The 115,343-nt window shown below is 39.5% G+C and carries 88 protein-coding genes and 1 tRNA gene (1 of these 89 running past the window's edge); 68 read left to right on the top strand and 21 right to left on the bottom strand.

Going from position 1 to position 115,343, the window contains the following annotated elements; all coding sequences use genetic code 11:
* Positions 1-314, bottom strand: partial view of a HAMP domain-containing sensor histidine kinase gene (locus tag R2S57_RS12155; protein ID WP_316845222.1) — the beginning only. 1,744 nt of this gene lie to the left of the window's left edge; the window shows 314 of its 2,058 coding nt (coding positions 1-314); the start codon lies at positions 312-314; its stop codon lies off the left edge, out of view.
* Positions 315-547: 233 nt separating this feature from the next.
* On the opposite strand from R2S57_RS12155, the gene R2S57_RS12150 reads away from it, so the two are divergent.
* From R2S57_RS12150 to R2S57_RS12130, 5 genes are all read left to right on the top strand, one after another.
* Positions 548-871, top strand: a complete 324-nt coding sequence (locus R2S57_RS12150) for a metalloregulator ArsR/SmtB family transcription factor (protein ID WP_316845221.1) — start codon at positions 548-550, stop codon at positions 869-871.
* Positions 872-877: 6 nt separating this feature from the next.
* Positions 878-1,345 (top strand): SRPBCC domain-containing protein, encoded by a 468-nt coding sequence (locus R2S57_RS12145; RefSeq protein ID WP_316845220.1) that lies wholly within the window; start codon positions 878-880, stop codon positions 1,343-1,345.
* 6 nt (positions 1,346-1,351) lie between these two features.
* Complete coding sequence (locus R2S57_RS12140) at positions 1,352-1,738, top strand: DoxX family protein (RefSeq protein WP_316845219.1); 387 nt, start codon at positions 1,352-1,354, stop codon at positions 1,736-1,738.
* A 4-nt stretch (positions 1,739-1,742) separates the two neighbouring features.
* Positions 1,743-2,321 carry a YdeI/OmpD-associated family protein gene (locus tag R2S57_RS12135; RefSeq protein ID WP_316845218.1) on the top strand — a complete coding sequence of 193 codons (579 nt, stop codon included), beginning with the start codon at positions 1,743-1,745 and terminating at the stop codon, positions 2,319-2,321.
* A 464-nt stretch (positions 2,322-2,785) separates the two neighbouring features.
* Entirely contained in the window at positions 2,786-3,361 is a 576-nt protein-coding gene (locus R2S57_RS12130) for a DUF4256 domain-containing protein (RefSeq protein WP_316845217.1), read from the top strand.
* Between the two features lie 5 nt (positions 3,362-3,366).
* Here the strand turns inward: R2S57_RS12130 and R2S57_RS12125 are convergent, their stop codons facing one another.
* On the bottom strand, positions 3,367-3,867 hold the full coding sequence (locus tag R2S57_RS12125; RefSeq protein WP_316845216.1) for a GNAT family N-acetyltransferase: 501 nt from the start codon (positions 3,865-3,867) through the stop codon (positions 3,367-3,369).
* Between the two features lie 547 nt (positions 3,868-4,414).
* Here R2S57_RS12125 and R2S57_RS12120 point away from each other — a divergent pair.
* The 16 genes from R2S57_RS12120 (at position 4,415) to R2S57_RS12045 (ending at position 24,773) form a co-directional block, all read left to right on the top strand.
* Positions 4,415-7,693 (top strand): TonB-dependent receptor, encoded by a 3,279-nt coding sequence (locus R2S57_RS12120; protein WP_316845215.1) that lies wholly within the window; start codon positions 4,415-4,417, stop codon positions 7,691-7,693.
* A gap of 260 nt (positions 7,694-7,953) precedes the next feature.
* Entirely contained in the window at positions 7,954-8,112 is a 159-nt protein-coding gene (locus R2S57_RS12115) for a hypothetical protein (RefSeq protein WP_316845214.1), read from the top strand.
* Between the two features lie 495 nt (positions 8,113-8,607).
* Positions 8,608-9,177, top strand: coding sequence for an XRE family transcriptional regulator (locus R2S57_RS12110; protein WP_316845213.1), 570 nt, complete (start codon positions 8,608-8,610; stop codon positions 9,175-9,177).
* A gap of 92 nt (positions 9,178-9,269) precedes the next feature.
* Entirely contained in the window at positions 9,270-10,160 is an 891-nt protein-coding gene (locus tag R2S57_RS12105) for an alkaline phosphatase (RefSeq protein ID WP_316845212.1), read from the top strand.
* Between the two features lie 209 nt (positions 10,161-10,369).
* On the top strand, positions 10,370-11,689 hold the full coding sequence (locus tag R2S57_RS12100; RefSeq protein WP_316845211.1) for a DUF5690 family protein: 1,320 nt from the start codon (positions 10,370-10,372) through the stop codon (positions 11,687-11,689).
* 331 nt (positions 11,690-12,020) lie between these two features.
* Positions 12,021-13,181 carry a TIGR03364 family FAD-dependent oxidoreductase gene (locus tag R2S57_RS12095; RefSeq protein WP_316845210.1) on the top strand — a complete coding sequence of 387 codons (1,161 nt, stop codon included), beginning with the start codon at positions 12,021-12,023 and terminating at the stop codon, positions 13,179-13,181.
* Between the two features lie 105 nt (positions 13,182-13,286).
* Positions 13,287-16,514, top strand: a complete 3,228-nt coding sequence (locus tag R2S57_RS12090) for a SusC/RagA family TonB-linked outer membrane protein (protein ID WP_316845209.1) — start codon at positions 13,287-13,289, stop codon at positions 16,512-16,514.
* A gap of 18 nt (positions 16,515-16,532) precedes the next feature.
* Positions 16,533-18,101, top strand: a complete 1,569-nt coding sequence (locus R2S57_RS12085) for a SusD/RagB family nutrient-binding outer membrane lipoprotein (RefSeq protein WP_316845208.1) — start codon at positions 16,533-16,535, stop codon at positions 18,099-18,101.
* A gap of 195 nt (positions 18,102-18,296) precedes the next feature.
* A tRNA-Asn gene (locus R2S57_RS12080) sits at positions 18,297-18,370 on the top strand.
* Positions 18,371-19,004: 634 nt separating this feature from the next.
* Positions 19,005-19,892: an NmrA family NAD(P)-binding protein gene (locus R2S57_RS12075; RefSeq protein ID WP_316845207.1), complete on the top strand. Its 888-nt coding sequence runs from the start codon at positions 19,005-19,007 to the stop codon at positions 19,890-19,892.
* 11 nt (positions 19,893-19,903) lie between these two features.
* Entirely contained in the window at positions 19,904-20,824 is a 921-nt protein-coding gene (locus tag R2S57_RS12070) for a helix-turn-helix transcriptional regulator (RefSeq protein WP_316845206.1), read from the top strand.
* Positions 20,825-20,956: 132 nt separating this feature from the next.
* A complete protein-coding gene (locus R2S57_RS12065) occupies positions 20,957-21,823 on the top strand; it encodes a hypothetical protein (protein WP_316845205.1) in 867 nt (288 codons plus the stop codon).
* Positions 21,824-21,970: 147 nt separating this feature from the next.
* On the top strand, positions 21,971-22,423 hold the full coding sequence (locus R2S57_RS12060; protein WP_316845204.1) for a DUF2059 domain-containing protein: 453 nt from the start codon (positions 21,971-21,973) through the stop codon (positions 22,421-22,423).
* A 237-nt stretch (positions 22,424-22,660) separates the two neighbouring features.
* Positions 22,661-23,323 (top strand): hypothetical protein, encoded by a 663-nt coding sequence (locus tag R2S57_RS12055; protein ID WP_316845203.1) that lies wholly within the window; start codon positions 22,661-22,663, stop codon positions 23,321-23,323.
* An 80-nt stretch (positions 23,324-23,403) separates the two neighbouring features.
* On the top strand, positions 23,404-24,072 hold the full coding sequence (locus R2S57_RS12050; RefSeq protein WP_316845202.1) for a hypothetical protein: 669 nt from the start codon (positions 23,404-23,406) through the stop codon (positions 24,070-24,072).
* A gap of 200 nt (positions 24,073-24,272) precedes the next feature.
* Positions 24,273-24,773 (top strand): ankyrin repeat domain-containing protein, encoded by a 501-nt coding sequence (locus tag R2S57_RS12045; RefSeq protein ID WP_316845201.1) that lies wholly within the window; start codon positions 24,273-24,275, stop codon positions 24,771-24,773.
* A 93-nt stretch (positions 24,774-24,866) separates the two neighbouring features.
* Here the strand turns inward: R2S57_RS12045 and R2S57_RS12040 are convergent, their stop codons facing one another.
* The gene (locus R2S57_RS12040; protein ID WP_316845200.1) at positions 24,867-25,274 is read right to left on the bottom strand and encodes a VOC family protein; all 408 of its coding nucleotides are present in this window, start codon (positions 25,272-25,274) and stop codon (positions 24,867-24,869) included.
* A 729-nt stretch (positions 25,275-26,003) separates the two neighbouring features.
* Here R2S57_RS12040 and R2S57_RS12035 point away from each other — a divergent pair.
* Positions 26,004-26,504: a hypothetical protein gene (locus R2S57_RS12035; RefSeq protein WP_316845199.1), complete on the top strand. Its 501-nt coding sequence runs from the start codon at positions 26,004-26,006 to the stop codon at positions 26,502-26,504.
* A gap of 90 nt (positions 26,505-26,594) precedes the next feature.
* Here the strand turns inward: R2S57_RS12035 and R2S57_RS12030 are convergent, their stop codons facing one another.
* Positions 26,595-27,338 carry an SDR family oxidoreductase gene (locus R2S57_RS12030; RefSeq protein WP_316845198.1) on the bottom strand — a complete coding sequence of 248 codons (744 nt, stop codon included), beginning with the start codon at positions 27,336-27,338 and terminating at the stop codon, positions 26,595-26,597.
* 102 nt (positions 27,339-27,440) lie between these two features.
* Here R2S57_RS12030 and R2S57_RS12025 point away from each other — a divergent pair, with 102 nt between their 5' ends.
* The gene (locus R2S57_RS12025) at positions 27,441-27,791 is read left to right on the top strand and encodes a helix-turn-helix domain-containing protein (RefSeq protein WP_316845197.1); all 351 of its coding nucleotides are present in this window, start codon (positions 27,441-27,443) and stop codon (positions 27,789-27,791) included.
* Between the two features lie 135 nt (positions 27,792-27,926).
* On the opposite strand, the gene R2S57_RS12020 is transcribed toward R2S57_RS12025, so the two are convergent.
* The 3 genes from R2S57_RS12020 to R2S57_RS12010 form a co-directional block, all read right to left on the bottom strand.
* Positions 27,927-30,152: a S41 family peptidase gene (locus tag R2S57_RS12020; RefSeq protein ID WP_316845196.1), complete on the bottom strand. Its 2,226-nt coding sequence runs from the start codon at positions 30,150-30,152 to the stop codon at positions 27,927-27,929.
* Positions 30,153-30,266: 114 nt separating this feature from the next.
* Positions 30,267-31,787, bottom strand: a complete 1,521-nt coding sequence (locus tag R2S57_RS12015) for a S41 family peptidase (protein ID WP_316845195.1) — start codon at positions 31,785-31,787, stop codon at positions 30,267-30,269.
* 12 nt (positions 31,788-31,799) lie between these two features.
* Complete coding sequence (locus R2S57_RS12010; protein ID WP_316845194.1) at positions 31,800-32,459, bottom strand: hypothetical protein; 660 nt, start codon at positions 32,457-32,459, stop codon at positions 31,800-31,802.
* Between the two features lie 271 nt (positions 32,460-32,730).
* Here R2S57_RS12010 and R2S57_RS12005 point away from each other — a divergent pair, with 271 nt between their 5' ends.
* On the top strand, positions 32,731-33,894 hold the full coding sequence (locus tag R2S57_RS12005; protein WP_316845193.1) for an aspartyl protease family protein: 1,164 nt from the start codon (positions 32,731-32,733) through the stop codon (positions 33,892-33,894).
* A 12-nt stretch (positions 33,895-33,906) separates the two neighbouring features.
* Here R2S57_RS12005 and R2S57_RS12000 read toward each other — a convergent pair whose 3' ends face one another.
* Positions 33,907-34,482 (bottom strand): hypothetical protein, encoded by a 576-nt coding sequence (locus R2S57_RS12000; protein WP_316845192.1) that lies wholly within the window; start codon positions 34,480-34,482, stop codon positions 33,907-33,909.
* A gap of 325 nt (positions 34,483-34,807) precedes the next feature.
* Positions 34,808-35,422 carry a hypothetical protein gene (locus tag R2S57_RS11995; RefSeq protein ID WP_316845191.1) on the bottom strand — a complete coding sequence of 205 codons (615 nt, stop codon included), beginning with the start codon at positions 35,420-35,422 and terminating at the stop codon, positions 34,808-34,810.
* A gap of 453 nt (positions 35,423-35,875) precedes the next feature.
* Here R2S57_RS11995 and R2S57_RS11990 point away from each other — a divergent pair, with 453 nt between their 5' ends.
* Complete coding sequence (locus R2S57_RS11990) at positions 35,876-36,307, top strand: hypothetical protein (RefSeq protein ID WP_316845190.1); 432 nt, start codon at positions 35,876-35,878, stop codon at positions 36,305-36,307.
* 37 nt (positions 36,308-36,344) lie between these two features.
* On the opposite strand, the gene R2S57_RS11985 is transcribed toward R2S57_RS11990, so the two are convergent.
* Positions 36,345-36,797, bottom strand: coding sequence for a GNAT family N-acetyltransferase (locus tag R2S57_RS11985; RefSeq protein WP_316845189.1), 453 nt, complete (start codon positions 36,795-36,797; stop codon positions 36,345-36,347).
* 174 nt (positions 36,798-36,971) lie between these two features.
* Here R2S57_RS11985 and R2S57_RS11980 point away from each other — a divergent pair, with 174 nt between their 5' ends.
* Positions 36,972-37,790, top strand: a complete 819-nt coding sequence (locus R2S57_RS11980) for an SDR family NAD(P)-dependent oxidoreductase (RefSeq protein WP_316845188.1) — start codon at positions 36,972-36,974, stop codon at positions 37,788-37,790.
* A 74-nt stretch (positions 37,791-37,864) separates the two neighbouring features.
* Positions 37,865-38,755 (top strand): helix-turn-helix domain-containing protein, encoded by an 891-nt coding sequence (locus R2S57_RS11975; RefSeq protein WP_316845187.1) that lies wholly within the window; start codon positions 37,865-37,867, stop codon positions 38,753-38,755.
* 297 nt (positions 38,756-39,052) lie between these two features.
* On the opposite strand, the gene R2S57_RS11970 is transcribed toward R2S57_RS11975, so the two are convergent.
* Together R2S57_RS11970 and R2S57_RS11965 are read right to left on the bottom strand one after the other, a co-directional pair.
* On the bottom strand, positions 39,053-39,388 hold the full coding sequence (locus R2S57_RS11970; RefSeq protein ID WP_316845186.1) for a RidA family protein: 336 nt from the start codon (positions 39,386-39,388) through the stop codon (positions 39,053-39,055).
* Positions 39,389-39,623: 235 nt separating this feature from the next.
* Positions 39,624-40,187: a Crp/Fnr family transcriptional regulator gene (locus R2S57_RS11965; RefSeq protein WP_316845185.1), complete on the bottom strand. Its 564-nt coding sequence runs from the start codon at positions 40,185-40,187 to the stop codon at positions 39,624-39,626.
* Positions 40,188-40,521: 334 nt separating this feature from the next.
* On the opposite strand from R2S57_RS11965, the gene R2S57_RS11960 reads away from it, so the two are divergent.
* Genes R2S57_RS11960 through R2S57_RS11950 form a run of 3 tightly spaced genes read left to right on the top strand, consistent with a single transcriptional unit; the run spans position 40,522 to position 44,044 of the window.
* Positions 40,522-41,580 carry a sensor histidine kinase gene (locus R2S57_RS11960; RefSeq protein WP_316845184.1) on the top strand — a complete coding sequence of 353 codons (1,059 nt, stop codon included), beginning with the start codon at positions 40,522-40,524 and terminating at the stop codon, positions 41,578-41,580.
* Positions 41,577-42,269 (top strand): LytR/AlgR family response regulator transcription factor, encoded by a 693-nt coding sequence (locus R2S57_RS11955; protein WP_316845183.1) that lies wholly within the window; start codon positions 41,577-41,579, stop codon positions 42,267-42,269. Before R2S57_RS11960 ends, R2S57_RS11955 begins: the two co-directional genes overlap by 4 nt.
* A 20-nt stretch (positions 42,270-42,289) precedes the next feature.
* Positions 42,290-44,044 carry a CocE/NonD family hydrolase gene (locus R2S57_RS11950; protein ID WP_316845182.1) on the top strand — a complete coding sequence of 585 codons (1,755 nt, stop codon included), beginning with the start codon at positions 42,290-42,292 and terminating at the stop codon, positions 44,042-44,044.
* Positions 44,045-44,229: 185 nt separating this feature from the next.
* Here the strand turns inward: R2S57_RS11950 and R2S57_RS11945 are convergent, their stop codons facing one another.
* From R2S57_RS11945 to R2S57_RS11930, 4 genes are all read right to left on the bottom strand, one after another.
* Entirely contained in the window at positions 44,230-45,069 is an 840-nt protein-coding gene (locus tag R2S57_RS11945; protein WP_316845181.1) for an SDR family oxidoreductase, read from the bottom strand.
* Positions 45,070-45,099: 30 nt separating this feature from the next.
* Positions 45,100-45,912: an AraC family transcriptional regulator gene (locus R2S57_RS11940; RefSeq protein WP_316845180.1), complete on the bottom strand. Its 813-nt coding sequence runs from the start codon at positions 45,910-45,912 to the stop codon at positions 45,100-45,102.
* A gap of 160 nt (positions 45,913-46,072) precedes the next feature.
* Entirely contained in the window at positions 46,073-46,441 is a 369-nt protein-coding gene (locus tag R2S57_RS11935) for a hypothetical protein (protein ID WP_316845179.1), read from the bottom strand.
* A 5-nt stretch (positions 46,442-46,446) separates the two neighbouring features.
* Entirely contained in the window at positions 46,447-47,208 is a 762-nt protein-coding gene (locus R2S57_RS11930) for an alpha/beta hydrolase (protein ID WP_316845178.1), read from the bottom strand.
* Positions 47,209-47,372: 164 nt separating this feature from the next.
* On the opposite strand from R2S57_RS11930, the gene R2S57_RS11925 reads away from it, so the two are divergent.
* Entirely contained in the window at positions 47,373-48,263 is an 891-nt protein-coding gene (locus R2S57_RS11925; protein WP_316845177.1) for a helix-turn-helix domain-containing protein, read from the top strand.
* Positions 48,264-48,605: 342 nt separating this feature from the next.
* On the opposite strand, the gene R2S57_RS11920 is transcribed toward R2S57_RS11925, so the two are convergent.
* Positions 48,606-49,361: an SDR family oxidoreductase gene (locus R2S57_RS11920; protein WP_316845176.1), complete on the bottom strand. Its 756-nt coding sequence runs from the start codon at positions 49,359-49,361 to the stop codon at positions 48,606-48,608.
* A gap of 133 nt (positions 49,362-49,494) precedes the next feature.
* On the opposite strand from R2S57_RS11920, the gene R2S57_RS11915 reads away from it, so the two are divergent.
* The 14 genes from R2S57_RS11915 (at position 49,495) to R2S57_RS11850 (ending at position 72,702) form a co-directional block, all read left to right on the top strand.
* Positions 49,495-49,911: a helix-turn-helix domain-containing protein gene (locus tag R2S57_RS11915; RefSeq protein ID WP_316845175.1), complete on the top strand. Its 417-nt coding sequence runs from the start codon at positions 49,495-49,497 to the stop codon at positions 49,909-49,911.
* Between the two features lie 58 nt (positions 49,912-49,969).
* Positions 49,970-51,505, top strand: coding sequence for a SulP family inorganic anion transporter (locus tag R2S57_RS11910; RefSeq protein ID WP_316845174.1), 1,536 nt, complete (start codon positions 49,970-49,972; stop codon positions 51,503-51,505).
* Between the two features lie 522 nt (positions 51,506-52,027).
* Complete coding sequence (locus tag R2S57_RS11905) at positions 52,028-55,042, top strand: SusC/RagA family TonB-linked outer membrane protein (protein WP_316845173.1); 3,015 nt, start codon at positions 52,028-52,030, stop codon at positions 55,040-55,042.
* Between the two features lies 1 nt (position 55,043).
* Positions 55,044-56,594, top strand: a complete 1,551-nt coding sequence (locus R2S57_RS11900; RefSeq protein WP_316845172.1) for a RagB/SusD family nutrient uptake outer membrane protein — start codon at positions 55,044-55,046, stop codon at positions 56,592-56,594.
* Positions 56,595-56,604: 10 nt separating this feature from the next.
* The gene (locus R2S57_RS11895) at positions 56,605-57,714 is read left to right on the top strand and encodes a discoidin domain-containing protein (protein WP_316845171.1); all 1,110 of its coding nucleotides are present in this window, start codon (positions 56,605-56,607) and stop codon (positions 57,712-57,714) included.
* A gap of 35 nt (positions 57,715-57,749) precedes the next feature.
* Positions 57,750-58,841, top strand: a complete 1,092-nt coding sequence (locus R2S57_RS11890; protein WP_316845170.1) for a DUF5007 domain-containing protein — start codon at positions 57,750-57,752, stop codon at positions 58,839-58,841.
* Positions 58,842-58,862: 21 nt separating this feature from the next.
* On the top strand, positions 58,863-62,009 hold the full coding sequence (locus R2S57_RS11885; protein ID WP_316845169.1) for a SusC/RagA family TonB-linked outer membrane protein: 3,147 nt from the start codon (positions 58,863-58,865) through the stop codon (positions 62,007-62,009).
* Positions 62,010-62,020: 11 nt separating this feature from the next.
* Positions 62,021-63,541: a RagB/SusD family nutrient uptake outer membrane protein gene (locus R2S57_RS11880; protein ID WP_316845168.1), complete on the top strand. Its 1,521-nt coding sequence runs from the start codon at positions 62,021-62,023 to the stop codon at positions 63,539-63,541.
* Between the two features lie 19 nt (positions 63,542-63,560).
* Positions 63,561-64,301, top strand: a complete 741-nt coding sequence (locus tag R2S57_RS11875) for a fasciclin domain-containing protein (protein ID WP_316845167.1) — start codon at positions 63,561-63,563, stop codon at positions 64,299-64,301.
* Positions 64,302-64,334: 33 nt separating this feature from the next.
* Positions 64,335-65,954 (top strand): DUF5008 domain-containing protein, encoded by a 1,620-nt coding sequence (locus tag R2S57_RS11870; protein WP_316845166.1) that lies wholly within the window; start codon positions 64,335-64,337, stop codon positions 65,952-65,954.
* 37 nt (positions 65,955-65,991) lie between these two features.
* Positions 65,992-67,695, top strand: a complete 1,704-nt coding sequence (locus R2S57_RS11865; protein WP_316845165.1) for a DUF4983 domain-containing protein — start codon at positions 65,992-65,994, stop codon at positions 67,693-67,695.
* Positions 67,696-67,725: 30 nt separating this feature from the next.
* Positions 67,726-69,165 carry a PA14 domain-containing protein gene (locus R2S57_RS11860; protein WP_316845164.1) on the top strand — a complete coding sequence of 480 codons (1,440 nt, stop codon included), beginning with the start codon at positions 67,726-67,728 and terminating at the stop codon, positions 69,163-69,165.
* A gap of 13 nt (positions 69,166-69,178) precedes the next feature.
* Positions 69,179-70,021 carry a PKD domain-containing protein gene (locus R2S57_RS11855; RefSeq protein WP_316845163.1) on the top strand — a complete coding sequence of 281 codons (843 nt, stop codon included), beginning with the start codon at positions 69,179-69,181 and terminating at the stop codon, positions 70,019-70,021.
* Positions 70,022-70,227: 206 nt separating this feature from the next.
* The gene (locus R2S57_RS11850; protein ID WP_316845162.1) at positions 70,228-72,702 is read left to right on the top strand and encodes a glutaminase family protein; all 2,475 of its coding nucleotides are present in this window, start codon (positions 70,228-70,230) and stop codon (positions 72,700-72,702) included.
* Between the two features lie 614 nt (positions 72,703-73,316).
* Here the strand turns inward: R2S57_RS11850 and dinB are convergent.
* Entirely contained in the window at positions 73,317-74,417 is a 1,101-nt protein-coding gene (dinB, locus tag R2S57_RS11845; RefSeq protein WP_316845161.1) for a DNA polymerase IV, read from the bottom strand.
* A gap of 66 nt (positions 74,418-74,483) precedes the next feature.
* On the opposite strand from dinB, the gene R2S57_RS11840 reads away from it, so the two are divergent.
* A complete protein-coding gene (locus R2S57_RS11840) occupies positions 74,484-74,837 on the top strand; it encodes a DUF6717 family protein (RefSeq protein WP_316845160.1) in 354 nt (117 codons plus the stop codon).
* Positions 74,838-74,969: 132 nt separating this feature from the next.
* Here the strand turns inward: R2S57_RS11840 and R2S57_RS11835 are convergent, their stop codons facing one another.
* Positions 74,970-75,329 carry a response regulator transcription factor gene (locus R2S57_RS11835; protein WP_316845159.1) on the bottom strand — a complete coding sequence of 120 codons (360 nt, stop codon included), beginning with the start codon at positions 75,327-75,329 and terminating at the stop codon, positions 74,970-74,972.
* A gap of 284 nt (positions 75,330-75,613) precedes the next feature.
* Between R2S57_RS11835 and R2S57_RS11830 the strand changes: the two genes are divergently transcribed.
* The 10 genes from R2S57_RS11830 (at position 75,614) to R2S57_RS11785 (ending at position 93,371) form a co-directional block, all read left to right on the top strand.
* Positions 75,614-76,627, top strand: coding sequence for a LacI family DNA-binding transcriptional regulator (locus R2S57_RS11830; RefSeq protein WP_316845158.1), 1,014 nt, complete (start codon positions 75,614-75,616; stop codon positions 76,625-76,627).
* A gap of 433 nt (positions 76,628-77,060) precedes the next feature.
* Positions 77,061-80,021 carry a TonB-dependent receptor gene (locus tag R2S57_RS11825; RefSeq protein ID WP_316845157.1) on the top strand — a complete coding sequence of 987 codons (2,961 nt, stop codon included), beginning with the start codon at positions 77,061-77,063 and terminating at the stop codon, positions 80,019-80,021.
* 88 nt (positions 80,022-80,109) lie between these two features.
* Positions 80,110-81,699: a RagB/SusD family nutrient uptake outer membrane protein gene (locus tag R2S57_RS11820; RefSeq protein ID WP_316845156.1), complete on the top strand. Its 1,590-nt coding sequence runs from the start codon at positions 80,110-80,112 to the stop codon at positions 81,697-81,699.
* 18 nt (positions 81,700-81,717) lie between these two features.
* Positions 81,718-82,734 carry a SusF/SusE family outer membrane protein gene (locus R2S57_RS11815; protein ID WP_316845155.1) on the top strand — a complete coding sequence of 339 codons (1,017 nt, stop codon included), beginning with the start codon at positions 81,718-81,720 and terminating at the stop codon, positions 82,732-82,734.
* 62 nt (positions 82,735-82,796) lie between these two features.
* Positions 82,797-84,713, top strand: a complete 1,917-nt coding sequence (locus tag R2S57_RS11810; RefSeq protein WP_316845154.1) for a glycoside hydrolase family 13 protein — start codon at positions 82,797-82,799, stop codon at positions 84,711-84,713.
* A 115-nt stretch (positions 84,714-84,828) separates the two neighbouring features.
* Entirely contained in the window at positions 84,829-85,527 is a 699-nt protein-coding gene (pgmB, locus tag R2S57_RS11805; RefSeq protein ID WP_316845153.1) for a beta-phosphoglucomutase, read from the top strand.
* Positions 85,528-85,598: 71 nt separating this feature from the next.
* Complete coding sequence (locus tag R2S57_RS11800; protein WP_316845152.1) at positions 85,599-87,917, top strand: glycoside hydrolase family 65 protein; 2,319 nt, start codon at positions 85,599-85,601, stop codon at positions 87,915-87,917.
* Positions 87,914-89,806 carry an alpha-amylase family protein gene (locus R2S57_RS11795; RefSeq protein ID WP_316845151.1) on the top strand — a complete coding sequence of 631 codons (1,893 nt, stop codon included), beginning with the start codon at positions 87,914-87,916 and terminating at the stop codon, positions 89,804-89,806. Before R2S57_RS11800 ends, R2S57_RS11795 begins: the two co-directional genes overlap by 4 nt.
* A gap of 102 nt (positions 89,807-89,908) precedes the next feature.
* Positions 89,909-91,285 (top strand): MFS transporter, encoded by a 1,377-nt coding sequence (locus R2S57_RS11790; protein WP_316845150.1) that lies wholly within the window; start codon positions 89,909-89,911, stop codon positions 91,283-91,285.
* A gap of 148 nt (positions 91,286-91,433) precedes the next feature.
* Positions 91,434-93,371 carry an alpha-amylase family glycosyl hydrolase gene (locus R2S57_RS11785; RefSeq protein WP_316845149.1) on the top strand — a complete coding sequence of 646 codons (1,938 nt, stop codon included), beginning with the start codon at positions 91,434-91,436 and terminating at the stop codon, positions 93,369-93,371.
* A gap of 103 nt (positions 93,372-93,474) precedes the next feature.
* On the opposite strand, the gene R2S57_RS11780 is transcribed toward R2S57_RS11785, so the two are convergent.
* Both R2S57_RS11780 and R2S57_RS11775 read right to left on the bottom strand, forming a co-directional pair.
* Positions 93,475-94,080, bottom strand: coding sequence for a hypothetical protein (locus R2S57_RS11780; RefSeq protein WP_316845148.1), 606 nt, complete (start codon positions 94,078-94,080; stop codon positions 93,475-93,477).
* 1 nt (position 94,081) lies between these two features.
* Positions 94,082-94,582 (bottom strand): RNA polymerase sigma factor, encoded by a 501-nt coding sequence (locus R2S57_RS11775; RefSeq protein ID WP_316845147.1) that lies wholly within the window; start codon positions 94,580-94,582, stop codon positions 94,082-94,084.
* A gap of 155 nt (positions 94,583-94,737) precedes the next feature.
* Between R2S57_RS11775 and R2S57_RS11770 the strand changes: the two genes are divergently transcribed.
* The 12 genes from R2S57_RS11770 to R2S57_RS11715 all read left to right on the top strand — a co-directional run bounded on the left by R2S57_RS11770 (position 94,738) and on the right by R2S57_RS11715 (position 115,288).
* On the top strand, positions 94,738-95,292 hold the full coding sequence (locus tag R2S57_RS11770) for an RNA polymerase sigma factor (protein WP_316845146.1): 555 nt from the start codon (positions 94,738-94,740) through the stop codon (positions 95,290-95,292).
* 890 nt (positions 95,293-96,182) lie between these two features.
* On the top strand, positions 96,183-97,247 hold the full coding sequence (locus R2S57_RS11765) for a FecR family protein (RefSeq protein WP_316845145.1): 1,065 nt from the start codon (positions 96,183-96,185) through the stop codon (positions 97,245-97,247).
* Positions 97,248-97,433: 186 nt separating this feature from the next.
* A complete protein-coding gene (locus R2S57_RS11760; RefSeq protein ID WP_316845144.1) occupies positions 97,434-100,712 on the top strand; it encodes a SusC/RagA family TonB-linked outer membrane protein in 3,279 nt (1,092 codons plus the stop codon).
* 18 nt (positions 100,713-100,730) lie between these two features.
* Positions 100,731-102,326: a SusD/RagB family nutrient-binding outer membrane lipoprotein gene (locus R2S57_RS11755; RefSeq protein WP_316845143.1), complete on the top strand. Its 1,596-nt coding sequence runs from the start codon at positions 100,731-100,733 to the stop codon at positions 102,324-102,326.
* Between the two features lie 220 nt (positions 102,327-102,546).
* Positions 102,547-104,886: a family 20 glycosylhydrolase gene (locus R2S57_RS11750; protein WP_316845142.1), complete on the top strand. Its 2,340-nt coding sequence runs from the start codon at positions 102,547-102,549 to the stop codon at positions 104,884-104,886.
* 398 nt (positions 104,887-105,284) lie between these two features.
* The gene (locus R2S57_RS11745; protein ID WP_316845141.1) at positions 105,285-108,434 is read left to right on the top strand and encodes a SusC/RagA family TonB-linked outer membrane protein; all 3,150 of its coding nucleotides are present in this window, start codon (positions 105,285-105,287) and stop codon (positions 108,432-108,434) included.
* Positions 108,435-108,445: 11 nt separating this feature from the next.
* Entirely contained in the window at positions 108,446-109,897 is a 1,452-nt protein-coding gene (locus R2S57_RS11740) for a RagB/SusD family nutrient uptake outer membrane protein (protein ID WP_316845140.1), read from the top strand.
* A gap of 11 nt (positions 109,898-109,908) precedes the next feature.
* A complete protein-coding gene (locus R2S57_RS11735) occupies positions 109,909-110,610 on the top strand; it encodes a fasciclin domain-containing protein (RefSeq protein ID WP_316845139.1) in 702 nt (233 codons plus the stop codon).
* Between the two features lie 10 nt (positions 110,611-110,620).
* Positions 110,621-111,682, top strand: coding sequence for a DUF5007 domain-containing protein (locus tag R2S57_RS11730; protein ID WP_316845138.1), 1,062 nt, complete (start codon positions 110,621-110,623; stop codon positions 111,680-111,682).
* Positions 111,683-111,708: 26 nt separating this feature from the next.
* Entirely contained in the window at positions 111,709-112,101 is a 393-nt protein-coding gene (locus R2S57_RS11725) for a hypothetical protein (RefSeq protein ID WP_316845137.1), read from the top strand.
* A 138-nt stretch (positions 112,102-112,239) separates the two neighbouring features.
* Positions 112,240-113,799: a S10 family serine carboxypeptidase-like protein gene (locus tag R2S57_RS11720; protein WP_316845136.1), complete on the top strand. Its 1,560-nt coding sequence runs from the start codon at positions 112,240-112,242 to the stop codon at positions 113,797-113,799.
* 526 nt (positions 113,800-114,325) lie between these two features.
* Entirely contained in the window at positions 114,326-115,288 is a 963-nt protein-coding gene (locus tag R2S57_RS11715; RefSeq protein ID WP_316845135.1) for an acetyl-CoA carboxylase carboxyltransferase subunit alpha, read from the top strand.
* Positions 115,289-115,343: the final 55 nt, after the last annotated feature.

The raw sequence follows: 115,343 nt of genomic DNA, 5'->3' as shown, positions 1-115,343 counted from the left end.
TCTGCATAGAGGTTGGCTTTTGCTGTATCTGGTTGTCTATGATAATAATATACAGCTTTCGCATAATATTTGTTATAGATGTCCATCAAATTTGGCGCTTTTAGCTTGCCATATGCAGAATCAAGATAGGTTAGCGCTTGCTCATTAAACCCCGCGTAGATAAGGGAGTCCATGTGTGCCACTATCTTTTTGCTTTGTGGAGATTGTTCTACTTTTTCTGTCGAGGCTGTTTGTTTGCAGGCGAATTGAAAAAAGAATAAAAGCAATAAAATAAAAGGCGGAACACTTTTTTTGCAAAGGGAGTTACGGGTCATCGCTTTATTTTTAACATGCTCAAACTATCATTACCCAAATTACATTAAAAAAGTGATAAGGTGAAATGAAGTACATGAGAGCATTCAAAGAGATGATAAAATTACCTGAATAAGTACTATGGGGGATATCGCTAATATCTGCTGATATGACCAAAAGCTTGATCTCAAAAAAAATCAGATAAACTTGCGTAGTTAAATGACTTCATTTATATTTGTAGTCAAATAGCTACATAATGAATTTAAGAAGAGATGTATTTCAGGCCATTGCCGATCCTACCAGGCGGGCAATACTGTTGCTGGTGGCCACACAATCGATGACGGCAGGGGCAATAGCCACGAATTTCGATACCGCGAGACCAACTGTTTCTAAACACCTTCAAATTCTTACCGAATGCGAGCTGCTTGAGCAAAAACAAAATGGCAGGGAGATCCATTACCACACGAACGCCAAAAAGATGAAAGAAATAGCTGATTTTATCGAGCCTTTCCGCAAAATGTGGGATGGTCGGTTTAATAAATTAGAAGATATCATGAAAAACTATAAACCAACCAAATAGCATAACATGGAGCAGAAAACAAAAATCGATGCCGAGAACGGCAAACAGGAAATCGTCATCACCAGGGAATTTGATCTGCCTTTGGCCCTCCTTTTTAAAGCTTATGTAGAGCCTGAAATTGTAGCGCAGTGGATGGGTACCAAAGTGCTGAAGCTAGAAAATAAAAAGTACGGCAGTTATCAGTTTGAAACCTCCGATGCTAAAGGGAATGTTGCGTTTGTGGCTACCGGGGTAATTCATGAATTTGTTGCTGAAGAAAAAATAACACGGACATTCGAAATGGAAAATACACCCTTTGGGGTTCAGCTTGAGTTTTTAAGCTTTGAAAAACTGGATGATGATAAGAGTAAGCTCACCATGCATGTTATTTACAGATCGGCTGCAGTTAGAGACCAGATACTTGCTTTACCCTTTGCACAGGGCATTAATATGGCCCATAACCGTCTACAAGATGTCGTAAACCAATTAAAATAATACATCATGACAAAAAGAAACAAAATTATCTACTGGATTGCCACAGTTTGGCTTGCATTGGGCATGTTATCTACTGGCATAGTACAATTATTGAAAACGAAAGAAGAAGTGGCCCTGTTTACCCAATTGGGCTATCCACTGTATTTTTTGAGCATATTGGGGATTTGGAAAATTTTAGGCGTGGTTGCCGTGCTTATTCCTAAATTTACTTTACTAAAAGAATGGGCTTATGCTGGCTTTTTCTTCGTCATGTCGGGTGCTGTTTTCTCACATCTGGCCACTGAGGATCATGGCTTTTCTGCATATTTTGGTCCGATTTTACTATTGGTATTAACTGCGTTATCCTGGTATTTCAGACCTGCAGATAGAAAAACCGTTCCTCCTAATTTATGATGTTATGAATCCAAAAGTTGATTTTTATTTTAATAAAGCAAATAAGTGGCAGGAAGCGGTAAATTTACTAAGGACGATTGCCCTTGATTGCGGACTTACCGAAGAATTAAAATGGGGCTGTCCATGTTATACACTTAACGGAAGCAACATTGTCTTGATACACGATTTTAAAGAATACTGTGCTTTTTTATTGTTTAAAGGTACTTTATTAAAAGATAATGAGGCTATTTTGATCCAGCAAACGGAAAATGTGCAATCGGCGAGGCAGATCCGGTTTACTACAGCATTGCAGATCGTAAAAATGAAAACAATTTTGAAAGCCTATATTCTGGAAGCTATTGCGGTAGAAAAGGCAGGATTTAAAGTGGAACTGAAAAAAACCACAGAGTATAACATTCCGGAAGAGTTTCAAAATAAATTAGATCATATACCAGATTTAAAAGCTGCATTTGAGGCCTTAACACCAGGAAGACAAAGAGGTTACCTGTTGCATTTTTCGGCACCCAAGCAATCCAAAACGCGGGAGGCGAGGGTTGAAAAATATATGCCGCAGATTTTAAATGGTAAAGGATTGGATGATTAGTTATTCTCCATTTGTGGTGCCGGATGTTACCATCCGACACAGATGTAATCCAAATTTGCTGTAATTGCAATTCCAAGATTTAATTACCCGTCAGATGGTAACATCTGACGGCACAGTTATTCTCCATTTGTGGTGCCGGATGTTACCATCCGACACAGATGTAATCCAAATTTGCTGTAATTGCAACTCCTGGATTTAATTACCCGTCAAATGGTAACATCTGACGGCACAGTAAAGGATCGGGTTTATGAACAAGAGTTTGTTCGCCTTGCAACCCTTAAAATGAAACACTGCTTTGGCCACCTAGCCCCGGTTGAAGCGTTTACCCTGCAGCAACGAGGTGCGAGGAAGCTAAGCGTATAAGCGCAAAACGGGAAGAAACTTGTTTTTTTGTACAGGCCTTGCGCTCCATATGGCAATTGAGGATTTAAACAAATGGAATTTTTAACCGAAATATAAAGTTTATGAATAAAATAAAGGACAATAAAAAAGAGCTATCGGCAGTACAGACCGAAGAGCTCCTTCATACTTTGAAAGTTCGTTTTGAGAAAAACATGATCCGTCATAAAGGGATTGAATGGGCAAAAGTACAGGCAAGGTTAGAAGCGAATTCCGCAAAACTATGGGTGCTTGATGAAATGGAGGTGACGGGTGGTGAGCCAGATGTTGTTGATTATGATAAAGCTACTGGCGAATATATTTTTTACGATTGTTCGGCAGAAAGCCCCAAAGGCCGTAGAAGCGTTTGTTACGATCTCGAAGGTCTGGAATCGAGAAAAGAGCATCAGCCTGATAATAACGCGGTTGATATGGCCGCTGCGATGGGTGTCGAACTTTTAACAGAGGCGCAATACAGGGCCTTGCAGCAGCTCGGTAAATTCGATACCAAAACATCCAGCTGGATCGTTACCCCTCCAGAAATCAGAAAACATGGTGGGGCACTCTTTGGCGATCGCCGTTACGATCATGTATTTGTGTACCATAATGGCGCGCAATCCTATTACGCTGCAAGGGCATTCAGAGGTTCGTTAAGGGTATAGTTTGGTTATAAAAGCTTTTCGTAACAGAAAAAACGGAGTCCGGGTCGTTTGGCGAGACTAATTTCGCCGCTAAATGTGTAACCAAGTTTTGGGAAAAGCGCCTGGGTAGCTTTGTTTTCGCTATTGGTGTCCACCCTTAAAATGGTAATGCCTATTGTTCTCGCCACCTCTTCGGCTTGCACCATTAAAGCTTTGGCGATGCCCATACCCTGACGATCGGGATCTACTGCTAAGCGGTGTGTTACAATGGCTTTGTCGTTAATGTCCCAGCCTGCATCAACATATTCCGGATCCTGATCTGTTGTAATAGCAGAAACGCCAACAACTTCATCTCCCAGTTCAGCAACCCACAACTGGCTAATGGCAATATCCTTTGTAAATACTTCAGGGTTTGGGTAATCGTTTCCCCACTGAAAGTTTCCAGCAGCCTGCATCAGCGGGACCACTTTACTTACCAGATGCATGATTTTTGGTATATCTGCTTTTCGGGCTAATCTTATTGTCATGCTGCAAAGATAATGTATAGTTCATTGGTTCAATAGTCATTGATTCATTGGTCATTAGTTCATGTTTATTGCCTAGCAGGTTAATCGGTTAATTGTTTAACTGAAAACTGTCAACTGTGAATTGTTTAATCGGTTAAATGTAAACTGCCAACTGGTTAATCGGTTAATTGTTGAAGTCGGTTAACTGTAAACTGAAAATTGTGAACCGCCAACTAATTCGGTTAACTGCCGCTAAACGCCCATCTCCAACCGCAAAACCGCTTAATTGTCGAATTGGTTAGTCGTTAGTTGTTTAATCTTTGATCTACGCCAAACGCCCATCCCTAAACGCAAGGCCCAAAACTTCATCAAATCTTCATCTTTGAGTTTGATATTTGAGCATATTGCTCATCAATACGTTCCGGCCTGTAAAGAGGTTGTTAAGGAATTATTTTTCTATTGTATATTTCCGATTTCCACATTGTTAACATTAGGTTAAACTTAATTTTCTGTTAATATTGAATTAACATTAAGGCTGTTGTTTTGTACCAAAATAAAATAACAGAAAATGAAATCACGTATACTATCCCTAGTAAGTATTCTGGTGCTCTTGGTCACGTTTGCTCAGGCACAGGTTACAACATCTAGTATTAACGGAAAGATTAAGGATAACAAAGGTATCATCCCAGGGGCAACCATCGTTATGGTGCACGTTCCAACAGGTACAGTATCTAAAGGTTCGTCGAACGAAAGCGGACTTTACCGCATTGGGAACTTAAACCCGGGCGGACCATACAAAATCACTGTAACCTTTGTTGGTTATAGCCCGGTGGTAAAAGAAAATATTTACCTAACCCTAGGTTCGGATCTAAAACTTGATATCGATCTTCAGGAGCAAGGTAACCAATTGGCTGAAGTAAGTGTTAAAGGACAAAAAGGCGGAACAAAATCTGGTGCAGGTACCAGCATTGGCGAAGGTCAGATCAAAACCTTGCCAACCATGAACCGCAGTTTGCAGGATGTAACCAGAGTTACCCCCCAAGGCAGTAAAGACAATACCTTTGGCGGTACCAACTTCAGGTACAACAACGTAACTATCGATGGTGCAATTAATAATGATGCTATCGGCTTTAGCCCATCATTGGGTGGTCAGAGCGGTAGTTCTGGTATGCCTGGGAGCAGTACACGTACCAATCCGGTTTCGCTTGATGCGATCCAGGATGTTACCGTTTTACTTTCTCCTTATGATGTTAAGGTAGGTAACTTTTTAGGTGGTAGTATTAACGCCGTTACCCGTGGTGGTACCAATGAAGTAGTGGGATCGGTTTATGGTTATGGCCGTAACGCATCATTAATCGGCAAGAACAAAATTGGCGATAACAGCAAAGAGCCTTCTGCTTTCCACGATTATCAAACTGGTTTCCGTGTGGGCTTCCCGATTATAAAAGATAAATTGTTTTTCTTCACCAACGAAGAGATTACCCGCCGTCAGGATCCGGTAATTTTAGGTGCTGGATCGTCTGATATGAAATTGCTTACCTTAGCTCAAGCACAGCAGATTTCTGACCGCATGAAAAATGTGTATGGTGTAGATGCAGGTTCGTTTGGCGATTACAACATCTATTCGCAGTCTAACAAATTCTTTAACCGTTTAGATTGGAATATCAGCGAGAGCACCCAGTTAACCATACGGAATAACACCATCATTTCGAAAGCCACAAACTTAGAAAGAGATCAGTCTAACTTCAGGTTTGGTGGTATCGATTTTAAACAGAACAACAACCAATCTTCAACCGTTGCCGATCTGAAAACCCGTTTTGGGAATTCGGCTACCAACAACTTAATCGTAGGTTATTCTACTGTTCACGATTATCGTGATCCGCTTTCTAATCCGGCTTTGCCACAGATTGAGATTGCTTCTAACGGAGGAACATTATTTTTAGGTACCGACCGTGAGGCGAGTATCTTCAATATGAAACAAAATACTTTCGAATTTACCGATAACTATACGTATAGCAAGGGTATCCATACTTTTACAGTTGGTACGCACAATGAGTTTTATAACATCAACTATGGTTTTGTAAACTCATGGAATGGCCGTGTAGCTTATAGCAGTGTTGCCGATTTCCTGGCTAATCAGCCAAATAGGGTACGTACCAGCTATAACTATGACAACAATAGCCGCGATAACATTATCGCCAACCCAACTGCAGAATTTAATGTAAACATGTACAGTGTTTACGGTCAGGATGAGATCCGCATTGGCGACCGTTTTAAATTAACACCGGGTTTACGTTTCGATATGGCGAACTTGCCAGATATGCCTTCGTTGAGTACAAAAACGACAAACTCTCCTGTTGATGCCAATTATGGTACAACTTATACTTATACCCAACCCTCATCAATTACCGGAAAATTCCTGAATAAAATTCAGATTTCGCCACGTGTGGGTTTCAATTTCGATGTATTGGGCAACCAAAGTTTGGTAATGCGTGGTGGTACAGGTTTGTTTACCAGTCGTGTTCCTTTTGCGTGGATCGGTTATGCGTATTACAATAATGGTGTAAACTATGGTGCATTCGATAAATCATATGTGTATACAAATGCAGACCCTACTAAAATAGTAAAACCTGCGGCAGGTTCAGATCCGATTAAAGATGCTTTAACGGGTAATGGCGAAGCAGGTTATGTAACCAACCAAGGCGTTAATGTTAAAGATGCTAAAGGTGCCACACAGGTAGATTTGGTTGACAATAACTTTAAAATGCCAAAAGCATGGAGAAGTAATTTAGCCTTCGATTATAAAACAGACGACCAGTGGAAATTTACGGTTGAGGGAATTTTTAGCCAGGTGATCAAAGATGTGCAGTTTCAGCAGATCAATTATGTAGATAACCCTACCTACATGGTTTATGATACGCAGAAACAGCAGCCGATCTATTCGGGAACCAAAATCAATCCATTGTACACCAATGCTTATCTATTGTCGAACACGGATAAAGGATATAAATATAGTTTAACTGCTCAGGTAAGTAAATCACTTCCTATGGGCTTAGATCTGATGGTGGCTTATACCTATGGAAGATCAAAAGATATTGCCAATGGTATCCGTAATTCGATGGAATCTAACTGGCAGTTAAACCAGGCCCTTAACCCGAATAACCCAGGTTTGGCTTATTCTAACTTCGATATCCGCAACAGGATTATTTCCACCATCAATTACAGATTGGACTGGGCTAAAAATGGCAAATATGTATCAAACTTCTCATTATTCTTTAGCGGTCAGTCAGGTTCGCCGTATTCATTGGGTTTAGTGAATACAAGAATCAACGGAACCGGACAAACGGTAAGCTTGTTATATGTGCCGACAGCTGACGAAGCATCTAAATTTTTTACTGCTGATATACCAGCAACATCTACAACTCCGCTTATTACAGCAGCAGAGCAAAGAGCCGCTTTTAACGCCTACGTTGATGGCGATAAATACCTAAGTACCCGTCGTGGCAATTTTACAGAGCGTAACGGTGCACGTACCCCATGGAATGTTCAGGCTGATTTCCGTTTCTCTCAGGACATACAGGTAGCGAAAGGAAAACACCCGCATATACTTACGTTAACTTACGATATTGTGAACTTAACTAACCTGGTAAATAAAGACTGGGGAATTCAATATTTTTCTCCTAATACCTATAACTCTATGGCCAGTGTAGGTGTTAAGGTAGCAACAGCAGGCACACCTACAGCATATCCGGTGTATACCTTTGCTCAAAAAGATGTAACCTCATATTCAAAAGATTTCTTTGCTTCACGTTATCAGATGCAATTGGGATTGAGATATAGCTTCTAATCTTTTTTTTAAATAATAAATATAAATAGCGGTCTGGCCTGAATAGGGTCAGGCCGTTTTTTTTGTCAATGGTCCGTCGTCACCCTGAATTTATTTCAGGGTCTGTCATGCAAAGAAGATGAAATAAATCCGATAGGTATCGGGTTAGCATGACATATCTTTTTAGTTAAAGACAATTAAACCTTTCCTATCCTCGCCCTGTCAAAATAATACACACAGCATAAAGCTTGAATTATTTTTTCACTTAAAAAGGTTAGGTTATGAAAACGATTGTAAATGCATTGCTCTTATTGGTTATGGCGGTTAATTTTAGTGCATGCGTAGTAAGTGCACGTGCGCCACGCGCTCATTGGGTGCCCGGCCATTATAATGTAGGCCCCCACGGTGGCCGTTATTGGGTAAAAGGCCATTACCGTTAATTTGGTTATTATTTGATGGCTATATCATAAATCAATCTTGATTGGCATCTGTCACTTTGAGCCTGTCGAAATGCTTATATACAATTAAGCAACTCCTTCGGCAGGCTCAGGATGACAATCTTAATTGAATTGCATTTCTCTTAAAAAAAAAGGCTAAAAAATGTTAATGCGTAACTAATGCGATAGTTGGATTCAGATTACAGGAATAAAATAATACATTAGCGGTATTAATATCTATTTCCTGACTTCAGCGTCAGGTGACGCAAGCGCAATTTGACGCTCTGAGAATCGTGTAGATGCTTGTTTTTAAAAATCATGATACTTTTATCCAATTCAAAAAGCTTCAAGTTCAAATTGGGTGACGCATTGCTGAAGTCAGGGCATTTCTCTTAAAAAAAAAAAGGCTAAAAAATGTTAATGCGTAACTAATGCGATAGTTGGATTCAGATTACAGGAATAAAATAATACATTAGCGGTATTAATATCTATTTTAATATGCAGGAAGAAATTCTTTTACAGATTAGCGTTAAAATTAAAGAAAGGCGTAAGGAGCTCGGTATTACCGTGCAAGAACTAGCTGATAAAGCGGGGGTAAGCAAAGGCCTTATTTCGCAGATCGAAAACAGCAGAACCATCCCATCGTTAATGGTGTTGATGGATATTATTAAAAGCCTGGAGATCGATTTAAACAGCTTTTTTAAAGACATTAACTTTCATAAAAAGGATGCCCCTGTTCTGGTAAAACGGCAAGAGCAATATCAGAAATTTGAAAAAGAACAGGCTGTCGGCTTTAACTATTCGCGTATCTTAACCAAGAATATTAAATTTTCGACTGCCGATTTTGTACTGCTCGAGCTCGAAGTTAACGCGCACCGCCCGATGGTTAAAACCGAAGCCTTCGAGTTTAAGTATATGATTGAAGGTAAGGTAGAATATCAGTTTTCGAAAAAGAAAATTATCCTCGAAAAGGGCGACTCCATGCTTTTCGACGGAAGACTTTCGCATACCCCGGTGAATATTGGCGATACCAAAGCTTTAATGCTTGTTGTTTATTTTTTCGAGTAACAATTTGGTAAACAAAGTTTATTAATACTTAACAAACATCTATCTTCATCTTCATAAATCAATCCTAATTTTGATTGGTAAAGAATATGAATATGAAAAAATTTTTGAAAAGCACAGTTTTGTTGCTTTGTGTAGCCGTATTTGCGCAGGCACAACCTAAAAAAGTTAAACATGTAATCCTGATCGGTTGCGATGGTTTTGGCGGCTATGCCCTGCAGGAAGCCAATATGCCCAATCTTAAAGCTTTAATGGCTAACGGCTCGTGGACCGACAAGGCGCGTTGTGTATTGCCATCATCAAGTGCGGTTAACTGGGCCTCTTTGTTAATGGGCGCGGGGCCAACCGAACATGGTTATACCGAGTGGAACAGCAAAGTACCCGAAATTCCTTCTATCGCCAAAACTTCATATGGCTTGTTCCCTGGGATATTCAGTGTAATCAGAGATCAGAAAAAGCAGGCTAAAACCGCTATTATTTACAGTTGGAACGGTATTGGCTACCTGTTCGAAAAAGAAGCTGTAAACATCATTGTAGATGGAAAAGAGAAAGACGATTTCTGTGCCGACACCGCTGCAGCAATTATCAAAAAAGAAAAACCGTATTTTACTTTTTTACATTTAGACGAACCTGACGGAACGGGACATTCGATCGGTCACCGTACACCAGCTTATTATAAACAACTGGAACTTGTAGATCAACGTATTGGGAAAATTGTGAAGGCAGTTCATGATGCCGGTATTGCCAACGAAACCATTATCTTAGTTACGGCAGATCATGGTGGTACAGGTAAAGGTCATGGTGGTAAATCGTTGGATGAAGTGCAGATTCCGTGGATAATTTCAGGTCCTGGAGTGCATAAAAACCACGAACTCACAGATGCGATTATCACTTACGACACGGCTGCTACACTGGCATGGATAATGGGTTTAACCCCGCCGCAGAGCTGGAGAGGAAGACCTGTTTTAGAGGCGTTCAGTAAATAATATTTGCCCGCTTGTTAAATTTAACAATTTGATAATCTTGATTTTGTTTACAAATAATAAACATTGTTTACTATTGTTTTCTTTAAAAGGAAATATCTTATGATAATCATGTTTGTAGAATTCGATAGGGTGGGCAAAGCCTTCGCAGCAGCAGGGAAGGGAGCTGATCAGTTTAAGAATACGGTATTTGGAATTATAACAGACTAAAGATGAATTTGCTTCAGATTGCCCGTAAAAAAGCGTTGAATTGGCCATATTGGTTAATCACAGTGCTTGGTGGTGTTGCTGCCTTTGGTTGTTATACCAGTATGTATGCTTTCAGAAAAGCCTTTGCTTCTGCTACATTTGAGCATCAGGAATTTCTGCACATTGATTATAAAGTGTGGCTGGTTATCGCGCAGATGGTGGGTTATACCCTGAGCAAATTTTATGGTATCCGCTTTATCTCCGAATCCGGGAAAAGCAATCGCGCCAGAAGTATTATTTTTCTGATCCTTTTTTCGTGGCTTGCCTTGCTCGGTTTTGCACTGGTACCGGCTCCTTATAATATTGCATTTCTTTTTCTTAACGGTTTTCCGCTGGGAATGATCTGGGGTTTGGTATTCAGTTATCTAGAAGGACGGAAAACAACCGAATTTATGGGCGCTTTAATGTCGATCAGTTTAATATTTGCCTCTGGTTTTGTTAAAACTGTAGCACGTACATTGATGAGCTTTGCTGCGGTAAGCGATTATTGGATGCCTTTCCTTACCGGACTGGTTTTCTTGCTTCCGCTGTTCCTGTTTGTTTTCTGTTTGGAAGTAATTCCGCCGCCATCAAAAGAAGACCAGGAGCTCCGTACCAAACGGGTTCCGATGGATGCGAAACAACGTAAGGCTTTTATCACCGCTTTTTTGCCTGGTATTATCTTAACCATTATCATTTATGTGCTGCTTACCTGCATCCGCGATATGCGTGATAATTTTGAAGTAGAAATCTGGAATGGTTTAGGGATCCACAACAACCATATTTACACACAGATTGATACCTTGATTTCTGTTGTGGTATTGGTGTTGATGGGGCTTTTGATCCTGATTAAGGATAACCTGAAAGCCTTTACTGTAATCCATATCATGATTATTGCAGGTTGTTTATTAATAGGTGTAAGTACTTTCTTTTTTGATCGGGGTTATATCGGTCCGGTTAGCTGGATGGCTTTACTGGGTATGGGGCTTTATATGGCTTACATTCCGTATAATGCCATTTTCTTCGAAAGGATGATTGCCAATTTTCATTACAAAAGCAATATCGGCTTTATCATGTATGTAGCCGATTCTATTGGTTATGTAGGTAGTTTTTCGGTATTGATGCTCCACGAATTTGGCGAAACCAATATTAGTTGGATGCATTTCTTTAAACAGTGTTTGTTCGCTGTTCCATTAATTGGTGGGGTATGCAGCGTACTTTCATTGATTTATTTCAGAAGGAAAACATTAGCTACCAATAAAAAGATGCAAGCGGCAGGAAGCGTGGTTTTAACGGGGAAATAAAAAAAGTTTTGGCTGCTTTTTACCATTTATCGTCATTGCGAGAAGGCTTTTTCAGCCGACGAAGCAATCTTTATAGTGGCCGTAAAGCATGAAAGATTGCTTCGTCGTTCCTCCTCGCAATGACGACTTTTCTATTTGGAATTTGTTAATGGTAACGGAGCGCAACGAAGTCGAGGCGGCTTTTATAAACAGTATCATCATTCCTAATCCGATAGCTATCGGATCGAGATGACGACCCTTCTTATAATTGAAATGACGTGAGATAACGTGGTTAAAAAAATATTAACATTACAGGTGCATTAAAAGCATCCATAAAAAAAATAAACAAACAATGAATAAACATTTCGATCTTATCGTAATCGGTGGAGGTATATTGGGTACTTTCCATGCTTACCATGCCTTGCTTTCGGGTAAATCTGTATTGCAGCTCGAAAAAGACAATTATCCTGTAGGGGCTACAGTACGTAACTTTGGCCAGGTGGTACCATCAGGCATGGAAGCCGAGTGGTTCGAATACGGTGTAGCCGGATTGGAAATCTACAAATCCATTCAACGGGAATTTGATATCTCGGTGCAGCAGAACGGTAGTGTATACATCGCATCAGATGATGACGAATGTACTTTGATCCATGAGCTGAAAGCACATTACGACACCATTGGTTACGAAACCGATCTGCTCGATCAGGAGGCTATTTTAAAAAAATATCCCGCCATTAAATCATCTTATGCCAAAGAAGCTATCTTTTTTCCGCAGGAGATCAGTGTAGCCCCAGATCAGATGATCCACCGCCTGCATACGTACATGCAGAGCAAGTTTGAAAAATATACACTTCAATACAATAGTCCGGTTACAGCTTGCGAAAGCAAAGGTACTGGTGTGGAGGTAGGCCTGAAAAACAATGCTGAACTTTTTACGGCAGAGAAAGCCATCATTTGCAATGGCTACGAATTTAAACTGCTCTATCCCGAACTGTTTAGTGAAAGCGGAATTGTGGTAAGTAAATTACAGATGATGCGCAGTATCCCAATGCCGGATGTAGCTTTGGAGGGCAATATCTTAACTGGTTTAACCACCAGGCGTTACGAGAGTTTCGAGCATTATTGCCCTTCGTTTAAAAGCATTAAAACGCCTGCGCATTACGAAGAACTGAAAAAATGGGGCATCCATATCCTGTTTAAAAAAGCAGCAGACAATACCATTATTATTGGCGATTCGCATGAGTATGCCGGTGTAAAACATTTCGATGATCTGGGTTTCAATTTAAGCTATCACATTAACGAGCTGATGCTGGAGGAAGCGGCACGCATTGTTGATCTCGATGTGCGTAAGCTGCAAACTACCTGGGCAGGATATTATCCGCAACACCCCACTAAACATATTGTAGAATATGATTTAGACGATCGCATCCACATCCGTACGGCCATTGGCGGCAAAGGAATGACGGCGAGTGCAGGTTATGCTGCCGAAAGCATTAAGAAAATATTTAGTTAACAAATACTAAACAAGAACAGGTAGTTTTGTTAACTAAAAGTTGGTATTAGGCTAACATGCACATCTTATCATTGTATCTATAAAACCTAAAAAACTTATAGATAAATGAAACATCTCTACAAGATGAAGATGTGCATGGTAGCTTTATTGTTATTATGCCTCACGCCCTGTTTTACCTGGGCGCAAACAAAAATTACCGGTCTGGTTAAAGATGATGCGCAACAGCCAATTCCTGGTATAAGTGTATTGTTGAAAGGCACTAAAAAAGCCACTTCAACCGATCAGTCGGGCCGTTTTACCTTCGAAGCCAAAACTGGCGAAACACTTGTGCTGAGCGCTATCGGTTTTTTAACACAAGAAGTTCAGGTTACCGGGGCAAACCTCACCATAACCTTAAAAACAGATTCGAAAAACCTGAACGATGTGGTGGTTACCGCACTCGGTATCCGCAAAGAAAAACGGAACCTTGGGTATGCCATTCAAGAGGTTAAAGGAGCTGATCTGGTAAAAGCCCGTGAAGCGAACCCTGTAAACGGCCTGGTAGGTAAAGTTGCCGGTTTAACCGTTGGGGTATCTTCAGAACTTCTGGGCCGCTCATCGCTTTACCTGCGTGGTAATGATGTGAACCTGGTTGTGGTAGATGGGGTACCGATCAATTCGGATACCTGGAACATCAATCCGGATGATATTGATACCTATACCGTACTTAAAGGGCCCGCTGCGGCCGCGCTTTATGGTTATCAGGCTTATAATGGTGCATTGTTGATTACCACCAAAAGAGGCAAGCTGAGCGATAAAGGTTTCACTGTAGAACTCAACTCGAGTACACAGTTTAACAAAGGATTTATTGCCCTGCCAAAAAGCCAGGACGAATACGGCCCTGGAGAGCACAGTGCCTATGCTTTTGGCGATGGTAAAGGCGGAGGCTTAAATGATGGTGATTATGATATCTGGGGCCCTAAATTTGATGGCCAGTTAATCCCTCAGTACGATAGCCCAATTGTAAACGGTGTGCGCCAGGGTACCCCATGGGTGGCCCGTGGTAAAGACAATTTAAAACGCTTTATCGAAACCGGATTACTTTCTGCCAACAACATCGCTTTATCTTCAGCAACTGATAAATACAATTTAAGGGTTTCTATTTCTAATAATTACCAGAAAGGTATTATCCCGAACACACAGCTGAACATTAATAATTTTAATGTAAGCGGTTCTTATAACATCAGTCCTAAATTAAGGGCCGAAGCGTACATCAATTACAGCCGTCAGTTTTCTGATAACATTCCAGATGTAAACTATGGTCCGAACAGTGTAATTTATAACATGACACTTTGGGGCGGTGCGGATTGGAATATTGATGATATGAAAAACTACTGGCAGCCGGGTAAAGAAGGCATCCAGTCTATCTATGCCGAATATCAGCGTTACCACAACCCTTATTTTATGTCGTACGAATGGTTGCGCGGACATAAAAAGAATGATATTAACGGTTATGCCTCATTAAACTATAATATATCGAAAGGATTAGATGTGTTGTTAAAAACACAGATCTCTACCTACGATCAGTTAAGAACGGAGAAAATGCCGTTTTCTGCTCACCCATACGGACGTGAAGAAGGTTTGGGCGATTACAGGGAAGACCGCAGGAGCATGTTCGAAAACAATACCCAATTGATTTTAAAATACAATAAAAACGTAGGTGATCTTTTCGAAATCAGTGCTTTTGGTGGCGGTAACGCCCGTAACTTCAGTTACAACTCAAGTTTTACCACTACCGATTATTTAAACGTTCCGAACGTATATAACTTCTCGAACTCTAAAAACCCGGTAAAAGCATTCGACTTTAATTCGCAAATGTTGGTGTTAAGTGCTTTTTACTCCGTTGATTTAAGTTTTAAAAAGTATTTAAACATCAATACCACGGGTCGTGTAGATAAAAACTCGGCACTTCCTCCAGGGAACAATGCAGCGTTTTATCCTTCGGTTTCGTTAAGCTCGGTAATTTCGGATTATGTGAAAATGCCTGCTTTTATCTCTTTTGCAAAAGTAAGGGCATCGTATGCCAACGTTAAAGACCCAGGTTTGGGTACACAGGATTTTATTGGGGCAACGCCATTACAAACTTATCCGATAGGTTATGGTGCTGAATATACTTCATCGTACGGCGGCCCAGGTTATGGTTTGTCTTCACCATATAGTATCAGACCTACCTATAACAACCAAACCGGAGCCTATTATACCAACAACCTGATTGATCTGAATGCCGTAAAAGCACAGAGCAGAACCAATTATGAAGGTGGTATCGACTTAAAATTCCTGAAAAACAGGTTAGGTTTCGAGGCTACTTATTTCAGGTATATCGACGGACCAAAAATTATCAAACAAAATATCTCAGCAGCTACAGGTTACCAAACCAATACCATCAACGGTCGTAAAACGCAGAACAGCGGTGTGGAGTTAAGTTTATCGGGCGCACCCATCATGACCGATAAATTTGGTTGGGATGTGATGATCAACTGGTCTACCTATAAACAGATTTATAAAGAACTGGCTCCAGGCGAAACATCGGTTGATCAGTTCTTTAAAACCGGCGACCGTATCGACAATATCTATGGCTCAGTACTGGCCAAAACACCAGGCGGACAGGTGATTCACACCTCGAGTGGAACACCGATTTCGTTACCGGTGAACCAATTGTTAGGTCATGCCGATCCAAACTGGGTATGGAGTATCGGGAACAAATTCAGGTACGAAAATTTCTCATTCAGCTTCCAGTTAGATGGTAAAGTGGGTGGGGTAATGCAAGATTACGTGCGGTTGAAATCATTTCAGGGTGGCCGTCAGATCGAAACCATTCAGGGTAAAATGGGCGAAGCCCGATATCAGGATTATTTACGTGTAAACGATCCAAAATACAAAGGTACCTGGGTTGGCGAAGGTGTGGTTGTGGCCAACAATGGTAAACTCAACTTCGATCCGGTTACGGGTGTAATTACCAATTATGGCGATTTAACTTTCGCGCCAAATACTACTCCGCAGTTATTACAAGATTATTTGGGCGTATTTTATGGTGCCAAAGAAAATACCATGATGAGCCGTACCTATGCAAAATTACGTGAGGTGACCTTCGGTTATCAGTTGCCTAAAAAATTATTGGAGCGTACGTTTATCAAACGGGCCAATATTTCGGTAGTAGGGCGTAACCTGCTGTATTTTATCAATTCTACCTACAATGATGTGGATGTAGATCAGTATTCGGGCAGAGAAGGTACTTCTACGCTGCAAACACCAACTACCAGAAGTGTAGGCTTTAACCTGAATGTTACTTTTTAATAGCTAGAAAATAAGATCATGAAATCAATATATAAAATCCTGTTTCTTTTCATCATCGTTGCGGTTTGCGGCGGATGTAAGAAAGAATTTGAAGACAACTTTAAAAACCCGAACCAGGCCGAAACCGTTCCGCCAAACTTATTGTTGAACGGCATTTTGTTCGATATGTACGAAGCCCCATTTTCGGGCTCAGAAAGATGGAACCAATATACTGCCGCCAACTATTTCTATTACGCAACCAACAACTACGATTGGACGGGCGCCTCGTTAGATTACACGACCCTAAAAAACGTGGTGAAAATGGAAGAGGAAGCCAACCGTTTGGGTGGTGCCGTGGCTAAGCCTTACCTGGCGCTGGCTAAATTCTTTAAAGCCTATTACTTTGTGAAAATGAGTTTGAAAGTGGGCGATTTGCCAATGACGGATGCGCTAAAAGGTTTCGCCAACTTAACGCCAAAGTACGATACCCAGAAGGATATTTTCAAACAATCGTTAAGCTGGTTAGAAGAATCCAATACCGATTTGGCCGCTTTAATTGTTGCGGGCAATAAAGAGTTAAAAGGTGATATCTACCTGAAAAATGATCTGGTAGCCTGGCAAAAGGTAGTGAATACCTTTAAATTGCGCACTTTGATCAATTTGAGCACAAAAGCAGACGATACCGACTTGCAGGTAAAACAAAAGTTTGCTGCGGTGTTGGGTAACCCGACCAAATATCCGGTGATGGACAGTATGGCCGATAACCTGCAGTTTGTATACAACGAAAGTTTTAACAAGTATCCGAATAACAAAGATAATTTTGGTAACGATGCTTTACGTTATAATATGGCAGGTACGTATTTAAATACGCTTTCGAGCCTTAAAGACCCGCGCGCCTATATGGTAGCAGAGCCGGCAAGGGGGATAGCAGAAGCCAATAGTTATACCATTACCGATTACCGCAATTTTATTGGTGCACCTACAGGCGAAGATCAGGGGGTAATGTTGGATAGGGTACAAAAAGGTTTGTATTCGCTGATTGGCCGTTACCGTTACTATAGTGGTTATACCGCCGAAAATACTTTTATTATTGCTTATCCTGAACTTTGTTTTATCAAGGCTGAAGGCATTAACCGTGGCTGGGCTACTGGCGATGCCGAAAGCTGGTATAAAAAAGGTGTCCAGGCTTCTATCGGTTTTTATGGGATAAAAGATGGCGTAAATGTGGTTACCTTCCTTAAAAAGGATGGAAAACTGGGCGAATTTGAAAACTTCAATGTTAATTTCTCTTTCGAAAACGATTATTATGCGCAGGCAGCAGTTAAATATGCCGGTAATACAGCTGATGGTTTAAAGCAGATCCTGACGCAAAAATACCTGGCTTATTTCCGTAATTCGGGTTTCGAAGCCTATTACCAGTACCGCAGGACAGGCGTGCCAACTTTTGATGTAGGTCCGGGTGTAGGTAACAGTAACAGGATCCCTAAACGTTTTCAGTACCCTGATATCGAAAGAACAACCAATGGCGAGAACCTTAAACAGGCCCTGCTCCGTCAATTTAACGGAACTGATGATATTAATCAGGCCCCGTGGATTGTTAAGTCGTAACTGTTAACAGTTTGATAGTCAGTTTGAAATTGGTGAAACGATCCTCCTCAGCAAAAGGAGGATCGTTTTCTTTGATAATAATTGATTTTATTTTTGGATAAATAATTTAAAAGCGCTAATATTGCACTCCCAAAACGAACAAGGCTAAGGTTGCTGCAAAGTAACATTAACCCCGTTTTAGGAAACGACCAGTACTCCTTCTTAGCTCAGCTGGTTAGAGCATCTGACTGTTAATCAGAGGGTCGCTGGTTCGAGCCCAGCAGAGGGAGCTTCAAAAGCCCGCAACGAAAGTTGTGGGTTTTTTGCGTTTATGGCTGGGCGAGAAGTTTATCTTGAGCGCAGGCGAAGGGAGCCCAGCAGAGGGAGCTTCAAAAGCCCGCAACGAAAGTTGTGGGTTTTTGCGTTTATGGCTGGGCGAGAAGTTTATCCTGAGCGCAGGCGAAGGGAGGGGTTAATCAGAGGTCGCCGAGGAGTAAGATCCAGATTCTTCAGGGAGCCCAGCAGCGGGGTGGATTTGGGCATCTCCAATATAAAAAGCTAACCCTTGGTAGCTGACAGGTTAACTACGAATCAAATAGTAATTCATATATAGTCCGCATTTTACCAGTAAAATGCGGACTATATGCGGACTTGCTGCGGACATGCTGTTAATCTGATAAGGCTCTGGTAGCCAGTATGTATATCCCGAAACGGGTTTCGAAAACCTTTCGCATTTCTCTTATGCCTTTAAAAAGCATTATGGCTATGCACCTACGCTACTTGCTGAGAAAGGGGGGAGCTAAGTTATGATATGCAAATCCAACACGATTTTTTCCAAATCGTAAGTTTGGATACAACAAGCATAAGTTTGGATACATCCGTGTGCTTGTGGCTGCCGACCTTTGTGATCTAAAATAACAAAACATGAAAATAGTTGTAACAGGATCTTTAGGAAACATCAGCAAACCACTTGCACAGGCCTTATTGCAAAAAGGACATGCGGTAACCATAATCAGCAGCAGTGCCGATAAAATAAGGGATATTGAAGCTTTAGGTGCTATTGCAGCCATAGGATCGTTAACCGATACTGATTTTTTAACGGAAGCCTTTCGTGGTGCAGACGTGCTTTATGCCATGATACCACCCAATTTTTATACAGCCGACCCGCTAAGCCATTATGAAACTGTGGGTAACAGTTATGCAAAGGCTATTGCACAATCGGGTATGAAACGGGTAGTGAACCTGAGCAGTTGGGGGGCGCATTTGGCTGAAGGCACTGGAATAATTGTAGGCTCACACCGCGTGGAAGAAATTTTGAAAAAGTTGCCAGGTGTTGCCATTACCTTTTTACGGCCCTGTTCTTTCTACTATAATTTATACCATTATGTAGATATGATCAAAAATGCAGGTTTTATGGCTACAAATTTTGGTGGCGACGATAAGGTGGTGATGGTATCTACACAGGATATTGCCGCTGCTGCAGCCGAAGAAATAGAACAGTTTACCCTCAGCAATAAAATCAGATATATCGCTAGTGATGAACGGAGCTGTAACGCAGTCGCATCGGTTTTAGGTGCAGCGATTGGCAAACCTGATTTGAAATGGCTGACTTTTCCTGCTGAACAGGTAAAAGAAAACATGGAGAAAAACGGTGTGCCGCCACAGATTGCAGACTTATTGATTGAATTGAATGCCGCTATTGGCAGCGGTTTAATGCGCGAAGATTATGATCTGCACCAACCTGCAACCATGGGTAAAATAAAACTGGAAGATTTCGCCAGAGAATTTGCAATAGCTTATCATTCAAATTAGTATCTTGTATTATGACCAGCATGCAGCCTCAGCACAACAAAAACATAGCCGCTTATCATAAACTGATGCAGCTGCCAAAGCCACAACATCCTTTAATCAGCGTAGTGAGTTTTGAGGACATTAAACAAGTGCCGGGTGCCGAACCGGTGAGTTTGGTAAATGAATTTTATTCGATCGGACTCAAACGGAATTTTGATGCCAAGATGAAGTATGGTCAGCAGGAATATGATTTCGACGAGGGTATGATGACCTTTATGGCGCCCGGTCAGGTGTTGCGGATTGAGGTGGATAAGGATAAAGAACTGAAACATTCGGGATGGCTGCTGCTCATCCATCCCGATTTTTTATGGAATACGCCCTTGGCCACCAATATCAAAAAGTATGAATATTTCAGCTATGCGGTAAATGAAGCCCTGCATCTTTCCGAAAAGGAAGAAGCTGCGGTCCAAAATATTGTCAAAAGCATTAAGCAGGAATATCACGCCAATATAGACCAGTTTAGCCAGAGCCTCATCATCGCACAACTGGAAGTATTGCTTACTTATGCCCAGCGATTTTATAACCGCCAGTTTATTACGCGGAAGATTACCAATCACCGCATTTTGAACCGTTTGGAAGAAATTCTTGATGGGTATTTTCGGGATGAAAACTTGGTAAAACAGGGACTGCCCACAGTGGCCGATCTTGCCGAAGCTTTAAACCTATCGCCTACTTATTTTAGCGGTCTGCTCAAATCCTTAACCGGCCAAAACCCTCAGCAGCACCTGCACCATAAACTGATTGAGAAAGCAAAAGAAAAGTTATCGACCACGGGTTTATCGGTAAGTGAAATTGCTTACCAATTGGGATTTGAACACCCACAATCGTTTAGCAAAGTTTTTAAAAGTAAAACCAAACTTTCGCCAATGGCGTTTAGGCAATCTTTTAAATGAGGCATTCGCTTTTTTCTATCCACAAATGAACACAGATTTTTAGATTTCTTAACTAGTCTTAGCATCCCGCTAAGACCAGATTAATATTATGGAATCCTGTACTTTAGTGCATCTCTCTAAGAAACCTAAAGTATGAAAAGTCTACAATTAGTACTCACTAAGCCTTGTACGCAGCAGTGGAGCGGCATCGAACGCGCGGATGGAAACCACCATTGTAGCCGTTGCGAAAAAAATATTGTAGACCTCACCACGAAATCTGATAAGGAGTTAATTCAGTTTTTCAAAAATAAAAGTGACCATGTATGTGGTCGTTTGCTTGATAGTCAGTTAAACCGCGAGCTTGTTCTGCCTTCGCCAAAACTGAACTGGCAATGGCTGGTGCCATTTGCTTTCACTGCATTGATCGTTAGCCCGGCCCAGGCGCAACATTTTAAACCTGCTGTCGTAAAAAGCAATCAACACCCTAAATCTCCTTTAACAGCGGTTGAATTATCGAAGACACTGCCGCCTTTAGATACCATCATCACCGGGAAGGTAGTGAATCAGGTAAATGGCAATACCTTAGCTGGTGTGGAAATCAGGAAAAAGGGAGAGGAAAAGGTATTGGCGGTAACTGACTCCAGTGGCCGGTTTGATCTCAATGTGACCGATCAGGATAGGTTAAGTAAGTTTACCTTTAATTTAGCCGGTTTCTCGAAAGCAGAGACCGAAATCAATGATAAAATTGTGGTGAAATTAAGTGCTGAGCGCAGGATCATGTTGGGTGGCATTTCAACGTTGTCGCTCAATAAGCAGCCGCTTTACTATGTTTTAGCCGGTAATAAAAGCTGTGTACTCGACCCTTCCAGGATGAGTGAAATATCACATGATTGGATCGAAAAGATAGAAGTATTAAAAGACGTAAGCGTAACAGCACTGTACGGTAGTAGAGGGGCCAATGGTGTAATCCTGATTGAGATTAAAAAGGAATACAGAAAAAAGATTAAATTCTCGGAATAACAAAATTACATAGCGACACGCAATACCAAATTTCAGGGGTATAAACGCAATTTAAAAGGATAATCGGAATTCTTGAATGGGATCGGAGTATTAATATAAATCTTAGATAACCTAGACAAAAAACCTTTAACTTTACCGAAAAAAATTATGAAAACATCTATTTTAACATTGCTACTCGCCTTTGTGACAACATTTTCTTTTAGTCAGGAGAATAATAGTTACAAAACATCATTAACAAAACTAATACATGTATCAGGTTCAGAAGCTGCTTACAAGGGTGCTTTAAATCAAATGATTTCTATGTTTAAGCAACAGCAATCAAATGTTCCTAAAGCGTTTTGGGATGAGTTTACTGCTGAAGTAAATAAAGATGCCATCAATCAGCTTGTTAACCTGATATTGCCAATATACCAGAAGCATTTAACAGAGGCGGATCTTCTAGGGGTAATTGCTTTTTATGAGACACCTGCGGGTAAAAAATTCGCTGAAAAAACCCCTCTGATTACTCAGGAGTCCATGGTTGCAGGTCAGGAGTGGGGTAAACAAGTAGGCCAAAAAGTGGTAGACAAACTTAAGGATAAGGGGTATTTGAAAGATTAGTAACTGCATTATGAAATAAAAAGGACATGAACAGGCCTTAGCGTCTCGCTATATTTTGCAGACATAATCTGTAGGACTGTTTTTGTTTTAAGCTATGAAGGGCATCCTCCTCATTTAGGAGGGGCAGGGTCGTTAATGAGAAGTCTTCCCTTTCAGAAGAAAGGTATCGATAGGCGGATAGGGATTATTGTATTATGGAATCGTATATTTTAGTGCATCCTTAATAAAATCGTAAATATGCTCAACAGGTACATGCTTGCCATTATACTGTTTTTAACAACAGGAATTTCATCTGCACAAATAAAAGGTACCTTCGTGTATGCTCCGGGCTTTGATGGTGGAGCACGGACGTTGACTTTTAGCGATTTGGGTTTTACCGATCAATCAACCTGCCATGTGGGTGTAAAATATGGAGCGGGTTCATTTAAAATCAAAAACGATAGCCTTTACCTCGCGTATTTTAAATTGGAGGATAAAGATTCATCTCAATATAAAATCAGTAGTGAAGAGGCCCGTTATGGATACACGCATATCTATGTTCAGTCATTTGATGGAAAAATTCCGATAAGCGGGTCACTAATTGCTTTAAGAGATCAGGATTTTAATATTATTTTCGCCGCAGATGCGGTTTCAGAAGGGAAAGCCAGTTTACAGGTGCGTAAACAGGAAAAAATCAGCTATCTCACCGTAGATTTTATAGGTTATAACCAAGTGGTCATTCCATTTGGTAGATTACAGGGAAAGCGAAGTGATATTTTTGTTGGCTTTAAGCCGCAGCACACCCTGATCCAACCACCACATATCGAGGTTTACCGCGTGATAAAACTGGAGGAAAAGAAATTGATATTGCAAAATGCAGCAGGTACCGAACTTGTATTTGCTAAAAGAGGGGTAAACTGAAAGGAGTATGAGATTGTCATACAATATAATTTTTCTGAACTGACTTAATAAGATCTTAGAGTATTTAAATACGGATGATAATGAATATGAAGGAAATCCTAAAAGCCAGTTTATTTGCGTTTTTCGACTTGCTCTCTCTATTTGGTTATAGTCAGTCTGGTCCGCCGGTTATTCTTATTGGACCTCCAATGAACCGTTTGGAGGTAATGCGGCTTGAATACAATAAACCCGTTGGTCTTAACGAGATCCGTATGAGTGAATGTTTCAAATCCTATCCTAAGCTGAACACCCTTATTACTTGTGCATACAGCCAATTTGAATCCAAAGACAAACAGTTTTTTGTGTTCACAACTCTGTATAGACCTTTAAGCGCAGAAGATTCTGTTTTCATGTCCAAAATTTCCCCAAACAAGATAAAGACTTTGGACTGGATGCATGAAGCAAATATCAAAGGGAACATCAGAGAATCTTTAGGGGAAGACTCTGCTGCAAATTGGAGATCGTTTGTACATTATGGCACTTTGGGAAACGCAAGGAAATTTTTTAATGCCGACTCACTTTTAACCTACACGATTAAATTAGATCCCATGGACGCTTACCAGGGTAAATTTAATCACCTTGAGGTGTTATGTATTGCAAAGAAGCGTAGAGGTGTAATCTATCTTTTCGAGCTCTACACAGATGAAGGTAAAAGAAATTTGATGACGTATCAGAAAGAACTGGAAGGAATATTTAGATTTAAGGAGTGAGCATCCCAGCTGAGACACATATATTCTAGCAACAGGCTGTGGTTGGTATTAAAATAGATCTAGTAAAGCTTAGCGATGTAAATTTGCAAGGCGTTTTTCTTGACCTAAAAGTACATGGAAACGGTAGAAATAAAGTAATGTAACAGAAAAGACCCTAGTCTTCATCAATATGATGATGAGAAAAAATAGAACTCGTAAATATGAAGAGGAATCTCAAAAAAACTAGATTGTCTGATGAAATAATAAGGGCAATTTATGGCAATAATACCAAGGAAATTGAAAATTGGATCAGTAAGGAAGGAATGGATACTGTTGATGCAGATGGCAAGAGTATTGTCATACATTCAATTATAGCAAAAAACAATAATACCTTAAAACTGGCTTTAGAACTTCAAGAAAATCCTAATATCAAAGATCGAGATGGTTGGTATCCATTACATTATGCTGCACAGGATTATGCATCAGAGGCAACAGATATTATATTACAGTATGGCGCTATGATTGATTGTGAGGATGATTATGGCAATACCCCACTTTGGAGAGCCGTTTTTTCTTACAGGGGCGAGGGCAAAATAATTGAATTTTTATTGAAAAAAGGGGCGGATCAAAATCATGATAATCATTCACAAATTAGTCCTATCAAATTAGCAAATACAATCGTTAATTATGATGCGAGGCGGTTTTTCTTGAATAAAATCTAGATCAACCCTTATAATAATTCCAAATATAAAAGAGCAAGCACGTAAAATCCGTTGCTTGCCCTTTATTATGAAAATTTATTTGATGAATTATCCCTAATGCTCAGGCATACCATTTGGATCCATCCATACATATTCCCAATGGTGGCCATCCAGATCGTCGAAACTATGTTGGTACATAAAACCGTAATCGGTAGCCGGATTAGGTATGGTGGCGCCAGCAGCTACGGCTTTATCGACCATTTCGTTAACGGCATCTTTGCTCTCGGCCGATATGGCAATGGAGGTTTCTATCGCCTTATGGGCATCAACAATTTCTTTTTTGGTAAAGGTTTGGAAAAAGGTTCTGGTGAGCAGCATCACGTAGATGGTATCGCTGATGATCATGCAGGTTGCTTTTTCATCGGTAAATTGTGGGTTAAAAGTATAACCAAGTTTGGTAAAAAATTCTACCGACTTGTTTAGGTCGCTAACGGATAAGTTCACAAAAATTTGAGTTGCCATGTTGTTTAATGATTTAGTTTACTCAAAGATACAGCACCAGCCTATCTGGGCAAACGTGCAAAAACGACAAGTTAAGGGGTGATATGCGACGGATGATATAAACGTTTATACAATAGCTTGCATATATACAGCAGCAAGGCTTATCATAATTTTTTAAAAAATATTTTTTCTTTCCAGTCATTTATTTATCTTTAAATCAAGGTAGTCCCTCTACCTTAAAAGCCGTTATCTCACCAGATATCCCATGGTAAGATGGTTAAATCATCCCAAATTTGAAATAAGCGTAAAGATTCCAAATGGTGCTATGGCTATTGGTTTGACTTACGCTTGAGCAGGATTGTTAATTAATCTAAATATTAAGTTAAAACCGTCTATCAAATGAGTTTAAAAACAGGATTAAGTCGAAATCACGCCAACGCAATTTGCGGCCAGCGAAGCTGCATTCGAACTATTAAACTTTGCAAGTATTAATTGTAGGTAAATGGATTGAGATTTAAAGAAAAGTATATCAGAAACTTAAAAAATGTGTTTTATGATCGTACCATCGATGGTTTATACAGAGATCTATAATGAATTATTTAAAGATGCCGAAACGCTCACCAGTAAAATTATCTTGTTCACTAAAGAGTTTAGGCGAAGGGTTTTAAAGGCCAGCCGTTATCCCTTTATATACTCTTATGAGTGTTATGGTAGATTAAAAAAAATCGTTTTGTAATAACATTTATAGCGGTGAAAAGAAGCGATCAGCGTAACCCGATTTTCGGCGTGCGTTGCGTATACAATCGTCCGGAAGGTGCCTATGCAGCGGTATTGTCTTTAGACGATAAAACAATATCGATATATCCACCTCATTTTTTTAAGCGATATAGAGAGCGCGTCGTGAAAGATTTTTCGGCTTCCAATAATGATATTATACACCTTTATTTCACCTTTGGATGGGGTTTTATGTGTGGTGTTCTAAATTGGGATATGGCAGCTATTTGCCGTAAATTCAATCAGAGAATTAATAATAATTCTGATGTTTTTGTATGTGCAAACGCTGTGGGATACTGTTTTGGGGAGCGGCAAGGAAAAATATACATCATGAAAACCATTGTATCGGAAGACATGATTTTCGAAAGTCAAAAAGCGGTTTTTAATAATCTTCGCAAAGATTTTATAGAAGCGAATAAAGATTGGTATGGGAATATCGTTTTAGGATCGGTGAAGAATAGCCTAGTTAAGAACTAATTAAAATGAAAACAGAAAATCCTACGTTAATTTAGAAAGCGGCATTTACCGCTTTCTATGGTCAGGGATTCATTTAAATCAGCTTGCAATTTATTTTAATGCATAGTTAAGATAACCGCCATCGGCCACAATCTCCGTTCCCGTGATGAAACTTGCCGCATCGGAGGCCAGGAACAATACTGTTTTGGCGATTTCATCAGGATGGCCCAGCCTTTGCAGCGCAGTAGCACCAGCTAAAAATTCTTTTGCTTCAGCAGGTATGGCATTTTCTAAACCAGGTGTTGCCACTGGCCCCGGACTAATTAAATTTACACGAATCTTTCTGCCTGCCAGTTCGTTTGCTGCAATCTGAGCGATTTTATTCAATGCCCCTTTGGTTGCAGAATATACACTTGCGCCTAAATTTGCCGCTGTTGCTACTGTTGAAGAAGTGAACAACACTGCTGCGCCATCTGCCAAATGTGGAAGTAACTTTTGCAGGGTGAAAAAATGTCCCTTTACATTGGTATTGAATTGTGCGTCGAAATTTTCCTCGGTCACCTTTTCTATGGGTTCAAATGTGGCAATTCCTGCATTCAGAAAAAGGACATCAACTTTATTCCCGCTTTCGGCAATCGCCCGTTCAAGGATGGCAATGTCTGTTAATTTTGAAGTGTCGGATACCACAGTGTTCAAATTTGAGCTACCGATTTCTGTAGCTGCTTTTTGCAAATTGCCAGCATTTCTACCAGTGATCCATACGTTTGCTCCTGCACCAATAAATGCTTTTGCTGTGGCCAATCCAATTCCGGTAGTTCCTCCGGTAATAACGACGTTTTTATTTTTAAAGTCCATGATTATTTTTAATTGTTTAAGCCACAAAGTTATCACGAATCAATTTATTTTAGTTACTTTGTAACGAAAAGTAACAGTAACTTTCGGGTAACAAAGTAACTTATGATGGAAGATCATTGCCAGTTAGGGCACAAAAAAGAAATCATGGCGGTCCACGATGCGATGGACGTGCTGAGCGGAAAATGGAAAATATCGATCATTTCGTCGATTTGCTATTATAATAAAAGAAGGTTTTCTGACATTTTGAATGATGTGCCAGGGATATCAAATAAAATGTTGAGTAAAGAATTAAAGGAGCTGGAGATCAATAAACTGGTAAATCGGACGGTATTAGACACTCAGCCGATATCTGTTCAGTATCAGTTATCAGAATATGGGATGTCGTTGAAAACCATTATCAACAACCTCACCGAATGGGGCTTGGCGCACCGTAAAGTGATTAGTGGTAAATAGATTTTTACAAATTTAATGATGTGTTTATTAACATAAACTGCTTGTATTACTGATACGTCCGTCATCCGATAGCTATCGGATCCCGCGCAGGCTGGAATCTTAAAGTGCTCGCGACAGGCGGATAGGCTTATGACTTTATTGCGCCATAATCATTGCTGTTGCTTTTTCCAATACTTCATCTTTTCCGTTCCGGATGCCTTCGATAGTGGGTTTCACGACCAGATTTATTTTAACACCCGTTTGCTGTGCATTTGTGCCGTCAGGGTAAAACACACCAATACCCGAAATCCACGTTTTGAAACCACCTGGTAAAAGGATGGCAGAAATGTTGCCATCTGCTCCGGCAGTGGTACTTCCAATCACTTTTACATTCGGAGCAGTTTGGAAAGCCATGGTTACAAATTCTGCGTTACTTTGCGTAACGGCATTCACCAGCACGATCACTCTGCCTGGGTAGGCTTTGTTCATTTTTTTACCGCTTTTTACCATGGGTGTTAATTGGAACAATCCAGGCTCAGCAATCGAGCCATAACTAAACTGAACAAAGGGCTGGCGATTCGTACCCAGATACCCGCCCAGGGTATGTACCAGCTCATCACTCGGATAACCGCGCATATCGACAATCAGCCCCCTGGTATTGGCAAAAATAGCATCAATACTATCGAGGTCTTTTCTTTTAAATGCATTGCCCTGTACATAACCCACCTGGGGATTGATGAGGCGCATCGATTTTTCGCCGGGTTTGGTACCGAAAAGGTCTGCTTTGATCTTGTTGTTTTCGACGCCCGTTTGAAGAACACCTATTTTTTTGCCCCCGCGAAGCACCTGCAGTTTAAATATCCGTTCTTTGGCCCTGAGCAGATAAGTGCCTGGCATATCGCGCATGGCCACATCGAAGTTTGATGATGAGGTTACCGGGAGATATTTTTTGATCATATCATCTATACCTTCGCCATTAATCCCCTCTATTACATCTCCGATTTTGACATTTTGCCTAACGTTTAAACTGTCGATAAAGAAACCGGTTACCACTATTTTATCTTCGATATATTTTGCGTCAAAAGGTAAGCGGTATTTTCCAAGACTGGCCTGAAAAGTACTGCTGCCAATGAAACCATGCGAATCGTGAATAGTAGTAACCAGTTTAACCAACACCTGGTCGTAGCTGTATTTGTTGTCGGCCAGAATAATCTGCGGGATGAACTTCGGTAATATGCTATTCCAGTTTTCAGGTACCAAATTTCGGTTTGGACTATAATACTGGATCATATTCCAATAACGGTATAGGGCAAGTAACCTGATTCCAGCGTCTGGATATTTATTTTCATTATAGCGTTTTTCATTTGTAAACGCGGGGTTGCGGGCAAACTCAAAACTGATGTAATAATTTTTCTTGATGTTGTTATTTTTACTGATATACCGAAGTTTTTCAATTAATGAAACGCTGAAGGTGGGATTGTTAAAAAGATCGCCATAACCAGGTTCCATAAACGCTTTACTTGTTTTTGTCAGGAATTTGCAGTTTTTGCATGCCGGTACATTGCCCAGTCCATCCACCCATTTTTCCAACAGTGCTGAAAATTCCTGATCAGAAGCCGTTTTTAAAACAGCTGGCAGGATTTTAAAAAGTTCTCCATCCCAGTTGTAATCTCCATTGGCAATGGCCGGATGGTGGTATTTTAAAAATCCCCAGATTTTGCCAAGTAAGGTCAGGTTTTTTAAATTTTCTGGTGTATTCTTAATCGTATCGACACCTGATTTCGTATTGTAAAGGGTATCTTTTTGAGCACCATAGTCAGCTGTTTTGACCATGTCGATTGGCTCCTCATCGAGATACAACCTCATGCCGTCGATCCACATTTTTCCCGTTCCGGTGATCAATGCGCCAATGTGGATTTCGGTGGCATTGGCTGCATCATAGGGTAAATCTATACGGTATTCTTTCCAATCGTTTGTACCTTTCAGATCCTGTTTTTCCATCAGTTCCATTTCCAACTGATGGTCTCCGCCATCTACCCGCATCCATAGGCCTGCATAGCCATCGCTTATATTTTCGGTTTTGATGTTGCCAACCAGCATGAGGTTTTTGCCAGTTAGTTTCCTTTTGATCGGGTAATCGATGACAACACCGTAAGGAGGTTTTTTATCGGCAGAAATGGAAACGGAGTATTTGCCCTCTTTTTTAATCAGGCTATCAAGTTTAACTTCTCCGGGATTTTGCCCTCCAAAGGTAAAGTCCCAACCTGCAGGGTGGCCAGGTTTGTCGAGTATTTCGAAATTTCCGTTGAACTTTTGTTGCGCCCGGACCGTTGAAAAAGACAGGGATAACAACAATACGAGAAAGGCGTTAATGAATTTCATGATCCAATTTAAATTCATTTTTTGGTTAAATGAATTTGATCGGTCTGCTTTAACCTTTTTTAACTATTAAAGCTTCCGGAAATCAACCCTCATTCTCATTAGATTTGTCCACGATCATTTAGTTTCCAGCCAGGATTTAGCGGTTTGTAGAGCTGCATCCTGATCAGCTAGCGTTTTTACCATTACATCTGGATAAACTCTTTCCAGGTATTTTTTATGGTTACGGTCTGCAGTATAACTTGTAGCTAAAAGAAGGTTTGATCCATCAGAGAGTTTAAACGCTTGATTTCCGGTGATATAGCCGCCAGTTGGTTCACCAAACAATTTGGTGTTTTGTTGACCGATAAAGCTAACCGCGGTCATCTCACCACTGCTGCCTGTATTCGAGTTAATGAGTACCGCGATTTTGTTGTTTTTGTTTTTAATCTTATAGGGGTTTTTGACCATTACCCCCATGCCATTTTCTGTAAGTTGCCATGGAGAGCTTACCCCTCCTTTTACGAAATATCCTAGATTTCCTACATCAAGAAGTGGAGCCAAACCAGAAATCATCGGGTACATATTGCCGCCAGAATTTGTCCTTAAATCTACAATCCAACCATTTATATTATTTTTTGTATCTAAGTTTCTAATTAAATTCTGTATGGTCAAGGCGAATTCTTCTCCCAATTTTTCATTAACAGAAGCATAGGCTGGTACCGAAATATACCCTATGCCATTTGCCAGCAGTTTAGCTTCGGGTTTAGTTTGTATACTATTACCAGAAGCGTAATTTTCTGCGGCAATATTATTCTGAATAAATGAATGATTGTCTCCGGCTTTTTTTAATTGCTGTAAAACATAGTTGTTCAGTATTCGTGCATCGTGTGTTGTTTTTAGTCCCTTACCCAATAATACTAGATCCTCATCTAGCGCTTTCCAATTGACTGAGTCTTTATAAATTGAATTTTGTTTAACGATATCAATAAATTCCTGATTCAATTTTGCAACTTCCGGACTTGGCTTAGCAGTTGCTCCTTCGTATTCTTCGACTGCGAAATCGTCGAGCCAAACTGTTCCTTGTCCACGTATGTATGTACCAAAAACCAGATATTTTGCATCTTTGTTTACGATGATTTCCATGGCATGTTTTTGCCAGTCTTTTGTACCTGTAGCTATTATGCCCAAGGATTCTGAATTTTCGAAACCAATTTGATTATTCTTTGCATCCCAAATCTGGCACCACAATACAACATTTCCCTTTAGTTGTTCTGTTTTAATATAAGCTGCGATCCTGATTCGTTTGACCTTTTTATAATCGACAGGGAGTTTTTGTTTGACATTAATATATGTAGAAGCATCATTAGGTTTTCCCTCTATTTTAAGTGCGTAAGCACCTTGATTTTTAACATCATTTACTTGCGAAACAGTATATCCCGTTGTTGGCACCAATGCCCAATCCGCTGGAAGATTAGCGTCCGTTTTCTGCTCAAAACCGGGATTTATAAACTGCACATTCGACGCAACAAACTTTCCCTCTCTATCAGGATTGCAGCTAGTGATGACCGAAAAGATCAAAGGACATAATATAAAAATACAGAAATTTTGAGTCTTCATTAACTTAGGATTATTGACAAAGTTAATTAATATAAACATTGGTTTGTTTGATCAATACTGAAAGTGGTAAATCAGTTCTTCTCGTTTTCTAGTACGAATAATTTTATAACCAGATCGTACGATTGGATCGTTAGGGTAGTTTGAGTGGAGCTGATCCATAAGCTCAATTCCTTTTTCAGGTTTTCGAAGCGTAACAAATATAAAAGCATAGTTAACCACTTCTGAAATCTGTTTTGAATCCATCTTGTTATTAATCGTGATATTTATGCCTTCTAAATATTTTTGTAAAATAGCGTAGTCTTTGTTTGATAGGGTATTGTTTCCTGCTTTTTCATAATAAATGCCTCTTTTTAGCCGCATATCCATATCGTCTTTGTGCATATGGAGCCATGAGTTGCAAACATTTATAAGCCTGGTAAAATACGTGGGAGCACTTTCAAACGGACCAACATGCTGTGATGCCTCGATACAATTGATCAGGTTGATGTAGGTCATCTTATAATTAGTGTCTAATTTTATGGCTTGGCGCAAGTCATTTTCAACTTTTGGCAAGCTGTCCATTAGCACTTTTTTTCCACCACTTAGTCCAAAGAAAATATTGACTGCATGATTATTGATCGCAATTACTTCTGCATTTGAAGTTTTATAATTATAATCAAACTTTTTCTGACCGCAAGCAGAAAGGCTTATCAGCAGGAGACAATTAATCATGCAGATAGAACCCTTAATTTGAAGCTATTCATTTTATCAGTTTTATTAAATAGAAGCCTGGAAAACCAGCCTCACAGGCTGGGCACTCTAACTATAGACCATGGTAAATATAGTTTTATTATCGGATAATAATTCGAGGATGTAACCGGGTGATGTTAGCCGCCTGGTAAACGAAGTTTTAATTCCCATCACTCATTTTTCATCGTCCATTCTTCTAAATCTTTATATCTTTAGTTCTGGTTTACCATTCCATCTAAATTAAGCCCTTAACATGAAACAAATTTTGAGTATTTTGGCGGTTTTACTTCCTTTTTGCGGTTTAGCCCAAAAGAAATTACCAATTATAAAAGCAGGAGCTGTTCAGGCAAAATTTTACGAAGAACATAACGCTTCATCAAACTGGTACATTAATCCGAAGATCAAGTTAGATGTGTTTACAACTGGTAAAATAACCAAATCGAGAAACATCAAGTTCAAAACGGATATCGATTCGATCGTTTTTAAAATAGGTCCTGGAGAGCAAAAAGAATTTATTGTATTGTTAAACGGCAAAGATTCGTGCCGTACGCAAGTTGTATGTCCGGAGTTAAAAAACTTTAGTAAAGTATCGCCCGAAGTTCACGATTCGATACCCTTTTTTGTAAATAAGTACAACACTAACTTTTTGCCGGTTGTTTTTAACGGAACCGATTCCCTGTTGCTGAATTTTGATTCGGGAGCAACGGAAATCGACCTCACCACCGCTGCGCTGAAACAAAAAGTGAAGTCGAACCCCAAACTTTATAACACCGAATATGGGATCAAAATTGGAAGCCAGACCTACAAAAGCAAAATTTATGATATCGAATTGGCGGGCAACGAAACCGATGGACTGTTGGGATGGGATATATTCGATGGAATGATTGTAGCGCTTGATTACGACCAGAATAAAATGATGGTGCATTCTCTCATGCCCAAAGAGATTTTACAGGATAAACAGTACGCCAAATTTAAGATCACTTATATCAAAAACAAACCTTTTATCGAAAGTGAAATTTCGCAAGGTGGAACCAAAAATAAAAGCCTGTTTTTCTTTGATTTAGGTTACCAGCGCACCGCAATGCTGGATAACGATTTGCTGCGGGAAATGAAATTTCCGACAGAAAAGATGGAAGTAATTAAAAAGGTGATGATGCATGGCACGAGGGGGAATGAAGTGCCTGTAACCACGGTAAAACTACAAAGTTTAAAGATCGGTCATTTTGAGCTGAAAGATGTTCCGGCACAAGTGATGGAACAAGGCAAACCCATGCCTGGCGTAAACGTTCATTATTTGGGGACTGATATTCTGAAAAGATTCAATACCGTTTTCGATTTTCAAAATGATGTGATTTATTTAAAACCAAATCACCTTTATGGGGTAGCCTATGCAGAGCAAAAGAAAAGTGGCGCTTAATTTTTTATAGGTCTATTTAAGGGTTGATAAACTTTTATCAACAAACACCAGCGCTTGTTGGCGCAGTATACTATTGCCACGGGTTAAGCAGGTAATCAGCAGGCGTTTTTTCTTCAGGTATTTTTTTACATGTTTTTGATCGTGCACCAGCATCCAGCCAATATTATCTATTAAATCGGCATATTTTACGGTCTGCGCAGAAGCACTGATGCTTAAAAGTCGTTCGCTTTCCAATTTTTTCCGTTCTGCTTTATTGAGATCGGGATAAGCTTTTTTTGTATAAACATCCGTTAGCTCAAGCACACTGCCTGTAATTTCATGTGCATCTGATTTCGAGTAACCAAAAGAGAGTAAGGCATGTAGGAGTTGGTGGCGGGTGGTGCCAGTATCTTCCAACAGGTCATGGCAGAGTCCAATTTCGTAACCCAATCTCGTTGCAGATCTGGCCTTAGCAGCAACGGTTGTTAAATGATTAAAATAAGGTGTTTTCGTCTTTCTGATGAGTTGCCCCGCATGTTGGACTGCAACCCAATGCGCCAATTGTGCTGAGGCGGTCATGTTGATTTTTTCTCCTTGCCCTTGTTCCATTTAAGTGCATTATTAAAAGCTAACCCGAAATATCAGGGTTTTGTTTTAATCAATAACGGGCTAACTACAGCAATTTGTCATTCTGAGTCTATTTGAAGGGGTTTGTGGAGCGCAATACCTGCGCGATATAGTTAAGGTTCCGTCCTGCTATACATTCTCCTGATCAAGCCTGTGAAATAAGCAAGCACACAATAAAAAGTAAAAACTAGTGCTTAAATCGGGTCCATTTCCATCAGGGCTATTGAACAAGAGCCTGTATCACGGAGATTCCAAAGCACGCAACATCACAATTTTTTTGGCATCCTGAACGTAATCGAAGCGCTATCTAATCAACAAACTGGATCTGCTGCACCAAATAAGCTTTTCCGAATTTCTGGGGGTCGTGGGTAACGGTAGCTTTAATAGCCTTCCATTTTGGCTGTTGGTGACTCTGCCAGTTTGCCCGCACTTCCTGCGCATTCAGCCAGATTTTTTCAAGCTCGTTTTGGATAGTACTGTTTGCAAAAGTGAGCTGTATCTTATCCGGGATGAAACTATATTCGCTTCCTGTTTTCCCAAGCCTGATTACTGGTCCGCCGGGTACGTATGAGGTAATGAGCTGTATACTGAAAGATTCGTTTCCTTTATACTGCACTTTGCTGATTACTTTTTCAAATACAAAGCCATATTCGGGGCCGTCCTGTAATGGCACTTCATCACGTTTAAATCTGGCTTTAACATGGTAAATATAACCGGGTTCTCTTTGGTCAAACCCACCAATATAAGCGCCTGCATCAATATTTTCGGGGAACTTTAAAAGCTGTTCCTGGTCTGCACCATAGCGGTGATCGACAATGAGTTCTACCTCCTGTCCGTTTTTGAGTTTCAGCGGGCCATATACTGGTTCTTTTTTGCAGGAAACAAATGCAAAGGCTATAAAAAGGATGAATAGGTTTTTCATGATGAGATTGGTTTAGATGAATTGTTGGAAGTAAAACGAGAGGATACGGATCAACGCTACAGGTGAAGTGTTAATTTTAATGGAGAGACTTAAGTTTTTGGGTAACTACGAGGAAGCTACAAAAATATCACAATAGCATAAATGTATGTTTAATATGACTATGTTAATATTTTACAACTACAAGTTATGAATATATAAATTGTTATTGATGCATTTTTTATTATCTTTAGCCTTATCATCCCGTAATAAATATATTCTAACTAAATTATTATGGAAAATTCCCAATTAAAGTACGATCTCTCCCCAATGGATCGAATCGAAAAAAAACACTTGTTAGATGTAATGGTATATGATGTGTTTCCATTAGCATTTAATGATAATACAAATCTTTCGCACTGCGTTCATCTTATCGCTTAAAAAAGCGCATATCATTAGTTAGGTTCTAAAATATTAATGGCTGTAATCGCTGTTATAACAGTTGTCTATATGAAAAATTTCTTTCTAAAAAAGCTGTTAATCCAGTTTTTTCTACTTACTCTTATCCCATTTTCTATCACTTTTGCGCAGACGGGATGTTATATCCGCGATGGTAGTAAACAGTTATACACCTCCACTGATGGCTCAGTTTCAAATATTTGCGGAGTCAATGCCAAAGTCTATACTTTGAGTAGTGTTGTGCCCAAAAATGCAGTTTGCCAATGGGCACCTACTTTTCCAACAGGCAGTTATAATTGCGTGATCATGCCTGGATTATTATGTGGCATTGAAGGCTCTTTTGCGCTCGAATGCCCACTAGATGATATGGTTTTGGTTTTGATGATTTTGTTGGCTGGCTTAGGTTTTTATATTTTGCGTAGATATCCACAAAGTTTAGTAAACCCTTAGGCCAGGTTTTAAACTTGAGAGGGCAATTTAAAGGCATTTAAAGTGCTCCATAGTCCATCTCGTAAAGATCGAAGCCTTCTGACCAGTAATCTTTCTCGGTGTATTTTAATACAAAGCCGCTTTTTTCGTAGAACTGATAGGTGAGTTGAGCGGTTCTTACCCTAATGTTTTTGATGCCTTTTATCGATTTCAATAAGTCTATCCTATACTGCAATAACTTTCGCCCGGCACCCTTGCCCTGAAATTCAGGATCAATAAAATCCCAGCTGATCTTTCCTGTGGTACCATTGTCTTCAATATTAATTCCGCCCGCACCGATAATGCTGTTTGCTGATTCGATTACAAAATATTGCTCAATATCGTTTTCGAGATAATCGTTTAAATCTGCTATTTCACTTTCAGCAAAATACATAGGGATGTTTAGTTTTAATATGGCTAAGAGTTTAGGCTTATCGTTGGGATGATAGGCTCTGATTTTTAGGTTTTCCATGATTTTTGTTTGGCTGATCATCAAAATAATCATTTTTTATCGGATTAGTAAAATACAAAGCCATTTGAAATGGATTTACCTTATCCTTAAAATGTGCTAGTACTTCCGTGTTTTGTGTAAATCGCTCTCCGTCCCTGCCAATACCTTTGTTATCAATATTTAAACAAAGAAAAAATGTCGAAAATAATTTTAATTACCGGTGCTTCACGTGGCTTTGGTAAAATCTGGGCAAAAGCCCTTTTAGAACGTGGCGATAAAGTAGCCGCAACAGCAAGGAATATTGCAGATTTAAACGATCTGGTAGCAGCTTATGGCGATGCCGTATTCCCTGTACAATTGGATGTAAACGATAGGGCTGCCTGTTTTGCAGCCATAAATCAAGTTAAACAACACTTCGGCCGTATTGATGTATTGATCAATAATGCGGGCTTTGGCTTATTCGGTGCGATAGAAGAAACCACCGAACAACAGGCCCGTGCACAGATGGAAACTAACTTTTTTGGTTTACTTTGGGTAACACAGGCTATTGTTCCGGTAATGCGCGAACAAAAAAGTGGCCATATTATTCAGGTATCGAGCTTTTTAGGATTGGTGAGTTTACCAATATTAGGGTTATATAACGCTTCGAAATATGCAGTTAACGGTTTAAGTGAAACCTTAGCTACTGAAGTGAAAGGTTTTGGCATCAACGTAAGTTTAATCGAACCAAATGGTTTTTCAACTGATTGGTCTGGTGCCTCTGCTTTCCAAACCGAAGCCAACGAAGTTTATGCACCCGTTAGAAAAGCATTTTTTGAAGGCGCCACACCTGATAGCTGGGGAAATCCGGAAACCACAACACCAGCAGTACTGGCACTCATTGATAGTGATAACCCACCCTTGCATTTTCTCTTGGGTAAAGTGGCCTACCCTGTGGTTAAGCAGGTGTATGCAGATCGGCTGGCCGAATTTGAGCAATGGGCAACAGTATCTGCCGATGCGCACGGTCATTAAGAAATCATTTAATATTTTTAGCTACAAGCTATAACAGGTAATTGTGTAGCTTGTAGTTTATTATCGTTTAAGCAATGAAACATTATAAAAGTTTGGCCGAATTGCACAGGGAGAATGGATTTCCGCCACCCGAGAACGCATTATTTAGTGTGTACAAATGCGACCATAAGTGTACCATGGGTGATCGTGAATTTACCAGCGATTTCTATATGATCGGTTTTAAAAAGATCATTGCAGGGAATGTTCTTTACGGACGTACAAAATACGACCACGACTGTGGCCCGATGATGTTTTTTAAGCCGCATCAGGTCATCGAAATGAAAAACCTCGAATTTGATGAGGATGGCTTTTTAATGTTTATCCACGAGGATTTTCTGAATGGACACATTCTTCACGATAGCATAAAAAAATACCATTATTTCGATTACGAAACCAACGAAGCGTTACACCTCTCGCCAAGCGAAGAAATAACGATATGGGAGCTGTATCACAAAATTGAAAGCGAATACCGCAACAATCAGGATGAGTATAGTCGCGAGTTAATTTTGGCCAATGTGGATACGATGTTAAAATACAGTCAGCGTTTTTACAAAAGGCAGTTCCTAAACCGTACCGAGATTTCTGGCAAAACCGTTACCAGATTTAACGAGGAGATAAATAAATACGTGTCAAAGGGGCTATTGGGGAGTAAGGGTTTGCCTTCGGTAAATTATATGGCAGAGCGTTTAAACATTTCGGCAGGTTACTTAAGTGATATTTTAAAACAGGAAAGCGGCAAAACAGCTTTGGAGCACATTCATATTTACCTGATATCGGAAGCTAAAAACCGTTTGATCGGAGAGGATAGGTCGGTTTCGGAAATTGCTTATGCACTGGGCTTTGAGAATCTTTCGTATTTCTCACGCTTATTTAAAAAGGAGGTTGGTATCAGTCCGAATGTGTTTAAAAAACAATTACTGAATTAAATCATTGTCCTTTAACCGCAAAGCACGCAAAGAGGGAGGCGCAGAGCGCGCAAAGCAGATGATTAATCAGCGGTTATCATCTTGATCTGCGGGAATAAATCAATTGCCTATGATCTCCCGCTGATTATTCTGATCAACACAGAATCAATTCCATCATAGGATATGAGATTTGAGACAAGAGACATGAGATCGCTTTACGGTTAAAATCTCATATCTCAATACTTAATAATCTAGCTAATATCACCTACTTCACCACAGTAGCTTCCAGTTCTACGCTTAAGGTTTCGTACAGACTTTTTACTTCCAAAAGGGTAGTGGCCTGTTTAATACAGTGTTTAGCAATCCAGGCTTGAAACACATCAAAACATTCGAAAATTCGGCTGATGCTGTGGTATAGATATTTAAGCGAACAATGCCTTTAGGTTCGTAACCTGCCTGTGCAATTACTTGCTCCAGGTGTTGTATGGCCTCAACAAGCTGGGTTTTCACATCAGCGATACTCGATATGCCATCTGCACTGGTAGCCGTTTGCCCTGAAACGTAAAGTGTTCCCGTTACCTGTTTAACTTCTACCGCTTGTACATAACTGCGTTGATCTTGCCACTTCCAGGGATTAATGATTTGTTTTTCCATTACTTTGTATATTGAATTTAATAACACAAAGTTGCAATTAAGATCAGGATTTTGGCGGTGATAAAGCGCACGATTATGGAGTGAGGTTCGTCACAATGATGTTGGTCAGGATTTGCAATCCAGACCTGGGAGCTACGGATTTGTAATCCCTAAATATTAATCCATTAACATATTGATTTTTAGGTAAATATTTTTAAGGTTGTTGATATGCAAAGCCTAAAATTTAATTATTATATTAAACCGAAAATCTACTTAAGGTTTCGCGCGAAACCCCTAAATAAGCTGCAAGCAGGGATTTTGGTACCCGTTGGAATAAAGTGGGATATTGTTTCAACAACTGTTCATAACGCTCTTGTGCATTAGTGGTAAGTAATGATAATATACGTCGTTGCGAACCGATGTGCCCATAATTTGCTTTCTGTAGAAAAAAGTGTTCCATTTTTTGAAGTCCGCTACATAAATTTCTGTAATCTTCGAGTGTAAAGCAGCATACTTCAGTATCCTCGAGGCACTCTAAACTCATGGTGGCCGGGCTTTGCGTAAAATAGGCCAGATAGTCGCTTTCCCACCAGTCTTCCATGGCAAAAGAAACGATATGCTGTTTCCCCGAATCGTCGGTATGTACCAGTTTTAAAAGTCCTGAAACCACAAAATAAGAGTATTTTACAGTTTCTCCCTCTTGAATCAGGAATTGGTGCTTTTTGAACTTTTTGGTAATGAAATGTGTCTGTACGAATGCAAACTCATCATCTGTTAACGGCACTATTTTTTCTATATGTGTTCTTAATTCGTGGAGCATGGCTTTAGCGATAAAGATAAGAGCTATTTTTTATAGTACGAATTTTGATGTGCAGAGAAGCGTTTGGGGTATACTTATTCATGATTTAACCACTAAGGCACGAAGAGCACAAAGGATAAGTTCAATGTAGAATCACTTCCATCATCCGTAGTACATTTTCCATTATTTACCATCAAGTATCCAAAAGGTATTTGTTTTCGACATGCTATTGACTCTGGACCTGAGACTTCCGACTCCGGACTAAAAACCCGTTCATCCCCCAAAAACCTACGTTCCTGTACTTTATCTTTTTTCTTAGAATTAGTTTTCGTTGCTTTGTTTGAAGCAGAATATTTTGGAAAAGAAAACCCACATATCACTTTATTGGAAATGCCAACTCATTGGGTGGTCGGTAGCTGCGCTGTACTGGGCTTTTCAGGGTTGTACTGGTGATGGCTTTAGGGTAGATGTGGCTTTTTTACAGTTTGTACTGGATGTGGCGATGTATATTTTGATAACCCATCTCTACCGTAATTTTTCGCATCGAAACCGTTGGCAAGACCTTGCACTTGAAAAACTAATGTGGCGGATGTTGATTGCTATTCCGGTGATGGGTGTTATTTATGCGGTGGTTACACTGGTTAAGTTATACCTGGTTCGCCTAGCGTTTTTAAGTCATGCACCACAACCTTTTGCCGATTTTATGAGTTTAAATGCTGTTACCGTTCTGGTTGGGGGTGTCCGACTGATGGCGATATGGCTTTTGGCCTATCACCTTTATCATTATGCGAAACGGGAAATCCGTTTATCGGTAGAAAATGCCCGACTCGAACTGAGTTTTAAACAATCGCAGCTCGATAATCTTTCTGCTCAATTAAATCCCCATTTTTTATTCAATGCGCTCAATACGATAAAATCTTTGGTGTATACACATCCTGATGCGGCTGGCAGGGCTATTGATTTATTGAGCGAACTATTAAGGAGCGGACTCTATAAAGGCAGTACGATGCTCATCAGGTTAAATGAAGAAATTGAATTGGTGAGAGACTATCTGGAGTTGGAAGGGTTGAGGATGGAAGAAAGGTTGCAGTATGAGTTGGATATTGATGTTTCACTATCAGGAGTAATGGTGCCGAGGTTATGTGTCCAAACATTGGTAGAAAATGCGGTTAAACATAGTATTGCGCTACAAAAACAAGGTGGAAGGATTGAATTGATTATTGGTGAACAAAACGGGCTGGTAAACATTCAGGTTTTAAATCCAGGCCAGTTGAAGCAGGGTAAAACGGTTGAGGGTATAGGGCTTCGAAATTTAAAGGAGCGGTTGGATTTAAGTTACCAGCATCAGGCCTCTTTTAAACTGTATGAACTGGAACAAAAAGTTTGTGCCGAAATTAAAATCCCAATCAGATGAAAATGATAAGGACACTGATTATTGATGATGAGCGTGGGGCGAGGCAGGAACTGATGAGGATGCTGAAAAGTTATCCCCAGGTTATAGTATTGGGCGAGGCTGCCAATGCAGATGAAGCAGAACCGCTTATTGCACTGTTAAAACCCGACCTGATTTTTTTGGATATACAGATGCCACGCCGTTCGGGTTTCGATCTGTTAGAAACCTTAACGCATTTGCCAGAGGTGATCTTCGTAACCGCTTTCGACAGTTTTGCGGTGAAGGCTTTTGAGGTAAGTGCCATGGATTACCTGATGAAACCTGTACGTGAGGAACGTTTTAAACATGTGATGGATAAGGCCATCGAAAAAATCAATGGGGCAAATGAGCCGGCTGTTTTTGTAAAAGATAGAGATAAACACCGCCTCATTAAATGGAAAGATGTGCATTTAATCGAATCGGTAGAAAATTATGCCAGACTCTTTTTCGGAGCGGAACAGGTGTTGCTTAAAACTTCTTTAAATAAACTGGAAGAAACCCCCGACTGCCAGATGTTTTTTAGGGCAAGCAGAAGTATTTTATTTAACCTCGATTACATCAGATCGATAAAAAAAGATGATGAAGGCATGCTGGTCGAACTTAAAACAGCAGAACTGATCAGGATTTCAGAACGGCAGGCGGTCAAACTCAGAAACCTCATTAAACTATAAACCAATAAAAATTTTTAATCATGAAAATAAACTTAGCAAAACTAGGTGTGGCTGTGCTATGTCTGATGTTTAGTGTAGCAACCTTTGCGCAGCAAAAACTAACCTTGCCTGATACCACGCACTATATCATAAACGATAGCGTGATGATTAAAACCCAATATGGCATCACTTTATCTGCCGTGGTGGTAAGGAAAAAAGGCGGTCAAGCAAAATTGCCTGCTGCGCTCTTTTATTTTATCTATTCCAACACCAACAGGAGCCTGATGGAAGCCAAATATGCTGCCGATCATGGTTACATTGGTATTGTGGCCGATGCCCGGGGAAAACGCCTCAGCCCTGATTTACCAGCACCTTATGAGCATGAAACGCAGGATGTAAATGCCGTTATCGATTGGGTTGTTAGCCAGCCATGGAGCGATGGTAGGGTGGGTATGTATGGAGGAAGTTATTCTGGTTTTGCACAGTGGGCAGCGGCGAAGCACCTGCACCCAGCCCTTAAAACCATTGTACCTTATGTGGCTGCAATTCCAGGCCTTGGCTTGCCCATGGAAAATAATGTTTTTTTAGCCGCCAATTATCAATGGGCCTTTTACATCACCAATAATAAATACACCGATGATGCCGTGAACAACGACAATGCGCGCTGGCGCAAAATGCGGAATAACTGGTGGGAAAGCGGGGCCGCATACAACAAGATCGATAGTATTGATGGCACGCCAAATCCCTGGTTTCAGAAGTGGCTTTCGCATCCCGATTACGATGCGTATTGGCAGTCGATGGTACCTTATGGCAAAGATTTTAAGCATATTAATATTCCGGTACTCAGTATTACGGGGTATTACGACGATGGACAGGTTTCGGCACTCGAATACCTCAGGGAGCATTATAAATACAATCCATCAGCCGAACATTATCTAATTATAGGCCCTTACGATCATTTCGGGTCACAGGTGGGTGGGGTAGCTAATTTGAGAGGTTATCAGGTAGATCCGCTTGCCTTGATCCATACCCGCGAAATCACTTTTCAATGGCTTGATTATGTGCTTAAAGGTGGAAAGAAACCAGCGCTGATAAAAGACAAAATCAATTTCGAGGTGATGGGTGCAAATCAATGGAAACATGTTTCTTCATTGAAAAAAATGGAAGATCATCAGATCAGGTTTTACTTGGATAGCCTTTCGGGTAAAAAAATGTTATCAAATCAAAAACCCGTTAAAGAAGGATTTATGATGCAACGGCTTGATCTTTCCGACAGGACGACATTTTACAATGATTATTATCCCGAACCGATCATCAAAAAAGAATTAGATACTACGAATGGCCTTTTCTTTATTACCAAGCCGTTTAAGGAGTCGGTTTCTGTTTCAGGAGCATTACAGGGAGAACTTAAAGCCATCATCAATAAAAAAGATATAGATGTGGGCTTAGTGTTGTACGAAGTTACCCCTGCCGGAGAATATTTTCAGCTCTCTTATTACCTGGGGCGGGCAAGTTATGCATATGGCATGAGCAAGAGGAAATTACTACACCCAGGCAAATTGAAAACCATACCTTTTTACAGATCGAGGGTTTTTAGCAGGCAGCTTCAAAAGGGGAGCAGGTTACTGTTAGTGCTTAATATTGATAAAAATCCTTTTGCACAGATCAACTATGGAACAGGTAAGGATGTGAGCAGAGAAACGGTAAAAGATGCTGGCATCCCGCTCGAAATTAAATGGTCTACCAGGAGTTTTATTGAACTTGGTTTTTCGGCAGATGCAAAAGGTTTATTCTAAGCAAGGGGCTGACCAATTGGTTTAGGTCAGCCCTAACAATTACATGCCTTAAAAACAGATTTAAAACGGACTTTGTTCGGTTACAATTGTCACAGCTCCGCCTGGGATCCGAAGCAGCTCCGAAGAGGATCCATCTCAACACTTAATTTGTTATGCCTGTCCTAAGCATCATTGTACAATAGAAATTAATGATTCCCAAAAGCCTTGGGCATAAATTGGCTACGCATGATATTTACATAGTCCTGGTCTGCTTTGCTGTTCCGCAGATCAATCAATGGCTGGAGATCAGGGCCAACTACATACCTTAATTGGTAGCTGCCATCAGTTGCAGCGGTGTAAATGGTATTTGCTACGTCGTCCATAGTAGCGGTTTCCATTGCGGCAAATGATGAAAATAGATTTTCCATATTCTGTTGAAACGCATTATAATCGCTCAGTTGCGGATCGAATGCGAAATCGGCTTTTGCCCTTTCGTAAAATGGCGTAGCAATATAACCTGGCTCTATAATCTTTACCTTAATATTCTGGCTTTCCAGTTCGTAAGCAAGAGACTCTGAAAAACCTTCGATGGCAAACTTCGAGGCGGCATATACGGATACCAATGGAACGGTTACCCTACCAACACCCGAAGTTACATTGATAATGGTGCCTTGTTTTCTTGCCCTAAAATGCGGCAATAGTGCACGGGTAACTTCCATCAGACCAAAAACATTTACATCGAACTGTTCTCTTACCTTTTCGGCGCTGATGGCTTCAAATATGCCCTGCTGGCCATAACCCGCATTGTTTAGCAATACATCAATAGGTCCAAAATGAGCTATTCCCTGTTCGATGGCGGTATTGATGGAATGGCTGTTGTTTACGTCGAGTTGAAGTAGCAGGACATTGGGGTTGTTACTCAGGTCGGTTTCCTGCTCTGGATTTCGCATGGTTGCGATTACATTCCAGCCCAGCCGGGTAAAAAATAAGGCCGTAGCTTTTCCGATACCGGAGGAAGCTCCGGTGATAAAAATTACTTTTTTCATGATGTAATGATTTAAATAATAATGATTTTTTTAGTGAATACTGGAGGGCGTAATGCCAAAGTGTTGTTTAAAGGAATGGGAAAAATGAGCGATGGTTTCGAAACCTATCGCGTGGTAAATGTCTGATGGGCGCTGCCGTTTCTCGCTGATCAGGAAATGCGCTTCTTCCAGGCGTCTTTTCTGTAACCAGCGGCTAGGCGTTGTATGGAATATTTTATCGAAATCTCTTTTAAAGGTAGCAAGGCTGCGGCCGGTAAGAACGGCGAGTTTGGTAAGTGGCACATTAAACCTGAAATTCTGCTCCATAAAAGATTCCAGATCGATTTTTCCCGGCTGCCCAAAATCGAAAACTACGTTTTTCCATTGGGGCATCTGTCTGAGCAATAACATCAATGCTTCCTGCTTTTTGAGCGCCATTAAATCTTGCGGTAAGGATTCTTCAAAATATGGAGAAAGGGTGCTGAAGAAATTTTCTAACAGTTTCAGGTCGCCTTTCACCTGAACGATGGCATCGTTGGTTTTATTTAGCGTATTCTTTTCCATTTCTACCTTTTTGCTAAATGCACGGAGCATGTCGGTATCGAAAATAATGGTGATTGATTTGAAACCCTGATCTGCTGTAGCCAGTTTTTTGAATTTTGCCAGAATATTCTTTCTAAACACAATGGTATCACCGGCCTGATAAACGCTGGTTTGCGCTACTTCTGCAACGCTTAAGGCACCTGAAGAAATATAACAGATGCCATGCTCATCGATAAACTGCTCCGTAATATGCCCTGATGTTAAGGGCTGGCTGTGTACAATTCCTGAATGTTTACAGATTGATATTAATTCTTCCTTCATGTTAATGCTGCTTTCAGACAAAACAAAGGTCGTCAATATTTTTCGCTCCTGTTTTCGTGTGGAGCTCAAGTTATTTTCCTGAGGCGTTCATTTTTATCATTAGCGGTTAAGCAAAAAAGCGATCATGGTTAAATGATCGCTTTTATGACGTATTATGCTATTAAACAGTTTTTTGAATATTTAAATACAATAAAAGAGTGGAGCAAAAAAATGCGCTCAGGCCCATGATAAAGAACTTATAATCACCATTAAGCGCAATTCCGAGTTTAAAAATATGGATCAGAATTACACCCGCCATTAATAAAACGCCTAAAGCAGCGCCGTACTTTAATGTGGCAGGATGTAATAATAATAAAGCAGCCATAAGTTCTAATGATCCGAGTAAAAAGCGGCCATACGGCTCCATAGCTAAACTGCTAAATAGTGTGATTGCCCCTTGGTTTGAACTGAGTTTTAAGTAGGCATTATACACCAGGATGATAAAAGCTATGATAATCAATACCCAGTTGAGGATGAATTTGGCCGTCATGTTATTTATTTTTTAAAATTCGCTGCGGCTTCGATAATCTCGAGTACCTCTTTTGGATGGGATACCATTACCACGTGGCTTGCTTCAATTTCTGTGGTTTTGGCATTTGCCCTTTTGGCCATAAAACGTTCCAGTTCTGGATTTATCGCTTTATCACTTTTGGCTAAAATATACCAGCTTGGTTTTGTTTTCCAGGCAGGCACTCCACTTTTATCGCCAAATACCTGTTGCGATGCCGGCGTTTGTGTGGCATAGATCAGGTCTTGTTGTTTTGCAGATAAATCTTGTGCAAATACGGTTTTAACACCTTCTTTTGAAAGATAAACAAAACCATTTACAGGCTCGAAATAGTTGCTTAAAGTAACAGCGGGTCCTTTAGCCGATAATGTTGGCAAAGTTTCGCCTTCATCTGGCACCAAAGCGGCTACGTAAACCAGTCCGGTTACTTTTGGGTTGTTTCCTGCCTGGGTAATGACGAAACCACCCCACGAATGGCCAACCAGGATTACATTGCCCTTTGCCTGATCGATGGCTCTTTTGGTTGCCGCAACATCATCAGCAAGTGAGGTAATGGGGTTTTGTACCGATATTACGGGATAACCCTTTGCCTGTAAAGCTAAAATCTGACTGGTCCACGAAGAACCATCGGCCCAAATGCCATGTACAAAAATAATAGTTGGCTTTGTTGCTGCTGCGTTTTGAGCATACACATTAACGGTACCAAATAATACCATTACCGATAGGATTAAAAATTTAATTGTTTTCATTTGTGATTATTTTAAATGTTTATTTTTTCTTCAGACAAAGTTGCCTCACCTGGCGCTTAAAAGAAATGGACATTTTTCTCAAATTCTTGACGATTTTTCCCAAACGCTGATTTTGATAATGTGATGACGGTTTTCGTATATTGTAGAGCGGTAAAGCTGTAGATTTGCTGTTCGAAATCAATGTTTTAAAAGAAAAACATCATATGCATCTGATCCATACCGCTCCAAAAACCAAAGGCAAACTTATTTTTACGCATCAGGAGCCTGCCTCGGTGCATTTTGATAAAGTTGATTTAGGAAACGAACAGATATTGACCATCGCATTGAACGGTGAAGAAGCGCAGAAGATCACGATTAATGGTATGCTTTATGAATTTCCGTCATTTAGTATTGTTCCGCTGGTATCGGGTCAGGTTTTTAAATTCGAAAAGCCCGAAATGATTACCGCATGGCAGTATTCGAGAGATTTTTATTGCCTCGTTGACAATTATTTCGAAATCAGTTGTTTGGGTTTACTGTTTTTTGGTTTCAGTGGAAATCTGTTTTTGACACTTGATGAAGCTTACCGCGAGAAATTGCGTGGTTTACAGCAATTATTCCTTGAAGAGTTTAATACAGTGGATACCATACAAACGGATATGCTCCAAATGCTGCTTAAGCGTTTAATTATCCTGGTAACCAGGCTTGCGAAAGAGCAATATCTTGGTGGGAAAGTTTATGAAGAAGAGAAATTCGATATCATCAGGCAGTTTAACCTTTTGGTAGATCAGGAGTATAAAAGTCAGCATCAGGTAAGTTATTATGCCGATAAGCTTAATAAACCGGCCAAAACGTTAACCCGCATTTTTAGTGGGTTTAATTATAGCACGCCTTCGATGCTGATACAGGAAAGGATCATTATGGAAGCCAAAAGGCTTTTCTGTTATACCAATTTATCGGTAAAGGAAATTGCTTATGATCTGGGTTTTAATGATGCCGCACATTTTAGCCGTTTCTTCAAAAATACAGCGAACTTAAATCCGTCTGACTATCGAAAGCAGCAAGTTTCTGCCTAGTATTAGTGATTAACCACTTAGGCACAAAGAACAAAAAGTTGGTGTTAGTTTTTCGAGCGGACTATTTACCTTCAACTCCGGAGCTCGGACTTCCGACTATCTTGATCTTTAACCAAATAAGACATATAAGAACATAGTAGCTTAAACGAACTTATATTCCTTATCTGGTAAGTAGATTCTTGAATGATGCTGTGTTTTATTTTATTACATTGATTAATAGTTAGTTAAGTTTGTTGTCAGAATTGATTTATCCCTTAGACTTCCGACTCTGGACTGCGGACTAATAACATTTTTCATTATTTAACCCAGAGCATTTAATTGCTCCAGATTAAATTTTTAATCTTATAAATTATACATACCACCATCGGCGATAAGTTCCGATCCTAAAATGAAAGAAGAATCATCTGAAGCAAAGAATGCGATTGTTTTGGCAATTTCTTCGGCCTGACCAAATCTGCCCACAGGGATCTGTTTTATCAAACTTTCACCCATCTGCTGTAAATCTTCATCACTTATACCTAGTTTTTCACTGCTGTGTAATGGTGTGCCAACAGGGCCTGGACTAACGGCGTTTACCCTTATTTTTCTGGAGGTTAATTCGGCGGATAGGTTTTTGGCTAAAGTTAATAATGCCGATTTACTCGCCGCATAAACTGTAGCGCCAGCCATTCCGATATGTGCGTTTATCGAAGTGTTTAATACAATGGATCCACCGTTGTTAACCAAAGGCAATAGTTGTTGCAAGCTAAAATAGGCACCTTTAAAGTTGATGTTCATAATCTCATCAAACATTTCCTCTGTCATGTTCTCTAACGAATTGAATTTTCCTATACCCGCGTTCACAACAATAATATCAAGCGTTGGTGTTATCGTTTTAACCTGATCGGCCAGTTTGGTAATTTCTTCCATATAGGCACTGTCGGAAATTATTCCATGTGCATTTTCACCGAGTTGTGCCACGGCATCTTTTACCGATTTTTCATTTCTTCCGGTAATGATCACTTTCGCACCCTGTGCTAAAAATTCCTGTGCTGTTGCGAAACCTATACCGCTATTTCCACCAGTGATGATTGCGGTTTTTCCTGTTAATTTTTTCATTATCTTTATGTTTTAATAGGTCAAAGAGACGCTTAATCTGAATGCCCATCAAGTATGTACTTTTTTGTTCGGTACGCACTTTTTAGTACGAAATGATCCCAGATTCTTTAAACACCTAGCATCAAATTTTTATATGACAAAGAAAAGACAAGCCTATTATTCTTGCTCTATGGAGGCAGCTTTAAATGTGATAGGAGGCAAATGGAAACTGACTATTTTGAACCGTCTTTTGTCGGGTCCGAAAAGATATGGCGAACTTCACCGCAGTGTTGCAGGTATAACAGAAAAAATGCTTACCCAGCAACTGAGGGAGTTGGAGGAAGATCAGATCGTTGAAAGGAAAATTTATCCAGTGGTGCCACCAAAGGTGGAGTACTCTTTTACCGAATCGGGGAAAAAACTGACTGATGTTTTTAAAGCACTGGAAATTTGGGGCAGTAATTTTCAGCACCGTATTAATCCAATTTCTGGCAATACAGATCACGACAATAGCTGTTATACTTTTAAGGACGAAGGGCAGCTTGCCGAAATATCCACAACCCATAGCTAATAATAAGACTAATGTTCTTATAATTTCGATATTTGCAGCTGTTAATCATATCCTTTAAATGAAACTCTACCTGCAGCTTTTCGATTTCTCAAAGAAAATAAATTACAAAACCGAAATTCTTGCAGGGCTAACCGTAGCCATGACGATGATTCCCGAATCGCTGTCGTTTGCTATTCTTGCAGGTTTCCCTCCATTAACAGGTTTATACGCAGCATTTATAATGGGTTTGATAACCGCTGTTTTAGGTGGCAGGCCAGGCTTGGTTTCGGGTGGAGCAGGGGCTACGGTAATTGTCCTCATTGCTTTAATGAAAACCCAGGGTATAGAGTATGTTTTTGCAGCCGTGGCGCTGGCGGGTGCAATACAGATTTTAGTAGGCTTGTTTAAGTTGGGTAAATTTGTGCGGCTCGTTCCACAGCCTGTAATGTTTGGTTTTGTTAATGGCCTGGCTGTTATTATTTTTATGTCGCAGTTGGAGCAGTTCAAAACCTTGGTTAACGGTAAAATAGAGTGGTTAAGTGGTAGTCCATTATATATCATGTTAGCGCTTGTTTTGCTCACCGTGTCGATAGTTGTTATCCTCCCCAAAATAACCAAGGCTATTCCGGCATCATTGGTTGCTATTATTGTGGTGTTTATTGTTGTTTTGGGTTTCGGAATCGACACCAAGTTAGTGAAAGATATTGCTTCTGTTAAGGGCGGCTTTCCGCCATTTCATATTCCGGGTGTTCCTTTTAACCTGGAAACGCTTAAAACCATTTTTCCTTATGCGCTCATTATGGCAGGTGTAGGTTTAACAGAAGGCTTGCTTACCTTAAACCTGGTTGATGAAATTACAGAAACCAAAGGCGATCGGAACAGAGAAAGCATAGCACAGGGCATTGCTAATATTGCGAACGGTTTTTTTACCGGTATGGGTGGCTGCCCGATGATTGCGCAAACATTGGTTAACTTATCGGCAGGGGCACGGGCCAGGTTATCGGGCATTATTGCTGCGGTAACCATACTCGTTATTATATTGGTTGGCGCACCTGTAATCGATCGTGTACCCATGGCAGCATTGGTGGGGGTAATGATGATGGTAGCCATCGGTACTTTTGAATGGATGAGTTTTAAGGTAATCAATAAAATGCCCAGGCAGGATATAATAATCGGGATTTTGGTGGCGGTGATTACCATCTGGCTACATAACCTGGCGTTGGCCGTATTAATCGGGGTCATTATTTCTGCGCTGGTTTTTGCCTGGGAAAGCTCTAAACGGATCAGGGCCACTACTCATACTGATGCCGATGGGTCAAAACATTATGAAATATTCGGCCCACTCTTTTTTGGATCCGTTGCCAACTTTAATGAGTTATTCGATGTGGCGCATGACCCAGCCCTTGTGATCATTGATTTTAAGCATAGCCGGGTTTTTGATATGTCGGGTATTGATGCACTGAATAAACTCACCGAAAAATATAGCAATGCCAATAAAAGGCTTCAATTAAAACACCTCAGTGATGATTGTAGGCGCTTACTTAAAAATGCCGATGAAATTATCCAGGTTAATATTATCGAAGATCCGGTTTACCGTGTAGCCACAGAAAGGTAACAGCCATAATTATTCGCAAATCCAAAAAGAATAGCCCTGTCGCATTAGTGCTATAATAGAATGTCGTGTCTTCAGGAAAAGCAGAATTTCTTGTACTCTGTAAGATCTGGGCTAAAATATTAAAAGATTTAGTAAAACGTTTAACTAGATTTAGGTCTAACAACAGAAAATCGTTCAATTTATTGTAATTGTGGCGCTACAATATCACTATACGCTGTTTTATAGGATGTTAAATTATTAAGAGATTTTAATAATATTTACTTTTTTATGTGTCAAATTGACAATTATTTTAATAGAATTAAATATTATTGTTGTGTTTCATAAAAATTTCATAAAAATGACATTTTGTTGTTAAAACGATTTAGTATATATATATTTGATTTAACCAAATACTAAATTTTATGAGAATCCCTAACTATTACTACCGAAGTACCTGTCTTTCTAGCCTGAGACATATCCTGCCGTTTCCGAAAAAATAAGTTTTAGAAATCATTTTTTTTACCAATTAAAGATCCATTAACTATGCGATACTTATGGGCGTGCCTTGTTTTTTTTGCCGCGTTTACATTAAACGTTTTACCGACTTATGCAGCGGGTAAAAAACTTCATAAAGGCCTAACAATTAATTACCTGACCCTTCAGGATACGACAAAAATCAAGATCGTAACACTGAAAGACTCACTACGAAAAGATAGTTTAGACCAGATCAAGCAGAAAACACTTTACAATAAGTTATCTGGCGGTGTAAAAAAAGACACCAGAGATCTATCGCTTTTCCCTGCAATTTCATTACAGCAAAATTTAAAGGGCAATTTTGCGGGTCTGTATATTCAGGAGCCATCAGGCGAGCCTGGATCCATTCAGAACATGTTTATCAGGGGAGCTGCGATGCCGCTACTATCTAAAAAGGATTTATACGATGTTCAGCCACTGGTTGTACTCGATGGAATCCCTTTGGTACGGGAGCATCCTTTTGCTTTTGATACGCAGCAATTCGATTTTAACAGAATCGGTCCTGCAACTAATTTATTGGCAGGTATCGATATGAATAATATTGCATCTGTTGAAGTGCTTAAAGATTTAGGCTCTACTTCTATTTACGGACCCAGAGGTGTTAACGGTGTAATTGTGTTAACCTCTAAAACGGCTGCAGGTAAATACCGCTCCATATCTTTCAATTCCTATATAGGGATGGTACAAAAACCAACGGTAAATACCATTAACGGTAAATATGAAAATGAGTTCAGACAGCGCTTTTATGATATTTATACCACCAACGGCAGGTATTCTGATGATGAGGAGTATCCTGTATATTTAAGTGATTCGTTAAATAACGTATATAGCGGTAAATCAGACTGGACTGATTTATACTATAAAAATGCTATGATATATGGCATTAATTTCTCGCTTTCCGGTGGTACCGACAGGGCGAACTTTAGGTTTGCGTTGGGCAATACCAAAAGCGAGGGTGTGGCAGATGATACCGGTATCGACCGTTATAGCGCTACTTTCAATATCAATATGAAGCCAACCAAGTGGTTGTTGTTCTCCACAATGATTAACGCCAACCGTTTAAACCGCAATAGAAATAGAACCTTGCGTGACCGTTTTTCGCAACTCAATTATTTTCCTGATTTAAGTGCCCCACTTCCTCCGAATAAGGATTTCTATGGTTCTTATTTGCAACAGTATACCAAAGGATTTGATGACAACAAAACAAACAGTATCCAGGGCTATGCCAAATTAGAAGGAACTTTTGGCAAATTTAAAGTGGTGTCGTCTTTTGATGCCGATTACAGTGAAGGTTACAGAGATGTTTTCTATGCCAGAACGCTTTTGCAGGGAAACAGTTATGCATCCAATTATTATGGCTTTAGCCAAAGGTTAATGATGGATAACAAAGTGACTTACGATCTGAATCTGAACAAAGTTCATGATTTTCATTTTGCATTAGGGCAATCCATGCAATGGGATATCTATAAATATAGCAATGCTTATGCCTATAAAGGGGTTAACGATTATATCAAAATCAACTTGCTCGATTCGAAACCTAAAAACGATGATGGTTCGGATAATGGAAATTACTTAACTCCGGTTGCTTTCCCAAGAGAATTGACCTATCGTTTTATTGATAAAACCGAAGATAATTTATTGTCTTTTTATGGAAAGGCAGACTATTCATTTAACGAAAAATATTTCTTATCGGCGATATTACGTGCAGATGGTTCTTCGAATGCACAACCAACAAGCCGCTGGTTTTATTCGCCAACCATTTCTGCCGCCTGGAATATCAAAAACGAATTTTTGAAAGATAACAGACTAGTTGATGATTTGGTATTACGTGCAAGTGTTGGTAGAATGGGACGTACGTTTAGTTATGATAATTATGCGCAGGGACCACAATATACTGCTTCAGTAGGCTATACCGGTAACTTAACCGTTCCTGGATATAACGCTTTCGGTGTGTTAACCCGTACGTACCAATTTGGTTGGGTAGGTTACGGTGTGCCTTGGTCGTACTCTGATCAAATTAATATTGGTGCAGATGCTGCGCTGTTAAAAAACCGTCTTCACCTTTCTGTCGATTTATATAGCAAAACCGAAAAAAATCAATTAATTGGTATCCCGGCTTATGCTGAATATGGTTATAAACAATCAATCGAAAGTGGCATGTCTGTTAATAATATGGGTGTGGATGTAAGCATTAGCGCTCAGGTAATTGCAAGAAGTAAATTTTCATGGAATTCTGCCTTAAACTTTAACCACAATTCGAACGAACTTAAAGCATTGCCTAGAGGATTAGATCAGCTAGTTGTGGGCAACAGGTTTTTGAAGGTTGGCCAGCCAGTAGATCAATATTGGTTATTGGTTAACAACGGTATTTATACTTCAGATGCTGATGTGCCGGTGGTTAACGGACAGAAATTAAAATATAAAGGCATCGCTTTAAAAGCTGGTGATCCACGTTGGCAAGATCAAAATGGCGATAATACCATTGATGATAATGATAAAGTATTAAAAGGACATTCTTTACCAACTATCGCAGGTGGTTTTGATAACAACTTTAAATATGGCAACTGGAGTTTAGGTACAAGCCTTTACTTTAATTTGGGCAGAAAGCTAATTAATCAGGAAATGGCCAGCCGTTTCGATTTTGTGAACCGCGAGGGTAATACGGATATTAACTCTGTTAAAGAAATCACCTTCTGGGAAAAACGTGGAGATTACTCAAAATATCCCCTTTACAACCCTTGGAGTACAGTAATTCCATATCGTGCAGATCAGGATCTTTTCTTAGAAAATGCTTCATTCTTAAAATTAAGACAAGTATCGTTAGGTTACGACCTAGGCAATTTGCTCAGTAAGAAAAACATCAAAATCAGCAAACTCTTTGTATACGGTGCTGTGAGTAATATTTTTACCATCACACCATATACCGGTCAGGATCCTGAACTGGTTAGCTACGATGGTATTGATACAGGTTATGGCCAACCTATTCCGAGAACATATACCCTAGGTGTTAAAATGGAGCTATAAGATGAAAAAAAGAACTAACAACACATCAAGCGAGATGAAAAATATATTATACATACTTCTGGTTTCTGTGGTAGCCTTTTCAGGCTGTAATAAAGCTTTAGAAACAGATTCTACCAGGGTTGTGGGCGAAAAAAATGCCTGGAATACAGTAGAGGATGCCCGATCGGGAATTTTGGGTGTTTATGCTTTAACACGGGCTGCTTTATCTGATAATAATGGTCACTGGATTTATGGTGATGTAAGAACAGGAGAGTTTTTAAGTCCAAAACGACAAGATCTGAAAGCGGTTATAGGCAATAACTTAAACGCTTCATATCCGGTACTCGAATCGTTATCTGATTGGACAAGATTTTACGCCATTGTAAACGGTGCCAATGTTTTCTTAGAGAACATTGCACATGTTAGAGAAACAGATAAACGTTACAGCAGCAATAACATGACTGTTGATATTGCACAAGCCAGATTTTTAAGAGCTTTTGCTTATTTCTACATGGTTCGGATTTGGGGTGATGTACCATTCATTACTTCATCGGATGAAGGTAAATTTACAGATAAGCCCCGTGAAAGCCAGGCCAGGATTTTAGCATGGACCGAACAGGAAATTTTAAAAGCAGCAGCTGATATGCCATTTATCTATAGTGGTGGTGATGTACAGCAGCCAACTGATTATTTCAATGAAAATTCGGGAAGATGGGGCGGTGCTTTGGCAACAAAAGTTACAGCCTACGCGGTATTAGCGCATTTAGCAGCCTGGAACAGCGATTATACCAGCGTTGCTAAATATGCCAAATTTGTTGAAGATAATTATGGCAGAAGTGCTGGTGGTTTCACCGGAACGGGTGATTTATCAAATTCTAACGGATTTTTCTACAATAAAAATACCAGACAAATGTTTGGTTTCAACTCCGATTATGGTCACGTAGATGGTTCATCAACAGGGCATATTGAAGAGTTAACCTTAGCTGAACCGGTTATGACCAAGTCGGTTCCAGATATTTACTTGCCAAAAGATTCGATTCTGAAATATTTTAATATTGCCAAAGATCAAAGGTTTGCAGTTGATACTTTAGGACAGGCCAAATACGATGGGAGATATTTTACAAACCTGAATGGTAAGTATCCAATTTTCAGTAAAATCAAAGTAATCCAGGGCGGTGGAAATGATCCAAACTTCAGATACTTTACCAGTGCTTTGATTTTTACCCGCCTGGAAGATATAATTCTTCTGCGTGCCGAAGCATTATCGGTTTTAGGCGATCAGCTTGGTGCAATAAGTGAGTTGGTAAATGTTCAGGCAAGAAGGTTTGAAGAAGGCACTCAATTTTCTTTTAACCTAACTTCAGATGACATCATAAAATTAATCTTCGAGGAGCGTCACCGCGAATTATTGGGCGAAGGTTCAAGGTGGTACGATTTGATCCGCTACAACAAGATCAAACAAAACGATGCAAAATTTATGAACCTCATTAACTCAGGCGGAATTTATTGGCCAATATCAAGGAAGCTTATTTCTCAAAATAGTTTATTAACCCAAAATGCTTACTGGCGCTAATTATAGGGATATGAAAAATTCAATAAAATACATGGGCGCTTTAGCAATTTTATCGTTGCTAACGCTAATCCATTCGGCTTGCAAAAAGAACGGAGGATTTTATGATGCACCGGATCAGAATGTAACATTTGCCGGAAATACTTACGAGTATTTAAAAAGTAAACCAGGGGTTTTCGATTCGTTAATCGTAGTAATTGATAGAATGGGCCTTACAAAAACATTAACCGATAGTAATGTGACGTTATTTGCGGTGAGTAATCCAAGCTTTCAGCTGGCTTTGCGAAACTTAAATACCTTAAGAAAGCAATCGGATAAGGATCCGCTTTTTTTAGCCAATATTGATGCCATTCAGCTAGATACAATGACCTCATACTATATTATCAGGGGAAAGAAAACGACCGATTCATTAACACTTCAGGATGGATTAGATTTGAAAAGCGTACGTATTGGTTACCCAATGCATGCCAGCGTTACTAACATTTCGGCGTCTGGACAGGTTGGAGCGGGGCCGGCAATTATCAATTTCGACAACACTAAAAAAAGTAAGTTTGTTCGTAACTGGGCAACCAGTACAACATCGTCGAATAATATTAGAACCAAAAATGGTGTAGTACATGTAATTAGTTCCGACCACGTATTTGGTTTTAACGAATTCGTTACCCGTTTAACTTTTGTACCACCACCACCAAATTTATTCCTCGAAATTGGCGGTATATTTTCATCTAACCGCGAAAATGGTGGCGGAATAACCAGTGGAGAAAATTCGAGAAAAGTAATTGATGGTGATGATCATACTAAATTCTTAGCCGACTTACAAGGTGAGTTATGGATGAGGTTTGAACTTAAAACTCCAGCGGTTTCATCGGTATATACCTTAACCTCGGCAAATGATGCCAACGAAAGAGATCCAAAAGCCTGGACTTATGAAGGTTCTATGGACGGTACAAATTGGGTAGAACTTGATCGGAGATCTAACTTTTTCTTTGAGGAAAGATATCAGCAAAAGGTATTTAGATGTACAAATACTGTGGCTTATAAATTTTACCGTGTTGATATTACCGAACTGAGAAACAGTGGAACATTCCAATTGGCTGAGTTTACCATAAACAAAACGAAATAGTGATGCGAAATAGAAACATTAAAATAAATACTCCAATGAAATCCATCATAAATAAATATTTTGCGCTCCTTTTACTTGCTCTCACTGTTTTCAGTAGCTGTAAAAAGATTTTCGACTTACCTGATGAGAAAGATTATATCAGCAATAATGTGAATTTTAGTAATAAAATTCTTGAACCTATAATTGGTAGGACCAATCTTATCGGTGGCTTTAACAGTGATAATTCAACCAATCCAATCACATTTGAAATTGTAAACGTAAGGTTTGGTGATGGAAAACCCGTAAGCGATCTTTTTACAGCTGTGCCAACTTATGTTTGGACTGCTCCTTACACAGGTTTGGAAAAAAGCCTGGCTGAAATTGAGGCAAAAAGAAAAATTGAAACACATTCAATATTTGAGATACGTTCGTCAGGTGAATTTATTTTATGGCCTTCGGCAACCAATCAGATATTGAAGCCACGTCCAACAGATAGTACGAATTATTCTCAGGATACCCGCTTTTTTGATGTAAAGGTTAAAAATACCGGTGGTGAAAGGTTGATTAAAGACTTTCAGATCAGACCTTTCAGAGAGCGTCCGTACGAACCATCAAATGATTTTAACGCCTATACTGGTTTGCCTGCTCCTGATCCAAAATTTCCGTTAGACAAAAAATTGAGAGATTATATCCGTCCTTATTTAAATAACGTGATCGGCGTTACTTCTAATTTAAACCTGGTAAGCAATAATGATAAAAAGGACGCAATTGTTTACATCCGCCCATTTACTTCAGGTGGCAACGGACACTCGCTGCGAATTGTGGTTTTGGGTAAAGATTCTTTGCCGATCGATCCAAAATTCTTCAACGAAACAGTTTGGGACAAAATGATCCATGGCTTTAATATGCAAAAAACGGATAAATATGTTCAGTACGATGTTGCTTATCCCATTCCACTGGTAGAAATTCCAACATCATATGCTACCGGAGGATCGAGAGCAAAAGCGGAGTTGAGCTACTCCCGACTTGGTTTTGGGGGTGGACGTACAGTGGCCAATTTCGGTATCGATTTCGCCATTTACAAAGCAGGTGACTGGGAAATAGTCTTTTATTTCAAAAACGAGAACCCAAAATTTGCTAACGAATAGTTGATCAATAACGCTAATATTATGAAAAGAAATATACTTTTATATACATTACTTATTGTATGTATAATATGTGGTACGAATGCCTATTCGCAAGAAAAAAATATTATTGTAAATGGTAGGGTTTTGGATAAAGATACCAAACAAGGTGTACCAGGCGTATCGGTTGTTTTGCAAGCCACAAATAAAGGCTTAACGCAAACCAACGGCGATGGAAAGTTTTCCGTTAACGTACCCGTTGGAGGAACACTTTTATTTAAATTTTTAGGTTACAACACCTCATCGGTTAAAATTACCAATCAAACAAATATTACAGTTACGATTGGCGAAGACCGTAAAGATCTGAGTGAGGTAATCATTGTAGCCTATCAGAACAGACCAAAAGAAACCACTGCCGGATCGGTAACGGTGCTTACCGGTAAGGATGTATCCGATATACCTGTATCTAATATAGAAACACTTTTACAGGGTAAAGTACCTGGATTAAATATTCAGAATAATACAGGTGCTCCGGGTTTTAGGGGGTCGGTACAGCTTCGTGGTTTATCAAGTTTAAGTATTTCGGGTAGTGGTAACGATTCATTTTTGCAACCTACTTCGCCATTATATATTATTGATGGTGTGCCATTAGATGCCGATAAAGCTGCTGAGTTTGGTTTTCAGACACAAGGCCCTGGCGTTAGTCCACTATCATTAATCCCTCAGGAGGATATCGAAAATATTCAGATCCTGAAAGATGCGCAGGCCACTTCAATGTATGGATCAAGGGGTGCTTATGGAGTAATCATCATTACTACAAAAAGAGGTAACTCGAAAGTGCCGCGTATTAAATACGTAACGAACTTTTTCGTTAATGCACCGCCTAAATTACGCGAAACACTAGGTGGTAATTCAGAACGTCAATTAAAGATTCAGCAGATTATTTTAAATGCCCAAACCATTAATCAGATCAGAGGGATTAGCAATACACCTTTCCTTGCCGATAGTTTAAATGCATACTGGAACAATTCTACCGACTGGCAGGATGTGTTTTATCAAACTACCTTTAACCAAAGTCATAACCTGGCCTTGGATGGTGGTGATCAGAAGTTTAACTATAAAGCCAATATGGGCTATTACTCCGAAAAAGGTGTAATTAAAAACACGGGTTATAACCGTTACAATCTGAACATGAATATGGAGTTTAAACCGAATGATAAATTTAGATTTTTCGGGTTCGTTAATGGCTCTGTTGGTAAGCAGAATAAGGGTAATGGTGCCGGATTACTTCAATCGGGTGTAGCTGCAAACGGACAGGCATCAACACTTTTGCCGCCGCCATCTTTTTATCAGGCATCCGGTGGGGTATTATCGGCTTTGCAAACACTAAATGATAACAATTCAAGAAATTTAAGGGCAAATATCGATGCCCGTTACGAATTTATACCAGGTTTTGCAGCATCTTCAACCTTAAGTTATGATTATACATCAGATACTGAAACAACATTTACGCCTGCTGCAGCCAATGGACAGTTTGCCAAACTTTATGATTACAATGGAAGAAACTTCCAGTTATATAATAGAAATGCAATCACCTACGCTAAAACATTTGGCGAAAAACACAATTTCTTTATCAACACATTTAACGAAATTTATAAACAAGGCTCACAATCGTCAATTACTCAGCAAGAGAGAATTCCAAATGATCAGCTGCAGGGGCCTGTAGGTTACGATGGTTATTACTCGAGGGGCGGTGGTGTATTAAGCAGCTATAAAAATGCAACAATTGCATCTTTTGCAGGTTCATTATCGTACGATTATGATAAAAAATATGTTGCCGAATTCTCTTACCGTTTAGATGGTACATCATCAAGCGGTTTGGAAAATCCATATTCTAAAAACTCTTCAGTTGGTTTGAGGTGGAATTTTAATAAAGAAAACTGGTTAACCGATCAAAAATGGTTAGACTATGGTAGTTTAAGATTAACATGGGGACAAAATATTGTACCAACAGGTAATCTTCAAAGTATTTATGGTATTTATAACCTAAATGGATCTTACAACAATACACAGACCATTGGTATCGACTACGATTTAATTCCAAATCCGGCACTAAAGCCAACCACTACAAGTCAGTACAATCTGGGCTTTGATATAGGCTTCCTGAACAGATTCTCGATCGTTGTAGATACCTATTTCAAAAAGGTAGATAATTTATTGTTCGACCGTATTTTATCAAATACTACGGGCTTTAATAAATTGTCGAGTAACGATTTGGGTATCGCCAATTACGGTACCGAGATCAGTTTAAATGTTAAAGCCATTACCAGTAAGGATTTTGATTTATCATTTTCAATAAACGGAGCGTATAACCGCGACGTGCTGTTAAAATTACCAGAAGAATATAACGGGCAATATATCCGCTTTGATGGCTCAGGTTATCTACAACATAATGTTTTCCGTGTGGGTAGAAATACACTCTCTAACTATTTGAGAATTAACCAGGGTGTTTACAGCACTGATGCCGATGTACCTGTAGATCCGGTTACCGGAAAGAGATATCAAAGCAACAATACATTCTTTTTGGGTGGTGATCCAATCTTGAAAGATGTAAATGGAGATTATGTTCTGGATGGCAGAGATTACGAAATTACGGGGAACTCACAACCGTTGTTTACAGGTGGTTTATCATTTACCATGCGCTATAAAAACTGGGGCTTAAATGTGTATGCAAGTTATACCGCAGATAGAACAATCTTAAATAATGCCTTAGCTGATCGTATTGCCATCATGAGAGATCCGTTTGCCTTAAATGCTGTAGTACCCTTAGGCGATTTAAATATTTGGCAGGGACCTGGCGATGTGGCTAAATATCCATATCCTTACGATTTTTCCCGTTATGGAAGTATTCAACCCTTAAGAGCTGATCAAACCTTATGGCAAGAAAGTGGTTCTTATCTGAAAATCAACAACTTAACGCTTTCTTACATGTTCGACAAGAAATTGATACGCAGATTCGGACTTGCCAATTTAAGGATATTTGGTTCAACCAATAACCTGATTACATTTTCTAAGTACAGTGGTCCGAATCCAGAAAACGTAACCGCATTAGGTCGCGATATTTCTAACGGTTATCCTGTGCCACGTACGTACAACATTGGTTTAAACTTAGAACTTAATACAGGCAACTAAAAATATTTATTATGAAAAAAGTTATCATTTACACTTTAGTTATTGCAGCATCTTTTTGCTTGCCTTCATGTAAAAAGTTTTTAAACATACAGCCTTTGGATAAATTAACGGGGAACAACTTTTTCCAATCTAAGGACGATGTGGTGGCCAATATTTACGATTTATCGAGGATTGTTTTCAGCAAAATAAACGAAACACATTATATCGGTGCGGTGGGAGAATATAGATCGGGCGAAGTACTGCACGAAAGCCAGTCTGATAATGCGGCATCGCGCGAGTTCGTTGAATATTTAGGCAGAAACGATATATTAAATCTGATCAGGAGAGGGCAGCCCTGGGATTATTACAATTTTGATAGAATAACAAATTGGTCAAGTTATTACAGGGCTATTCAGGGTGCCAATATCTTAATTGCAAAATTAGATGAAGGAATACCAGGCATTACTGATACAGAAAAAGGACAGTTCAAAGCTGAGGCTGCGTTTATTCGCTCGCTATGCTATTTTACCATGGTGAGGTTATATGGAGACGTTGTGTATTATACAGATGCATTTCACTCCACATCATTACCACGCGAAAATTTTGTATCGGTGCTCAATAAATGTATAGCCGACTTAGCTAGTCACAAAAATGAAATCCCGTTTACCTATAACGATCCGGCTTTAAAGGGCGTAAGGGCAAGCAGGGGAAGTATTATTGCCTTAATGATGGAAATGAATATGTGGAATGCAGGTTTTGACGGAGCTAATGCAAATAAATATTATCAGGCTACTGCAGATTTGGGCAGAGAACTGGTTGCGAGTAATGCTTATCGCTTATTGCCCCTTTCAGAATGGTCAACGGTGATCAAAGGCCGTTCGGATGAAAGCTTATTTGAGTTTTATCAAAGTATAAACTATGGTGATGCGGTACTGAACGTTGCACCCATTGCCGATATGTTTTTGCATTACCCATACAAAAGACCAGAATATACCCACCGGGTAAGTTTTGCTTACTATAGGGGAGAGTACATGCAGAAACTTTTTCAGGATGGGAGTGATAAAAGAATCACGACCTGGTTTAATGAAGATATTTTTGCTGACAACGGAAAATTCATGTTGTTAAAATACGCTAAGAACTCTTTTATTGTTGGTGAGGAAGACGCCAATCCTGATAATACTTTTATGATTTTCAGGTATGGTGGAGAACTTCTGCTGGCGGCAGAGGCCCTTGCAAATATAGATGAAGATCGCGAAGCCATAACACTGGTAAACCTGGTTAGAGGTCGCGCTGGTGCAGCTCCATACACCCCTTCAATGGGCGATCTTAAAGAATTTATTTTTTACGAACGTTCAAGGGAGCTTATCGGCGAGGGCCATCATTACTTTGATCTGGTAAGAACAAAGAGAATTTTGAATAGTCAGTATTCTTACAATGTGCTTACATCAGATAAATTTGGTCGTGGTGCCTGGACCTGGCCTATAAGCTCAGATGCACTGAATAACAACCCGTATATGAAACTGAATGATTACTGGGTTAATGGTGGTAATTAATTATTATAATAAAAGACATATGAAAAAGCTAATTTTTGCTTGTGCTGCCCTATTGGTGTTATTAAATGCTTGTAAAAGAGATGAGTATTATCGTGATGGAGGTTTGGCAGATCCCAACTTTAAAGGCAATATGCTTCAATATTTACAGGCTAAAACAGTTCCTTTTGATACCCTGGCCAAAATTGTAAAACTTGCGGGTTTAGAAAGCACATTTTCTAATGACGACTTTACTTTTTTTGCACCTGATGATGAAGTAATCAAAAGAACAATTGGAACAATTAGAACAGATGGATTAAATGCTTACCTTTTTTATTCAGGAAAAGATACCGTTAAAACTTTAGACCAGATTAGTCCGGTAATCTGGAAGAGATATTTGCAACGTTACATGTTTAAAGGAGTGAATAGATTAAAGGACTATCAACAGATAGATTTTGATGTGAGGAGTGTGTATCCAGGTGGCTTATATTATTCCCTTGCAGGTAATATTTCTAACATAGGGGTAACCTATGCTACTGCAAACAATATCAAATACATCGGATACCGCCAACTCAATTTGACTTATATTCCTGATGCTTCAAAACCAAATGATGGTTGGTATATCAATAAGGTATCATCATCTGATATAAAACCCACCAACGGTGTAGTGCATGCCCTGGCCTTTAATGATATGGTAGGTGGTGCTTTTTTTGGATTTAACCGGAGTGATTTTTTTAGTGATGTATATTTTAGTGGTTTAGCACCTTCTGATCCCTCAAAATAAGTCATAATTGGTCTTACCTCAAGAAATTAAACAATGAAAAAAATTAAATTTATATTCGCAATAATCACTTTGATTGCTTTTAGCTTTCAAGGATGTAAAAAGGCAGACGAAGTGCTGCCCGATCCTTATGCTGATGCAAAGGCACCCCTTGGTGTGGCCATTTCGCAAACCGATATACCTGTTCCGGCAATCGGACTGGTGGGTACAACAGTAACCATCAAAGCTGCTGGTTTTGATAAATATAAAGATCAGTTAAGTTTTATGTTTAACGGTGAAAAAGCCGAGGTGGTGAGTGTAACCGCTACTGAAATAAAGGTTAAAGTTCCGGAAAATGGAAGTACGGGTGTAACCTCAATCGCTATTGGTGACCAATTATTTATTGGGCCAACTTTTACCGTAACCGGGCTTATTCAAATCGATCCTACTTTTAAAGCGATAGCGGGTACAAATGGTTATGTAAGCCAGGTGTATGAAATGCCTGACGGAAGAGCTATCGTTGTAGGTAACTTTACCAACTTTGATAACAAAGGCGGGGTGGTTCCAATTAATCGAATTGCCAGAACATCACTTGATGGAGAATACGATCGTACTTTCCGTACCGGAAAAGGGGCGAATGGTGCTGTATTTAGGGTTTTGGAAATTGGCGGCCGCTTTATTATTGGGGGTAGTTTTAGCGGATTTAACCAGCGTACCGAAAATATCAGCAACATTACCAGTTTGTTTACTAGTGGAGCAATCGATACCATAAAAATCAAAACCAAAAGAAAGCCAACGCTTACCGATACCGTTACGCAAAAATGGTTCCCAAAATTTAATGGTGGTACCAATGGTTATATTAACCGTTTATATGCCCATAAGGGAAAAATTTTAGCAACAGGCAATTTTAGGTATTACGTGAAAAGAACCTATGATCAGTTTAATTACGATTTCTCCAGAGATACTGTAATATTAGATAGTACAGACATTCGCCAGGTATTACGCTTTAATTTAGATGGTAGCCTTGATAAAACTTTCCGTTTTAACACTGTTACAAATAAGGGGAAGGAAAGTGGAAATGGAAATATCGATAGTTATATGCATACCGATGCAGAGAAATTGGAAAAACTGGTTGTATTTGGTAGCTTTAATACGTTTGATGGTCAACCGGCCAATCGTATTGTTCGCTTAAATCCCGACGGAAACATCGATCCTTCTTTTACTCCCGGCTCAGGGGCAGATAATACCATAAGTTCATGTACATATAATGCTACTACAAAAAAATATGTAATCACTGGAATCTTTAGCCAATACAATGGTAAACCAGCATTTGGTTTGGCGGTTTTAAATGATAATGGAACTTTAGATGAGACATTTGCTTCCAGATCATTTGAAGGTGGTTTTCCTGGTTTCGCCAAACAGCTTAATAACGGATTAATTGTAGTGAGCGGGAATTTTATTAAATACAATAACATTACCAGAAATGGTTTTATGGTGTTAACACCGACAGGAACATTGGCTAAAGGATACAATTCTACCGGTCCTTTTACTGGTGGCTTATCGGATGTTATTGAAACCCAATCTGCAGATGGTAAAAAAGCATTATTGTTAATTGGTGAATTTTATCGTTTTGATAATTTACCATTATATCACATTATTAGAGTAACTATCGAATAATAGATTAAGCTAACCAAAATATATAATTAGGATGAGTATGATGAAAAAATATAAATTATTGATTGGCTTAATCGCAGCAATAATCACCACGGCCATATTTTCTTGTAATAAGGAATTCGATAGAACAATTGGAGACAAGGATGCCAGCGATACCACAACCGTAAAATACGGTAACCGTAAGGTGCTCTATTTAGTTGTTGATGGGGCAAGGGGACAATCGGTATTAGATGCCAATACACCAAATATAGATGCGATTCTACCCCACTCAATATACAGTTGGGTGGGTTTAAGCGATCTTGATGCAACTGCAAATGCAACCAATTGGGCAAACATGTTAACTGGGGTTAAAAAAGAGAAACATAAAATTACCACCGATGCATTAACCAATAACGATCTGCAGAATTATCCAATTATCTTTAATAGAATTAAAGAAATAAGCGCAAAATCGAAAATTGTTAGCTTCACCTCATCAACGGTATTTAAATCGTTAACAACAGGCGCTGATGTGAGTAATTTGGTGGCAGATGATGATGCGGTAAAAGCAGGTTTAATCAGTAATTTAACAAGCGATACAGCAGCTGTTGTGGTTGGCCACTTTACAGGAATCAATGCTGCAGGAGCTGCTGCCGGGTCTGGTTATGATGTTTCTTTTCCAGCATATAAAACAGCTATCGAAAAATTCGATACATCGGTAGGCGAAATCTTAGCAACATTAATTAAGCGCCCTAACTACAATAATGAGCAATGGTTGGTTGTTATCGCATCAAGCGCAGGCGGGGCTTATACCTTGCCTCCAAATGCCGACGATCAAACCATTTTTAGCCAGCCCAAGGCCAATTCATTTATTATTTATTATTCGCCAACCTACAGCAAAAGGATTCTGACCAAACCATTTACTGGCAACAGGTACTTAGGCAAAGCAATCCGTTTTAAAGGAGAAGATGTTAGGGCACAAATTGATGCTGCTGACGCAAGTGTTTACAATATAGACGACACCACAAAAGTGACTATAGAACTTAAGGTTAAAAAGAACGAAGATAAGTTTTTCTGGCCGAGTGTCTTAGGCAAACGCAACGAGTGGTCAAGTGGTCACCCAAGTGTTGGCTGGGTAATTTATTTAGAAGAAGACTATTGGTATTTTGAGTGGAGAGGTACTAAGGATGGCGATTATCATCAATGTAGAGGTGGAAGCTTCGGCAAAGGGAAATGGACAAATTTAACAGCTAAAATAGAGGTGCGTAATGGGCAAAGATTTGTTCGTACCTATACCAATGGGGGCTTTAATAATGAGGCCGAGATTACAGGATCAGGTTCGCTGGCAAATTCAAATCCTTTAAAATTAGGATTTCTAAATGGAAATGGACATGGGGTTCCCGATGTATATGTGAGTGATATCCGCTTTTTTAAATTTTCGGTTCCCGATGGAATGATCGGTAACTATGCCTGTCAAACTTCCATCGATCAAAGTCATCCATATTTTAACTTCTTGGTTGGATATTGGCCTGCAACTGATGGTAATGGAGATATTATGGCAGATTTAAGTTCTCAGGCACATGATTTTAAATTCCAGGGAACTTATGCCTGGGAGAATTTTAACGATTTGATCTGCCCACCGGCACCAGAAACATTAGCCATATTTGTTCCGCAAACATCAGACGTACCCGCGCAGATTATAAACTGGTTAAAGATTGCCAATAAGCAGACCTGGAGGCTCGATGGTCGGGTTTGGTTAGATCAATAAGGATTATCTGATAATTTAAAATATCATAAAATGAAAAAAATTATATACATCGTATTGGTAAGTTTAAGCATCATTGGTGTTTATTCTTGTCGCAAATCACAGGTAGAGGATTTGAAGTTGCCAGATGCCGCCACCAGGAGTATAACAGGAGAGGGTATCGTGGTTGGAAATGTTTCAATCGACAATGAATATGTTAAAGTTCCTTTTAAGATCTCTTTAACCGGAGTTGCAGAAGAAGCCTTTCAGGTAGGTTTAACCTTAAATAACGATACGGTTACGCAGTTAATTAATAACGGAACGATTACCAATGCTTTACTCATGCCATCTGCTGGTGTGGAGTACCCTAACGTAATCAATGTTGCTTATGGAACCGATAACAGCGAAGGTATTGCCATTGTTAGAAGATCTGTATTGGAACGTAATTATGGTAAAAAAGTTGTTTTTGCATTAAAACTGTCGGCTCCAGGTAAAGGAAATAAAATCGCAGCAGGTAAGTCGACCATTTTGGTTATTGTGAATACCGCCGATTTATTAAAACCCACAGATATACACTATTTAACATTAAAGGGGGGAGGCAGTATTTATAATGTGGTTTACAAGGGCGACTACATTGTAGGACCAGCTGGGGTAACCATTCCGCTTGTTGTAAGTTTAGAAAATCAACCATCAACTGCTTTCAACATCAAAATTAGAGACAATGTAGATACCATTGCCACCTTAGTGGGTAATGGCACTTTACCTGCAGATGCGATCCATTTAGCTGCTAAGGATTATTCGCTTGATACCTTAGTTCGCTTTGCAACTGGGGCATCAAGTGCAATTGTTAGGTTACAGATCCCATGGCCGGTTTTTGATGCCAATATTGCTGCTAATAAGAAATTTGCATTCGCCTTAAATATTAGCGATGCCACAAATCATGTGATCCATCCTACCAAGAGCAAATTAATTGTGGTAATTGATCCTAATGTGAATTTAGATAATAACTCATACATCACAGGAAACGGTACTGGTTTAACAGCAAAATACTATACCGATACGCAGTTGGATCCGGACGACGGACGAGCACCATTTGTGACAAGGGTTGATGAAACCATTAACTTTAGTGGTGATGGATGGCCAGACAATGTAAAAACTCCTAATGGAACGCAGTTAAGCAGAGATAACTTTGCGACTAGATGGAAAGGTGAGTTTTTAGCTCCAGTACGTGGCACATATACTTTTTATCAAACCCGTTGGGATGATGGATCGAGATTATATGTAAACGGAATACCACTAGTAGATGATTATACGACCCAATGGGACAAGGATACTCGCAAGGGTACCATATTTTTAGAACGGGGAAAACGTTATACCATTGAGGCACATCATCGCGAAAATGTAGGTGGGCAGCAGGCATATCTGGAAATTGAAGTGCCAGATATTTTATCAAAAAGAGTAATACCTAGATCTCAATTATTTCCAACACCTTAAATATTAATAAGATATGAAAAATAACACAAAAAGATTATTCAGTATTCTATCTCTTTTAATACTTATTGTAATCACAACAGTAAAGTGTAAGAAAGATGCAGAAGAGGTGGTTCCAGTGGTAGACGAGCCTAAACCAACAGCAGGTTTTGCTTATGCAAAACCAGACACACTAAAGTTTTTAGAATACCAGTTTACCGGAAGTTCTACCAATTATAAAAGCTTATTATGGCAATTTGGTGACGACAGTACATCTACTGAGGTGAATCCAAAACATGTATATCGTTTTCCTGGTAAGTATAAAGTTACTTTAACGGCCAGAAATGGCCAGGGTTATGCTGCGGCAAAGGAAGTATTGCTTAACGCTGTAGATCCTAACATAAATTATTCAATCTGCGGCGAAAATTATATGAAAACCATCGGCGGTAAATTTTCGGTCAACGTTGAGGCAGGTGCAGGAGCCGATTCTCCAGAGGGGTCCAAGAAACTGGTTGATCAGGATGTGACAACAAAATTTTTGCAGGCAGGTTTTGATGGCACGCAGAGATGTACTTTCGAACTTGCAACGCCTCAAGTTGTGGGTGCCTATACCCTGACTTCGGGTAACGATGCAGCAGACCGCGATCCGAGGTTCTGGATTTTACAGGGCTCCTTAGATGGGATCCAGTATACCAATCTGCATACGGTTACGGTGTGCCCTTGGGAGAATACAAATGAAGGAGCAAGTAGAAGGCAGACCAAACTTTTTCACTTTGATAATTATGTTGCTTATAAATTCTACCGTCTTTATATTAAAGCAAACAGGGGAAGCCTTGTATTCCAATTATCTGAATGGACCATCAACAAAAAACAACCCTAGTTTAGGTTTTTATACACAATTTGAAAAATACATGGAGCTTAAAAACTTCATGTATTTTTTTTAAGGGTTTTATTTTAATTGTCATTTAGACAATTAAAAGTTTGAATTCCCAATCAAAAGTAAATTATATTTTATACTTTAGTAAAACGTTTAACTACAGTTAAATCTAACCAGAATATAATATCAGATTTCAATACACACACATTATGAACAAAACCAACACTTTAAAATTCTTAGGCATACTGGGCTGCATGTTTGTAGGCGGTTTGCTAAAGGCGCAGGACCGAAAGGCACCAGCCTATCCCTTAATTACGCACAATACCTATTTCAGTATCTGGTCTACCACCGATAAATTAAACGAATCTTCTACCCAACACTGGACAGGGGCTGATAACTCTCTCTTAGGATTAATCAATGTTGATGGCGGAATTTATCGCTTTTTGGGTAAAGAGACTACTACTTATAAAACCATTGTACCTGCTTCTGATGAAAAGGGATATGATGTAAAATATACCGAAGCTGAGCCTCAGGGCGATTGGAGAGCCCAAAACTACAGTGCAGGCAACTGGCAAACCGGTGCTGCACCAATTGGTGATGATGCAAAAAATGTAAAAACACTTTGGAAATCGCACGATATCTGGGTACGGAGAACCTTTAATGTGGCAAATCCAGCATCGATAAACGAGCTTTTCTTAAAAATAAACCACGACGATAACATTGAAGTTTATTTAAACGGGAAAAAAATCTACACCAAAGAAGGCTGGACAAACAGTTTTCAGTACGTTGCTTTAAGCAAGGGCGATAAAAGTGCCTTAAAAACGGGATCAAATGTAATCGCCATCCATTTATTAAATACTGCCGGTGGCCGTTTCCTTGATTTTGGCCTGGTTGATAAATTAAAGGATAATGCCGAAAAAGTACAGATTGCAAAACAGAAAAGTGTTGATATCAATGCTACACAAACGATCTATAACTTTACCTGTGGTAAAATCGATTTGAAATTAACCTTTACTTCACCATTGTTAATGAACGATATGGGCTTGTTTGCCCGTCCTGTTTCTTACGTTTCCTATCAGGTAAAAGCAAATGATGGTAAAACACATCAGGTGAAAGTTTACCTAAGTGCATCATCAAATATTGCCGTTTACCGTCCTACGCAAGAAGTTACGGCAAGCAAATACAGCACAGCTAAATTATCAGTGCTAAAAACAGGTACAGTAGAACAGCCAATTCTGCAAAAAGCCAGTGATGATATGCGTATCGATTGGGGTTATTTTTACGTAGCTGCACCAAAAACAAGCAATGCCATTCAATTTGTAACTGCAGAAAAAGATGCAGCTGATGCGTTTAGAAAAGGCAATTCAGCTTCAACTGCTAAACAGGGCAAAATGCTGGCACTAAATACCATTATTCCATTTGGTGCTGTAGGTAAAGCTGCTGTAGAAAAGTATGTAGAACTGGGTTATGACGAAATTTATTCCGTTCAGTACTTTAATAAAAATTTAAGACCATGGTGGAACACATCTGGTAAAGAAACCATCGAAGGGCAATTAACCGCCGCTGCTGCTGATTACAAAAAAGTAATCCAAAAATGCGAGGCTTTTAACAAAACCTTATATGCCGATGCAGTAAAATCAGGTGGTAAAGAATATGCCGATTTATGTGTTTTGGGCTACCGTCAGAGCATTGCAGCACACACGTTGGTTAAAAGTCAGCAAGGCGAAATTTTATGGTTATCTAAAGAAAACAACAGTGGTGGTTTTATCAATACCGTTGATGTAACTTATCCATCGGCACCATTGTACCTGATTTACAATCCAGAATTGTTACAGGGCATGTTAAATGGTATTTTCTATTTCAGCGAAAGTGGAAAGTATCCTCATCCTTGGGCAGCACACGATTTGGGTACCTACCCATTGGCCAACGGACAAACTTATGGCGAACCAATGCCTGTAGAAGAATCGGGCAACATGATTATTTTAACTGCAGCCATTGCCAAAGCACAGGGAAATGCCAATTATGCCAAAGCACACTGGAAAACACTAACTACTTGGGTTGATTATTTAACCAAAGAAGGTTTAGACCCGAAGACGCAATTGTGTACCGATGATTTTGCTGGTCACCTGGCCCGTAATGCCAACTTATCGGTAAAAGCCATTGTGGGTATTGCCTGTTATGCACAGATGGCCCAAACCTTGGGTTATGATGATGTGGCTAAAAAATACCGTGCAATTGCAGAAAGCATGGTGCCGAAATGGATTGAGATGGCCGATGCAGGCGATCACTACGCCTTAACTTTCGATAATAAAGATACCTGGAGCCAGAAATATAACCTAGTTTGGGACAAGGTTTTAAATCTAAACCTGTTCCCTCAAAAAATTTATGATACCGAAACCAAATATTACCTGACTAAGCAAAACAGATATGGTATTCCGTTGGACAGCAGAAAGGCTTACACTAAAAACGATTGGATTTTGTGGACCGCTACTTTCGCACCAACGCAAAAAGAATTCGAAGCTTTGGTACATCCGGTTTACAAACACGCCATCGAAACCGACTCGAGAGTGCCGTTGAACGATTTTTATGATTCGAACACAGGCATCCGCGATAACTTTAAAGCGCGTAGTGTAGTCGGTGGTTTTTACATGAAAATGCTTGCCGATAAATTAGCTGGCAAATAAGATTTTACCCTAAATTAACAATCAAAGGTTCTGCATTAATTTGTAGGACCTTTTTTATTCCCCGTGGTCTGTGTTCCCTCAGACCACATAAGTAATTTTATATATTCATGTTGGGCTATGCTATTGGTTGGTGTCTCATCGACCGAAATTAATGTTATGGTATAAAGCTGGAAATATTTAGTATTGGAAAATGATTGGTTCGTATCTCTTGGCAGTCTGTAGCCCCGCTTTCGCTTATAGTCCTCGCTGCGCTCCGGGCTATTCCGCTCTATCGTGTTTAGAAACAAAGGTTTGTGCGCCCAGCAACCTTACAAAAGAAATACTGTATTAGCAGCTTAGCCCTGGTTGAAGCGTTACCCTGCAGCAACGAGGTACGAGGAAGCAAAGCGTAAAAGCGTAAAACAGGAAGAAACTTAATGTACTGTTCAGTCCTTGCGCTCCAAATGAAAATTGATCGGCTTAGTCCTAACGGTTGGTAATTCATCGAGTGTAATAAACAATGTTTTGTACATCTTGCTTCTATGTTGTTACATGTCTTATACAGTTCAAAAATAGCGACCGTTTCAAGATTGCCTACCTGGTGCAGAAGCCTACTTACAATACGATCAGTAATACTAAAACTCAAATTCCAACTGGTTATCTTCTGGTTTTTCGATCACCACATCATCATAAAACCGTGATAAGGTAATCCCCAAAAGCCTTATCTGTGTGGTGCCTATTGCCGCTTCTTCCAAAAGTTTAATCGCCTCAGCATAAATTATTTCAGCTTTGTTGATTGGAGTAGCGAAAGATCGGCTGCGGGTAATGAGTTTAAAATCTGCAAATTTAATTTTTAGGGTAACCGTTTTACCACTCAACTGATGTTTCTCCAGGCGGGCGGCCACTGTTTCGCTAATTTGTTTCAAGAGGTCGTGCATTACCGAATCCTCATTGGTATCTTCTGCAAAAGTATCTTCTGCACCTACCGATTTGGCTTCGCGGTTTGTCCTCACCGGACGTTCATCAACGCCACGCACTATTTTATAATAAAATCTTCCCGATTTTCCGAATTGGGCAACCAGCTGCGATTCGGTTAATTTTTTTAAATCAGCACCGGTATTAATCTGCATTGCTTTCATTTTAGCTGCGGTAACTTTGCCCACGCCAAAAAAATTCTCTACGGGGAGTTTCTCCATAAAGGCTTTGATTTTCGACGGACCGATAAAGGTTAAGCCATCAGGTTTATTCATATCCGAAGCCACCTTGGCTACAAATTTATTGGTCGATACCCCTGCCGATGCTGTTAAGTTCAGCTCGTTTTTAATGGCATCTTTAATCGATTGTGCGATATCAATGGCCGATCCAATGCCCAGTTTATCTTCCGTTACATCAAGATAAGCCTCGTCTAATGATAATGGTTCAATAATATCGGTATAACGGCTAAAAATCTCTCTGATGGCTTTAGATGCAGCGGTATAGGCATCAAATCGTGGATATACAAAAATAGCCGAGGGGCAGAGCTGATAAGCTTTACTCGAAGGCATTGCTGAGCGGATTCCATATTGCCGGGCTTCGTAACTTGCAGTAGATACCACTCCACGGCTATCGGGTTTGCCCCCAACTACTAGAGGTTTTCCACGGTATTCGGGGAAATCGCGTTGCTCAACCGACGCGTAAAAAGCATCCATATCAATGTGGATGATCTTTCTTAAAGCTATGGGATTTTCATCAGACATGGAGAATAGCTAAATTTCGCTATTTTTTTTAGTATTATTGAATTAGAATTTTTTTCTTTACAAATTATGGAAAGAGCAATCCGCTTTTATAAAAATGCAAAACACGAATGGTATGCCGATATACCCGAGTGGGGCGGAGATCTGGCCGATCTTCAAATGGTAGAAGGTGCCGATGAATTATTAAACTGGATAGCCATTGAAGAAAATGAATGTAAGTTGCTGATGGCCAGCGACCGACTCGAAAATGCCGAAATTTTAGACCTGGTTTATGTGCGGGAAGAAAATTTGGGTGGCGGGGGCGACTATCTGTTAGAAAGCTTTAAGGGCGAATTTAAGCACCACAAACTTTGGCTCTGTAACGTAACTGAATTTGTTTTTAAACAATTGCCAGAGCGGATTTACTTTAAAGAAATTGATTAACTTCTCTCGCGATGGACATCCTAAACTTGGTTCAGGATCCATTTGGCGTAAAGCGATCGTAATGCACCATATACCCTGAAATAAATCCGATAGCTATCGGATCAGGGTGACGCCTCTGGGAGAAGTATAGATCTAATTCAATAACAGGTCTACTTTGTTCAACAATGAATCCATTTCAAATGGTTTTTCCATAAAATCATTCGCACCTGCATCCATTGCCGATTGCCTGATATCCCGGCTGGCCGAAATCATTAAAATAGGAATTTCGTTATATTCAGGATCGCTTTTAAGCTGCTTGCATATATCCCTGCCATCGTGCCCACTCATCCAGATATCCAGCAGAATTAAATCTGGTCTGTTTTTTACTGCATCAATTACCGCCCCGCCATCATAAGTATATTCAACATCGTAACCCATCACTTCCAAAATCATCGTCACAGCATCAACAATGCCCTCATCATCATCTGCAATGAGTATTTTTTTATTTGCCATTTTGTAGTTTTATTTCCATTCTTTTCGTTTTGCGTAGGTAGGTGCGAAAATGATTAATACTATCTAGTATTAAAGCTGTAAAGATGCTTTTTGTTTTAAAAAAAATGAATATTTATCTCAAGTATTTTATCAGTATCTGAGCTATATATTTTTGACTGAAAAATCATTCCCCCAGGCGAAATGGCCGTTAAATTGACAATTTGTATTGCTTGTCGAATATTTCGAACATTTATAGTTTATATTTACAGCGTTAATTCAAAATTAATTGGGTTTAACAGCCAAAAATGGATAGTATTAATATTAAGAAGTTAGCAGAAGCTTTAAATTTATCTACTTCTACAATTTCGCGGGCTTTTAGAGACAATAGTGACATTAATGGTGCCACTAAGGAGCGTATACTAGCCAAAGCGAAGGAATTAAACTATCAGCCTAACCATTATGCCAGTAATTTAAGGGAGCAGAAAAGTAAAACTATTGCCGTTATCGTTCCCGAACTGGCCAATAATTATTTCTCGCAGGCCATTCATGGTATCGAACGGGTAGCAAGAGAGAATGGTTACCATATTCTGATTTATGTAACCGACGATGATTATAAAAAAGAAGTCACCTTTATCCGCCATTTACACAACGGTAGGGCCGATGGCATAGTGATGTCCGTTTCGGGTGAGGCAAACGACCATAATTACCTGAATAAATTTGGTGCAAAAAGATTGCCATTGGTGTTTTTCGACCGGATTTACGAAGACATTGATACACCCAGGGTAATTACGAACGACTACAATAGCAGTTTCCTGGCTACCGAGCATTTAATCGAGCAGGGTTGTAAAAGAATTGCCTATCTGGTGGTGAACAAAAGTTTGTCTATTGGTAAAACCCGTATGCAAGGCTATATTGATGCATTGGTCAAACACGAGGTTCCTTTTGACGAAAACCTGATTGTGGATTGCAGCAATAGTTACGAAGAAAACAGCGTTATTATTAAGGATGCGTTAACACAGTTAAAACCTGATGGTATTTTTACTTCGGTAGAACGTTTAGCTTTTGCCACGTACTATGCCTGTTATGATCTCAACCTCAATATCCCTAAAGACCTGAAAGTGATCAGTTTCTCTAGTCTGGAAATTGCCCCGTTGCTTAATCCTTCGCTCACCACCATCACCCAGCCAGCCACCGAGATAGGGGAGCAGGCGGCAAAATTGTTGTTCACCATTCTGGATGATCATGCCGATAAAAACGGATCAAATGAGGTGATTTTAGAGTCTAAAATTATCAAGCGGAATTCGAGCGCAAACGTGTAAAAAATGCATCAAAAAGCGGGGAATTTTTTACCCGAAATTTTTCAAAAAATTTCTTCACTTAGTGTAAAATAAGCAGAATTTTGACCGATTGTCGGGAACGTTCCCGAAAGATGACCGAATTTTGATCTATTTTTTTCGGGAACGTTCCCGAAAAAACACCCGAAAATGGCTTAGTGTAATATTTACACATTAATTTAAAATTTAACATTTGTAAAGTATTTATTTTTAATAAGTTACAAATTATAAAATAATTTATTGTGACTTTTTACTGCTACAAAACAGGTGGTTTTTGCCTTCGGTTTAACATGGCGATTTTATCCGAAAATATATTTTTTAAATAAATTTTGAAATCTCATTAACAGCTGTAAATTAGGCCTATGTGTAAATCACTATAATATTTAACCAAATTTTTATACTTAAACGAGCTTCAAATATGAGAGTATTTTACCTGTTAAAACAGGGGCTTTTGGTGCTGTTGGTTTTTTCAGCATTAATGGTAAAAGCACAAACCGGATCAGTGTCTGGTAAGGTGCTCGACGAAACCGGCCTACCATTACCCGGTGCTTCTGTAGTTGTAAAAGGTACAACAAGGAGTACATCGACTGATGGGAACGGTAATTTTAAACTGGCAGGCCTATCGGACGGTTCGGTAACCTTATCTGCAAGTTTTATCGGTTATCAAACCCTCGACAAGGCAGTTAGCGTTTCGACAAATGCAACTGTTAATTTCCAATTGGTGCCAGATGCACAAAAACTGAACGAAGTTGTGGTAATCGGTTATGGTACTGCAGAAAAGAAAAACCTAACCGGATCTATCACTACGGTAAATTCGAAAGATTTTCAAAAAGGTACCATTACCACGCCCGAGCAGTTAATTCAGGGCAAGGTAGCCGGTGTTAACATTACTTCAGGTGGTGGTTCTCCAGGCGGTGGTAGTACCATCCGTATCCGTGGCGGAGCGTCTTTAAATGCAAGTAACGATCCTTTAATTGTGGTTGATGGTGTACCATTTAGTGGAAATGCTATCGGAAACGCACCAAGTCCACTTTCGTTAATCAATCCTAACGATATCGAAACCTTTACGGTATTAAAAGATGCAAACGCAACAGCCATTTATGGTTCGAGGGCATCAAATGGTGTAATTTTAATTACCACTAAAAAAGGAAGTGCTGGTGCACTTCAAATTAATTTTAGTACCAATAACTCAATTGGAACTGTAGCCAAAAAAGTGGATGTGCTTTCTGCTGATCAGGTTCGTGCTTTCGTAAACGCAAACGGCAACGCTGCGCAAAAGGCCTTATTGGGTACAGCAAGTACCGACTGGCAAGATGAGATCTATCAAAATGCTTTCTCTACCGATAATAATTTAAGTATCTCTGGTTCATTTAAAGGTGTGCCATATCGTGTTTCGGCAGGTTACTTAGATCAGGATGGGGTTGTAATTACCAGTAAATTAAAAAGAGCTACGGGTGCTTTCTCGATTTCTCCTAAATTATTTCAAGATCATTTAAAAATCGAATTAAACCTAAAAGGATCATTAAGTGATTCGCAGTATCCAAATGATGCGGCAATTCAGAATGCGATTCAGTTTGATCCAACTCAACCACTGTATGCCGATAATAAATTCGGAAATTATTTCGAATGGATTACTTCAGCCGGGGTTCCAAATCCTAATGCGCCGCGTAACCCGGTTGCACTCATCAGACAGCAAGATAACCACGGTAATGCAGCCAGAAGTTTTGGTAACGTGAAACTGGATTATTCTTTCCATTTCCTGCCGGAATTACATGCGGTGGTTAATGTTGGTTACGATTATTCAAAAGGATATGGACGTACGCTTGTTCCGGTTTATGCGGCACAGAGTTATTCTACTGAAGGTTCATACTCAAAAAGATTAAACACAGAAATGAATAAGTTCTCTGAAGCTTATTTAACCTACGCAAAAACAATAGGTAAAAGCAGATTTGATGTAACTGGCGGTTACGGATATTATGATGATGCGGTTACCAATTATAATTTTGCTACTTACAGGGCTACCGGTGCATTACAAACCACGCCAGTGTTCCCTTTCGCGATTGATCAGAATAAATTGCTTTCGTATTATGGCCGATTCAATTATACTTTGGCTGATAAATATATCTTATCAGGAACGATGAGAGCTGATGCTTCTTCAAAGTTTGCTGAAAATAACCGTTGGGGTTATTTCCCATCAGTTGGTTTTACCTGGAGGGTAATTGGCGAAGATTTCTTAAAAGACAGTAAGGTGCTTTCTGATTTGAAATTGAGATTAACATATGGCGAAACCGGAAATAAAGACGGTATTGGTAACTACGATTATTTATCTAAATACTATGCCAATACCAATCAAGGTCAATATCAAATTGGCAATACCTTTTATAACTACTACAGCCCGGCAGGTTACGATCCTGATTTAAGATGGGAAACGACAACCACATATAATGCTGGTATAGATTACGGATTTTTGAAAGGTAGATTATACGGAAGTATTGATGTTTATTACAAAAAAACCAAAGATTTATTAAGTAAAGTGACCATTCCGGTAGGTACAAACTTTAGTAACGAGTTAACCACCAACGTGGGTAATATGGAAGTTAAAGGTGCAGAGGTTAGTTTAAATTACGTAGCCATAAAAACTGAAAATACAACCTGGGACATTGGTGTTAACGCGGCTTATAATAAAAGAAAAGTTACCAACTTAACGTTAAATCCAAACTCTGGTTTCAAAATCGACGCAGGTGATATTACCGGTGGTACAGGTATTCACTTAAAATACAACGCCGTTAATGAGTTACCAGGTGCATTTTATGTATATAAACAAGTTTACAATGCAGATGGAAAACCATTGGAAGGTGTTTACCAGGATTTAAATGGTGATGGCTCAATATCTGCTGCCGATCAATATTTTTATAAATCTCCTGATCCGGTAGTAACGTTAGGTTTTAACACCGCTTTCACTTATAAAAGATGGACAGCCAGTACAGTTTTAAGAGCAAATATTGGCAATTACATTTACGATAATATTTCTTCAAACTTTGGTATCAGAAACAATGTTTTAAGTACACAGGGAATTTTGAATAACTCGACAACCGATTTATATAACACTAACTTTTCAGGATCATCAGGCGTTCAATATTTAAGTGATTATTACATTAGAAATGCATCATTCATAAAAATGGATAATGCTGGTCTATCCTATAATGTTGGTAAGCTATCGAAAAATGGTACAGCGTCAATGCGTATCTCGGCAAACTGCCAAAATGTATTCGTTTTATCTAAGTATAAAGGAATAGATCCTGAGTCAGTAAGTGGTATCGATTATAACTTATACCCTCGTCCGAGAACATATACTTTGGGTTTAAATGTTGGATTTTAGTTAAATGATAGCCATGATTACCGACGGAACTGCGCAAGCAAACTTATGCAAGCTGGTAATCAGAACCTATAATATAAGAGATAAGAAAATGAAAAATTCATTTAAAACGATATTGGCATCAGGTATGTTACTGCTGTCATTAAATTCATGCAAAAAAGAGGCATTTAATTTAACACCAACAAATGATGTAACAGCTGCTTCGGTGTATGCTACACCTGCAGGTTATAAAAATAGTCTGGTAAAATTGTATGCCACTTTTGGATTAACAAGTCCTCAGGGTGCCGATGGAAGTGATGTTGGTGGTTTGAACTCAGGTTTCGCAGATTTTTTAAGGTTATTCTGGATGACTCAGGAATTAACCACTGATGAGGCCATTTGTGCATGGGGAGATGTTGGAGTTCCGGAGTTGGATTATGGTACACCAACACCAGACAATCAATTTTTACGTGGTTTATACTCAAGAAGCATTCTTCAAATTACTTTCTGTAATGAGTTTCTTCGCGAAAGTACGGCAGAAAAACTGGCGAGTCGTAACATTACAGGTGCTGATGCAACAGCAATTACCCGTTACCGTGCCGAAGCCCGTTTTTTACGTGCTTATCAATATTGGGTATTATTAGATGCTTTTGGTAATCCTCCCTTCGTTACAGAAGACGATGCTATTGGTAAAGTAAATCCGAAACAGATTCAAAGAGTTGCCTTATTCAATTATGTTGAATCGGAGTTGAAAGCCATTGAAGGTGATTTGGCTGCACCTCGTACAAACGATTACGGCCGTGCTGATCAAGGTGCAGATTGGGCATTATTGGCAAGATTATATTTAAATGCGCAGGTATACACCGGCACTGCAAAATATACTGAAGCCATTACCTATTCGAGTAAAGTAATAGCAGCCAGTTATTCGTTGAAAAATAATTACATGGATTTGTTTAGATCAGATAATGATGTAAATAACACCGAAAACATTTTAACCATTAATTATGATGGTATAAATGGAACCAATAATGGTGGAACAACCTATTTAATTAATGCAGGCATTAATGCAGATATGAATCCTACATCTTATGGTGTACCAGGTGGTGGTTGGGGCGGTAATAGAACGCGTCAGAATTTACCGGCTTTATTCCCTAATCCCAATGGAACAATAGATAAACGTGGCGTATTCTTCGGGACAAAAAGTGCTGTAGATGCTGTTGGAGAATTTACAGATGGTCTTCGTGTAACTAAATTCAAAAATATTACTTCAGATAATTTGCCGGGAAGAACATTAAACGGAACATTTAGCTCATTAGATTTTGCTTTATTCCGTTTAGCAGAACAATACCTGATTTATGGGGAAGCTGTTGCCCGTGGTGGTTCAGGTGGTGATGCCGGAAAAGCTTTAACCTATGTAAATCAACTGCGCCAACGTGCTTATGGCAATGCTTCAGGTGATGTAAGTGCCGCTGCATTAACTACAGATTTTTATTTAGACGAGCGTGGACGCGAGTTATATTGGGAAGGACACCGCCGTACGGATTTAATCCGTTTTGGAAAATTCACAGGTTCAACATACCTATGGGCATTTAAAGGAGGTGTACAAGCTGGTGCCAGTTTACCAACTTTCCGTAATCTTTATCCGCTTCCATTAGCAGATTTAATTGCCAATCCGAATTTGGTTCAAAATACAGGTTATTAATCTTAACGTTTTATAAAGATGAAATCAATATTTTTAAAATCCTTAGCAATCTGCTTTATAGCACTGTCACTATGGTCATGTAAAAAAGATGAAACCCAAACGGTTTCTAACATTACACCAGCAGGAACACTTACTGCATCCACAACTGCATTAAGTTTAGTGCAAGCTAATGGAGCGCTTCCAGCATTAACATTAAGTTATCCTTTGGCAACTTCTTCGGGTTATGTTGTTCCGGTTACAAGTACAATACAGTTTGGTTTAAAAGGAACTAATTTCTCTCTGGTTAGAGAGTTTGTGGTAACCAGCAAAACTTATGCACCAACTATTACAGATATTAACAATATTATTCTGGCGCTAGGTGGAGTAGTGGATAAACCTGCACAATTAGAAGTCCGTTTAAAATCAGGTGCAGCCGTTAACGATTTAACTTATTCGAACGTAATCACATTATCGGCAACTCCTTACTTGGCTTCAGCCTGGATTTATGCTCCCGGAGCTTACCAGGGATGGGACCCAGCTACTGCTGATAGTTTAATTTCACTATCAAGTAATGGCGTTTATACGGGTATGATTGCTTTTACAGCCGGAAACCTGGAGTTTAAAATTACGCCTGCAAAAAAATGGGACGTAGCTTATGGCGATGCAGGTTCTGGTAAAATCAGCTCTTCAGCCGGAGATAACTTAAAATCTCCTGATGCAATTGTTAAACAAGTTACAGTTGATTTAAATCAAAATACCATTACCTATGGTACACCAAAAGAGTGGTCGATTATTGGTGATGCAACACCGGGAGGTTGGGGTAGCGATACCGATATGAAGGTAACTAACGATGGTAAATCTAATTTCTATACCATTAAAACAACCTTAACTACTGGTGCCATGAAGTTCAGGTTTGCACACGATTGGGGAACTAATCTCGGAGGTAGCTTAAGCGCTTTGGCTAACAATGGCGATAATATTAGTGTAGCCGTTGCCGGAAATTATACCATCACTTTAGATGTAGCCGCCAAAAAAGCTACAATGGTTAAAAACTAATTCCTTATTATTTGCCCTGCAGTAGTATACTGCAGGGCTTTTTAAATCTTCAAAGTTTTAGCATGAACAGATTCCATACCGCTTCAAATTATTCATTTTCAATTCATAATCATACTGCTACTACCTTTTTTAAGAGGACAACAACCATTTTTACACTGCTTGTTGTTCTGCTCACAAACAATCTCTTTGCCCAAAAGCTGGAGCGTGTAGAGCCGATGTTCTGGTTTGCAGGGATGCACAATCCTAAATTACAATTATTGGTGCATGGTGATCACATTGCCAATGCAACTGTTACTTTAACTTACCAGGGCGTTAAACTCGTTAAGGTGAATAAAGTTGAAAATCCTAACTACCTGTTCCTCGACTTAACAATTGCGCCAACAGCCAAAGCCGGAAAATTCCCGATTAACTTTGCGGTTAAAGGCAAAAAAATATTCACTTACACTTACGAATTGAAAAACCGCGATAAAAGCGCGGGCAGGATTCAGGGTGTAACCAACAAAGATTTTATATACTTACTCATGCCCGATCGTTTTTCGAACGGCGATAAAAGCAATGATGTGGTACAGGGTTTAACTGAAACTGCATTAAACCGCGACAGCATGTACTACCGTCATGGCGGCGATATACAAGGGGTATTGAACCACCTTGATTACCTGAAAGATTTAGGGGTAACTACCGTTTGGATGACTCCGGAAGTAGAAAATGATATGCCGCATGCTTCATACCATGGTTATGCGGTAACCGATCACTATAAAATTGATTCCCGTTACGGTACAAATGCACTTTACAAAAAATATGTAGAGACTGCGCATGCCAAAGGATTAAAAGTAATTAAAGATATTGTACACAACCACATTGGCACACAACATTGGTTTTATAAGGATTTGCCAATGAAAAGCTGGTTAAACCAATGGCCAAAATATACACAGACCAGTTACCGCGATCAAACCGTGATGGATGTACATGCCTCAGCAGCAGATCGCAAACAGATGTTGGATGGCTGGTTTGTGCCTTCAATGCCGGATTTAAACCAAACCAATCCTTATGTACAGAATTATTTAACACAGAACCACATCTGGTGGATCGAATATGCAGGCATTGATGGTTTGCGTTTAGATACTTACGGTTATAACGACCCGGCTTACATGGCAGATTGGGCGCTGAAAGTTCAGGCAGAATTTCCCCATTTATCTGTATTTGGCGAAACATTGGTAACCGCTGTGGCCAATCAGGCTTTTTTTACTGGTGGCAATACAGTTAACCGCGGTTTTGATACACACCTTCAGGGTATTACCGATGCCACTTTAAAAGATGCCATTTACGAAGGCATAAATGGCAAGAATGGCTGGGTAGATGGCATTAACCGCTTATATGCAACCTTAGCACACGATTTTCTCTATAAAAACCCCAATACCAATTGCATCTTTTTAGATAACCATGATATGAGCCGTTTCTATTCGATGGTTGGCGAAGATTTTGACAAATATAAAATGGGTATGGGCATCTTACTAACCATGCGCGGCATTCCGGAAATGTATTATGGAACCGAAATCCTGATGAAGAATTTTTCTAATCCAGATGGCCTGATCCGTTCTGATTTTCCAGGTGGATGGGAAGGCGACAAAAAAGACAAATTCACAGCCGATGGCCGTACAAACAAAGAAAATGAAGCTTTCACCTTTGTGAAAACATTGGCGAATTTCCGCAAAAACAGCGCAGCTTTACAAACAGGCAAGTTGATGCAGTTTGTGCCGCAAGATGATATTTATGTTTATTTCCGCTACAATGTAGAACCAAAAGGCACTGTAATGGTTATTGTAAACAATACAGAAAAAGAAAAAACATTAAATACCGATCGTTTCGCCGAAAGAACAAAAGGAATTACAACAGCAAAAAATGTAATTACCGGTGAAAACATGGCTTTTAATAATATTAAAATACCAGCTAAGACCACATTAGTGCTTGAGCTAAGATAAAAAGTAAAAGGATATAAGATACTTAACATATATCTCAATACTTGATACTCACTACTCGATACTAAAAACTTGATTACTAAATACTCACTACCTGATACTAAAAAATACAAGAAAGATGCAAGATAATACTTATTCCGAGCCTTCCGCCTTCAACCTTCAACCTTCAACCTCAATAAAGGCCTGTCTTTTTGACTTAGATGGCGTACTGGTAGATACTGCGGTTTATCACTACAAAGCTTGGAAACGATTGGCCAATACCATGGGTTTCGATTTTACCGAAGAGCAGAACGAACAGTTAAAAGGGGTGAGCAGAGTAGAAAGTTTAAATAAGATTTTGACTTGGGGTGGTGTAGAAAAAACTGATGCTGAAAAAGAAGAACTGGCTACTTTAAAAAATAGCTGGTATGTAGATATGATTACTAAAATGACACCTGCAGAAGTTTTGCCGGGAACGGTTGATTTTCTAACAGAAATACATAAAGCAGGTTATAAACTGGCATTGGGATCGGCGAGTAAAAATTCGGGTATCATTTTAGAAAAAACAAATCTTTCCCATTTCTTCGATGAAATTGTAGATGGAAATATGGTGACCAAATCGAAACCAGATCCGGAAGTATTTTTAAAAGGAGCCGAACTTTTAGGCTTTAAACCCGATGAATGTGTGGTTTTTGAAGATGCCGTTGCCGGTGTAGAAGCTGCAAAAAGAGGCGGAATGAAAGCTATCGGTATTGGCGAAAAAAGCGTACTCACCCAAGCCGATGTGGTAGTAAGCGGATTAGATAAATTAACAGTTAGAGATTTAGAGAATTTATAGGTTTAAGGTGTAGGGTTTAAGGTTTAGGGGGTATCATCTCAAATCTCATATCTCACTACTCAATACTAATTATGAAAAATTACATTAAAGCAGATGAGTGGAACATTATCGAAGAAGGCTTTGATCCACATTTAAATAAAATTTCCGAAAGTATTTTCAGCCTGGGTAATGGCCGTATGGGGCAGCGTGCAAATTTTGAAGAAACCTATACCGGTGAAACTTTACAAGGAAACTATGTTGCAGGTGTTTATTATCCAGATAAAACCCGTGTGGGATGGTGGAAAAACGGTTATCCTGAATATTTTGCCAAAGTGTTAAATGCAGCAAACTGGATTGGTATTGAAGTAAAAATCGATGATGAAATTCTTGATCTGGCAACAGCAGAAGTAAGCGATTTCAAACGTGTACTGAATATGCATGCCGGATATTTAGAGCGTACTTTTACCGCAAAATTAAAAAGTGGCAAAACCGTAAAAATTAAATCTACGCGTTTTTGTAGCATTGCCGATGATGAGGTGGGTGCCATTCGTTATAACATTACACCATTAAATTTCGATGGTAAATTAACATTGATGCCTTTTATTGATGGTGATGTTAAAAATCAGGACAGTAACTACGACGAAAAATTCTGGGATAAAGTAGCTGATGAAGTTTCTGGAACCGAAGCCTATATTAAACTAAGGACAAAGAAAACAGAATTTGAAGTTTGTACGGGAAGTAATGTTGAATTATATAAAAATGCGGAGAAATTAGAAATCAATCCACAGGCTGTACGTAAGGAAAAATTTGTAGGACAAACTATTTCTCTTGATGTTAAAGCAAATGAAGAAATCACCCTGATTAAAATCGCGGCAAATTTATCTTCCCAAAATTATGCGAAAGAGTCACTTTTAAAAGAAACGAAATCCGTAATTGCCAAAGCATCTGCCAAAGGTTTTGATCTGCTGTTAAAAGAACAAACTGAAGCCTGGGCCACCAAGTGGGAAGAAAGTGATATCATTATTGAGGGAGATATTTCTGCTCAGCAGGCTATCCGTTTTAATATTTTCCAGCTTTTTCAAACCTATACCGGTAAAGATGACCGATTGAATATTGGTCCGAAAGGATTTACCGGCGAAAAATACGGAGGCTCTACCTATTGGGATACCGAAGCTTATTGCGTACCTTTTTATCTGGCCACAGCGCCACAGGAGGTAAGTAAAAACCTATTGATATATCGCCATAAACAATTGGGCAAAGCAATAGAAAATGCGGCTAAATTAGGTTTCAAAGATGGTGCTGCATTGTATCCAATGGTGACCATGAATGGTGAAGAGTGCCATAACGAATGGGAAATTACTTTTGAAGAAATCCACCGTAACGGTGCCATTGCTTTTGCCATTTTTAATTACATCCGCTATACTGGCGATGAAAGCTACTTATCAGATTTTGGTTTGGAAGTGCTCATCGGCATTGCCCGTTTCTGGAAACAACGTGTGAACTGGAGCAATGATAAACAGCAATATGTAATGCTTGGCGTAACCGGCCCAAACGAATACGAAAACAACGTAAACAACAACTGGTATACCAATATTTTGGCTACCTGGTGCATGAAATATGCTACTGAAGCTGCCGGAATCGTAAAAAAACAGCAACCTGAAAAATACAACAGTCTGCTAAAAAGTTTGAATTTCGATCAGAATGAATTTGCAGACTGGGGAGATATTATCGAAAAGATGTACTATCCACAGGATGAAAAACTGGGTATTTTCTTACAACAGGATGGTTATTTAGATAAAGAACAAACTTTGGTGAAGGATCTTCCCGCAAGCGACAGACCGATTAACCAGAAATGGAGCTGGGACAGGATTTTACGTTCATGTTTCATCAAACAAGCCGATGTTTTACAGGGATTATATTTCTTTGAAGAAGATTATGATCTGGGTACTTTGAAACGCAATTTCGATTTCTACGAACCGCGTACCGTACACGAAAGTTCATTATCGCCTTGCGTACACAGTATTTTAGCTGCAAAATTAAATGACGAAGCACGTGCTTACGAATTTTATCTGCGTACCGCCCGTTTAGATCTCGACGATTACAATAACGATACAGAAGATGGCTTACACATCACATCGATGGCAGGTACCTGGATGAGCGTGGTAGAAGGTTTTGCCGGAATGCGCGTGCGTGATGGTAAATTGCAGTTTAATCCTTTCCTGCCAGGCCAATGGAAATCATTTTCGTTTACCATTGGCTTTAGAGGTGCAACCTTAAAAATAAATATTACCGAAAACGGCATCAGCATTAAAAACCATGCAGACATTGATTTAGAAATCGGTATCAGAAACCAGATGTATAAATTGGCCGGAAATGCCGAAATTGAAGTTGATCACGCAGCGTTAGTATGAGAAAGGTAGAAGGTTTAAAGGTTGAAGGCGGAGGGTCTAAAGATTGTTCTTCCGTATCTGGAAGTATCTTGTCGGCCCTGTTTTTGTCCCCCTCTATAGGTTCTATTCCGATTTTACATCGGAAGGGTAGGGGCTGGACTATAACACTTTTTCTTACCTTTACCATACTCTCACTATCATCATTTGCACAAAAAAAGCGTACAAAAATGAACGATAAACAGATCGTTATTTACCAGTTATTGCCCCGTTTGTTCGGGAATAAAAATACCACAAATACCCCTTACGGAACCATCGAACAAAATGGTTCGGGCAAGTTTAATGATATTACCGACAAAGCTTTAGATGGTATAAAGGAGCTCCATGTAAACTATGTTTGGTTTACTGGTGCATTGGCGCACGCAAGCTTAACAGATTATTCCGCTTATGGAATCAAGGTTGATGATGCCGATGTGGTAAAAGGCCGGGCTGGTTCGCCTTATGCCATCCGCGATTATTATGATGTTGATCCAGATTTGGCTGTTGATGTTAAAAACAGGATGCAGGAATTTGACGCATTGGTAAAAAGAACACATGCTAAAAACCTGAAGGTGCTGATTGATTTTGTACCCAATCATGTGGCCAGAAGTTACCATTCCTATGCAAAGCCAAATGGAGTAACCGACTTTGGTGTGCAGGATGATATAACCAAAGCTTTTAGCACCACCAACGATTTTTATTATACACCTGGTCAACCATTTTTAGTGCCAACAGGAGGAGCTCAACAAACGCCGATTTCTGTTTTGCAGGATGGTAAGTTTGATGAAAACCCTGCAAAGGCAACTGGTAATAACGTATTTTCTGCACAGCCTAAATACGACGACTGGTACGAAACCATTAAGTTAAATTATGGTGTAGATTATCAGAATGGCGAAAAACAATATTTCGACCCTATTCCACCTGTCTGGTTGAAAATGCGTGATATTTTGACCTATTGGACCAATAAAGGAGTCGACGGTTTTAGATGCGATATGGCCGAAATGGTACCGATTGCCTTTTGGAACTGGGTAATTCCGCAGATTAAAAAAGTTAATCCTGATTTGATTTTCTTAGGGGAAGCCTACAATCCGAAAGTGTACAAAAAATACCTGGAGGAAGGTAAATTCGATTATCTATACGATAAAGTGGGTTTATATGATGGACTCAAAAAACTGATCAGAAATGAACCAACTGCAGATGTAGCCGCAATTAAACATGTGTGGCAGGTAGAAAGTGCTGGTTTTGGCAAACATATGTTGCGCTTTTTAGAAAATCACGATGAAGAACGCATTGCATCGGCAGGATTTGCAGGGAAAGCCGAACTCGCTTTGCCTGCAATGGTTGTTTCGGCAACATTAGGTTCGGGTCCGGTGATGCTTTATTTTGGACAGGAAGTTGGCGAACCTGGAAAAGGACAAGAAGGTTTTGGTGGAGATGATAACCGCACCACAATATTCGATTACTGGGGTGTTCCCAGTCACCAGGATTGGATGAACGGAGGTTTGTTTGATGGCCATAAATTAAGTGCAGCACAACAAAACCTAAGAGCATACTACAAACAATTGTTAAAAGTTACCTCAACAAGCGATGCCGTAATAAATGGCGAAATTTATGAGGTACCTGTTACCGGTAATATGAATAACCGCATGTATGCCTTTATCCGCTATTCAGGGAAACAGCGTTTGTTAATCGTAGCTAATTTTGATCGGACACAAAGCTTAACAGCCAACATCGAAATTCCCGATCAGATTTTAAAAGTTAAACATTCATCTCCGGTTACAGATCTGTTAACAGATCGAAAATTAAATATCCCGGCAGGAACCAGTATACCCGTAAGCCTTGCACCAGTAAGTGCGCAGGTAATAGAATTTTAACCATTAGCGATGCGTTAAGCGTCACGCGGTTAGCGATTGAACATTATTTATAACCAAAATGTAACGCCATGCGCCCTGCGCTAAGCGCTTAAACGAAGCAAAATGACCTTAAAAACAGTATTCGAGAACCCTAAATTAACACTAGTTCAGATTATTAACATGAGTGTTGGTTTTTTCGGGATCCAGTTCGGTTGGGATTTACAACGGGCAAACATGGGGCGTATTTACGAAAACCTGGGTGCCAATCCTGATCAGGTTCCATTGTTGTTTTTAGCGGCTCCTTTAACCGGGCTTTTGGTGCAACCGATTATTGGTTATCTGAGCGACCGTACCTGGCACCCAAAATGGGGCAGAAGAAGGCCTTATTTTATGATCGGTGCCATTGTAAGCAGTATTGCCTTAATCTTTATGCCGCATAGCAGTGTATTGTGGATGGCTGCGGGCTTATTGTGGGTTTTAGATGTTTTTGGAAACATTGCCATGGAGCCTTTCCGAGCTTTTGTTACCGATAAACTGCCTGATAGTCAGGTGAACCGCGGTTTCATTATGCAAAGTATGATGATCGGTTTAGGTGGGAGTGTAGCTTCGGCATTACCATGGATTATGAATAATGTATTCCATTTAACCAATACCGCCGAAAAGGGCAATATTCCTGAAAATGTAAAGTTCTCTTTTTATATCGGTGCATTTTTCTTTTTCGCTGCCGTATTATGGACCGTTTTTACCACAAAAGAATATCCGCCTCAGGATGTAGATTTCAAACAAAAAGTAAAAGAAAGCAACAAAGGTTTTGGTGGGGGAGCAAGAGAAATTTTTCATGCTTTAAGAAATATGCCAAAAAGGATGCAGATTGTTTCTTTGGTTCAGTTTTTTACCTGGCCTGGTTTGTTTTTAATGTGGTTTTATTATACGACGGCTGTTGCAGTTAATGTTTTTGGGGGTAAAGATGCAGCCGATCCGGTGTATGCACATGGAGCCGATTTTGGAAGTTTAACCCTTGCCTATTATAGTGTAATCACTTTTCTTTTTGCACTGGTACTGCCCAAAATTGCTGATGCATTGGGCCGTAAAACCACGCATGCACTTTGTTTAATCTGTGGCGCAATCGGTTTAATCAGTGTGGCCTGGGTACACGATAAAAATATGCTGTACTTGTGTATGACAGGGGTTGGCATTGCCTGGGCCAGCATTCTTTCTATGCCTTATGCTATGTTGAGTGGATCTTTACCCAAAGATAAAATTGGAATCTACATGGGCATTTTTAACTTCTTTATCGTGTTGCCCGAAATTATCGCCTCACTGGGCTTTGGCTGGCTCATGCGTAATGTATTAAACAATGATAGACTTTTAGCCGTTCAATTGGGTGGTGGATTAATGATCCTGGCCGCAATAATCTGTTATGTATTTATCCGCGAACCCAAAAAAACGGATGAGGTCTTAGCCTCGAAACTGGGAGTAGAAGAAAATAGATCTGTATAAATATGCCATCCGTGGTTTGTGTCCCTACAAACCACTAACATCATTTCGGTCTGTGAGGACACAGACCGAGGAGTATTGAGTATAGATAAATGATTCGTGGAGGCACGAAATAAGGTGCCTATTGATCAAAATAAAAATCCCTAATCAAATGAGAAAAATAATTTACCGCCTCGCTTCGTGTCTGCACGAAACGAATCAAGCAAAAAAAATCATCTATCTGTTGCTATTGGTAACTGCATTTAATAGCGCATGTAAAAAAGCAGCAACTGATGCTGGTATAGATCCCGTACCTACCAATCAAAAAGCCGATCTACCTGCAGGAGCCAAAGATGGAGTGGTATTTATCAATAATGGCACATCGGCTATTGTCACTCTTTACGCCCCAGGCAAAAAATCAGTTTCGCTAATCGGTGAATTTAACAACTGGTCTACCACTACGGCACCGATGAAAAATACAACTGATGGAAATTATTGGTGGGTTCAGATTGATAATTTAAATCCGAATACAGAATATGCCTATCAGTTTGATGTGGATGGGAACTTAAAAGTGGCGGATCCTTATTGTGAGAAAATACTCGATCCTGATAACGATAAATACATAGCTGCTGCAACTTACCCGAATTTAAAAGCTTATCCTACAGGCAAAACCACTGGTATTGTAAGTATAATGCAGGCCAATCAACCAACTTATACCTGGAAAAATGCCAGCTTTACACGCCCGGATAAAAACAACCTGGTAATTTACGAATTGCTGGTCCGCGATTTTACCACCGATCACAATTATGCCTCATCATTGGCCAAACTAGATTATTTAATCGGTTTGGGAATTAATGCAATTGAGTTAATGCCAGTAAACGAATTCGAGGGCAATTTAAGCTGGGGTTATAACCCATCATTTTATTTTGCCCCAGATAAATACTACGGTACCAAAACCGCGCTACAAAATTTTATCGATGAATGCCATGGTCGTGGTATTGCTGTAATTATGGATATGGTATTGAATCATTCTTTCGGACAATCGCCAATGGTGCAATTGTATTTTGATGGCGCTAAACCCACCACTTCGAGCCCATGGTTTAATGTTGATGCCAAACATCCATTTAATGTGGGTTACGATTTTAACCATGAAAGCCCGGCGACCAAAAAATTCTCAAAAGATGTAATGAAGTTTTGGATGCAGCAATATAAGATAGATGGCTTCCGTTTCGACCTTTCGAAAGGATTTACACAGAAGCAATCAACAGATGATGCGCAGTTCAGGTTATACGATGCCAGCCGCATTGCCATTTGGAAAGATTATAATGCATTTATCAAAAGTGTAGATGCCCATAATTTTTATGTGATTTTAGAGCATTTTGCAGAAGAATCGGAAGAGAAAGTTTTGGCCGATGATGGCATGATGTTATGGAACAATATGAATTATAACATGAATGAGGCCACTATGGGCTGGTTGGATAATTCTAACTTTCAATGGGGTTTTTATGCCAATCATGGTTTTGCTAAATCGGAAAATTTGGTTGGTTATGGCGAAAGTCACGATGAAGAGCGGTTAAATTATAAAAATATTACTTATGGAAATGCTTCAGGTAGTTATGTAATTAAAGGAAATTTGACCACTTCTTTAAAAAGAGAAGAATTGGCAGCTGCATTCTTGTTCAGTATCCCTGGACCAAAAATGGTGTGGCAGTTTGGAGAATTGGGTTACGACATCAACATTGATTTTAACGGAAGAACCGGAGAAAAACCAATTAAATGGGATTATTATGCCGACCCAAACCGTAAGGCTTTGTATGATGCTTACGCCAAATTTATCCGATTGAAAAAGAACAACAGCATTTTTAATTCGACTAACTCAACTTATAACCTGGCTGGAGGAATCAAATACATCAAATTAGCAGAAGGTGCCAATACTGTTGTGGTGGTAGGTAATTTTGATGTGGTAAGTCAAACGGCCAATATTGATTTTGGGTCATCAGGTAACTGGATTGATGCCGTTGGAAGCAGTATTAGTCTTTCGTCGAATGTTTATACCAGAACATTAGCGCCCGGAGAATATCACATTTTTAGTAAAACAGCTTTAAAATAATTAATTTAAAGACCTCGCAGGTAATTCTTAGTTCATATGTTTTTTAACGGCCTCATTGAAGGCTGCGCCGTTTGAAAACCTGCGAGGTCTAAATTAAGCCAGTTTATTCCATTTCTGCCAATAATTCTTTTAACCGTTTTAGGTACCGGCCAAAATACAGGTTAAAAGTATATTTGCTCAACACATAATGTACGCCCATTACACCGGCATAAATCAATAGGCGCAATGGCAGCATAATCGATTTAATACTTTCTATTTCAGGTATTAAACCCATATGGTTGTCTTGGATCAATAATTCAGTAATTACAACAAGTATCAAAATTGCTGCTCTTGTAAGGTTAAGGTAGAGTTTGTTGTTGTTGATCAACTGTTTTACCTTTCTTTGAATGTCATTTTTAACGGAGCCCTCATTATTTTCAAGCTTGTTGATCAGTCTGATATTGAAATAATAATAAATGGTGATTAGGGGCAATAGAATTAACGCCATCCAGATAAGCGGATGATTTTTCATTTCTGGCACAACAGTAGTCATTACCATTAAAAACGCAAAAAGAACGGGTAATACAACTGTTTGTTTTTTCGAAGCCTTTTTAAGTCCGGCTAGTGGAGATTCCATCTCTTTTTTTGTTGCCAATATAATGTCGAACTCATTGCGTGTTATATCTACTGAAACAATGTTCCAGCTATTTTTAAAGTGATCTAGTTCCATGTTATTTATTGTTGGTAAAGGTTCTTAATTTGTCTTTAATGCGGTTCATTTTTACCCTGAGGGTTGCATTGCTAATGCCTAAAATTTCTTCCATTTCATCGTATGATTTATCTTCCAGGTACAGCATCACGATCGATTTCTCCACATCATTTAACTGTTGTATAGCAGTATACATCTGTTGGTGCTGCTCTTCTTTAAGACCAATATCCTCTTCATAAGGAAGCTGAATACTTTGAAGTTCTACATCACTGGTTTGGATGTTACGTTTCTGTTTGCGGAAATTCGTGAGCGCAGTATTAATGGCAATGCGGTATAACCAGGTGCTAAATTTAGCCTCGCCCCTAAATTTGGGGTATGATTTCCAAAGCTGGATAATAATGTCCTGATATAAATCCTGAATATCGTCGTGATTGTTTGCATATATCCGGCAAACTTTATAAATCAAAAGTTTATAGTCTTTTAATTTTATCTCGAACGCTATTTCTAAGTCTGTCTTTTTCAAAATCTAATTTTTGGCTGATAAGTATACTGTTTCGAAAAAAAGTTACAGTGATGGATTTTTTTATGCAAATAGGAATAGAAAATTGCATTGATCAAAATCTGTACGTAATAATCTTGTTGTTTTTAGTTAATATTGTGATAACAACTAACAATTTAATGGATAACAAATTAGCGCATCACTTATTATGGGAACGATTACGGACTGGCGATAAAGATGCGTTTTTTGATCTCTATGCGGCGCTCTATTATCCATTGGTAAATTTTGGGATCAGGGTTTGTGCCGATGCCGATACCGCCAGCGAAGCTACGGATCTTGTTTTTACCACCATTTGGGATAAACATGAAAGTCTGAACCGTGTTGATAACGTAGAAGCCTATCTCCGTACTTTTCTTAAACGCAAACTGCTCCGTATTTTAGAAAGAAAACGCAAAATTAACGATGCGCTTTTTAACGCCGGGGCCGATGGCGATTGGATGGAAATGAGTTATGAAGAGTTTATTGTTAAAGTGCAGAGTGATGAATTGGTGCAGCATCAGCTTAAAAATGCCTTGGAAAAACTAACCTTCCGTCAGAAACAGTTAATTCATTTAAAGTTTTTTGATGGATTAAGTTACGAACAGATTGCTGAGCAGAGCAACCAAACGATAAAAACAGCTTATAATACCATTTACGATGCGCTTAAAATCCTGAGAAAAGAATTTAATGCATAAATCATTTCCGAAGTTTAGCAGGGACGTGAGGTAGAAAAAATTTGGAAATCTAAAGGAAGAGTCCTTGCAGGTTACGCTTTAATCTTAATATTTGTTTTTGTCTGAAAATCAGCGGTCTGTTTTTCATTGGTGCTGTAGTCCTGCCATCGCTTGTAGTCCTCGTTCCGCTACGCTTCACTGTGGGCTACCCGCTCTGTCAGGTTTATTTAACAACGGCTGCTCCTGCAAATTGCGATCAATGCCTAACGAATGTCGTTGGTACAGCAGGTTAAACTTTTTAAGCATCGGAAGGAACACCTTGCCTCCGCGTTAACGATAGCAGCGGCATAATTTGGTGTCATCCTGAGGGATAATTTATTTTATAAAATCAATATAACATGGAAATTTAAGGAAATAAATCTCCTCATAATATCGTCATCCGATAGCTATCGGATGCGAGGAGGCTTTTTCAGCCGAGGAAGCAATCTTACAACGATCGCTACTAACATGCGCTTTAGGATTGCCTGCCTGCTGCAGGCAGGGGTTTAGGAATAAGGGGGATGTGGTTCTTGGCGGTTTAACCGTTCTGCACCCTGCACCCCCCATAGTATAACAGCCTGTGCCACCTAAACCTGACAGTAGCGGGCATCCCAGACGTAAAGTCGGGATAAAGCGAATGGCAGGACTATCCTTGCCGAAGGGCTTCTGCCCATGCTTTCCAAAAAAATATAAATATTATTTCAAATCTAAGAAAATACAACCCTTTGTACTTTCAAAATTGAAATCCTGCAAATTAAATTTCCTCCTTATAGATCATTTCAGGGCACATATTCGGTCATGTTAAAAAAAAGTTAAAATTTCCTTAGGAAAAAGTAAAGTTTTTGGGCACTGATATATAAAAGGCAAAAAGAATGGTTGATAGAAGTAAATTCAATGCAGAAGACTTTCTTGTTGATAGCACTTTCCAGCAATATTGCGCTGGAACAGACAAACTATGCATTGGATATTGGGAAAAGTACATTAATGCCCATCCGGAACAGGCTGAAGTAATAACAGAAGCAAAAAAGCTGTACGTGATATTAAGCGGGAATAAACGCCCGTTAAATAAACAGGCAGAAAGTTTTAAGGAAAGTATGTTTCCTGAAGAAAAAGTGGTTAAACTAAACCGCTATTTATGGATTAAAATTGCAGCAGCAATAGTTCTGGCAATTGGCTCGGTGCTCGTTTATAATACCTACACCAGTTACGAAGGTAAAAAGGGTGGAGTACAAGTGAATATTTTTACCACTAAAAGTGGTGAGCGTAAAAAAATCCGGCTTCAGGATGGCACATCGGTGCTGTTGAACGCCAAAAGTACTTTATCGATAGGCAAAGGTTTTAACGATCAATGTAGAGAAGTAACATTAACGGGTGAGGCTTTTTTTGATGTTGCACACAATAAGAATAAACCTTTTAAAGTGCATACCGCAGATTTTAATATCAATGTATTGGGTACCGCCTTTAACGTAAAAGCCTATTCAGATGAAGCTACTTCTGAGGCGACGTTGATCCGTGGTTTAATTACCATGGAGACCGTAAACGGCAATGGCGGAATTATTACTTTAAAACCAAGTCAGAAGGTTACTTTTTATAAAAACATAGCCCCAAAGCAAGAAAGTAAGCTGGTTAAACCTACAGCCCCATTGCCAGAAATCACCATTAACCATTACACAAAAATAAAAGACAGCACCATTGTAGAAACCGCCTGGACGCAAAACAGGATCGAGATTTATGACCAGGATTTTGATGAAATCAAAAATGTTCTGGAAAAATGGTACAACGTAGAGATCAAATTTACCGACCCTGCCATAGAAAAATACCGTTTTACGGCAACCATTACAAACGAAAGTATCGAAGAGGTTTTACATGCTTTACAAGCAACAGAAAATAATTTTAAATATGAGATAAAGGGAAATCAGGTAATCATCTCAAAATAGGAAGAAAAAAGGACGGTGTTGGAGCACCGCCCTTATTAATTTCTCTTTTGATTAATTAATGGCAGTTTATGCGCAAACAGATTGCTGCCAAGAACTTATGCAACCAAAAAAAACAAAAATATGATTTATTATTACTTACTGCAAGGGCGCCCCAAATATAAAGCGCTCCTAAAATTCATTATGCTAATGAAACTAGCCTGTATTATGGTTTTCATTACCTGTCTTAATGTTTCGGCATCGGTTTTTTCCCAGGAAAAAATTTCTTTAGATGTTAAGAAAACAAAGCTGGCCAGGGTATTACAGATTATTGAACAGCAAAGCAGTTACCATTTTGTTTACAGCTCTTCTTATGTTCCGGTAAATAAGGATGTAAGCATTACGGTAACCAATACTTTGGTAACCGATGTATTGGCAGCCATTTTAAACAGAACGAACCTGAAATATTCTGTTTCTGATGGAGGCTTGATTGTGATTAGCAAAAATAAAGAAGTCCCAATTTCTGGAACAGTAAAAGATGCACTTGGAGGGGCACTACCTGGAGCTACGGTTAGGGTAAAAGGGACTGGGATTGGAACTTCTACCGATGTAAACGGTAAATTCTCTTTAAATGCACCTGAAAATGCGGTTTTGGTAGTTTCTTATGCTGGTTTTCAAACAAAAGAAATTTCAATCGGATCGCAAACCAGTATCGATATTGTATTATCGGAAGATACCAAACAGCTGACCGATGTAGTGGTTACCGCTTTGGGTATCAAAAAAGAAAGAAGAGCATTGGGCTATTCGGTTACACAGATAGGCGGCGAAACTTTAACGCAGGCGAGAGAAAATAATGTGGCCAACTCACTGGTTGGAAAAGTGGCTGGTTTGGATATTAGTTCAACCTCTGGTGGTGTAGGTGCTGCAACCAGCGTAACCATCCGTGGAGTCTCCAGTTTAAGTCAAACCAACCAGCCATTATATGTAATTAATGGCGTGCCAATGGAGAACAAGCCTGTTGGTTTAAACAATTTAAATGGCAATGGTAATTCAGGTAGTCAATATGACAATGCGCCAGATTTGGGAGATGCTGTTGGGAATTTAAATCCTGACGATATTGAAAGTATTTCGGTATTAAAGGGTGCGGCAGCCTCAGCCCTGTATGGTTATCGTGCAAAAGCCGGGGTAATTTTAATTACGACCAAAAGTGGAAAGGGCAATAGCATAGAGTTTAACAGCAATTATGTTGCTGAACAGGTAATGGACAGAACCAATTGGCAATATGTTTACGGGCAGGGCGCAAACGGCGTAAAACCAACCGATGCGGCTGCTGCAGCACAGGTGGGTGGATCGAGCTGGGGAGCAAAATTAGATGGATCGAATGTGGTTCAGTTCGATGGTGTTTCCAGACCTTATACCTCACAGAAAAATAATATTGAAGATTTTTACCGTACAGGAGGTACATGGTCTAATACATTGGCTTTAAATAAAAGTTTTGATGGCGGTACCATTCGTTTATCGGCCAATGATGTACATAATACATCTGTTGTGCCAAACTCAGGTTTAAACAGACAGTCTTTTAATCTTACGGGTACTTTTAACCCAGTTAAAAGACTAACCATTGATGCTCGGATGAATTACATATTAGAGCAGGCTAAAAACAGACCGATGGTTTCTGATGGTGCAGGTAATGCGAATTATAATGTTGCCTTTTTGCCAACCAGTATAAGTGTAAACGATCTAAAACCATGGAAAGATGCTGTGGGCAATGAAATACAATATAACAAAGGAAATGCTTATGCAACGAATCCCTGGTTTGCAGCAAACGAATTTATAAATGATACCAAACGCGACCGTTTAATCAGTTCGTTTAGTGCTAAATATACTTTTGATGATGGACTGTTTTTACAGGGCCGTGCTGGCCGCGATGCCTATAACGACAGTTATAAAAATGTAGTACCATCAGGGACTGCTTATTATGCACCTGGTAAAATTGTAGAACAGGCCACAAAATTTGCAGATGTAAATGTGGATGTTTTAGTAGGCAAGCCTTTTAAAATAGATGAAGACTTTGCCGTTACACCGAATATTGGAGCGAGCTACAGAAGAACAAATGTAAATCAAACAACAAATAGCGGAGCAGATTTTGCTGTTTTCGGCGTTTATAATATTCTAAATGCGAAGAATAAATCTGTAGCTTATGTAGCTTCTGTAGCCGAAACGCAGTCTGTATACGGTACTTTAGAATTTGCTTATAAAGACATCTTATATTTGACGGGCAGCGGACGTACAGATTGGTTTTCGACCTTGGCAACGCCGGGTAAGGATAACAAGCTCAGTGTTTTCTATCCTTCAGTAAGTGGTTCATTTGTTTTCTCAGAACTTTGGAAACCATCTTTTTTAACCTTTGGTAAAGTTAGGGCGGGTTATGCTGTTGTTGGTCAGGCAACAGACCCTTATCAAACCTTGTTAACTTATAGTTTAAGAAGTGAAGTATTAAATGGCCTGCCATTGGGTACTATTTCGAATGTAAATATTCCAAATTCTGCATTAAGAGCCTCTAAAGCAACCGAATTGGAAATCGGCACCGAAATGCGTTTGTTGGGAGATCGTTTAAATCTCGATCTTACCTGGTATAAAAAAACATCTAAAGATGAAATCACTTTTGTTACAACCTCTACTGCTACAGGTTATAGCGGTGCTGTTTTAAATTCTGGTAAGATTGAAAACAAAGGTGTGGAACTATTATTATCTGGTCAGGTTGTAAAAAGTAAGGATTTTGTTTGGACATCATCTTTGAATGGATCGTATAATGATAATAAGGTAATTTCTCTCGCTGACGGTGTAACGTCAAATCTGATAGCAACTTCACGCTCCGGTGTTGGCTTTTTACAGAATATTCCTGGTAAGGCAGCCTCACAGGTAATGGCATATGATTATAAATACGATGCATCCGGAAACGTTATGCTGGGTGCAAACGGAGCACCTCAACGTGGTGATCTTGTTGCTTATGGTTCCGCTTACAACAAATGGTTTGCTGGATGGAATAACGAGTTTAATTATAAAGGCGCAACATTGTCATTTTTGATTGATGGGAAATGGGGCGGAAAAGTATTCTCTGCCACCGATTATTATGGTTATGTGTTTGGTTTGCATCAGGCTACACTCGAAAATCGTGAAGCTTTGGGTAATACCGCAGCAACTTACTATCAGCTTTCAGCAGATAATGTTTCAAATAAATTTGTGCAAGATGCGAGTTTCATAAAGTTCAGACAGGTAACCTTAGGTTATAATTTCCCTGCTAAAATGTTCAACAACAAGATACATGGTTTAAATGTAAGCCTTGTTGGCCGCAACTTATTTATCCTGATGAAAAAAACGGATAATATTGATCCTGAATCCAGCTACAATGCTACTTTTCCGGGATTGGAACTTGGTGGTGTGCCACCAGTTAGAACTTTTGGTGTAAACCTTAGTGTTAAGCTTTAATTTTAAACAGACAGAACAATGAAAACAAACATATTAAAAAAATATAGCCTGTTACTTTGTACCGGCATGTTAATGATCTCTGGTTGCACCAAAGATTTCGAAGATATTAATACCAATCCATCTGCTTATGGAGCAGCTACTTTTGATCCAAATTTTACCTTAACTACTGCACAGCTTACTTATACCGGAAGCATCGATTTCGCTTACGATACCTGGAGAGGGAATTTAATTTATTCATCTACCATGATGCAGGGGCTTTCTACAGTGGTAAGCTACTGGGCAGGAGATAAGTACTTGCTCAATGAGGGTTATACTGCTGCTTATTGGGGCAGTACAACCGTTGGTGCTTATGTAGAACAGGTTAAACCAATAGTTGATATTGTCGAATTTACAAAAGGTTCTCCGAAATATAATAATGTACGCCAGGTGGCCCGTTTATGGAAAGCCCTGATTTTTGAACGTATTACCGATTTATATGGAGATGCACCTTACTCGGAAGCGGGGCAGGGTTATTACACAGGCAATTTGGCACCCAAATACGATAAGCAACAAGCAATCTATACCGATTTATTAAAAGAGGTAGAAGAAGCAACTAATTTATTGGATGTTAATGGCGATAAGGTAACTGGCGATGCGATTTATAAAGGAGATATCAATAAATGGAAAAGGTTTGGGAACACCTTATTATTGCGTATTGCAATGCGTTTAACCAAAGTGGATGAAAATACGGCTAAAGCCTATGCTCAAAAAGTAATTGGAAAAACAATGGCAAACAATGATGATAATGCCTTTGTTAAACACGATGTATCGGGAGCAAGAGTAACTCAGAACCGTAACAGTCAGGTATTGGCCGGCGATGGTGGTCAGGAAAACTATTATGTTAAATGGTCGCAAACTTTTATCAATAAATTAAAAATAGCAAACGATCCACGTTTAGGAAAAGTTGCCGTTACAGGGCTTTTTCTTGATGAAAACACCAAGACACAAAATCCTAATTACAGTGCCGATCCACTAGTTCAAAAAGGTATGCCAAACGGCAAAGATTTAAGTGGCATTGCAGGCAGGGATGTTAGGCAAGATGCTTCTTATACAACATTTCCTGCATATTCATCACCGAACCCGGCAATGATTAAAAAGGACGGTGTTACCTTTATCCTAACATATGCTGAAAGCGAATTATTATTGGCAGAAGCAGCGCAAAGATGGGCAATTGGAGGATCAGCGGCGGCGCACTATGCCAACGGTTTATCTGCAGGTATTACTTTTTTGTCACAATACGATGCTGGTCTAGCTATATCTGGCACTATAGCTGATACTTACGCAGCTGCTCATCCATACGTAGCCGCTAATGGCCTGGAAATGATTAATACACAATACTGGTTACATACCTGTACTATGTTCGATTTTTATGAAACATGGTCTAACTGGCGTAGGTCTGGATTTCCGGTTTTAACACCAGTGGTTTATCCAGGTAATGCTACCAATGGAACTATTCCACGACGTTTTCCTTACCCTGTAGAGGAGGGAGCTAAAAATGGTGTTAACTATAAGGCCGCTTCTGCAGCTGTACCAGGTGGCGATAATCTGGCCGGTAAAGTTTGGTGGGATAAATAATTTTAAGTCATCCCGGTTTATAATACAGCCGACAGTGCATTACGCATTGTCGGCTTTTTTTGTTTTTGGTATTTTGAATTGCCCATCAAACGTTTGCGCATAACTTGTTTAAGCGTATGAAAAAGTTTAGTTTATCTTTAACATATACAGGTATAGTCTTTAACCTTTATGCCATAACAAACGGGGAAAAATAAAAGCTAATTAAATTCATCATATACACATGAAAAACATTCTATTTACGGTTGGTTTAATCATCATCACACAGGGGCTTTTATACGGTCAAACCGACAGTGCAGTTGTTCAATCGGTACCTGATATTAAGGAAATAAAGGCAGGTGATAAACGCGTAATTTTTCCAGAAAGCCCTAAAGGCTATTCGCTGGTATTTAAAGCCAGTAACCGTGCACCAATTGTAAACCCGGCAGGCGATATCACAACACCGCTGGTGGCAACAAAGGTGAATCTGTATTTCGAATTGATCAGTCAGGTAAGTGATTCGATAAAATACGATGTTTCAAAAGAAATTGTTGTTCCAGGGAAATTTCCCAATGTTGGCGTTAACCCACAGCCTTTCGTTATTCCTACTTTACGCGAATGGCATGGCAGTAATGGAATTTTCTCTTTAACAGCCTCTAGCAGAATTGTACTGAATGCTGCGGATGATAAACAGCTGCGAAATGCTGCAAATATTTTAAAACAGGAATTAAAAGATCAATTGGGTTTTAATGTATCGATTGTGAAAGGCAAGGCTAAGAAAGGTGATATCTTATTAACCCTAAATGCAAAAGACAAAAGCATAGGCGAAGAGGGTTATTACTTTAATACAGATGAATATGTAACCATTAGCGCTGTAAAATATCAGGGATTATTTTGGGGAACACGGACTTTGTTGCAATTATTGGAGCAGAAAAATAGCATTCCCAAGGGATTGGCCAGAGATTACCCGGAGTTTGAAGTCCGCGGATTTGTACTCGATGTTGGCCGTAAATTCTTTAGCCTGCAATTTTTGAGGGATTATGTGAAATTCATGTCTTATTACAAACTGAACGATTTTCAGATTCATTTAAATGATAACGGTTTTAAAAAATATTTCAACGATAACTGGTCTGAAACCTACTCCGCTTTCCGCTTAGAAAATACAACCTATCCTGGCCTAACCGCAAAAGATGGTTCTTATTCCAAAAAAGAATTTATCGCTCTGCAACAGTTGGCCGATGATTATGGCGTGCGCATTATTCCCGAAATTGATGCTCCGGCACATGCCCTCGCCTTTACCAAAGTGGTTCCTGAAATTGGAAGTAAAGCCTATGGAATGGATCACCTAGATCTCCATAACCCACTTACCTATACTTTTATGGAAAATGTATTCAAAGAATACATTTCTGGGAGTAAACCTGTGTTTATGGGGAAAGCTGTTCACATCGGAACCGACGAGTATGCCAAAAAAGATGCTGAAGTTTTTAGGGCCTTTACCGACAATATGATTAAATATGTAGAAGGTTTCGGAAAAGATGTAAGGCTCTGGGGTGCATTAACACATGCTAAGGGTACCACACCTGTAAAGGTAGAAAACGTGGTGATGAACACCTGGTATAACGGTTATGCTGATCCAGTTGCAATGAAGAAACTTGGCTACAAACAGATCAGCACACCTGATGGATGGCTGTACATCGTACCCGCTGCCGGCTATTATTACGATTATCTGGATATTAAAAACCTTTATAATAAATGGACGCCTTCGATGATTGGCGACGTGCGCTTTCCTACCGGTGATCCGACCATATTAGGTGGTTCTTTTGCCGTGTGGAATGATATTGTAGGCAATGGCATTACAGAAAAGGATGTGCACGACAGGGTATTTCCTGCGATGCAGGTATTGTCGCAAAAAATGTGGGGTGGAAGTGATACGCCCTTAAAGTTTGACGATTTTAATGTGTGGAGCAAGAAAATAGGAGAAGGACCATCATTAAACATCAGTGGAAAACTATCCAAAAAAGATGCGCCATTCACAGCTCATTTTAGTTTTGATCAAAAAGGAGAAAAAATCAAAACCATTGGTGCCGTTTATACACCTGGATATCTAAAGAATGCTTTATCCTTTTCAGGAGAAAATAGCTATGCAAAATTGCCTTATACTGAAATTGGATATAATTACACGGTTTCATTTTGGGTAAACCCAGCTGATCACAATGCCGATGATGCCGTATTGTTTAAAGCTCCAAATGCCGTCGTAAAATTAAAACAAACCGGTACAGGTAAATTGGGATTCTCGAGAGAAGGTTATAATATCGATTTTGGATATAGCTTACCTGAAAATAGCTGGACACATGTAGTAATAACAGGCACCAACAGCGGTACCAGTCTTTATATCAATGGAAAATTAGAAAAGAAATTGTACGACAACTGGATTGTATTTACCGACAAAGACAACACAAAAATGCGTAAATCCGAAACGCTATTTTTTCCGCTTCAAACTGTTGGCGGATTTAAAGGAAAGCTTGACGAGTTACAAATTTGGAACAAGGTATTGCCAGATGAAGAAATTTCGGCTTTAAAATAATGTAAAAGCAAGTAATCAATTAAATTGGTTTTTCCCAGCCGACATTGCAATACGCATTGTCGGCTTTTTTTATGGCTGTGGTTTTTAAACTCAAAGTTAATCAAACGTTTGTGTTGGATTTTATTTTAATGTAAGGCTCGCAATAAATTCAATTTTCGTTTTTATTAATATTCTATAAAATAAGCCTGAAATACTCTTGTCCTAAGTTTTTAGGTAGTATTTATATGTATTTTATCCTCAATATTAAGCAAACGTTTGCGCATTGTTTTGCGAAAAAATGTCAATTGTTTGACCCTATCTTTAGTTAACCAACAACTAAATACGCGCTAATCCCACTTGTTAAATTTTACTTTAAAAATTACCAAGAAGCAACTAATCCCTAATTAAATAAATTTTCTATGACCAAATTTTACATCCGAAAAATCGGCCTTTTTGCCGGTTTTCTACTGGTTGTTACGTCCGTATCAGCCCAGTTAAAAATAACCGGAATTGTCAAGGGGGCCGACGATGGCCAATCGCTGCCCGGCGTATCCGTAAAAGTGAAAAATACAGTAACAACCGTAAGTACCGACGCCAATGGGCGTTATAATCTTACTGCTGGAAAAGATGCTACTTTGATTTTTAGCTATGTTGGCTATAAATTAAAAGAAGTTCAGGTAAATGGACGTAGCGAAATCAATGTCAGTCTTAATCCCGATCAACAATCATTAACAGATGTTCTCGTAATGGGATACCAACAGGTGAAACGTAAAAACTCTACTGCTGCGCTCTCATCGGTAACCAGTAAGGATATTGAGAATCTGCCGGCTGCCAGTGTAGATGTGCTTTTACAAGGTAAGTTGCCAGGTGTAAACGTTCAGAATTTTACTGGTCAGCCTGGTGTAAGTACCTCTTTAATGGTGCGCGGTAACACCAGGATCATGTCGGCAGGAGAATTTGATGGCGATAGAGCTTTTAGTAATCCGCTTTATGTAATTGATGGATTACCGATTTCGGAAGACGAGGTTGAAGCCTTCACTCAAACAGGAACTAATTTTTTAACTTCTTTAAATCCAAACGATGTGGAATCTATTGATGTGTTAAAAGACGCGTCTGCTGCGGCCATTTACGGATCGAGGGGTGCAAACGGCGTGATCCTGATTAAAACCAAAAGAGGGGTTGCAGGTGTTCCAAAGGTAAGTTTTAATACGTATTATGGAATCGTTAAACAGCCTGATTTTTTAGAAACCGTTATCGGTGCAGAAGAAAGAAGACGGAAGCTGGATCTGATCTATAATTATGGTAATCCTACACAGTTAAGGGATCGGGTTCCGATTATGTTAACCGATAGCTTAAATCCATCATTTAATAACAATAACAATTGGCAGGATTTATTCTATCAAAACGGAACGGTGTCCAACCAGGATTTAGCCGTTTCGGGTGGAACTGAAAAGTTCAACTACCGTGTGGGTGTTGGGCATTATAACGAAAAAGGAATTATTAAGGCTACGGGTTATGAGCGTTATTCTTTAAACGCAAATCTAGGAGCAAACTTTAGTGAGAAATTTCAGATGCAAACCTCGCTAAGGTTAAGCAGGGGCCTAAGAATGGTTGGTAGGGTTAGACCCGAAGAACAGGGCTACCGCAATGCTTTTAAAATTAACCCTGTTGGTATGCCTTCTTCGTTATTTTACTTATCCGACCAGGATAGGGCCGACATCGAGGCTCCCTACGAAACCGTACGGAACAGTAATGCCGATAATAACGTGAGTATCGTAACCAAACTCACTTACAATATTGTTAAAAACCTCTCTTTTAATACGGAAGGCGCAATTAATTATAGTTCATCAAAACGCGACTTTTTCAGTCCGGCCAGAAGCGAATACAATGGCAGAGCTTATGCATATTCTGGTTTTAGTGAAGGTTTAAAATATTTGATCACGAATACCCTGTTATATAATTTTAGCATCAACGAAACCCATAATATTAATTTTCTTGCTGGTCAGGCTTTCGAAAGTCGTGATAACCAATCGTTATCTGTTGCTGGTGAAGGGGTTCCGAATGATAATATAAAAGTTGTATCCGGTGTAGCCCAGGGCGATTTATCGGGAGGATCCAATCATTCTACTTATGCAAAGCTATCTTTCTTTGGAAGTGCACATTATGATTATAAAGAAAAATACCTTTTCGATTCGTACCTCAGGGCTGATGCCTCTTCCAGGTTCGGACGTGATAACCGATGGGCAGTTTTTCCATCTTTTTCTGCAGCTTGGGTGGCAACAGAAGAAAATTTCATGAAAAATATTTCGTGGATCGATTTGGCCAAAGTGAGGTTTAGCTGGGGTTTGAGTGGAGATGAGGCCAGTATTGGCGATAACGACCGTTACAATAGTTTTTCGCTTGGTGGGGCTGGTTACAACGGTAGCAGTGCCGGCACTTACGATGGCGTTCCTGTAATTTATCCAAACTTTGATAAGTTAACCAACAACAATTTAACGTGGGAAGAATCGGCTCAAACCAACATCGGTCTTGACGTAGACCTCTTTAAACACCGCTTAAGTATAACCGCTGATGCTTATATCAGAAACACAACCGGACAAATGTTAAAAGTATTGGTTCCGGAAACGTCGGGCTTCAGCACCTCATTGAGTAATGCAGCTGGTGTTCGCAACTCAGGACTTGAATTTCAGATTTCTGGTCGGGTTTTCAGACCTGAATCTGCTTTTCAATGGAGTCCTTCTATTAACATCTCATTCAATAGAAACATTGTTACCGCACTTCCAAATGGCAACCGCGACTTGTACAGTAACGGTACCATTTATGTTGTTGGTAAGCCGTTAAATATGTACCAAATGTATATTACCGATGGGGTAATTAATTCCATAAATGATCTGTTGGTAAATCCGTATACCGGGCAGGTTGGCAATACCAAATGGGGAACATTGATTTTGGGTATGCCGAAATGGAGAGATATTAGCGGTGACTATAAAATATCTGATAACAACGGTGAAAACGATGTTACTTTTTATGGTGATCCCAATCCGAAAGCCACAGGAGGTATTAACAATGCTTTCAGGTATAAAAACTTCTCTTTATCCATTTTCACCACCTTTACTTTAGGTCGGACTATTGTGAACAATACCTTGGCACAAAGATTATCGAACGGGTTGTTTTATGGTAATCCAGAAGATCTGGCAAGGGCATCTATCGGCAATTATGAACAATATAACTATTGGAGATCGGAAGGTGATAATGCCACTTTCCCTGCCTTAAATCCTTTTGCAGGTTTATATGTATTCAGAAGTAATCAAACTTTTTATGTAGAACCAGGCTGGTATGTAAGGATAAAGAACGTAAACCTGGGTTATGATTTTGTGCCGAAAAGTAATCCATGGATGAAAAAACTTAGCCTTAACCGCCTAAAACTTTATGCGATGGCCGATAACCTCGTGATATTCCAGAAATTTTCCGGAATTGATGCCGAGGCCGTAAATGCCCAGGGCTACGATTTTGGCGATGGATATCCCATCCCTAAAAAATACACACTAGGTATTCAGGTAGAATTTTAAAAATTAAGCAGATGAAAACGAATTATAAAAAAACAAGAAGTAGTTTGCTGGTAATAGCAACACTACTGACCATACTCATAGCCCCATCCTGTAAAAAGGCTTTAGATAACGAATTGGATAATGCCACTTATGATGATAAATTCTGGAAAACTGAGGCTGATGCCCAGGGTGCTATAAGTGGTGCATATGGACTTTTAAGAACCAGTTTGTATACCGATAATGCTTTCTTTATCTGGGGTGACTTGCCGTATGGAGAATTTAAAACAGACGATACCAATATGCAGGGGCCATATGTAAATGGTGGTTTAAACGCGGTTTACTATCGCGAAGGCGGTGCGCATACCTGGACCAACTGGTATAAAGTAATAAACGTTTGTAATTTGGTAATCGATAAAACACCATCAATACCAGATGCATCATTTGCAGGAGGCGCTAAAGCTAAAAATTATATAATTGGAGAAGCTTATTTCTTGCGTGGGTTGTGTTATTTCTACATGGCAAGAGTTTGGGGCGAAGTACCCCTGCAAAACGAACCAATTTATACTGCCGAACAGATTAAACTTTTGGCCCAATCGCCTGAAGAAAAAATTACCGATCAGGTAATCAGCGATGCAGGTAAAGCTTCGGCATTAATGACTTTCGAGGGTACTGCTCAATACCAAAGGGTAAGGGCAAATAAAGGAGCTGCCTTGGGTTTATTGGCTCACGTAACAGCCTGGCGTCACGAATATACCAAAACACTTGCCTATACCGATTCGATTATCAATAGGGTTGATGCTTTTGGACTGGAAACCGCCGATAATATCAGAATGCCTTTCAAAAATGCAAATTCGAAAGAGAATATTTTTGTAATTCCTTCTTCTAATGCAAAAAAAGAGGCTTATTTCTATGGTGGTATCGGTTTCGAGACCTTAATGGAACCATACACAAATAGTTTCAGCAAGCCATTGTACTACCTCAATCCAGATTTTATGATCAATATTTATCCCAACGCTGCAGATGCTAGATTGGATAAATTTTACGGACGTAGCAGCAGTGCCAATATTGGTCTTTTAATAAAATACAGTGATGTTGGCTACAAAACTCCTACAGAGCCTTATATCGAAAGCAACCTGATCATTTATCGCCTGGCAGATATGTATCTGTTAAAAGCAGAAGCATTAAATTCCTTAACAAGAGATTCTGAGGCACAAACAGCATTAAACGTTGTTCGGGTGAGAGCCAATACAGGAGGAAGCAGCGCTATAGGTAACCTTTTAAAAATTGATATTATGAACGAGCGTGTGCGCGAACTCGCCGGAGAAGGACAGAATTTTTTCGATGGCGTAAGGATGAACCGCAGTCCGATTTGGTTAACCGATGCGCGTAAAGCACTTAAAGGTTGGAGATGGCCGATTGCGAACAGTATTCTTCAGAACAATAACCTCATCAATCAAACCGAATTCTGGAAAGGTAAATACTAATAAGATACAACATGAAAAAATACATATTTATAATTTTTGCAGCAATAACGGTATTCATCAGCTGTAAAAAAGGCAACGGAATTATTGATGGTGGGTTAAGTAATCCAAAGGTGAATTTTAATACCTACGATTTTCTAAAATCACATCCTAAAAAAGTTTTTGATACCACCTTAATGGTGATTGATAAGGCCGGTTTAAAAGACGTCATAAATGGAGATGTTACTTTCTTTGTGCCAAACAATTATTCGATCAATAATTTTCTGAACATTAAACGCGACGAAGCCCGTCAGATTGATGAAAATGAAAATTATACTTTAGATTCTCTATTCAAATATTTTACACCTGCAATGCTTCGTGATTCGTTGGGTATTTACGTATTTAAAGGTAAAATTTCGTACGGACAGCTTACCGAAGAAGGAAAGATTTATCATTCTGTTGTTGCTCCAGCCGAAAGTTTCATTATATCCTATACCAAAACAACAGGTTACCTGGTAGATGGGATTATAACCAACGATGCCAAACTGGTCTATTTTATAAAAGTTTTGGGCGACAGGGATGTTTTGGTTAATGGTAAAATGGAAGATCCAAGCGGCGATGAAAGTTTATTGGATAGAAGTACTGTTTGCCAAACATCAGGTATCGAAACCACAAACGGTATTGTTCATGTACTGAGCAATTCACACCCATGGACATTTAAAGTAAAAGATTTTTAAAGCAATTTTTATGAAAAAGATATATTTATTCGGAGGCATACTGTGCCTTATCATTGCTGCAGTAGGCTTTAATGCCTGTAAAAAAGTAAAGGAAGGCTTTTTAAGCGATTACCTGCGTTATTCTTCAAATCCTTTAAGGGTTAACGCGGGCTCATTTTACCTTTCGCAAGGTTTAATTCCTGATGCATCTACCCCGCCATTTAAAGTAACCTTATTAAATGTCCGTAACAAAGCAACAGGGAAACGCGCAGAAGAATTTTTCAAAGAATACGAAATAGACATCTGGAAACTGCCTTACGATCCTAGAACAGATACTACACTTGCTTTAATCAATGCAAAAAGAGTAAGAGTAAAGAAAACACCTTTTGAAGTTGCTCCGGTAAGTGGCCAAATGGTTTTTAACGAGGGAAGTAACAATATTCCTCCGGGAGAATATCTCCTGGATATTCAGGTCGAAAATCCAAATGGCACCAAGATTTATAATAATATCTGTACCATCATTCTTTCGCCACAGGTAGAATACGAATACATTAACGCACCTTATGCATTAGCGGTTGAAGCCAATAGTGAAACAGGAATAAGATTTGCCTATGATGCAGATTGGATCGATGCGAACATTGGCCGTTCCACTACTGCATGGTTGAAGATTAAACGGATTGCCGATTTTCCCAATCAGGTAGTGCTCAAATTTAAAGATAAGAATGGTGCCTTATTTGCACCTTCCGAATATAAGCAAAGGCCAAGTGGAAATACTTATCTTAAATCGTTGAGTACCTTTGCATATAAAACTACAGTTACCGATACGGCAGTATTGTACGATTATGCAACAAGCCCTTTCCCTGCACTTTACTGGGATTCGCAAAGTAATGGTATAAATTGTTACTACAGACTTAATGCAAATAATATTGCATCGATAGATACGGCAAGTGCTGGAACCTGGGGCCCTCCTTCACAATTGCCATATGGCACCTGGAGCAAAAGACCTATTAAACTAAATGTAAGATTTAATACCAGAATAAACAGACCGGGCAAATATCTCTACGAGATTGTTTTAGCTGCAACCAAAAAATAAATTCCTTAACCATAAATCTTAAAAACATGAAAACAACAACACGTTATTTTGCATTTATCTTGGCAATGTTCATTTGTTTATTGAGCAGTTTTAAATCAGATGATACAAAAAGTATAAAGAAGTATCTGCCACCAATAGTGGTAACCAAGGATTTTACGGCTGATAACGGGGTGCCTGGTGTGGCTAGTATTCAATATAATACTGGTCAGCTCTATACCAATGTTGTAGCTACTATACAGGGTGTTGGCACGGTTAACCTAACCAGTGTTTCGCATTCTGCAGGCACTATTAACGTTGACAAATTTGAGGGATATATCTCTGATGGCACATACGAATACCATATATTCCTTACGGTTACCGGCAATAACTCTATAGGCTGGCAAATATATAGCGCCACGGCAGAAACGCTAATTGGTTGATCTTTACAGTTGATATTAATTGAATAATTAAAAGTCTTGGCAAACGCCAAGACTTTTTCTTTTATGGTAACATTTCCAATGCGTTTTTTTGATTAACGCCGTAATAGTTTGATATTTAACAACCAAACCAAACTTTCGATGAAATTTAAATTTATACTCGCTACATTTTTGTGTGCAGGTTTCTTTGCACAGGCGCAACAGGGGCCAAGGAAAAATCAATCCAAAGAAACCGTAACCACCACGCAGGTTACCGTTAAAGATGAACCTAAATCTTCAGCAGACGAAAGAAGCATTAAGGTAGAGAGTTCGGTAGTTACCAATCACTCGGTAAACATTAATGGAAAAGCTGTTCCATACAAAGCCACTACGGGTACACTTCCGGTTTGGGATGAAGACGGGAAACCTATTGCAGGTTTGTTTTATACCTATTACGAACGCAGCGACGTACAAAACCGCAATAAAAGACCTTTGGTCATTTCTTTTAACGGTGGTCCTGGTTCTGCTTCGGTTTGGATGCACATTGCCTATACCGGCCCTGTAGTGCTAAATATTGATGATGAGGGTTACCCTGTTCAGCCTTACGGTTATAAAGCAAACCCATATTCTATTTTAGATGAAGCCGATATCGTTTACATCGATCCGGTGAATACCGGCTACTCGCGGGCTGTAAGTAAAGATATTCCGACCAATAAATTCTTTGGTGTACGTGCAGATATTAAATATCTTGCCGAGTGGATCAATACTTTTGTAACCCGCAATAACCGTTGGGCTTCTCCAAAGTTTCTAATTGGCGAAAGTTATGGTACCACCCGTGTTTCGGGTTTGGCCTTAGAGTTACAGAACAGCCAGTGGATGTATTTAAACGGCGTGGTATTGGTTTCGCCAACCGAGCTGGGTATTGAGCGTAGCGGCCCTGTTGACGCTGCTTTGCGTTTACCTTATTTTGCCGCTACGGCCTGGTACCATAAAGCCTTGGCAGCCGATTTACAGGGCAAAGATTTAACGGCAATGTTGCCCGAAGTAGAAACGTTTACCATTAACGAGTTAATTCCGGCCATTTCGCAAGGAGGAATGTTGAGTGCCGATAAAAAGAAAGCGATAGCGGCGAAAATGGCCCGTTATTCTGGTCTTTCAGAAAAAGTAATTTTAGATTATAACCTCAACGTACCTACTGGCTTTTTCTGGAAAGAGCTGTTGAGAGATAAAGGATTTACTGTGGGTAGGTTAGATTCGCGCTATCGTGGCATCGATAAAATGGGCGCTGGGGAAGAGCCTGATTATAATGCTGAATTAACTTCCTGGTTGCATTCTTTTACGCCAGCCATCAACATGTACATCCGCAACGAACTGAATTATAAAACCGATTTAAAGTACAATATGTTCGGTTCCGTTTACCCATGGGATCAAACAGGCAATCAAACCGGCGATAATCTCCGTCAGGCCATGGCCCAAAACCCATACCTGCATTTATTGGTGCAATCGGGTTATTATGACGGTGCCTGCGATTATTTTAATGCCAAATATAGCATGTGGCAGTTGGATGCTGCGGGTAAACTGCAGGATCGCATGAGTTGGGAAGGTTATCGTAGCGGGCACATGATGTACCTGCGTAAAGATGACCTGAAAACCGCCAATAACCACATCCGGGAGTTTATTAAAAAAGCTTTACCAAAAGCAGGAGAGGCCGCGAAATTCTAGCCAGGATTAGGAGGATTTAATGATTTTAGGATCGGGGGCTGGTTGTCAACTCTTTTAGTTTTATCGGAGCGCAGGTGCGGTGTAATAATTATCGTTCGTCCTGCTTTGCGCTGTATCTTTTTTACAGCTTATGTCACGCTGAGGCACGAAGCATCTGTTTCATAGGGTGAGATGCTTCGTGCCTCAGCATGACAGCATGTTCGGAGTTGGTGCTATAAAAAATTATGCCGCTTCAATCAGGGCTAATTGGGTTAGGGCGGTGGCACGGAAACCCCTCATAGTAGCAAGAACAGCTGTAATCTAAACCCGACTTAGTGGATCCCGACTTTAAGTCGCCAGAAACGAGGGCGGGACTGAACTGAACCAAAGAACTACTGCAATTGCTTTCCAAATGATAAAAAATAATAAAAGGGCAATATGCAAGGCTAATCTACCTACGTCTTGAAGCGATTTGTCCCTTGAAAAACGCAAACAAAAAACTGTTGGTTACAAACTAAAAATAATTACTTATTTTTGTGGTTCAATTATGCAGCAAATAAAAACATCATTCGATTTTGAGAAACCTATTGCCGATTTAGTTCAGCAGATAGAAAAGGTTAAACAAGTTGCCGATAAAACCAAGGTAGATATGTCTGCCACTTTAGACGAGCTTGATGGTAAATTAGATGAGACCACTCAAAACTTATATAAAAATTTAACAGGTTGGAATAAGGTTCAGATGAGCCGCCACCCTGACCGTCCGCAAACACTCGATTATATCAGCATGATCTGTGATGATTTTATTGAGATGCATGGCGATAGAACGGTTAAAGATGATAAGGCAATTATTGGTGGTTTTGCGACTATAAATGGCCAAACCGTAATGGTTATTGGTCACCAGAAAGGTAAAAACACCAAAGAGCGTCAGTTCCGCAATTTCGGTATGGCCAATCCTGAAGGTTACCGTAAAGCTTTACGTTTAATGCGTTTGGCCGAAAAATTCAATAAACCGGTTGTTTCTTTTATCGATACCATGGGTGCTTACCCAGGTTTAGAAGCAGAAGAACGTGGACAAGGTGAGGCGATTGCGAGGAATTTATTGGAAATGTCTGTTCTCCGTGTGCCGATTATCTGCGTTGTTGTAGGCGAAGGTGCTTCTGGAGGAGCTTTGGGTATCGGTATTGGCGATAGGGTATATATGTTGGAGCATACCTGGTATTCGGTAATCTCTCCTGAATCTTGTTCATCTATTTTATGGAGAAGCTGGGATTTTAAAGAGAAAGCCGCCGAATGCTTGAAATTAACTTCCGATGATATGTTTGGCAACAAACTGATCGACGGCATTATCCCAGAGCCGCTGGGTGGTGCACATCAGGATCCAGAATTAATGGGTAGAACTTTAAAAGATTATCTCATTAAAGATTTAGCTACATTAGGTAAACTAAAAACGGATAAACTCATTGAACAAAGAATCGATAAATTCTGTGCAATGGGTGTAGTAAACGAGTAATCATCATTAACTAAAAATAAATTTGAATCCTGTTCGGCTATGCTGAGCAGGATTT

It is taken from the genome of Pedobacter psychrodurus (assembly GCF_032678585.1).
In the GTDB taxonomy this organism is placed as follows: domain Bacteria; phylum Bacteroidota; class Bacteroidia; order Sphingobacteriales; family Sphingobacteriaceae; genus Pedobacter; species Pedobacter psychrodurus_A.
The sequence above is the reverse complement of the archived record's forward strand: the minus strand, read 5'-3'. Positions and strand labels throughout refer to the sequence as shown.

Coding starts and splice junctions, on each gene's coding strand:
- R2S57_RS12150 (WP_316845221.1), top strand. CDS start 548: ATGAATTTAAGAAGAGATGTATTTCAGGCCATTGCCGATCCTACCAGG.
- R2S57_RS12145 (WP_316845220.1), top strand. CDS start 878: ATGGAGCAGAAAACAAAAATCGATGCCGAGAACGGCAAACAGGAAATC.
- R2S57_RS12140 (WP_316845219.1), top strand. CDS start 1,352: ATGACAAAAAGAAACAAAATTATCTACTGGATTGCCACAGTTTGGCTT.
- R2S57_RS12135 (WP_316845218.1), top strand. CDS start 1,743: ATGAATCCAAAAGTTGATTTTTATTTTAATAAAGCAAATAAGTGGCAG.
- R2S57_RS12130 (WP_316845217.1), top strand. CDS start 2,786: ATGAATAAAATAAAGGACAATAAAAAAGAGCTATCGGCAGTACAGACC.
- R2S57_RS12125 (WP_316845216.1), bottom strand. CDS start 3,867: ATGACAATAAGATTAGCCCGAAAAGCAGATATACCAAAAATCATGCAT.
- R2S57_RS12120 (WP_316845215.1), top strand. CDS start 4,415: ATGAAATCACGTATACTATCCCTAGTAAGTATTCTGGTGCTCTTGGTC.
- R2S57_RS12115 (WP_316845214.1), top strand. CDS start 7,954: ATGAAAACGATTGTAAATGCATTGCTCTTATTGGTTATGGCGGTTAAT.
- R2S57_RS12110 (WP_316845213.1), top strand. CDS start 8,608: ATGCAGGAAGAAATTCTTTTACAGATTAGCGTTAAAATTAAAGAAAGG.
- R2S57_RS12105 (WP_316845212.1), top strand. CDS start 9,270: ATGAAAAAATTTTTGAAAAGCACAGTTTTGTTGCTTTGTGTAGCCGTA.
- R2S57_RS12100 (WP_316845211.1), top strand. CDS start 10,370: ATGAATTTGCTTCAGATTGCCCGTAAAAAAGCGTTGAATTGGCCATAT.
- R2S57_RS12095 (WP_316845210.1), top strand. CDS start 12,021: ATGAATAAACATTTCGATCTTATCGTAATCGGTGGAGGTATATTGGGT.
- R2S57_RS12090 (WP_316845209.1), top strand. CDS start 13,287: ATGAAACATCTCTACAAGATGAAGATGTGCATGGTAGCTTTATTGTTA.
- R2S57_RS12085 (WP_316845208.1), top strand. CDS start 16,533: ATGAAATCAATATATAAAATCCTGTTTCTTTTCATCATCGTTGCGGTT.
- R2S57_RS12075 (WP_316845207.1), top strand. CDS start 19,005: ATGAAAATAGTTGTAACAGGATCTTTAGGAAACATCAGCAAACCACTT.
- R2S57_RS12070 (WP_316845206.1), top strand. CDS start 19,904: ATGACCAGCATGCAGCCTCAGCACAACAAAAACATAGCCGCTTATCAT.
- R2S57_RS12065 (WP_316845205.1), top strand. CDS start 20,957: ATGAAAAGTCTACAATTAGTACTCACTAAGCCTTGTACGCAGCAGTGG.
- R2S57_RS12060 (WP_316845204.1), top strand. CDS start 21,971: ATGAAAACATCTATTTTAACATTGCTACTCGCCTTTGTGACAACATTT.
- R2S57_RS12055 (WP_316845203.1), top strand. CDS start 22,661: ATGCTCAACAGGTACATGCTTGCCATTATACTGTTTTTAACAACAGGA.
- R2S57_RS12050 (WP_316845202.1), top strand. CDS start 23,404: ATGAATATGAAGGAAATCCTAAAAGCCAGTTTATTTGCGTTTTTCGAC.
- R2S57_RS12045 (WP_316845201.1), top strand. CDS start 24,273: ATGAAGAGGAATCTCAAAAAAACTAGATTGTCTGATGAAATAATAAGG.
- R2S57_RS12040 (WP_316845200.1), bottom strand. CDS start 25,274: ATGGCAACTCAAATTTTTGTGAACTTATCCGTTAGCGACCTAAACAAG.
- R2S57_RS12030 (WP_316845198.1), bottom strand. CDS start 27,338: ATGGACTTTAAAAATAAAAACGTCGTTATTACCGGAGGAACTACCGGA.
- R2S57_RS12025 (WP_316845197.1), top strand. CDS start 27,441: ATGATGGAAGATCATTGCCAGTTAGGGCACAAAAAAGAAATCATGGCG.
- R2S57_RS12020 (WP_316845196.1), bottom strand. CDS start 30,152: ATGAAATTCATTAACGCCTTTCTCGTATTGTTGTTATCCCTGTCTTTT.
- R2S57_RS12015 (WP_316845195.1), bottom strand. CDS start 31,787: ATGTTTATATTAATTAACTTTGTCAATAATCCTAAGTTAATGAAGACT.
- R2S57_RS12010 (WP_316845194.1), bottom strand. CDS start 32,459: ATGATTAATTGTCTCCTGCTGATAAGCCTTTCTGCTTGCGGTCAGAAA.
- R2S57_RS12005 (WP_316845193.1), top strand. CDS start 32,731: ATGAAACAAATTTTGAGTATTTTGGCGGTTTTACTTCCTTTTTGCGGT.
- R2S57_RS12000 (WP_316845192.1), bottom strand. CDS start 34,482: ATGGAACAAGGGCAAGGAGAAAAAATCAACATGACCGCCTCAGCACAA.
- R2S57_RS11995 (WP_316845191.1), bottom strand. CDS start 35,422: ATGAAAAACCTATTCATCCTTTTTATAGCCTTTGCATTTGTTTCCTGC.
- R2S57_RS11990 (WP_316845190.1), top strand. CDS start 35,876: ATGGCTGTAATCGCTGTTATAACAGTTGTCTATATGAAAAATTTCTTT.
- R2S57_RS11985 (WP_316845189.1), bottom strand. CDS start 36,797: ATGGAAAACCTAAAAATCAGAGCCTATCATCCCAACGATAAGCCTAAA.
- R2S57_RS11980 (WP_316845188.1), top strand. CDS start 36,972: ATGTCGAAAATAATTTTAATTACCGGTGCTTCACGTGGCTTTGGTAAA.
- R2S57_RS11975 (WP_316845187.1), top strand. CDS start 37,865: ATGAAACATTATAAAAGTTTGGCCGAATTGCACAGGGAGAATGGATTT.
- R2S57_RS11970 (WP_316845186.1), bottom strand. CDS start 39,388: ATGGAAAAACAAATCATTAATCCCTGGAAGTGGCAAGATCAACGCAGT.
- R2S57_RS11965 (WP_316845185.1), bottom strand. CDS start 40,187: ATGCTCCACGAATTAAGAACACATATAGAAAAAATAGTGCCGTTAACA.
- R2S57_RS11955 (WP_316845183.1), top strand. CDS start 41,577: ATGAAAATGATAAGGACACTGATTATTGATGATGAGCGTGGGGCGAGG.
- R2S57_RS11950 (WP_316845182.1), top strand. CDS start 42,290: ATGAAAATAAACTTAGCAAAACTAGGTGTGGCTGTGCTATGTCTGATG.
- R2S57_RS11945 (WP_316845181.1), bottom strand. CDS start 45,069: ATGAAAAAAGTAATTTTTATCACCGGAGCTTCCTCCGGTATCGGAAAA.
- R2S57_RS11940 (WP_316845180.1), bottom strand. CDS start 45,912: ATGAAGGAAGAATTAATATCAATCTGTAAACATTCAGGAATTGTACAC.
- R2S57_RS11935 (WP_316845179.1), bottom strand. CDS start 46,441: ATGACGGCCAAATTCATCCTCAACTGGGTATTGATTATCATAGCTTTT.
- R2S57_RS11930 (WP_316845178.1), bottom strand. CDS start 47,208: ATGAAAACAATTAAATTTTTAATCCTATCGGTAATGGTATTATTTGGT.
- R2S57_RS11920 (WP_316845176.1), bottom strand. CDS start 49,361: ATGAAAAAATTAACAGGAAAAACCGCAATCATCACTGGTGGAAATAGC.
- R2S57_RS11915 (WP_316845175.1), top strand. CDS start 49,495: ATGACAAAGAAAAGACAAGCCTATTATTCTTGCTCTATGGAGGCAGCT.
- R2S57_RS11910 (WP_316845174.1), top strand. CDS start 49,970: ATGAAACTCTACCTGCAGCTTTTCGATTTCTCAAAGAAAATAAATTAC.
- R2S57_RS11905 (WP_316845173.1), top strand. CDS start 52,028: ATGCGATACTTATGGGCGTGCCTTGTTTTTTTTGCCGCGTTTACATTA.
- R2S57_RS11900 (WP_316845172.1), top strand. CDS start 55,044: ATGAAAAAAAGAACTAACAACACATCAAGCGAGATGAAAAATATATTA.
- R2S57_RS11895 (WP_316845171.1), top strand. CDS start 56,605: ATGAAAAATTCAATAAAATACATGGGCGCTTTAGCAATTTTATCGTTG.
- R2S57_RS11890 (WP_316845170.1), top strand. CDS start 57,750: ATGAAATCCATCATAAATAAATATTTTGCGCTCCTTTTACTTGCTCTC.
- R2S57_RS11885 (WP_316845169.1), top strand. CDS start 58,863: ATGAAAAGAAATATACTTTTATATACATTACTTATTGTATGTATAATA.
- R2S57_RS11880 (WP_316845168.1), top strand. CDS start 62,021: ATGAAAAAAGTTATCATTTACACTTTAGTTATTGCAGCATCTTTTTGC.
- R2S57_RS11875 (WP_316845167.1), top strand. CDS start 63,561: ATGAAAAAGCTAATTTTTGCTTGTGCTGCCCTATTGGTGTTATTAAAT.
- R2S57_RS11870 (WP_316845166.1), top strand. CDS start 64,335: ATGAAAAAAATTAAATTTATATTCGCAATAATCACTTTGATTGCTTTT.
- R2S57_RS11865 (WP_316845165.1), top strand. CDS start 65,992: ATGATGAAAAAATATAAATTATTGATTGGCTTAATCGCAGCAATAATC.
- R2S57_RS11860 (WP_316845164.1), top strand. CDS start 67,726: ATGAAAAAAATTATATACATCGTATTGGTAAGTTTAAGCATCATTGGT.
- R2S57_RS11855 (WP_316845163.1), top strand. CDS start 69,179: ATGAAAAATAACACAAAAAGATTATTCAGTATTCTATCTCTTTTAATA.
- R2S57_RS11850 (WP_316845162.1), top strand. CDS start 70,228: ATGAACAAAACCAACACTTTAAAATTCTTAGGCATACTGGGCTGCATG.
- dinB (WP_316845161.1), bottom strand. CDS start 74,417: ATGTCTGATGAAAATCCCATAGCTTTAAGAAAGATCATCCACATTGAT.
- R2S57_RS11840 (WP_316845160.1), top strand. CDS start 74,484: ATGGAAAGAGCAATCCGCTTTTATAAAAATGCAAAACACGAATGGTAT.
- R2S57_RS11835 (WP_316845159.1), bottom strand. CDS start 75,329: ATGGCAAATAAAAAAATACTCATTGCAGATGATGATGAGGGCATTGTT.
- R2S57_RS11830 (WP_316845158.1), top strand. CDS start 75,614: ATGGATAGTATTAATATTAAGAAGTTAGCAGAAGCTTTAAATTTATCT.
- R2S57_RS11825 (WP_316845157.1), top strand. CDS start 77,061: ATGAGAGTATTTTACCTGTTAAAACAGGGGCTTTTGGTGCTGTTGGTT.
- R2S57_RS11820 (WP_316845156.1), top strand. CDS start 80,110: ATGAAAAATTCATTTAAAACGATATTGGCATCAGGTATGTTACTGCTG.
- R2S57_RS11815 (WP_316845155.1), top strand. CDS start 81,718: ATGAAATCAATATTTTTAAAATCCTTAGCAATCTGCTTTATAGCACTG.
- R2S57_RS11810 (WP_316845154.1), top strand. CDS start 82,797: ATGAACAGATTCCATACCGCTTCAAATTATTCATTTTCAATTCATAAT.
- pgmB (WP_316845153.1), top strand. CDS start 84,829: ATGCAAGATAATACTTATTCCGAGCCTTCCGCCTTCAACCTTCAACCT.
- R2S57_RS11800 (WP_316845152.1), top strand. CDS start 85,599: ATGAAAAATTACATTAAAGCAGATGAGTGGAACATTATCGAAGAAGGC.
- R2S57_RS11795 (WP_316845151.1), top strand. CDS start 87,914: ATGAGAAAGGTAGAAGGTTTAAAGGTTGAAGGCGGAGGGTCTAAAGAT.
- R2S57_RS11790 (WP_316845150.1), top strand. CDS start 89,909: ATGACCTTAAAAACAGTATTCGAGAACCCTAAATTAACACTAGTTCAG.
- R2S57_RS11785 (WP_316845149.1), top strand. CDS start 91,434: ATGAGAAAAATAATTTACCGCCTCGCTTCGTGTCTGCACGAAACGAAT.
- R2S57_RS11780 (WP_316845148.1), bottom strand. CDS start 94,080: ATGGAACTAGATCACTTTAAAAATAGCTGGAACATTGTTTCAGTAGAT.
- R2S57_RS11770 (WP_316845146.1), top strand. CDS start 94,738: ATGGATAACAAATTAGCGCATCACTTATTATGGGAACGATTACGGACT.
- R2S57_RS11765 (WP_316845145.1), top strand. CDS start 96,183: ATGGTTGATAGAAGTAAATTCAATGCAGAAGACTTTCTTGTTGATAGC.
- R2S57_RS11760 (WP_316845144.1), top strand. CDS start 97,434: ATGAAACTAGCCTGTATTATGGTTTTCATTACCTGTCTTAATGTTTCG.
- R2S57_RS11755 (WP_316845143.1), top strand. CDS start 100,731: ATGAAAACAAACATATTAAAAAAATATAGCCTGTTACTTTGTACCGGC.
- R2S57_RS11750 (WP_316845142.1), top strand. CDS start 102,547: ATGAAAAACATTCTATTTACGGTTGGTTTAATCATCATCACACAGGGG.
- R2S57_RS11745 (WP_316845141.1), top strand. CDS start 105,285: ATGACCAAATTTTACATCCGAAAAATCGGCCTTTTTGCCGGTTTTCTA.
- R2S57_RS11740 (WP_316845140.1), top strand. CDS start 108,446: ATGAAAACGAATTATAAAAAAACAAGAAGTAGTTTGCTGGTAATAGCA.
- R2S57_RS11735 (WP_316845139.1), top strand. CDS start 109,909: ATGAAAAAATACATATTTATAATTTTTGCAGCAATAACGGTATTCATC.
- R2S57_RS11730 (WP_316845138.1), top strand. CDS start 110,621: ATGAAAAAGATATATTTATTCGGAGGCATACTGTGCCTTATCATTGCT.
- R2S57_RS11725 (WP_316845137.1), top strand. CDS start 111,709: ATGAAAACAACAACACGTTATTTTGCATTTATCTTGGCAATGTTCATT.
- R2S57_RS11720 (WP_316845136.1), top strand. CDS start 112,240: ATGAAATTTAAATTTATACTCGCTACATTTTTGTGTGCAGGTTTCTTT.
- R2S57_RS11715 (WP_316845135.1), top strand. CDS start 114,326: ATGCAGCAAATAAAAACATCATTCGATTTTGAGAAACCTATTGCCGAT.